The sequence below is a fragment of the Enterobacter sp. SECR19-1250 genome (assembly GCF_013391025.1).
Classification (GTDB): Bacteria; Pseudomonadota; Gammaproteobacteria; order Enterobacterales; family Enterobacteriaceae; genus Enterobacter; species Enterobacter cloacae.
Genome location: NZ_JACASJ010000008.1, coordinates 1 through 81295, shown reverse-complemented (window position 1 = coordinate 81295; position 81295 = coordinate 1). Strand labels below are relative to the sequence as shown.

Genomic DNA, 81295 nt, shown 5'->3' with positions numbered 1-81295 from the left:
TCCATGTCACTTTGAGTGCCCACACAGATTGTCTGATAAATTGTTAAAGAGCAGTGCCGCTTCGTTTTCGCTGCGGCGCGGGGTGTGCATATTACGCTTTCCCGCTTCAGAGTCAAGCGTTTAATTTGCTTTTCTCTGCTGACCCGGCGGCGTGTGTGCCGTTGTTCCGTGTCAGTGGAGGCGCATTATAGGGAGTTATTCTGAAGTGACAAGCACAAAATACAAAAAACTTTTCGTTCGCTCACTTTTCAAACTCCACGCTTAAATACGCCGCGATTCGGGTGATAAATGCGCGATTTCCCGGGCAAAACTGCTCACCTGCGTCCAGTCGGTATAAACCACTTCTTTACGCGTATCGGTTTCACCGCCGGTCATTTTCATAATCAGCCGAATCATAAAGCGGTCATACCAGCGATAGCGGGGATAACGCAGCGCCCCTGCAAAGACGGCACACACGTCTGGCTGCCATGGCGAATTCAGCAAAAACTTGCGCGTGTAGCTGTTGGTCTGCGGTGTACGCTTTTCAGGTTTGCGGGCCACCAGATTGACCGAGTAGAACGCCCCGGGCAGCTTATTGAGCGCTGCCGTATGCTTTTTCACAAAGCGATCCAGCGCAGGATGGAAATGCCCGTAACGGATAGACGCCCCAATCACCACGCGGTCGTAATCCTGCCAGGCGATTTGCTCCGTACGGTTCAGGTTCACCACATCAGAGTAAATGCCCAGCTCTTGTAGTTCAGAAGCCAGATAAGAGGCAATCTCACGCGTTTGCCCGTCTCGCGTAGAGAATAGAATAAGTGTTTTCACCGACGACTCCTTACTCGCGCCAGAATGTTGGGGTGAACAGCACCAGCAGCGTAAAGACCTCAAGACGCCCAAACAGCATATTGGCGATTAGGATCCATTTCGCGACCGGGTTCATACTGGCAAAGTTATCCGCCACGACCCCCAGGCCAGGCCCGAGGTTATTAAGTGTTGCCACAACGGACGCAAAGGCAGAGAAATCATCCACCCCCGTCGCGATGATTGCCAGCATACTGACGATAAAGACCAGGGCATACGCCGAGAAGAATCCCCACACCGCTTCGAGAATACGTTCCGGCAGGGCACGGTTGCCCAGCTTGATGCTATAGACTGCATTTGGGTGAACCAGGCGTTTTAATTCACGGTTCCCCTGCTTGAAGAGCAGCAGAATACGAATCACCTTCAGGCCACCGCCCGTCGACCCTGCGCAACCACCAATAAATGCCGAGCACAGCAGCAGCACAGGCAGGAACAGCGGCCAGCGTGCAATGCTGTCCGTGGTAAAACCTGCGGTTGTCGCCATCGACACCACCTGGAAGAACGCCTGGTTTAGCGTGGTCAGCGCCGAGTTATAGACATCGTGGAACCAGAGCACCAGCGTACAGATGACCACCAGCGTGAGCTGGACGCCAATAAACATACGGAACTCCGGGTCGCGCCAGTACACCTTCAGGCTACGTCCGCTGAGTAATGAGAAGTGTAGACCGTAGTTACAGCCGGAGATCAGCAGGAAAATAGCAATAATGGTGTTGATCGTTGGACTATCAAAGTAGCCCACACTGGCATCGTGGGTAGAGAACCCGCCGATGGCGATTGTCGCAAAGCTGTGCCCGATGGCATCGAACGCGGGCATACCGGCAAACCACAGCGCCAGCGCACAGGCAAGGGTCAGTAAAACATAAATCAGCCACAGGGTCTTCGCCGTCTCGGCAATACGCGGGCGCATCTTGTTATCTTTCAGTGGCCCCGGCATTTCTGCCCTGTACAACTGCATGCCCCCGACGCCCAGGATAGGAAGGATGGCCACCGCCAGAACAATGATCCCCATACCACCGAACCATTGCAGCATCTGGCGATAAAAGAGAATGGCGTGGGGTAATGAATCCAGCCCAACCAGCGTAGTCGCGCCGGTAGTCGTTAAGCCGGAGAAGGATTCAAAAAAGGCATCCGTGATGCTCAGATTGGGCTGTTCAGAGAAGATAAAGGGCAGCGAACCGACGCTTCCCAGCACCGTCCAGAACAGCACCACAATCAGAAACCCTTCACGTGATTTCAGCTCACCTTTCTGACGACGGTTTGGCCACCACAGCAGCGAGCCAATCGCCAGCGCAACAAAGAAGGTCTGGGTAAATGCCCGCCCCGCGCCGTCCCGGTAGATAAGCGCCACCAGTCCTGGGAGAATCATCGTCCCGGAAAAAAGTATGACCAGCAGTCCAACGATTCGGGTTATGGCACGAAAATGCATCTCTGCCGCTTCCTTTGGTATTCAAAAAGTGAGGTGGGGATTATTCTTCAATCGGCAGCAATTGCAACGAACCGCGACTAAAATCCGCCAGTTTTGCCGAAAAAGCAGCCTGTTCAGCCTGAGGAAGCGCCACGCGCAATTGCACCATTGCCTGGTAATCACTGTGTGCAATCACACCGTTAAACTGTTTAAGCAGCGCTTCGACACCCGATAGCTGGGCGTAGTCGCACAACAAAGTATATTCGGTGAGTGGCGTTTTGCGGGTGGTGACCAACATATTAAGCGCCTGCTGTACGCCCCCGCCATACGCTTTCACCAGCCCACCGGTACCTAATAAAATGCCGCCGTAGTAGCGAACAACCACGGCGGTGATTTCACCCACGCCACTGCCCATGAGCTGGGAAAGCATAGGTTTACCGGCAGTACCCGCCGGTTCACCGTCATCAGAAAAACCCAGCTGCTGCGAATCGTCTGGCGGCCCGGCGACCCACGCCACGCAGTGGTGACGGGCGTCGGGATGCGCAGCGCGGACAGACTCAACAAACGCCTTTGCCGCCTCTACGCCATCGGTGTGTGCCAGCAGCGTAATAAAGCGGCTTTTCTTGATTTCTTCAACAAAGGTGACCGGCTCAGCCGGTATCAGCCAGCTTTCCATCAGGCCAGCTTCAGGTCTCGCGTCATATTCTCGATACCGTTCTCATGAATCACGACGTTATCTTCGATACGAATACCGCCAAACGGTTTCAGCGCGTCAATTTTTTCCCAGTTGAAGTGCTTGCTGAACTGACCTTCGCGCCATGGCGCTAACAGCGATTCGATAAAGTAGATCCCCGGCTCGATGGTCAGCACCATGCGCGGCTCAAGGATACGCGTGCAGCGCAGGTAAGGATATTTAGACGGCGCGGCGAGGTGCGTGCCGGTATCATCCTGCATAAAGCCCGCAACATCATGAACCTGCAGACCCAGCGGGTGGCCTATACCGTGCGGCATAAAGGGTCCGGTCAGATCGTTTTCGACCATCGCCTCTTCGCTCATGTCTTTCACGATCTGGTGTTTACGCAGCAGTTTAGCGATGCGCTGATGGAACTGGATATGGTAATCCACATAGCTGGTTCCGGCTTTCATGGTGCTGATAAGCGCCAGTTGCTCATCGTTAACGTCTTTAATCAGATGCGCAAAATCGGTATCCGCATTGGCCGCCCAGGTACGGGTCAAGTCAGCCGCGTAGCCGTTGTACTCTGCGCCTGCGTCCAGCAGGAAGCTGCGCATCTCAGACGGCACATGGTGATCCAGTTTGGTGTAATGCAGCACAGAGGCATGCTCATTCAGAGCGACGATGTTGCTGTAAGGCACATCGGTGTCACGGTGACCGGTCGCGGTGAGGTACGCCTGATTGATATCGAACTCGCTCATACCGGACTGGAAGGCTTCATGCGCTGCACGGTGACCATTCACCGCCGTTTTTTGCGCTTCACGCATGCAGTAAAGTTCGTAGTCGGTTTTATACGCGCGGTAATAGTGCAGGAAATCCAGCACTCCTTTCGGGTTGAGTTTGTCCGCCGGGATATCCAGACCCAGCGCACGCTCCGGGACCGGGCCAATGTAGGCAATATTGCCACGCGCGGCAGGCAACTGGCTGCCAATACCGTCAGCTTTTGGTAAAGCCATGACGTCCACTTCTTCTGTCCAGAAGCTGGTCGGCAGCGGCTCAACGTTGTGCCAGTAATCCACAGGCAGATAGAACCACAGTTTCGGCTTGTTCACGCCATCCACCAGCAACCAGCAATTTGGCACCTGTGTTACCGGCACCCAGGCTTTAAACTGCGGGTTAACCTTAAACGGATACGCATGGTCATCCAGGAAGGTATTCATCAGCTCGCCGGAGTGGATTAACAGCGCATCCAGCTTAAAGCGGGCAAGTACATCACGGGTACGTTCCTGTAGGGTAACGATATGATTTTTATAAAGCGAAGCCAGTGAGTCCATCATTCTTCCTTTCGTTTTCTTGACCTCAAGTCCTCGCATCTTAGCACACCTGTCTCCGGCTGCGTGATTTCCACCGACCGTGATCAATGCAGCAATTTCTTAATGAGTAATTTGCATTTTATTAACATAAATCCCACACTCCGACTCATCTGGTATGACCAGATCCACTTGCTGGATTCAGGAGACTGACATGCTCTACAAAGGCGACACCCTGTACCTCAACTGGCTGGAAGATGGCATTGCCGAACTGGTGTTCGATGCCCCCGGCTCAGTCAACAAGCTCGATACCGCGACGGTGGCCAGTCTTGGCCAGGCGCTGGATGTACTTGAAAAGCAAACTGATTTAAAGGGGCTGCTGCTGCGCTCGAACAAAGCGGCCTTTATTGTTGGTGCCGATATCACCGAATTTCTTTCACTGTTCCTGGTGCCTGAAGAACAGCTGAGCCAGTGGCTGCACTTTGCCAACAGCGTCTTTAATCGTCTGGAAGATCTGCCTGTCCCGACCCTTTCCGCCGTTAACGGCTACGCGCTGGGCGGCGGCTGTGAATGCGTGCTGGCCACCGACTACCGCCTCGCCACGCCGGATCTGCGCATCGGCCTGCCGGAAACCAAACTGGGCATTATGCCGGGCTTTGGCGGCTCCGTACGTATGCCGCGCATGCTGGGTGCCGACAGCGCGCTGGAAATTATTGCCGCAGGTAAAGATGTTGGCGCAGAGCAGGCGCAAAAAATCGGCCTGGTTGATGGCGTCGTGAAGCCAGAAAAACTGATTGAAGGCTCCCTCGCCATTCTGCGTCAGGCCATTAACGGCGATCTCGACTGGAAGGCCAAACGCCAGCCGAAACTGGAGCCGTTAAAGCTCAGCAAGATTGAAGCAGCCATGAGTTTCACCATCGCCAAGGGCATGGTGATGCAGACGGCGGGTAAACACTATCCGGCGCCGATCACGGCGGTGAAAACCATCGAAGCCGCAGCCCGCTTTGGCCGTGACGAAGCCCTGAAACTCGAAAACCAGAGCTTTGTCCCGCTGGCACATACCAATGAAGCCCGCGCGCTGGTGGGTATCTTCCTCAACGATCAGTTCGTGAAAGGCAAAGCAAAACAGCTGACGAAAAACGTTGAGACGCCAAAACATGCGGCGGTACTTGGCGCTGGCATTATGGGCGGTGGCATCGCTTACCAGTCCGCCTGGAAGGGCGTGCCGGTGGTGATGAAAGACATCAGCGACAAATCCCTGACGCTGGGGATGACCGAAGCGGCCAAGCTGCTCAATAAACAGCTGGAACGCGGCAAAATTGACGGTCTGAAACTCTCAGGCGTGATCTCTACTATCCAGCCCGTACTGGAATACACCGGTTTTGACCGCGTCGATGTGGTGGTTGAGGCCGTGGTAGAGAACCCGAAAGTGAAGAAAGCGGTGCTGGCCGAAACGGAAGAGAAAGTGCGTCCGGAGACCGTACTGGCCTCTAACACCTCGACGATTCCGATTAGCGAGCTGGCAAGCGTCCTGAAGCGCCCGGAAAACTTCTGCGGAATGCATTTCTTCAACCCGGTGCATCGCATGCCACTGGTCGAAGTGATCCGCGGCGAAAAAACCTCTGACGACACCATCGCAAAAGTGGTGGCGTGGGCCAGTAAGATGGGCAAAACCCCGATTGTGGTCAACGACTGCCCGGGCTTCTTCGTCAACCGCGTACTGTTCCCTTACTTCGCTGGTTTCAGCCAGCTGCTGCGCGACGGCGCGGACTTCCGTAAAGTCGACAAAGTGATGGAAAAACAGTTCGGCTGGCCGATGGGGCCGGCGTATCTGCTGGATGTGGTTGGCATTGATACCGCGCATCACGCGCAAGCGGTTATGGCGGCGGGCTTCCCAAAGCGCATGCAGAAAGATTATCGCGATGCGATTGACGCCCTGTTTGACGCCAACCGCTTTGGTCAGAAAAACGGTCTGGGCTTCTGGCGCTATAAAGAAGACAGCAAAGGCAAACCGAAGAAAGAAGAAGATCCGGCGGTGGATAGCCTGCTGGCCGGAGTTAGCCAGCCAAAACGTGACTTCACTGACGATGAAATCATCGCCCGGATGATGATTCCGATGATCAACGAAGTGGTGCGTTGCCTGGAAGAAGGCATTATCGCCAGTCCGGCAGAAGCCGATATGGCGCTGGTCTATGGCCTGGGCTTCCCTCCGTTCCACGGCGGCGCGTTCCGCTGGCTGGATACGCTCGGCAGCGCCCGCTATCTCGATATGGTGCAGCAGTATCAGCACCTCGGCCCGCTGTATGACGTGCCGGAAGGGCTGCGTAATAAAGCGCGCCATAACGAATCCTATTACCCAGCAGTTGAGCCAGCCCGTCCGGTTGGCGAGCTGAAAACGGCTTAAGGAGTCACAATGGAAAAGGTTGTCATTGTTGATGCGATTCGCACCCCGATGGGCCGTTCAAAAGGCGGCGCATTCCGTAACGTGCGTGCAGAGGATCTCTCAGCGCACCTGATGCGTAGCCTGCTGGCGCGTAATTCGGCGCTGGACCCGGCTGCGCTCGACGATATCTACTGGGGCTGTGTGCAACAGACGCTTGAGCAGGGCTTCAACATCGCCCGCAATGCTTCGCTGCTGGCGGAGATCCCACATTCGGTGCCGGCAGTTACCGTCAACCGTCTGTGTGGCTCCTCAATGCAGGCACTGCATGATGCGGCGCGTATGATCATGACCGGTGACGCGCAGGCCTGCCTGGTCGGCGGCGTGGAGCACATGGGCCATGTGCCAATGAGCCACGGGGTCGATTTCCACCCGGGCATGAGCCGTAACGTGGCGAAAGCCGCAGGAATGATGGGCCTGACCGCTGAAATGCTGTCCCGCCTGCACGGAATTAGCCGTGAAATGCAGGATACCTTCGCCGCGCGTTCTCATGCTCGTGCATGGGCCGCCACGCAATCCGGCGCGTTTAAGAATGAGATCATCCCGACCGGCGGCCATGATGCTGATGGCGTTCTGAAGCAGTTCAGCTACGACGAAGTGATCCGCCCGGAAACCACCGTTGAAGCGCTATCCACCCTGCGCCCGGCGTTTGACCCGGTCACCGGTACGGTCACGGCAGGTACCTCGTCGGCGCTGTCTGACGGAGCGGCCGCGATGCTGGTAATGAGCGAAAGCCGCGCCCGCGAGCTGGGGTTAACGCCTCGCGCCCGGGTGCGCTCAATGGCGGTGGTAGGCTGCGATCCTTCTATCATGGGTTACGGCCCGGTTCCGGCCTCGAAGCTGGCGCTGAAGAAAGCGGGATTGACCACCAGTGATATCGACGTGTTCGAGATGAACGAAGCCTTCGCCGCGCAGATCCTGCCGTGCATTAAAGATCTGGGGCTGATGGAGCAGATCGACGAGAAAATTAACCTCAACGGCGGCGCGATCGCCCTCGGTCACCCGCTGGGCTGCTCCGGGGCGCGTATCAGCACAACGCTGATTAACCTGATGGAACGCAAAGACGCGCAGTTTGGTCTGGCAACGATGTGTATTGGGTTGGGTCAGGGTATCGCAACGGTGTTTGAGAGAGTGTAAGTAAGGAAAAGTATCTCAAAGCCAATGCCGTCAGAACAAGGCGGCAAGCGAGCGAATCCCGATGAGCTTACATTAGTAAGTGATTCGGGTGAACGAGCGCAGCCAACGCAGTTATGGCGTCATTGGCGAAGAGAGACAGTTTAGTTGCCGTTCTTCCCGCCTGTCAGGGGCGGGTTTTTTATTTAGATAAACGCAAAAGCATCGCCAAACAGACGATCTTCACGCGCATCTCGTTCGTTACAGAACAGGTCACGGGCAATTTTCGCCATCTCAAAGCGGCCAGCGATATAGATATCGTGCCCTGCCAGCGTGCCATGATCCTGCAGTACCGCCGTTAGCACTGTGCCGCTACGCCCACGCCAGCCCTCTTCCGGCTGCTCAACCACCGGTTCAACACGCAGGTTGGGATGGTTAACGCTCAGCGCTTCAAGCTCAGAGAGATCGTAGAGATGTTTCTCTTCGCGGCCCCCCCAGTAGATAGTGATATCACGGTTCGGGTTACGCGCCAGGGCCGTCAACAGAATAGAGCGCACGTAGGAGAAGCCTGTACCACCGGCAATCAGGATCAGCGGACGGTCTTCATCGTCACGCAGCCATGCATCACCGTGGGGAATATCCACCACGATCTCGCGCTCTTTAAGAATGCGGTCCATGACGGCCATTGCATACAGGTTAAGCTCTGACGCACCAATATGAAGCTCAATAAATTCCTGCTCCGCTGGCGTTGAGGCCATAGAGAAAGGACGCTTATCACGTTCATCCATCACGACCATCAAGTACTGACCAGCACGGAAAGAGAATGCCGCTTCAGGCACTAAACGGACGCGATATACGGTGTCGGTGATAGCATCTACCGAGGTCACTTTACAGCTTAAGGTTGTCATTCGCTCTCTCTGTCAGGAAGTCTATAGGGCTTAACGGTCAGCCTGCGGTTTACCGTTATTCATTATGGCCAGTTCGTCCCAGATCGCGTCAATTCGCGCGGTCACAGCAGGATCTTTCTTGATCGGGCGACCCCATTCACGGTCGGTTTCGCCAGGCCATTTATTTGTGGCATCCAGTCCCATTTTTGAGCCAAGACCGGAGACCGGCGAGGCAAAATCCAGATAATCTATCGGCGTGTTTTCCACTAACACCGTATCGCGCGCCGGATCCATTCGCGTGGTAATGGCCCAGATAACATCATTCCAGTCGCGGGCGTTAACGTCATCATCGCAGACAATCACAAATTTGGTATACATAAACTGGCGCAGGAAAGACCATACGCCCATCATCACGCGTTTAGCGTGACCAGGATACTGCTTCTTCATTGTGACCACCGCCAGGCGATACGAGCATCCTTCCGGCGGCAGATAGAAATCAACAATTTCCGGGAACTGCTTTTGCAGGATCGGCACAAACACTTCATTCAGCGCCACACCCAGTACTGCAGGTTCATCCGGTGGACGTCCGGTATAGGTGGAGTGATAAATCGCATCTTCACGCTGGGTAATGTGCGTGACGGTAAACACCGGGAAGTTATCCACTTCGTTATAATAGCCCGTGTGGTCACCGTACGGGCCTTCGGGTGCCAGCTCGCCCTGTTCAATGTAACCTTCCAGGACAATCTCTGCACTCGCGGGCACTTCGAGGTCGTTAGAGATACACTTCACGACTTCCGTTTTGGTGCCACGCAGCAGTCCTGCAAAGGCATATTCAGAGAGTGTATCCGGCACTGGCGTTACCGCGCCCAGAATGGTGGCGGGGTCGGCCCCTAACGCAACTGAGACCGGAAAACGCTCGCCCGGGTGTGCAGCGCACCACTCCTGGAAATCCAGCGCGCCGCCGCGATGCGACAGCCAGCGCATGATGAGCTTATTCTTGCCAATCAGCTGCTGGCGGTAAATACCCAGATTTTGACGCTCTTTATGCGGCCCGCGTGTGACGGTGAGCCCCCAGGTAATGAGTGGCGCGGCATCTTCAGGCCAGCACTGCATGATCGGGATTTTGGTCAGATCTACCGCATCCCCTTCCAGCACTTTCTGCTGGCACGGCGCACCGCGCAGACGTTTGGTTGGCATGTTCAATACCTGCTTAAACTGCGGCAGCTTGTCGAACAGATCGCGGAAGCCTTTCGGTGGCTCCGGCTCTTTCAGAAACGCCAGCAGTTTACCCACTTCACGTAACGCCGTGACGTCCTCCTGGCCCATGCCCAACGCCACACGGCGAGGGGTTCCAAACAGGTTGCACAGCACCGGCATTGAATAACCCTTCGGGTTTTCAAACAGAAGTGCCGGGCCACCGGCACGCAGGGTGCGGTCAGCAATTTCTGTCATTTCCAGATAAGGATCGACAGGAAGCGTAATGCGTTTGAGTTCGCCCTGCTTTTCCAGCAGCGTCAGGAAGTCGCGGAGATCGTGGTATTTCATGCAGTTAATCATGGCCTCTCTGTAAGCGCTTCATTATACGGCGTAAGCCTGCGTGATGCTGTAATTTTGTTAAATTAGCGTGAACTTCTGCATCCTGTTCCCTTTTCGGCCATTATAATCAACTTAGCGATCCCGCCAGGGTTTTGATATGCTTGCGCCCGAAACTAAGGGAAAGAGTGATTATGCAGGCCTGGTATTTACTGTATTGCAAACGCGGGCAACTTCAGCGCGCGCAGGAACATTTAGAACGTCAGTCTGTAAATTGCCTGACACCCGTGATCACGCTTGAAAAAATGCAGCGCGGGAAGCGCACAACCGTCAGTGAGCCGCTATTTCCGAACTATTTGTTCGTGGAATTCGACCCGGAAGTGATCCACACCACCACCATCAGCGCCACGCGCGGCGTCAGCCATTTTGTTCGTTTTGGTGCGCACCCGGCAACGGTGCCGTCGACGGTGATCCATCAGCTTTCGGTTTATCAACAACCTGAAGATATTACCGACCCGGAAACCCCGTACGCGGGAGACAGTGTCGTCATCACCGAAGGTGCCTTCGAAGGCCTGCAGGCGATTTTCGCCGAGCCGGACGGTGAAGCACGCTCCATGTTATTGCTCAATCTGCTTAATAAGCAGGTGCTACAGAGCGTGAAAAACACCGACTTCCGTAAAGTTTAAAAATCAATGCCAAACAGGCGACGCACGTTGTCATCCGTCTGCGCAGATAACCCGTGCGGATCCTCTCCGCGCCACTGCGCCACGCTCATGACAATATTCCCCAGCCATGCCGGTTCGTTACGTCGCGATGCCGGTTTTGGTTTGATATCGCGCGGCAATAAATAAGGCGCATCGGTTTCGAAGAGCAACCGGTCGGCCGGGATCACCGGCAACAGTTCGCGAAGCTCCAGCCCGCGGCGTTCATCGCACACCCAGCCGGTAATCCCCAAATAAAGCCCACGATCCAGACAGTCCAGCGCCTCCTGACGTGAACCGGTAAAACAGTGCAGCACCGCGCCTGGCAGTTTATCCAGCCAGGGATCCAGCAGCGCGAGGAAGCGCTCATGCGCGTCGCGACAGTGCATAAACACCGGCATTTCAAGCTCGGCCGCCAAGGCAAGTTGCGCCGTAAACGCTTTTTCCTGCTCGGCAGGGGTGGAAAAATTGCGGTTGAAATCGAGCCCACATTCCCCGATAGCCACCACTTCGGGGGTTTTCGCCAGCCTGTGAATGATTTGAGCGCTCTCCGACGTCCACTGGCTGCTGTCATGAGGATGCACGCCCGCGGTAGACCAGCAACGGTCGTAGCGTTGGGCCAGCTGTTGCGCCTGCTCGCTTTCATGCAGGTTGGTGCCTGTCAGCAACAATCCTTTTACGCCAGCGGCAAACGCGCGCGCCACGACGTCGTCGCGATCTTTGGCAAACTGTGAACTGGTCAGGTTAAGTCCAATATCAAACATGCAATTCCCCATATGACAACCGCCCTGACGGGCGGCTGGTTTTACTCTTCAGTGCTCTTTTCAGAGACGTCGTCTTCGTCCTCTGACCGACGCCCTTTCCCCACATAGAAACGTGAGAAGAAGACGCCTACCTCAAACAGACAGTACATCGGTATGGCCAGCAGCGTTTGCGAGAAGACATCGGGCGGCGTCAGCAGCATGCCGACCACAAATGCGCCGACCAGAATATACGGACGCTTTTTACGCAGGTCTTCTGGTGTGGTTACACCCACCCAGCAAAGCAGCACAATCGCAACCGGCACTTCGAACGCCACGCCGAATGCCATAAACAGCGCCATCACAAAGCTGAGGTAGCTGGCAATATCGGTCGACACCTGTACCCCTTCCGGCGCGGTATGCGTCAGGAAGCCAAAGGCCAGCGGGAAGACAACAAAATAGGCAAACGCCATGCCGATATAGAACAGCAGCGAGCTGGAAACCAGCAGCGGGATCACCAGTTTGCGTTCATGCTTATACAGAGCGGGCGCCACAAACGCCCAGATCTGATACAGCAGGATGGGTGCAGAAGCGATCAACGATACCCAGAACGTGAGCTTAATGGGCGTAAAGAACGGCGAAGCAACGTCCGTCGCGATCATCGTTGCGCCCAGCGGCATCTGCTTTATCAGCGGCGCGGAGACAACCTGGTAGATGTCATTGGCGAAATAAACCAGGCATAAGAAAATAACGAAAACCGCAATAATGCAGTTTAACAGGCGCTTACGCAGCTCAATGAGGTGCGTAATGAGCGGTTGAGTATCATCTACTGCCATGTTTACGCTTTATCACTCGACGAGGGGGATGATTCGGTAACAGGCGCGGCGGGCTTTGCTTCTGCCGCGTTGACCACAGGGTCTTCCGGCTGCGCCTGTTTTTTCAGTTCAGGTTCCTGCGGCGTATGTTCAGGCGCGGTGGCCTGATGCTCCGCGCTGGCAGGCGTTACGCCCTCGCGCTGCGCTTCACTATTTTTCACCACCGGGTTATGGATGGTGTTCGCTTCATCGCTCGCTTTTTCAGGATCGTTAACGCTGTAGGAGCGCTTCATGGATTCTGCCGCTTCGCGCAGTTCATCCATGGAGGCTTTCAGTTCCGGCGTCAGGTTATCCATGCTCGCCTTCTCAACCTTTTTCAGGCTTTCCTGAAACTCCTGCAGCTTAAGTTCCTGCGCCAGCTCGTTCTGTACGGTGGATGCCAGCGAACGAAGCGCACGCACCCACCCCACAACCGTTTTTACTGCAACGGGTAAACGCTGTGGCCCCAGCACGATGAGGCCAATCACAAAGACCAGCAGCAGCTCACTAAAACCAATGTCGAACACGACTTACACCTGCTCTTTATCGTGGCGTTTAGCGTCTTCCTTTTTGGCATCTTCTTGCTTGTCGGAGATGGATTTAGCAGTAAAGTCAGCGTCCTGGCTGGTTTTATCCTGCTTGCTCTCATCATCGCTCATTGCTTTCTTGAAGCCTTTGATAGACGCGCCCAGATCGGAACCGATAGAACCGAGCTTTTTGGTGCCAAACAGCAGCACGACGATGACGGCAATAATGACTAATTGCCAGATACTGATACCACCCATACATATTCCTCAGAGATAGATGATTAATTAGTCAGACCGCATTATACGTATGCGACCTGGTGATAGCGATGCCTGTTCAGCGCGTCTTTCTCCAGCCAACGAACCAGACCACTATTCCGGCAGCCATTAGCCAGGCGGGCATCATCTGCCAGTCCGGACGGTTGATTAACAACAACGTACCACTGAGCAGCAGGGTTGCGCCAATGCCAAACAGATAGCGAGACTGGCCCTGGCGTATGCGGTTCGACTGAAGCTCGTGGGCGATTTTATCCATGCTGAGCTGAAGGTTCTTGCTCTGACGCAAACTGTCATACACCAGTTCAGGAAGTTCCGGCATTTTTTCAACCCAGAACGGGGCTTTCTCTTTGAAAGCCCGCACCAGAGCCGGAATGCCAACCTGATCCTTAATCCAGGATTCCAGGAACGGTTTCGCGGTCTTCCACAAGTCTAACTGAGGATAGAGCTGTCGACCTACACCTTCAACGTAAAGTAATGTTTTCTGAAGTAAAACAAGCTGTGGCTGCACTTCCATATTGAAGCGGCGAGCGGTGTTAAACAGATTCAGCAACACGTGACCAAACGAGATTTCTGCCAGCGGTTTTTCAAAAATCGGTTCACAGACGGTACGGATGGCAAACTCAAACTCTTCGACATTGGTGTCCGGCGGAACCCAACCTGAGTCAACGTGCAGTTCAGCCACTTTACGGTAGTCACGATTAAAGAAGGCGATAAAATTCTCCGCCAGATAACGCTTATCTTCTTTATTGAGCGAGCCGACAATGCCGCAATCAATGCCGATATATTGCGGGTCGTCCGGATGCTCATAGCTCACAAAGATATTGCCCGGATGCATGTCTGCGTGGAAAAAGCTGTCGCGGAAGACCTGAGTAAAGAAGACCTGTACGCCACGTTCAGCCAGCAGCTTCATGTTCGTTCCCTGTTTCTCCAGGGCCACGACATCCGAGACGGGAATACCGTAAATACGTTCCATGACCATCATGTTCTGGCTGCAGTAGTCAGAATAGACTTCAGGAACATACAGCATCGGGCTGTTTTCAAAATTGCGCCGTAGCTGAATGGCGTTTGCCGATTCGCGCAGCAGGTTTAGTTCATCGATCAGCGTTTTTTCATATTCCCGTACCACTTCCAGCGGGCGCAGGCGGCGTCCGTCAGGGAGCAGACGCGGAACCCAGCGCGCCAGACGATAGATAAGCTTCATGTCCGCTTTGATGATCGGCAGAATATCCGGGCGGATAACTTTGATAACGACTTCTTTGCCATTCTCTTTCAGACGCGCGGTATGCACCTGGGCAATGGAGGCAGAAGCCAGCGGCTGAATGTCGAAATCGTCGAACCAGGTCTCAACAGGAATATTGCCCATCGCCTCTTCGATCTGTTTTTTCGCGCGCACGCCGTCAAACGGGGCCACGCGATCCTGCAGCAGTGCCAGCTGATCGGCAATCTGGGGCGGGAAAAGATCGCGACGGGTAGAGAGCATTTGGCCGAACTTAATCCATACCGGGCCCAGCTCCTGTAGCGCCAGACGCAGGCGTTCACCCAGTGGCTGTCCTTTGTGGCGATTAGGCATCCAGAACAACATCCGCCGCCAGATACGAAGCGGCAGCGTGATACGCATTTTGGGGATAAGCTCATCGAGCCCGTAACTCAAAAAGGTGTGGACGATAAAATAGAGGCGCCGAATTTCACCAGGCGTCATTTGCCCTCCAGTTTTTCCAGCCGTTTGGTTAACGCATCAACCGCACGTTCAACAGCCGCAGTCTCTTCCGCGAACCAGGCCACTTCCAGCGGTCCAGGGGCCATACGCCACTCTTCAGTCAGCACTTCTGCCGCATAGCGCTGCTGACGTTGCAGGCTTTTACGCAGGAAGGCGGTACCACCATGCAGGGCTTTGCCGATCCCTTCCGCTGCAATGTCGCCAATAAACGGGGCAAGCAGTTCCGCCGGGTCAAACTCGGCTAAATCGCTGAGCGCAACGAAATTTTGTACGACCTGAATGTCGCCTTCCACTTCCAGCTCACCGCTGCGGATCAGCGCCGTCAGCTGCTGACGGTCACGCAGTTTTGGCAGCACGCTCATGCGCGTGATGACAGAGCAATCGGCGTCTCCTTCCCACTCCCCCAGAACATCAAGCTGGCGTTCGCTGAAGACCAGCACAAGCGGCGTCGAGAACTCTTTTAAAACGATCCGCAATACCTTCCCGTTAAGTCGCTGCCGCGCGGCTTTTAGCGCTGGCGCACGATAGAGAAAGGCATTCAGTACATTTTCGATGCCTGCGGTGACTAAGGGTTTAAAGGGCACAGGACACCTCCACTCAGAACTTATAAACGCGATGCAGTGCGACGACACCCGCCGTCATGTTGAAATACTCAACGTTTTCAAACGCCGCATCCTGCATCATGGCCTTCAGGGTGTCCTGATCCGGGTGCATGCGAATGGATTCCGCCAGATAGCGGTAGCTTTCTGCGTCGTTTGCCACCAGCTCGCCAATACGCGGCAGAACATGGAATGAATAGGCATCGTAGGCTTTGCTCAGTGGCTCGATAATCGGTTTGGAGAACTCAAGCACCAGCAGACGTCCGCCCGGCTTCAGCACGCGATACATTGAGCGCAGCGCTTTTTCTTTATCGGTGACGTTACGCAGGCCAAAAGAGATAGTGATGCAGTCAAAGGTATTGTCCGGGAACGGCAGCGCCTCGGCGTTTGCCTGCACATATTCCACATTCCCCACCACGCCGATGTTGCGCAGCTTCTCACGCCCCATTTTCAGCATGGAGTCGTTAATATCAGCCAGAACAACACGCCCGGTTTCACCCACCAGACGGGAGAATTTCGCGGTCAAATCGCCCGTGCCGCCGGCAAGGTCCAGTACCGTTTGTCCACGACGCACACCGCTACAGTCGATGGTGAAGCGCTTCCACAAGCGATGAATGCCGAATGACATCAAGTCATTCATCACATCGTACTTCGCCGCCACGGAATGAAATACGTGGGCCACCATGTCAGCTTTCTGCGCTTTGGCGACAGTCTGAAAGCCAAAGTGCGTTGTGTCTTGTGAATCGTCAACCATCTCAGAGCCTGCTTATCAGTAAAATGTTCGTGAAGTGTAACAGATTGGGCGCGTTTGCCCTACGTTTCAACCACCACGTGAGAAACGCGCCAGATGCGGGTCTGGCGATAACTCTGCCGCTAACTCGTTGTCTTCACTGTCTCTCTTTTGTCCATCAGCGCCTTCGCGCAGGCGAAACTCTTCGTCCTGTGCCGTGGCTTGCTCAACCAGTTCCGGATTAATCTCGCGTTTAACCTCCACCCCCAGGCCGCGGAAGGCTTCGGCTTGCGCCAGCAGATTGCCCCGCCCGGAGGCGAGTTTTTTCATCGCCTGGCGGTAGTTGTCCTGCGCGCGGTCCAGGCTTTGCCCGACCGAGGACATATCATCCACAAAGAGGCGCATTTTGTCGTACAGCTTGCTGGCGCGATCGGCAATCTGCTGCGCGTTGCGGCTCTGATGTTCATAGCGCCACAGGTTGGCAATGGTGCGTAACGCCACCAGCAGCGTGGTGGGGCTGACCAGCATAATGTTGTTTTTCAGCGCTTCAGTTATCAGTTCCGGCTGTCTGTCGAGTGCCAGCAGAAAAGCAGGCTCTACCGGGATAAACATCAGAACATAGTCAAGCGAGCGCAAACCCGGCAACTGCTGATAGTCTTTTCTGCCCAGCAGACGAATATGGTTCCGCACGGAGGCAATGTGCTCCTGCAACGCCGATTCGCGGGTGTAGTCATCCTCCGCATTGAAGTAACGCTCATAGGCCACCAGCGTCATTTTGGCATCAATCACCACATCTTTACCCTGCGGCAGACGCACAATGACATCTGGCTGCATTCGCGAGCGGGCATCGTTTTCTATGCTGACCTGGGTTTCGTATTCATACCCTTCGCGCAGTCCAGAGGCTTCCAGCACCCGCGTCAGGACGACTTCACCCCAGTTACCCTGCGTTTTGTTATCCCCTTTCAGGGCGCGGGTCAGGTTGACCGCTTCCTGCGCCATTTGTGCATTCAACTGCTGCAGATTACGAATTTCGTGTGCCAGGGTGTGCCGCTCGCGGGCCTCCTGACCAAAGCTGTCCTGCACCTGACGACGGAAACCGTCCAGTTGCTCACGCAGAGGCGTCAGGAGACTGTTCAGACTCTGGCGGTTTTGTTCGTCAACGCGGCGGTTGCTGCGCTCAAAAATGCGGTTCGCAAGATTCTCAAACTGTTCGCTGAGGCGCTGCTCGCTGTTCATCATCTGGCGGATTTTGTCTTCCGCATGCAGTTGAGTGGATTCCAGGCGGGTCGTGACTTCACGGAGATCGGCTTCCAGTGAGGTGTTGATATCACGCAGATTGCGCAGTTCGTTGTTGAGTAACTCGCACTCGTCTCGCCAGTGTTCACTCAGCGCAAGTTGCTGTTTTGTCGCGCTTAACTCGGCGACTATCTCTTCACGCTCTGCCAGTTGATCGGCCTTTTGCTGCGCGTGCTGATAGCTGGAAATCAGCCAGCCTATCGCCACGCCCGCGAGCGCAATCACCGCGTAAATCAGGATTGAGAGATCCACAATGCCCCCTGCATCAACGTATTACCGCACAAAATAAGATTGTGCTGTATAAACGTCCAGTTTGAAAGGGTTTTCCTGCGAGGCGCTACGCAAAAAATAAAGGCCGAACGTGTCGGCCTTTGATGTCAGAAGAGAGGATTAGATCAGACGACGGGCCGCTTCAACCACGATTTTTACCGCATGACTTTCGGTTTGTTTCATGGTTTCGGCGTTCGGGATTTCCTGCTGGGTACGGTTGACGATAACCCCCGCCACCATACCGGCACGCAGGCCTTGGCTTGCGCACATAGTCAGCAGCGTTGCAGATTCCATTTCATAGTTCATCACGCCCATAGACTGCCACTCTTCCATAGAGCCTTTAAAACGGCTCACCACACGGCCAGAGAAGGTGTCGTAACGCTCCTGACCCGGGTAGAAAGTATCCGACGAGGCGGTTACGCCCACGTGCGTGGTTGCGCCAACGGATTTCGCTGCTTCAACCAGCGCCGTCGTACATTCAAAATCGGCAACCGCCGGGAATTCCATTGGTGCAAAGTGCAGACTCGCCCCATCCAGACGCACGGACGCGGTAGTCACCAATACATCACCCACGTTGATATGCGGCTGGATCGCACCGGTTGTCCCGATACGCAGGAACGTCCGGATGCCCAGTTGCGCCAGTTCTTCAACGGCAATGGAGGTAGACGGGCCACCGATACCGGTAGAGCACACAATCACGGCCTTACCATCCAGCTCTGCACGCCAGGTGGTGAATTCACGATGGGCTGCCAGCTTAACCGGCTTATCCATCAGCGCGGCGATCTTTTCCACACGCTCAGGATCGCCCGGGACGATCGCGAGCGTAGCCCCTTGTAAATCGTTTTTGGTGAGGCCGAGATGAAAAACATCAGACTTAGACATAGGTGACTCCTCTGTGGGTCGGTTAGTCAGAAGAAGTAAAACGGTACTTTACAGAAGCAATACGCATAATTTCGTGACACATCTCACCATGAATGAAAATGATTGCAGTAGATTTCCATAAAAAAGTGATTTACATCACATTAACAAGTTATATCGTGGTGTGCTGCACAAAAGATAGACCGTTTAAGGCACTGTGGGTTGTTAACCTGGTGTCTATATTTACCTTTGCGCTAACTCATTGGTACGGAGAATGCCATGACTGAAAAAACCGGTTTTGCACCTGCTGCGGCTCCGCATGCCTCAACCATCGTCTCAACGCCTGAAGACGCCATTACGGCGGGAGAGACCTCCATTCCCTCGCAGGGGGAAAATATGCCTGCTTACCACGCGCGACCAGCATCGGCAGACGGTCCGCTGCCGATCGTGATTGTGGTTCAGGAAATTTTCGGCGTTCACGAACATATTCGCGACCTCTGCCGCCGACTGGCGCTGGAAGGTTACCTGGCCGTTGCGCCAGAGCTCTATTTCCGTCAGGGCGATCCGAACGACTACAGCGATATCCCAACGCTTTTGAGCAACCTGGTCAGTAAAGTGCCGGATGCACAGGTGCTGGCCGATCTGGATCATGTTGCCAACTGGGCGGCACGTAACGGCGGTGATGCGCATCGACTGATGATAACGGGGTTCTGCTGGGGCGGACGCATTAGCTGGCTGTATGCCGCGCACAATCCGCAGCTGAAAGCTGCTGTGGCCTGGTACGGTAAACTGGTGGGCGAAAAAACGCTGAACTCGCCAAAACATCCGGTTGATATCGCCACAGACTTAAACGCCCCGGTGCTGGGACTGTACGGTGGTCAGGACACGGGTATTCCGCTCGATACGGTAGAGACCATGCGCCATGCGCTACGCGCGGCGAATGCAAAGGCCGACATTGTCGTGTACCCGGATGCCGGACACGCGTTTAACGCCGATTATCGTCCGAGCTATCACGCGGAATCAGCCAAAGATGGCTGGCAGCGGATGCTGGCGTGGTTTAGCCAGTACGGCGGTAAGAAAGCGTAAACATAAAAGCCCGGTGGCGGCGATGCCTTACCGGGCTACATAATGGGATCGACTCTGTCTTAACCCTGACGCAAATTCTGCGCCGCTTTCACCATATTCGCCAGCGCCGCGCGGGTTTCAGGCCAGCCGCGGGTTTTCAGACCGCAGTCCGGGTTCACCCACAGGCGTTCTGCCGGAATGCGCTGGGCGGCTTTCTTCAGCAGGGCTTCGATCCACTCCACGCTCGGCACGTTCGGGGAGTGAATGTCATATACGCCCGGCCCGATTTCGTTCGGGTAATCGAACTCTTCGAATGACTCCAGCAGTTCCATATCTGAACGCGAGGTCTCGATGGTGATCACGTCGGCATCCAGTGCGGCAATGGAATCCATGATGTCGTTAAATTCGCAGTAACACATGTGGGTGTGGATCTGCGTGTCATCCTTCGCCACTGCGGCGTTGATGCGGAACGCTTCCACACCCCACTGCAGGTAGGCGTCCCAGTCGCTGCGACGCAGCGGTAATCCCTCGCGCAGGGCCGGTTCGTCAATCTGGATGATGCCAATGCCCGCCGCTTCCAGATCCGCCACTTCATCGCGCAGCGCCAGCGCAATTTGCTTCGCGATGGTTTCACGGGTCACGTCCTCACGCGGGAAGGACCAGCAAAGAATGGTCACCGGACCGGTCAACATGCCTTTTACCGGCTTGTCGGTCAGGGACTGGGCATATTTAGCCCATTCGACGGTGATCGGGTGCGGACGGCTGACGTCACCGATCACCACCGGTGGTTTTACACAGCGGGAACCATAGCTCTGTACCCAGCCGTTTTGGGTAAAGACGAAACCATCCAGATGCTCACCGAAGTACTCCACCATGTCGTTACGCTCTGCCTCCCCGTGAACCAGCACGTCCAGGCCTAAGCGCTCCTGCTCCACAATCGCCTGTTTGATATGTTCCGCGATGCCGGTGCGGTAGTTGGCCGCATCAAGGTTGCCCTTTTTGAAGTCCAGGCGCAGGCCGCGGATCTCGGTAGTTTGCGGGAAGGAACCGATGGTGGTGGTTGGCCACGCAGGCAAGTTGAAACGGGCGCGCTGGGCTTCTGCACGCACTTCATACGGACTTTGACGCTGGCTGTCCTGCGCGGTGATAGCCGCCAGACGTTTTTCCACCGCCGGGTTGTGAACGCGAGACGAATGACGACGGGCCTGAATCGGAGCGCTCCATTCGGTAATCGCCGCCGTGTCACCGCTGTTCAGGGCGTCACGCAGCAGAGTCAGCTCTTCACATTTCTGCAAGGCAAAGGCAAACCAGCTTTTTACTTCCGCATCCAGGCGGGTTTCAACGCTGAGATCGATAGGGCTGTGCAGCAGTGAACACGAAGAGGCCACCCATAGCTCACGTTTGCCGACGATGTCTTTAATTTGAGCATATTTTTCTGTCAGATCGGCGCGCCAGACGTTACGACCGTTCACCAGCCCGGCAGAGAGCAGCCACTCCGCTGGCAGGCGCTTGTGCAGTTCTGCAACATCATCTTTTCCATGCACCAGGTCAACGTGCAGACCCTGCACTGGCAATTTGGTGATGGTGCCGAGGTTCGGGGTCACACCTTCAAAGTAGGTGGTAAGCAGCAGCTTCACCTGCCCGGTCAGTGCATCGTAAGCCGGTTTGAAGGCATCGAGCCACGCTTGCGGCAGTTCGAGCCCCAGTGCCGGTTCGTCGATTTGCACCCACTGAATACCGCGTTTGCCCAGCTCAATCAGCACCTGTTTGTAGACCGGCAGGATATCCTTCAGCAGGCTCAGACGATCGAACGGCTCGCCTTTGACTTTCCCTAACCACAGGTAGGTCACTGGCCCCAGCAGCACCGGTTTCACCTGGTGCCCCAGCGCCAGCGCTTCGTCCACTTCATCCAGCAACTGGGTCCAGGTCAGTTTGAACTGCTGACCTTTAACAAACTCCGGCACCATATAGTGATAGTTGGTGTTAAACCACTTGGTCATTTCCGCCGCTGCCGCTGGCTCACCGGTTGGCGCACGGCCACGGCCGATGCGGAACAGCGTGTCGATATCTACCGATCCATCGTTGTTCTGATGACGAGCCGGGACATTGCCAAGCAGCAGGCTGGTCGTCAGAACATGGTCGTACCAGGCGAAATCGCCCACCGGCAGCAGGTCTACGCCCGCCTGTTTTTGCTGCTCCCAGTGGCGGGCACGCAGTTCGCGGCCCACTGCCAGCAGCTCTTCACGCGTGGTGTTTCCTGCCCAGTAGCTTTCTTGTGCTTTTTTTAGCTCGCGACGCAGGCCAACGCGAGGGAAACCGAGAGTGTGATTGCGGATTGTCATGTCATGCCCCTTGTGAAATTCGTTATTTAGACGTCCAGATGTTTACACATCTATAATTGGCAGGTACTGTATATTCCTCAAGCGCAAAATGTTCATGGCGAAGTGAAGGACTTTCATGATCGAGATAAAACACCTGAAAACGCTACAAGCGTTGCGAAACTGCGGTTCTCTCGCGGCGGCGGCGGCCTCACTGCACCAGACTCAGTCCGCCCTTTCTCACCAGTTCAGCGATCTGGAACAACGTCTCGGCTTTCGTCTTTTTGTGCGTAAGAGCCAGCCGCTGCGCTTTACCCCCCAGGGCGAGATCCTCCTGCAGCTGGCAAATCAGGTGCTGCCGCAAATTGCCAGCGCGCTTCAGTCCTGCAATGAGCCACAGCAAACTAAATTGCGTATCGCCATTGAGTGCCACAGCTGTATTCAGTGGCTGACCCCCGCGCTTGAGAACTTCCGCCAGAAGTGGCCGCAGGTAGAAATGGACTTTACCTCCGGCGTGACGTTTGACCCGCAGCCGTCACTCCAGCAGAGCGAGCTGGATCTGGTGATGACGTCAGACATCCTGCCGCGTAGCGGCCTGCATTATTCGCCAATGTTCGATTATGAGGTGCGTCTGGTGCTGGCACCGGATCATCCGCTGGCCAGCAAGACGCGTATCACCCCGGAAGACCTGGCGACTGAAACGCTGCTGATATACCCGGTGCAGCGCAGTCGCCTGGATATCTGGCGCCATTTCCTGCAGCCGGCGGGCATCAGCCCACAGCTGAAAAGCGTGGATAATACGTTGCTGTTGATTCAGATGGTTGCCGCCAGAATGGGCATCGCGGCGCTGCCTCACTGGGTGGTAGAGAGTTTTGAACGCCAGGGCCTGGTGGTCACCAAAACCCTGGGAGAAGGACTGTGGAGCCGGCTATACGCCGCCGTGCGCGATGGCGAGCAGCGTCAGCCGATCACGGAAGCGTTTATTCGCTCAACGCGGAACCACGCGTGCGACCATCTTCCGTTTGTGCGGAGCGCGGAGCGACCCAACGGCGATGTACCCACAGCGAAGCCAGGATCACCGCTCCCCCAATAAGGAAACTCGGCCAGTGGGGCTGTTGCTGCCAGATAGCAAGGTTTACCAGTAGCCCCGCGGGCACGTGCACGTTGTTCATGATGCCCAGCGTACCGGCGTCTACCTGAGTTGCGCCATAGTTCCACATGAAGTACCCCAGCCCCGAGGCCACCACGCCCAGCCAGACCAGAATGCCCCACTGCACGGTAGTGGTAGGTAATTTTTGCGGGTTACCCAGCATAAACCAGGCTGCGACCGCGACCACCGCCGCCCCCATATAGAACCAGGCAAACGCGTTGTGCTGCGGCATCGGGCGGGTTTCCATCAGGCGCTTGTAGCCCACCATACCAATAGCGAAGCTGATGTTTGCTAACTGCACGAACATCAGGCCGGTCCAGAAGTGATCGCTCACTTTATCGTAGCGAATAATCGCCGCGCCAATCACCGCCAGCGCTGCGCTCAACAGATAGCCCCAACGCAGACGACGCCTGCTGAGCAGGTCGTAAATCAGCGTGATATAGAGCGGCGTCAGCACCGTAAAGAGCAGGAACTCCGAGACGGACAAGTAGATATACGCCCGAAAGCTAAACAGATACATGATGCCGAGCTGCATCGCCCCCACCAGCATATACAGCAAAACGGTTTGCAGGGATTGTCCGCGCGTACGCAAAAAGGGCAGGAACACCAGCGCCGCCAGCCCCACGCGCATCAGCACCGAGAAATAGCTGTCGACCGATCCGGCAAGGTATTCGCCAATCAGGCTAAAGGAGAAGGCCCACAGGATAGTGGTGATAATGAGTAGCGCCACAATGCTTGTCTCTCAGAAAGAAGGAGAGGCATTGTAGCGAACTCTTTAGTTGACAACTGAGCAATAAACAACCAAATGAAGATTATTCAAGGAACAGCTTGCGCAGATATTTTGGTACCGCATTGTCTGCGTTGGTGCCGATCACTTCCAGCTCCGGGTGCAGGTCTTTCAGGCGCTGGTGCGCGTTCTGCATGATGCAGCCTTTACCCGCCATCGAGAGCATCTCAGCATCGTTCATGCCATCACCAAAGGCGATACAGTCTTTCAGCTCAAAGCCCATGCGTTTGGCCACCGCTTCCAGAGCGTGCCCCTTGGAAACGCCACCCGCCATCACTTCCAGGCAGGTCAGCGTTGAGAAGCTTACGTTGACGCGATCGCCCCAGCGGGCGTTGATCGCCTGCTCCAGCGGCAGCAGTTCTTCGTGACTTTCGCAGGTAAAGAAAACTTTGCTGATCCCTTCCGGCTCGAGCAGACCTGGCTCATACAGGGAGTAGTTAAACACCGCTTCTTTGAAGAAGCGCATCTCTTCCGGACGGTGGCGGTTCATGAACCAGTCATCGTCGCGGTAAACGTTCGTGACGATAGCCGGATTATTGTGCACCACACCGAACAGATCGGCGGCAATATCGCGATCCAGGTTGTGGGTAAAGATCAGATTGCCATCGGTGTCGTGAACACGCGCACCGTTGGAGGTGATCATGTACGATTTAATCTCAAGATTATCGCGGATCTGCCCCACATCCACGTGGTGGCGCCCGGTGGCAAACACAAAGTGCACGCCACGGGCAGTCAGCAGCTTTAAGGTCTCTTTCGCGTACGGCGACAGGGTGTGGTCGGGGGAAAGCAGCGTGCCATCTAAATCAGATGCAACAACCTGGTACATAGGAAAATTTAACCTCAATAGAAAATCAGTTATGCCGGTCGAAAAACTCGACGATGGCGTTAAGCGCGACTGAGCGCATAGCGTCCTTTTCAAAAAGGATCTCATGGTACGCGCCGTTGATGACCAGCGGTTTACCCCCTTCACAAGGGTGACCGGCGGCAGCGCGCAGTTCACAAAAACGGTCATGCATGCGGTTATCCACCACACGCTCTTCTTCAGCCTGAATCAGGAGTGTCGGCGTGTCATCATCACCAACACCCGCCAGAACCTGCTCCCCGGCATGTATCCCCTCCCGCACCCAGTGCCAGGTGGGGCCGCCAACGCGCAAGCGAGGCTCATCGGCATAGAAGCGCAGGTTGCGGCGATAACGCTGACGGCTATGGGTTAAGACGTTGAGGGCAAACGGCAAAGCCCGCCAGCGCCCTGTTCCGATGGCGTAGCCTTCACGAATGCGCTGATGGCCCTCAGCCCAGTCGAGAAGATGGCGCACCATCCAGTCCGGAAAACGTATCACAATGCCATACATCGGCGCGGTCAGCGCAATGGCATCGCACTGGTGATCGTAGCGCTGCAAAAAGAGCGTAGAGATCGCGCCGCCCATGGAGTGCGCAAGAATATAGCGCTTACGCCACGGGCCAGGCTGCACTTCCTGCTGCCAGAAGGCGGCAAGATCGTCGACATAATCGCTGAAGTTATCTACGTGGCCACGATGGGTATCCGGCAACATTCGACCAGAAAGCCCCTGCCCGCGATGATCGATAATTAACACGTCAAAACCCAGATGGAACAGGTCGTACGCCAGCTCGGCATATTTGATGTAGCTTTCGATACGCCCGGGGCAGACCACAATCACCCGGTCATTTTTTTCATCACGGAAACGAACAAAGCGTACCGGGATATTCCCGACGCCCGTAAACTCATCTTCCTCACGCTGACGCCAGAAATCGGTCAGCGGCCCCATGGAGAAAGCAGCAAATGCGTTTTCTCGTGTTTCCCAGTCCTTTTTCTGCTGCAACATCGGGTTTCCACCCCCCGTCATTCAGGGAATATCGTTTTTTTCGTAACTGGTCACAAAATGACTCAACAATAGCGTATTGTGGCATAAAAACAGACGATTCGGGAGTTTCAAATGACCTTCGAGTGGTGGTTCGCTTACCTGCTGACATCCATCATCCTCAGCCTGTCACCGGGTTCGGGGGCAATTAATACCATGACAACCTCCATTAACCACGGTTATCGCGGGGCGGCAGCATCCATTGCCGGTTTGCAAACCGGACTGGGGATTCACATTGTGCTGGTGGGCGTGGGGTTAGGGACGCTCTTCTCCCGCTCGGTGCTGGCATTTGAAGTGCTGAAATGGGCCGGTGCGGCGTATCTGATTTGGCTCGGCATTCAGCAATGGCGCGCAGCAGGCTCAATTGACCTCAACACTCTTGCCCGGACGCAAACGCGCGGTCGCCTGTTTAAGCGGGCGGTGTTTGTGAATCTGACCAACCCAAAAAGCATCGTTTTTCTGGCTGCCCTGTTCCCGCAGTTTATCGTCCCGCATCAGCCGCAGGTAATGCAGTACGTAGTCCTGGGCGTGACCACCATTGTTGTCGATATTATTGTGATGATTGGCTACGCGACGCTGGCGCAGCGGATTGCAGCATGGATTAAAGGGCCTAAGCAAATGAAGGCCCTGAACAAAGTGTTTGGTTCGCTGTTTATGCTGGTTGGCGCGCTGCTTGCGTCAGCGCGTCATGCTTAGCGAGAGATAATAAGGTGAATACCAAAGCCGGCGAACAGCGCGCCGGCGAAGCCGTCAATCCACTTCGCGATGCGCTGATAGCCACGGCGCATCGCCGGTAAGGCAAACAGGCTGGCAACAACGGTGAACCACGCAAACGTCTCAACCACAATCAGCAGGAAGATACCCCAGCGTGCACCCGCGCCCACGCTGTCGCCCACGAACAGGGAGAAGACGGAGCCGAAATAGATAATCGCTTTCGGGTTCGCCAGGTTGGTCAGCAGCCCTTTCACAAAGCTACGGCCGCCCGTTGCCAGCTCAACTTTTGGCTCTTGCGGTTTTTTCTCTTCTTTCTTCAACGCTCCGCGCAGCATCTGGTAGCCCATCCAGCACAGGTACAGACCGCCACCAACCATGATGATGTTATGCAGCCACGCCATCTTCGCCAGGATCAGGTTCAGGCCAAGCAGCGCCACGGCCGCCCAGACCATAACCCCCATAGTAATACCCAACACGCCCATCATTGCTTCTTTACGGGAGCGGCTGACGGCGGTTTGTGACACGAAGAAAAAGTCAGGGCCCGGGCTCATCAGCGCAACAATGTGCACCAACGCCACGGTAAGAAATAGCATTAACATAATTCGCTCGCGGGGAAATAATTCAGTGAGTCATCATCCTGGCACTTTTTTGCGCGGCTGACTACTCCTCATCATCACCATCGACATGTGAACGGATGAGCGCCATGAATTCTTTACCAAAGCGCTCCAGCTTGCGCGTGCCCACGCCGTTGACGCTGAGCATTTCGCTGGCGCTGAGCGGCATCTGCTCGGCCATCTCGATCAGCGTCGCGTCGTTGAAGACCACATATGGCGGAATGTTCTCTTCATCGGCAATCGCTTTACGCAGCTTGCGCAGTTTGGCAAACAGCTTGCGGTCGTAGTTGCCGCCGTAGGATTTCTGCATCACCCGCGGTTTCAGGGCCACTACGCGCGGCACGGCAAGCTTGAGTTCAACATCCCCACGCAGCACCGGGCGCGCGGCTTCGGTGAGCTGAAGCGCGGAGTGCTGGGCGATGTTCTGTGTGGCAAAACCGAGGTGAATCAACTGACGAATAATGCTGACCCAATGCTCGTGGCTCTGGTCTTTGCCAATACCGTAGACAGGCAGCTTATCGTGGCCCATGTCGCGGATACGCTGGTTATTGGCGCCGCGCAGCACTTCCACCACGTAGCCCATCCCGAAGCGCTGATTAACACGGTATATGGTCGAAAGCGCCTTACGCGCGTCCATCAGGCCATCGTACTGCTTTGGCGGGTCGAGACAGATATCGCAGTTGCCGCACGGCTCCTGACGCCCTTCACCAAAGTAGTTGAGCAGCACCAGACGGCGGCAGGTCTGCGCTTCCGCAAACGCGCCCATGGCGTTGAGTTTGTGACGCTCGATATCCTGCAGCTGTCCCTGCGGTTTCTCTTCCAGGCAGCGGCGCAGCCACGCCATATCGGCCGGATCGTAAAACAGCATCGCTTCCGCAGGCAGGCCATCACGGCCGGCGCGGCCGGTTTCCTGGTAGTAGGATTCGATATTTCGCGGAATGTCGAAGTGCACCACAAAGCGGACGTTGGGCTTGTTAATGCCCATGCCGAACGCCACCGTCGCCACCACAATCTGCAGGTCATCACGCTGGAATTTTTCCTGCACGTCGGCGCGGATGTGGTTTTCTAACCCGGCATGATAGGCCGCCGCGCTAAAGCCGCGGTTTTGCAGACGCGCAGCGGTGTCTTCCACCTTCGCGCGGCTGTTGCAGTAGATGATGCCTGACTTGCCGCGTTGCTCCTGCACATAGCGCAGAAGCTGATCCAGCGGCTTGAATTTTTCCATCAGCATATAGCGGATGTTCGGGCGGTCGAAGCTGCTGACCTGGATCAGCGGGTCGTTCAGCCCCAGCAGGCGGACGATATCCAGCCGCGTGGTGTCATCTGCCGTAGCGGTCAGCGCCATAAACGGCAGTTCAGGGAAGCGCTGACGCAACTGACCAAGTGCCGCATATTCCGGGCGGAAATCGTGACCCCACTGCGAGATACAGTGTGCTTCATCAACGGCCAGCAGAACGGGATTCCAGTGCGCCAGATGGTCGAGGAAGTTATCCAGCATCAACCGTTCTGGTGCGATATACAGCAAGCGAACCTGTCCGGTACGGCAACCGGCCATTACCTCTTGCTGCTGCTCGCGGGTTTGCGTGGAGTTAAGACAGGCCGCCGCCACGCCGTTGGCGAGCAGCTGGTCAACCTGGTCTTTCATCAGAGAAATCAGCGGCGATACCACGACCGTCAGGCCATTAAGTACCAGCGCGGGCACCTGATAGCAGAGCGATTTACCGCCACCGGTCGGCATTACCACCAGGCAATCACGGCCTTCCAGCACGGTTTCAATGATGGTTTCCTGGCCAGGACGGAACTGCTGGTAGCCAAAGGTTTCATGCAAAACCTGTTTAGCCAGCGACTCCTGATTCAATACTTCCGCCTGCGCCACGTTAACCCCATATGCCAGAAATGAAACAGGCGCTATTTTCAGCGCCTGAGAGAGAAACTTCAACGTTTAACGCAAAAACATTCGAGCGTCTTAGAAAATATCGTTCAGCATCACGCCGACACCCACGCGGGTCTGATTGAAGTTGTAATCGATGAGCGACTCGCCGTAACCGCTGTAGACCTGCGTATAAATACGCACGTGTTTGGTCATCGGGTAGCTTAAGCCCACTTCTGCGCCGCCGTAACCGGTGTTCCAGTTGTACTGGCCCCTGGCGCTCAGCACCGCATCACCCAGCTGATAGCCAATCCTGAGCTGATAGTAGCCCATATATTTGGTGATATCCGGGTTGTCATCGGTGCTGCCCACCACGTACCACGGCTTCACTTCCACCATCATATTACCGTTTTGCGCCATCAGGCGCGTATAGGCGCGGTTCCAGCTACGTGAGGTTGGATCGGAACGGCCGTTGGAGTCATGGTTGAAGCCCACTTCAACGTCACGCAATGTCCAGCCTGCAAACTCATAATCCGTGGCGAACCCCAGGAACAGCTGTGGCTCATAGTTGGTTTCACGGAACGGTGAAGATTCACCGCTGTTGGAAAGCTGCCACCAGGATTTCTGGGTATAAGACGCACCGAGAACCGAATTCGGCCCCAGAATGCCGCGCCAGAACGGAAATGCGAGGCTGAGCTGATATTTCACCTCATCTTTGCGCGCATTCTCAGCCCAGTCATAGGAGCGAATCGCCTCTTTGTTGAGATCGCTGGTCCAGGTATAGAGCACATAGTTGGTGTCGTACGGGTAGAGCGTGAAGGGATTATCATGCTCCTGCAGCAGGTTAGCGATAATGCTACCGCGAACTGCTGGCGTATCATGCACCTCTTTGACTGTCGCTTCCTGCGCATAGGCTGTGAGGGGCAGCGCAACCGCTGCCAGTAACCCTGCCAGATACGTCCGCATCGGTGGTGTTCTCCTGCAAAATGTTAAATGATCTGAATCGTTATATGGCGCACATTCTACAGACTTCTGCAGCAACTGCTGCATCCTCGTTTCTGAAAGTGGCATTCTTGCCTGTCCGGGCATAAAATCAACATTTTATTAACATTAAGGATGTGATGTCTCATGTCAGCCATGCTAACCGCCGAAGAAGCGTTAAAACTCGTGGGCGAGATTTTTGTTTACCATATGCCGTTTAACCGCGCGCTGGGACTGGAGCTGGAGCGTTACGAAAAAGACTTTGCCCAGCTCAGTTTTAACAACCAGCCGATGATGGTAGGCAACTGGGCACAGAGCATTTTACATGGCGGAGTGATTGCCTCCGCGCTGGACGTGGCTGCAGGGCTGGTATGTGTTGGCAGCACCCTGACGCGCCATGACACCATCAACGAAGACGAGCTGCGTCAGCGCTTATCCCGCATGGGTACCATCGATTTACGCGTCGATTATCTGCGTCCCGGGCGCGGAAACCGCTTCACCTGCAGCAGCAGCCTGCTCCGTGCGGGTAATAAGGTCGCCGTGGCGCGTGTTGAACTGCATAACGAAGAACAACTTTATATCGCCAGCGCAACCGCCACTTATATGGTGGGTTGAAGCTGAAAAATCGGGTAAAGTTAATTCACTTTTTTGTCACGGATTTTCCCGATGGATGCTAAACAGACGCGGCAGGGCGTGTTACTCGCCCTTGCCGCTTATTTTATTTGGGGTGTCGCACCCGCCTACTTTAAATTTATCGCTTACGTACCGGCTGATGAGATCCTCACTCACCGCGTCATCTGGTCCTTCTTCTTCATGATCGCGCTGATGAGCGTCAGTCGTCAGTGGTCTGGCGTCAAAACGCTGCTACAAACCCCGAAGAAGATCTTCCTGCTGGCACTCTCGGCAGTACTGATTGGCGGAAACTGGCTGCTGTTTATCTGGGCGGTGAATAACCATCACATGCTCGAAGCGAGTCTGGGCTACTTTATTAACCCGCTGGTGAATATTGTGCTGGGGATGATTTTCCTCGGCGAGCGCTTCCGCCGGATGCAGTGGCTGGCGGTGATCCTCGCCTTCTGCGGCGTGCTGGTTCAGCTGTGGACCTTCGGTTCACTGCCTGTTATTGCGCTGGGGCTGGCGTTCAGCTTTGCGTTCTACGGGCTGGTGCGCAAGAAGATTGCCGTGGAAGCGCAAACCGGCATGCTGTTTGAAACCCTGTGGCTGTTGCCGGTGGCCGCTATCTATCTGTTCGGCATTGCCGACAGCCCGACCAGCCACATGGGCAGCAACCCGTGGTCCCTGAATGTAATGCTGATGGCCGCAGGCGTGGTGACGACCATCCCACTGCTCTGCTTTACCGGTGCGGCAACACGCCTGCGTCTGTCCACGCTGGGCTTTTTCCAGTACATCGGCCCGACGCTGATGTTCCTGCTGGCGGTGGTGTTTTACGGCGAAGTGCCGGGTGCGGATAAGATGGTGACGTTCGCGTTTATCTGGGTGGCACTGGCGATTTTTGTCGCTGACGCGATTTATACCCAGCGCCGGGTGCGTAAAGGGCTGTGATTTTCCCCCTCCCGGTAGGAGAGGGAGTTCGATCGTAGGGCGGGTAAGCGCAGCGCCACCCGCCAGATTTTTACAGCCAGTTGCGACGCTTGAAATAGAGATACGGCGCCAGCCCGGCGAGGATCATAAAGATAATCGCCCCCGGATAGCCGAAACTCCACTTCAGCTCTGGCATAAACTCAAAGTTCATCCCATAGCTGGATGCCACCAGCGTCGGCGGCAGGAACACCACGGATACCACCGAGAAGATCTTGATAATGCGGTTCTGCTCGATGTTGATAAAGCCCATCGCCGCCTGCATCAGGAAGTTGACCTTCTGGAACAGTGATTCGTTGTGCGGCAGCAGGGATTCGATATCGCGCAGGATCTCACGCGCCTGTTCCAGCTGGCCCCCCGGCAGACGCGCCTTGCGCACCAGGAAGTTCAGCGCGCGCTGGGTATCCATCAGACACAGACGCACCTTCCAGCCGATATCTTCCAGCTCCGCCAGCGTGGAGAGCGCTTCGTCGTATTCATCGCCCTGATGGCCTTCCATGATGACGCGGCTCAGTTTTTCCAGATCGCTGTAGATGTTTTCAATCTCATCCGCCAGCTGCTCAATTTTGGTTTCGAACAGATCGAGCAGCAATTCGTAAGCATTGCCGTCCACCATCGCCTGGCTGCGGGCGCGCATACGGTAGAGACGAAACGCCGGCAGTTCGCGCTCGCGCAGGGTAAACAGGCGACCGTCGCGAATGGTAAATGCCACGGTGGAATTCCCCGCGTGGTCTTCGGCATCTTCAAAGAAGAAGAAGGAGTGAATGTGCAGGCCGTCTTCGTCTTCAAAAAAACGTGCGGATGCTTCGATGTCTTCCAGTTCCGGGCGAGTGGCCAGACTCTGCCCCAGCTCAGATTGTACGCGCAGGCGTTCATCGTCGTCCGGCTCGACCAGATCCACCCATACGGCATCAATGAGGGGCTGTGACTCTTCGGCTTCAAGCCGAGTCAGTCGGTTATTTTCGAGTTGAAATGCGCTCAACATGACCGGGACTCCCAATGCAAAAAATATCGGACAGTTCGGTGGGCACACAGAAACAAATTGGGTTTCAGACCATTAAACAGCCTGACTCAGCGCGACGGGAATAATGCAGGTCGCTGACAACCACTAAGGCCATCAGCAAGAGGAGATAGCCTTAGGAGTTGTTCCTGGATGGCAGGGAATTGAGCCAGTATCTACTGGGTGTGTCCAAGGCGAATGTCCTCTTAGCGTAATCGTGCGCGCATGTTACGCCAGCAGCAACTGTGGCGTCAACACGCAACGAAACGCTGAAGGGCATTAATTGACCTTCAACGTATAAGGCTAGCAGATTATTACAAAATAATGATATTTTTCTGAAAGTTACACTGCTTCCAGCTTGGCATACGCGGCCACCAGCCATTTGATCCCCTGCCCCTGGAACGCCACCTGCAGGCGACTGTGCTCGCCGCTGCCTTCCAGATTGACGATGGTGCCTTCACCAAACTTCGAATGACGCACGCGCTGGCCCAGCTTATAGCCGGTGTCGGTTTCCGCAATCGGCGAGCCCATCCGCTGATGGCTGACCGGGCGGCTGATACTGGCACGCAGACGAACCTCTTCGACACACTCTTCCGGCAATTCGCCGATAAAGCGCGACGGACGGTGATAGACCTCTTTACCGTACAAACGGCGGGTTTCAGCGTAGGTCAGCGTCAGCTTCTGCATCGCTCGCGTCACGCCTACATAAGCCAGACGGCGCTCCTCTTCCAGACGCCCGCCTTCATCCAGCGACATCTGGCTCGGGAACATGCCCTCTTCCATGCCGACGATAAACACCTGCGGGAATTCGAGGCCTTTGGCAGAGTGCAGGGTCATCAGTTGAACCGCATCCTGCCAGGTATCCGCCTGCCCTTCGCCCGCTTCCAGCGCGGCGTGAGAAAGGAACGCCTGCAGCGGCATCAGGTCTTCGTCTTCTTCGTTGTAGCTGAACTGGCGCGTTGCCGTCACCAGTTCCTCTAAGTTCTCAATACGGGTCTGGCCCTTCTCGCCTTTCTCCTGCTCGTACATGGTGCGCAGGCCGGAGTCTTTGATCACCCGGTCAGTCTGCACGTGTAGCGGCATGTCGGCGGTTTCCTGCGCCAGCGCGTCAATTAATTCCAGGAAGCGCTGCAGCGCGCTGGCAGCGCGTCCGGCGAGGGCTTTTTCCTGCAACAGCTCGCGGCACGCCTGCCAGAGCGTAAGCTGGCGATCGCGCGAGGCCTGACGCACCACGTCCAGCGTTCGGTCACCAATGCCGCGGGTTGGCGTATTCACCACACGTTCAAACGCCGCATCGTCGTTTCGGTTAGCGATCAGGCGCAGATACGAGAGCGCGTCTTTGATCTCCTGACGTTCGAAGAAGCGCATGCCGCCGTAGATACGGTACGGCATGCTCACCTGCAGCAGCGCCTCTTCCAGGACGCGCGACTGGGCGTTGCTGCGGTAGAGAATGGCACACTGTTCCAGCGCGCCACCGTTGTCCTGCCAGGTTTTGATGCGGTTCACCACGAAACGTGCTTCGTCGAGCTCGTTGAAGGCGCAGTAAATCGAAATCGGCTCACCGTCGACCCCATCGGTCCACAGCTTTTTACCCAGGCGCCCGTTGTTGTTTTCAATCAGGGCGTTGGCCGCGCTGAGGATATTGCTGGTCGAGCGGTAGTTCTGCTCCAGACGGATGGTTTCGGCGCCGGGGAAGTCGTTGAGGAAGCGCTGAATGTTTTCCACCTGCGCGCCACGCCAGCCGTAGATGGACTGATCGTCATCGCCTACGATCATCACCTTGCCTGTATCCCCGGCCAGCAGGCGGATCCAGGCGTACTGGATGTTGTTGGTATCCTGGAATTCGTCCACCAGGATGTTGGTGAAGCGTTCACGGTAGTGCTGCAGGATATGCGGTTTGTTCAGCCACAGTTCGTGGGCGCGCAGCAACAGTTCGGCAAAGTCCACCAGCCCGGCGCGGTCACACGCTTCCTGGTAGGCCTTGTAAACGTTCTGCCAGGTCTGCTCCACCGGGTTACCAAAGCTCTGAATATGGTGCGGGCGCAACCCTTCGTCTTTCTGGCCGTTGATGTACCACATCGCCTGACGCGGCGGCCACTGTTTCTCGTCGAGATTCATCGCTTTAATCAGGCGTTTCAGCAGACGGAGCTGGTCTTCACTGTCGAGGATCTGGAAATCCTGCGGCAGATTGGCGTCCATATGGTGCGCACGCAGCAGACGGTGCGCCAGACCGTGGAAGGTGCCGACCCACATGCCGCCCTGGCTGGTGCCCATCAGTTGGGCAATACGGTGGCGCATCTCCGCCGCCGCCTTGTTGGTAAACGTGACCGCCATGATGGAGTACGGAGAGCAGTTTTCCACGCTCTGCAGCCAGGCGATACGGTGAACCAGCACGCGCGTCTTACCACTGCCCGCCCCAGCCAGCACCAGCAGGTTGGTACGCGAGGCGGCAACCGCGTCACGCTGTTTGTCATTAAGGCTGTCGAGCAGGTAAGAAACGTCCATTGGCACCGTCACATAGTATTCAGGAACACAGCAAAGCGCCCGGTGGCGCTTTGCTTACCGGGCCTACAACTGCAAAAACCCTGGTAATTTATACAATATTACTGGTGATTATATCAGCGTCGTGAGGGATGCCAACCGTGAAATTTCCAGGTGCGGCAGAAGACGGCTGTCCGGGGCGATCATCAGGTCCGTCTTTTCTGGCTTGATCCAGCAGGCCTGCATACCGCAGCGGATGGCACCCGCTACGTCTGTGGTCAGGTCATCACCCACATGCAACATTTCGCCGAGCGGCAGGTTCAGCTTCTCCGCCGCCAGATGATACATATCGTTAAACGGCTTCGAGCGCCCGTGCGGACCCGCCCGCAGCACAAATTCGAAGTAATCCCCCAGACCAAACAGCTCCGGCTGCGCATTGCCATTGGTGATTGCGACCAGCGGCCATTTTTCTGCCAGTTTTGCCAGGGTGTCGTGCGTTTCCTGCGGCACGTCGATACGGCTGCGCCATTTGGCGAAGTTTTCCATTGCGGCTTCAGCCCCGACGGCCGCATCCTGTGCGCTCAGCCCAGCGTTGAGCATCGCCTGCTCCACCGCACGGCGACGCCATTCGGTTACATCGTGATAAATATCCGGCTCGGTCTCACGCAGGGACTGGCGCAGCAGCTGAAAGTCCTTGTTCTGCATCGTCTTCAGCGCCGGATGGTAGTTCTGAACAAACGCCAGTGACTCCTGCTCAGTTCGCAGGATCACTTCACGGTTGTCATAAAGGGTGTCATCAAGATCAAAAGTCAGGGCTGAGATGTGACCCAGTGGGCGGTAAAAACGCATTATTTCCCCCGTTTGGCGCGTGGATGCGCCGCGTCATACACCGACGCAAGGTGTTGAAAGTCTAAGTGGGTATAGATTTGGGTGGTGGAGAGATTCGCGTGGCCGAGCAGTTCCTGCACGCCACGCAGATCGCCACTCGATTCCAGCATATGGGTGGCAAAAGAGTGGCGCAGCTTGTGCGGATGGACGTGGCTGTTCAACCCCTGCTTAATGCCCCACTCTGCAAAGCGTTTCTGTACGTTACGCGCCGAGATCCGCTTGCCGAGTTTCGACAGGAACAGCGCATCCTCCTCGGTGCCAAACAGCCCGCGCAGATCCAGCCAGTGCTCAATCCACGAGACGGCATTACGGCCAATCGGCAGGCGGCGCTCTTTGCTGCCCTTACCCATCACCCACACTTCGCCGGACTCCAGATCGAGATGTTTTAAATCGAGATTAACCAGTTCGGAAAGACGCAGACCCGCACCGTACATGACCTCCAGCATCGCGCGATCGCGCACGGCCAGCGGGTCGTTGAGGTCAATATCCAGCAGGCGGTTTACATCGTCGACGTCGATATTTTTCGGCAGGTGACGCTGGGCTTTCGGCGTGGCGATGCCTTTCGCCGGGTTGGCTTTTAAGCCGCCCTGGCTCACCAGCCAGTCGAAGAAACTGCGCAGCGCAGAAAGCCTGAGCGCCAGACTCGCCGGGCTTAGGTTTTTTTTACGGCTACGCACAACAAATCCGCGGACGGTCGCAGCGTCACATTGTTGCCAGCTTTTCAGGCCGATCTCATCGGCAATCTGCATGATGGCATCAAGCTGACGCTGATAGTTCAGCAGCGTAATGGGGCTTAGCTGACGTTCAACACCCAGGTAGCGCAGAAAGCGCGAGACGTCAGTCGCGAGCAGGGCGTCCGTCATACACGTTCAATCCAGCGCTCCAGCAGCTCAGGCAGCATCAGGGCGATCTCCTGCAGCAGCTGCGTGCCTTGTCCCTGCTCGTAATGATGCGCGTCGCGGCTGGTAAATAACATCACCCCCAGATCGCCATCACGCCCCATCATCGACATCGCCACCGAGCCTATCGCTTTCGCCTCCGGCAGTACCACCAGCAGTTCCGGCCCGTTAAGCGGCCCAAGATAGTGATGTTCGTGGCCCAGACGCTGAATACGCAGGGGTTCAAACGCCTGGCGACTCAACGCCAGATGGGTAAAACCGGACGGTGCGCCAATGCGCCAGCGGTCAGGGAAAAGACGAATCGTTGCGCCAGCCAGCCCCAGTTCACGCGCCCAGCGGTGGAAGCGGCTGAGAAATTCTTCGAGGCTGTGCGCCGAGGCCAGACGCGCCTGCAGATGCAGAAGACGATAGAACAGGCTTTCGTTCGTGTTGGCCTGCTCCATCAGCAACGTCATGTTCTCTTCAAGCTGACTGATGTGGTTGCGCGAACGAGCCATGTGCCATTCGACCAGCGACACGGTCCCGCGAACCGGATGCGGCACACGCATCGCTTCGACGACGCGTGCATTGCGAATAAAAAACTCAGGATTGCGCAGCAGATAATCAACAACAGCCCTGTCGTCCAGTTCCGTCACCGTTTCCTGCAGTTCTTCCCCTGGTTGTTTCATAGATGGATAAACCCGTCATAGACATGTGCCGCCGGGCCAGTCATATACAGTGGATGACCCGGTCCTTTCCAGGCGATATCAAGACGACCGCCTGGCAACTCCACGCGAACCTCTTCGGCCAGTAACCCCTGAGAGATGCCGACGGCCACCGCAGCACAGGCACCGCTTCCGCAAGCCTGCGTTTCGCCCGCGCCGCGCTCGTACACGCGCAGACGGATATGCTCACGCTTCACCACCTGCATAAAACCGATATTCGCCCGTTCCGGGAAACGTTCATGGCTTTCCAGCACCGGGCCCAGGGTTTCAACCGCGGCCGTTTCCACGTTATCGACCTGAATCACACAGTGTGGGTTTCCCATCGAGACGACGCCACACAATACTGTCTGCTCGGCCGCACGCATAATATAGGTCTTTTCCGCTTTGTTTGCGCGAAACGGCACCGCAGAAGGCTCGAAGTTTGGTTCGCCCATGTTCACGCGCACCAGCTCGTCATCGGTAACGCTGAGCACCATGCGGCCATTCGCCGTGCTGACACGGATATCGCGTTTGTTGGTCAACCCTTTCAGGCGGACAAAGCGGGCAAAACAGCGCGCGCCGTTGCCGCACTGATTCACCTCGCTGCCATCCGCATTGAAAATACGGTAGTGGAAATCGAGGTCGGGATCGTACGGCGGTTCAACCACCAGCAGTTGATCGAACCCCACGCCCAGGTGTCGATCCGCCAGGCGGCGGATCAGTTCCGGGGAGAAAAAGACATTCTGCGTTACCGCGTCGACGACCATAAAATCGTTACCAAGGCCATGCATTTTAGAGAACTGCATCATTTGCTCCATTGCGCGGGTACAGAACGTGATCGTCAGAGATTAACCTGAGTCGGGCCACCGTTGTTGCCACGATCGTTAGTGTCTGGCGTAGATGACTCAATGCCGCTGTTCACAGGTTTCGTCGGCGGCGGCGCGGTTTTATCCGCTGGCGGGAAGTACAGCGGCCCCTTCAGCCCACAGCCAGTCAGACTAAACAGCGTGATGAGAACGGCAAGCGTTCGGAAAGCGTTTTTCATTATAAAGTTGCCCGTAAGTTCAAATCTGTTTCTATCATCGCAGGAGAAGACACAAAAGCAAGAGTTTGCCGCTTTCCTGCAACGGGAATTATTTAGGGTTATACTGCCGGCATCACGAAAAACAGGAACAAAACCATGAACGACAGTGAATTCCATCGCCTTGCCGACACCCTGTGGATGACCATTGAAGAGCGCCTGGACGACTGGGAAGGCGACAGCGATATCGATTGTGAAATCAACGGCGGTATCCTGACCCTCAGTTTCGAAAACGGCAGCAAAATTATTATTAACCGCCAGGAGCCGCTTCACCAGGTATGGCTGGCGGCCAGACAGGGTGGCTACCATTTCGATCTGAAAGGGGATGAATGGGTTTGTGACCGTAGCGGCGAAACCTTCTGGGATCTGCTGGAGCAGGCTGCAACCGCGCAGGCGGGTGAAGACGTGAGTTTCAGGTAGTGTTGTTGCCCGGTGGCGGCTACGCCTTACCGGGCCTACAACGGCTCGGAACGTAGCCACCCGGCGAAAAGCATCACGAGAAATACTGCTGCAACAGCGGTGCGGTATCCTGATTCGCAGGCACGGCAGGCGTGACGGCCTGAGTACGGAACGGAATCACCTGCGCACGGCCATCGACATTAACAATCTGGTAGAACTGCGGCAGATTGAAGTTGATGAAGCTGGAGCCGTAGGTGAAGCGGTCGTGTGATGAGGAGTAGAAGCGGCTAACGTCACGCACCAGCTCCTCTTTACTGCCTTCGCAGTGGTGATACACCTCTGCGCGGTTGGTCTCATCAAGAATATAGATGTTGAAACCAGCATCGTCTCCCGACTCTTCAAAGAAGAACTGGATAATCCCTTCACTGGCAAATCCATCCACCACCTGCGGCAACTTGACGTGGTTGGTCTCCACCTGAACCGACATACCATGCAGTTTGTTGTGCGAAATCGCGCCGTAAAACTCAATGGCGTTCTCCAGCTTCTGCACCGACACGTTCAGGCGTTCGAAGAACAGACCCCAGGTTTGCCCTGAAACACGCAGCGCTTTAAAGCGACCGGTTTCCTGACGGGTACTGGAAAGACGCAGCTCAATACACTCTGAAACTAACTGCTGCACGCGGGTACGAATCAAACCACGCAGGTGCTGGCTGTAGCAGAACACTTCCACGCTGTCCGGCGGCGCGGCATCCTGGTGCATCTTACCGAGAATGGTTTTCAACGCTTCGATCATCGCCTGCTCGCCGTTGAAGTGCAGCGTACGCACTTCGTTCCACGAGTTGCGGTACAGCAGATCCACGCTGCCGACCAGGCAATTTTGCTGCTCGCCAAAGCTGAAGACGTCCAGCTTGCGGAAGTCAAAATGCACGACCTGATTGCGGAAGGCCGCCGTCGGGTCATATTCCAGGTTGACGATAATCGCCAGATGACGAATTTCACACGGGCTGTAGAGCGCTTTTGGCGTGGGTGCCGGCAGACGCAGCGGGAAGTGATGGGAGACATCCGCCACCATCTCCTGCAGTTTGGCTAAATCGACCACTTCGTTGCCTTTGATAAACAGGCGGGTGCGCGAGGTCAGCAGGCCATTAAACCAGGCCCAGGCCACCAGCTTGTTCAGGTAGCGGTTATACTCCAGCGGCTGATGGCTAATGATTGAATCCATGCTTGGGGCACGGTTATACAGATACCACCCGGTGCGGTTCGCGCGGCCCGGCGGCACATAGATAAAGGTCAGGTTTGGCTCTGACAGATCGGGCGAAATTTGCGGGTTAACCAGGGTGACTTTGCCCGGCAGCGCTTCAAACGCGGCATACAGCTTGCGGGTCAATACCCCGATGTCCTGTGGGCTGGCGGACACGCTGAGGTTGTTACGGCGCGCAAAGCGGATCAGGTTACGGTAGCTTTGCATCATCGCATCAAGCAGTTCGTTGTGCGCTTCACGCACCTGATCGATTTTCCAGTTGGCGCGATTGTCGAGCATGGAGAGACGCTCTTCGCCCCATCCCCACTCTTTGACGAGCTGAGAAACTACTTCACGACGCCAGCCCACGCAGGCGCGTTCGCGGCTCAATTTCTCACAAACTTTGAGATAGAAACATCGACGCACCAGGTCGAGACGCGTGGTGTCATCAATGGCTTTCAGGTATTCGGTAACGCGTTCCAGCATCATGCAGTAGGCGTCAAGCCCAAAGGAGACAACCTCCCCGTCGTGCAGACGCTGCTTGATATCTTTCGCCAGCAGGCGTGGGGTTGGGTATTCCCAGGAATAGGCTTCGAGCAACAGCGTTTTCAGCACCGCTTTGTACGGTGAGTCGATGCTCTTATAAAGCTGCCAGAGGCTCGCGCCAAAGTACTCTTCGGCTGACAGGGAGCTCAGGCCGCCCAAATCCAGCCATTCGTTTGGCGTCAGTACGCCCTGCGCGTAGAGCGACATCACGTAATCATCGTAATGCTCTTCTTCTTCGCACGGGACCATATTCCACAGAATACGCTTCCCGGCCAGACGCACTGCCGTACGGTAAAATTCGTCCAGCAATAAGATGTGCTGCGTGGAGCCGCAGTCCTCACCACCCAGACTGCCGCTTTCGTTATGGCGGAAACGGTTTTCATCAATCAGGAAGAAGCTCACTTCCACGCCAAGCGATGCCGCCCAGCTTTCCAGCAGGCTACATTTACGCTGCAGCAACTGACGCTCTTCGTTATCGAGCCAGGATTGATGGCAGACCCAGATGTCCAGGTCAGACGAACAGCTTTGCCCTACCGAAGAGGTGCTCCCCATGGAGTAAACGCCGGTGATAGGCAGTTCACCTTTCGGGGATTCCTGCGGCGGCATGCCACGGTAGAGTTCAAGTTCGTTGAGATAATGCTGTTGGGTTTCATCAGGCGTGAAAAGGCAAATGCCCTTGGGAACGTTACCGTCAAGGTAACCCGGCATCAGCGGATGGTGATAGTGCAATAATGTCGGCAGCAGACTGTATACCTGCTGGAAAGCAGGGCCCATGGCAGCAAGCGCGCGATCCACACGCAGTTGATTGATGGCATCCAGTCTCTGTTTCAGAGTCTCAATATAGAGGTACAAGACGTATCGCCTGATGTTTCCGGGTGTCGCAAGCTATTCAAAAACCAAAATAACAGCGAGCCCGCAGTATTTCAAAAAGATAACCGTTACCCTTTTTCGCCCTTATCATTATGCTGGTACCGACGAAAAAATGGTCTAAAACGTGATCAATTTAACACCTTGCCGATTGACCGTAAAGAAAGTTGCGCTACATACAAAGTGTAGCACCGTTCTGTACGTGTAAATTCCTTAATACGGCTGTGGCTGACGAGAACTCCCGCCCTGTCCCTCTCTTCTTCATCACCGTAAAACTGCCATCCCAGAGTCAACAATGTTAGGATGGTTAGCGATTGATAATGACGGTAACAAGCATGTTAGACAATGTTTTGAGAATTGCCACACGCCAAAGCCCTCTTGCGCTCTGGCAGGCACATTATGTTAAGCAGCGCCTGGAAGCCTGCCACAGCGGCTTGCGCGTCGAGCTGGTGCCCATGGTCACGCGCGGCGATGTGATCCTTGATACGCCGCTGGCGAAAGTGGGCGGCAAAGGCTTGTTTGTCAAAGAACTGGAACTGGCATTGCTTGAGAACCGCGCCGATATCGCCGTGCATTCGATGAAAGACGTGCCCGTCGAGTTCCCGGAAGGGCTGGGACTGGTGACCATTTGCGAGCGCGAGGATCCGCGCGATGCGTTTGTCTCTAACCAGTTTGACTCGCTAGATGCGTTGCCCAAAGGCAGCGTGGTTGGCACGTCCAGTTTACGCCGCCAGTGTCAGTTGGCTGAACGCCGTCCGGATCTGATCATACGCTCGCTGCGCGGTAACGTCGGCACGCGTCTGGGCAAGCTGGATAACGGCGATTACGATGCCATTATCCTCGCGGTAGCAGGACTTAAGCGTCTGGGGCTGGAGTCACGCATTCGCGTCGCGTTGCCACCGGAGCTCTCTTTGCCGGCCGTGGGACAGGGCGCTGTAGGTATTGAGTGCCGTCTGGATGACAGGCGTACCCGTGAACTGCTTGCGCCGCTGAATCATGACGAGACGGCCATTCGCGTCAAAGCCGAGCGTGCGATGAATACCCGCCTTGAAGGGGGGTGCCAGGTGCCGATTGGCAGCTATGCTGAATTAATTAACGGTGAACTGTGGCTGCGTGCGCTGGTTGGCGCGCCGGACGGTTCGCAGATGGTACGCGGTGAGCGCCGCGGTAAACCGCAAGATGCTGAGCAGCTTGGCGTTTCGCTGGCGGAAGAGTTACTGGATAACGGTGCCCGCGAGATTCTGGCTGACGTTTACGATGGAGAGCCCCCTGCATGAGTATTCTCGTCACCCGCCCTTCTCCCGCAGGAGAGCAGTTAGTGAGCCGTCTGCGCGCACTGGGGCAGGTGGCCTGGAGTTTTCCGCTTATTGAATTCTCCCCAGGTCGGGAGTTGTCCGCGCTCGCCGACCATATGAATACCCTTCAGGAAGGCGACCTGCTGTTTGCCTTGTCGCAACATGCCGTGGAATTTGCCCATGCGCAGCTACAACAGCAGGGACTGAACTGGCCTACCGCGCCACGCTATTTCGCGATTGGCCGTTCCACCGCCCTGGCGCTGCATACCGTAAGTGGAGCAGACGTACGTTACCCGTTAGATCGGGAAACCAGCGAAGTCTTGCTACAATTACCTGAATTACAAACCCTAATCGGAAAACGTGCGCTGATTTTACGCGGTAACGGCGGACGCGAACTGTTAGGCGAAACGCTGCGTGAACGCGGAGCTGACGTCACGTTTTGCGAATGTTATCAACGCTGTGCAAAACATTACGATGGTGCACAAGAGGCGATGCGCTGGCATACGCGCGGCATTACAACGCTGGTGGTGACCAGCGGCGAAATGCTGCAGCAACTCTGGTCGCTGGTGCCGCTTTGGTATCGTGAAAACTGGTTACTCCACTGTCGGCTTTTGGTCGTCAGTGAGCGTCTGGCGAACCTCGCCCGGGAACTGGGCTGGCAAGATATTCGGATCGCTGATAACGCCGACAACGATGCGCTGCTGCGCGCATTACAATAACTCTCATAATGGGATGCCATAATGACGGAACACGACAAATCCTCCGCCGTGGTTGAAGAGACCAGGGAGACTGTGGACATGACGCCACAGTCAGAAACGACTGAGAAAATCGTTGAGAAGAAAAACGGCAGCAACAAGACCAGCCTCGCGCTGAGCGCGATTGCCATCGCCATTGCGCTGGCAGCAGGCGTCAGCCTCTACGGCCTGGTGAAACAGCAAAGCACCAATCAGACGGCAACCAGCGACGCGCTGGTTAATCAGCTCGCTGCGCTGCAAAAAGCGCAGGAGACACAAAAAACCGAGCTGGAAGGCGTCATCAAACAGCAGGCTGCCGCGCTTGCCGATGCGAACAGCAAACAGGAAGAGCTAACCAAACAGCTGGACGAAGTACAGCAAAAAGTGGCCACCATTTCCGGTACCGATGCCAAAACCTGGCTGCTTTCTCAGGCTGATTTTCTGGTGAAACTGGCCGGGCGTAAGCTCTGGAGCGATCAGGATGTCACCACCGCCGCCGCTCTGCTGAAAAGCGCAGATGCGAGCCTGGCGGACATGAACGATCCAAGCCTCATCACCGCACGTCGCGCCATTACCGAAGACATCGCCAGCCTCTCCGCCGTTTCTCAGGTGGATTATGACGGCATCATCCTCAAGGTAAATCAGCTCTCGAACCAGATTGATAACCTGCAACTGGCAGATAATAACGACGACGATTCTCCCATGGATTCCGACGGCACCGAGCTGTCCAGCTCCCTGAGCGAGTGGCGTGTAAACCTGCAAAAAAGCTGGCAGAACTTTATGGACAGCTTCATCACCATTCGTCGCCGTGATGAAACCGCCGTGCCGCTGTTAGCGCCGAACCAGGATATCTACCTGCGTGAGAACATTCGTTCCCGTCTGCTGGTCGCGGCCCAGGCCGTGCCACGTCATCAGGAAGAGACCTACAAACAGGCGCTGGATAACGTCTCCACATGGGTACGTGCTTACTACGATACCGATGATGCCACCACCACGGCGTTCCTCGATGACATCGACAAACTGAGTCAGCAGAACATCACTATGAACGTGCCGGATAAACTGGCCAGCCAGCCGATTCTGGAAAAGCTGATGCAAACGCGCGTACGTAACCTGCTGGCACAGCCGGGCGTTCCGGCTGAGCAGACGGGTGAACCTGCACCAGCCGCCGCGCCCGCGCCTGAAAGCGCCCCACAAGGAGAGTAACGATGCTTAAAGTACTCTTACTCTTTATCCTGCTGATCGCCGGGATCGTCCTTGGGCCGATGCTTGCCGGTCACCAGGGATACGTGTTGATCCAGACCGACAATTACAACATCGAAACCAGCGTAACGGGTCTGGTGATCATTCTGATCCTGGGCGTTGTGGTGCTGCTGGCGCTGGAGTGGATCCTGCGCCGTATTTTCCGCACCGGTGCCCATACCCGTGGCTGGTTCGTTGGCCGCAAGCGCCGTCGCGCCCGTAAGCAGACCGAGCAGGCGCTGATTAAGCTCGCCGAGGGCGACTATCAGCAGGTGGAAAAGCTGATGTCCAAAAACGCCGATCACGCCGAACAACCCGTCGTGAACTATCTGTTGGCTGCTGAAGCAGCTCAACAGCGTGGTGACGAGGCCCGTGCCAATCAGCATCTGGAGCGCGCGTCGGAGATGGCGTCCGACAACCAGATCCCGGTTGAGATCACTCGCGTTCGCCTGCAGCTGGCACGTAATGAAAACCATGCGGCGCGCCACGGCGTTGACCGTCTGCTGGAAATCACTCCTCGCCACCCTGAAGTGCTACGCCTTGCCGAGCAGGCCTATATCCGTACCGGTGCCTGGGGTTCACTGCTGGACATTATTCCTTCGATGGCGAAAGCCGACGTGGGTGATGATGAACATCGTGACGAACTCCAGCGCATGGCGTGGATTGGTTTGATGGATCAGGCGCGTGCCGATCTGGGCAGCGATGGTCTGAAAACCTGGTGGAAGAATCAGAGCCGCAAAACGCGTCAGCAGGTTCCTCTGCAGGTGGCAATGGCGGAACACCTGATTGAATGTGACGATCATGACACGGCTCAGGAGATCCTCCTCGACGGTCTGAAGCGCCAATACGACGATCGTCTGGTCATGGTGATCCCGCGTCTGAAAACCAACAACCCTGAGCAAATCGAAAAAGTGCTGCGCCAACAGATCAAAACCGTTGGCGATCGTCCGCTGCTCTGGAGCACGCTGGGCCAGTCGCTGATGAAACACGGTGAATGGCAGGAGGCGAGCCTCGCCTTCCGTGCGGCGTTAAAACAACGCCCGGACGCGTTTGACTACGCGTGGCTTGCCGATACGCTCGACAAGCAGCATAAACCGGAAGAAGCTGCCGCCATGCGGCGCGACGGTCTGCTTTTGACATTGCAGAATAACGGAAATCAGCAATAATCGTTAAGGAGGCCGGACGGCCTCCTTTTTTACGCACCCTTTTTGCATATCCATCAGGAAACGTTCCGGCCAATGTAACGATCTCTTTTCATTAACCTTTTTACACACACGCGCATCAGCCGCGTGGACTAAATCGTTTTTGAAAGGAAATCGTCATGAACTCGCTTTTGTATGCGCTTGTTGAAGCGCTGCGCTGTCATCGCTGGCTGCGTTTGCTGGCCTGCGCCTTTATTTTTACGTCGCTGGGAAATGGGTTAACTCAGGTTGTTGTCTTCGGTTTACTTTTAGACTGGTCGGCACCAGCCACTCTGCTTACGCTCGCCTTTCTTTTTGCAACGGTGCCTGGTTTTATCGGCAGCATCATCAGCGAAAAACTGTGCGCACACTATTCTCCCGTCTCTTTGTTGATCCTGTCAGAGGGGTTGGGCTTACTCGCCCTGTTATTCCCACTGCTGGGTATTCATTATCACAGTATTTCAGCGCTGCTTGCTGTGCAATCCACCGAAGCCCTGTTGAATGGGATGAGCTGGCCGGCCCTAACGTTGCTCTTTAAACGCGGACTCAGTAAAGCAGAGCTTCCTGCAGCAACCTGTCTTGAAAACGTGATTTTTGCGGCTCAGGTACTGCTCGGTACCGGACTGGGCGTAGTACTTTTCCAGCGAATATCAGTGATGACATTGCTGGCAATCGATGCTGCCAGCTTTCTGGGGTCAATGTTTATGCTGTGGCTGGCTGGAAGGACATTTACTGCGCAAGCACGCTCTTTATCCCCAGACGAAGGCTCCCCGGTTATGCTGCGGTGGCATGCGCTGACCCTCCGGCAAAAACGCAGTTTACTCATTTTGCCCGTTCTGGCAGCCGTCGGTTCACCCGCCATGGCGCTTTTACCGGCGCTAGCGCAGCAGATCCAACCGGAGGATGCTGCGGATCTCGCCTTACCGCTTCTCTTTGCCAGGAGTATGGGGCAGCTTTGCGGCCCTATACTGCTGAAGAGAGACAGCCTGCCGCGGCTCACTGCGCACACACCATTGTTAATGCTCTGCCTTAGCCTCTTTTTAGCGGCTTACGGTGTGATCCCGTTTTTATCTGGTTGGATGGTGTGTGCACTGGGGATGATTTTTATTGCGCATCTGGCATCAAACGTTGTTTTCGCGGTGGGAACATATGGTGTGCTAAGCAACTTTCACTCTACGCAGACTGCTTCAGCGAGTGGAAAAGTCTGGCGCTGGCAAACGCTCACTGCCTCTTTGTTCACCGGTATTGCAGCGGCATTAACCGCCGCGTTAGAGGCACTACAGGCAATGTATATTGTCTCTGCGGGTGCGCTGCTTCTGGCAGCCCTGGTCATGTTTCGTTACCGTGAATAAGGCATAAAAAAACGCCTGCTATAAGAGCAGGCGTTAAAACAGGTCTGTAAGACAACATATTTGGTGCTTCACTCAACGTTATGCCCATGGTGTCTGATGAGGCCGAAGCGACATCTGTCAGTGGACGATAAGCACCGTAAATGGCTCTGCATCATTCCTGAGTTTATGAGGCACGAAGGCGAACATAAGAGATGGAATGAGCATCTACACGTATATTATTGCACGTTACATGCCAACGTTACACGAAGAAATTTTACATCGCGCAACATTTTAAGATAAAAGGAATTTCTGCTGCAAAGACCCGTCTGACGCACCATAAGATATCGGTAAAAGCGCAGAAGTGTCGTCAGAAAGAGACGGTTAAGACACTTATGAAATATTAGTTTAGTTTTCAACTAATTAAGTGTCGCTGGTTCGCGACAACAGGAAACGCGAATGTCGGGGAATGGATACAGAGGTGAAAAGCCGCAGAAAACAAAAAACCCCGCCGAAGCGGGGTTCAAAATTGGTCGGCGAGAGAGGATTCGAACCTCCGACCCACTGGTCCCAAACCAGTTGCGCTACCAAGCTGCGCTACTCGCCGATGTACTGCTTTTTGAATTTTTAGTTCAATTCATTAAAGTCGTGGTGCGAGGGGGGGGACTTGAACCCCCACGTCCGTAAGAACACTAACACCTGAAGCTAGCGCGTCTACCAATTCCGCCACCTTCGCAATTCACAACTCTTCAATAATGGGGTGGCTAATGGGACTCGAACCCACGACAACTGGAATCACAATCCAGGGCTCTACCAACTGAGCTATAGCCACCACTGTATTCTTTCACGCGGTACTGACTACTTCTCAGACCACCGCAGCTCTAGCGCCGGGACTAAAATGGCGCGCCCGACAGGATTCGAACCTGAGACCTCTGCCTCCGGAGGGCAGCGCTCTATCCAGCTGAGCTACGGGCGCTTAGCGCCGTTGCGGGGCTGGATATTACGTACCTCCGACCCCGCTGTCTAGTGCTTTTTTGAAAAAAATGCGCGTTTGGTTATGGTTTGCACATTTTGCCGCTTATTCCTCCACTTTCCGCGTGGTGGCGCGGCGCCCCAGCCCAAATAGCTTATAGGCTGCAGTGACTGCCGCCAGGAAGATCATCCCGACAAACAGCGACATGCGGGTATCATCATTAAAGTACATCCCGATTAATACGCAAATCAGGAACGCCATCGTCAAATAGTTCGCATACGGGAACAGAATCGAGCGGAACGGATGGCTGGCAATCGCCTGTTTATGCGCATGGCGGAAACGCAGCTGGCTAATCAGAATAACGAACCACGGCACCATCCCCGGCAGCACGCTGGCGCTGTAGACATAAACAAATACGCGCTGCGGGTTTGGAATAATGTAGTTCAGGCATGAGCCAATCAGCAGGATGGCAATCGACACCGCCACACCCGCAACAGGCACACCCGCGCGGGACACTTTACTCATTGCCGCAGGCAATTGATTGTTCTTCGAAAGCGCATAGAGCATACGACCACAGCTGTACATTCCGCTGTTACAGCCAGACAACGCCGCCGTCAGGACGACAAAGTTGATGATACCTGCTGCCGCCGTAATACCTATCTTCGCGAATGTTAAGACAAACGGGCTGCCTGTCGTGCCGATCTCATTCCACGGGAAGATGGTCACGATAACGAAGATCGCCCCCACATAGAAAATCAGGATACGCCACAGCACCTTACCCACCGCACTACGCAGCGTGACCTGCGGGTTCTTCGCTTCACCGGCTGTAATACCGATAAGCTCAACGCCCTGATAGGACGCGACAACGATACACAGCGCCGTCAGGAAGCCTTTCCAGCCACCAGCGAAGAAGCCGCCGTGTTCGGTCAGGTTACCGAAGCCAATCGCGTGACCACCGTTGCCAAAGCCGAAGAAGATGACGCCGAGTCCAACCACAATCATCACGATGATGGTGGTGACTTTAATCATCGCAAACCAGAACTCGATTTCACCATAAAGGCGAACGGCTGCCAGGTTTGCCATTGCCACCAGCCCCACAGCAATCAGCGCCGGTATCCACTGGACCATATCCGGGAACCAGAACTGCACATACACCCCGATTGCGGTAATCTCCGAGATACCCACCGCCATCCACATAAACCAGTATGACCAGGCCGTCAGATAGCCGAAGAACGGGCTCATGTAGCGGTGCGCATAGACGGCGAAAGAGCCGGTCACTGGCTCCAGGAAGAGCATTTCGCCCATCGAACGCATGATGAAGAAAACGAACAGGCCAGCAATAATATATGCCAGCAGAACGGATGGCCCGGCCCATTTGAGCGTGCTTGCAGAGCCCATAAACAGGCCCACACCAATAGTGCCGCCCAGCGCTATCAGTTCAATATGACGAGCTTCCAGCCCACGCTGTAGCTCCGGTTTTTTCTCTGCCATAGATCCTCGGTTGTGTTTGCTGTTTCCCGGCTTAATACCAGGTATTGTTTTTTAGGGGTACTAAAATACGGAGCGAATGGTTTCTTAAATTCTGCAAAATGGCAAACAATGCATTAAAAAAATAAATGCATTGCACAGTTTCGCAGCAGTTTTGCAGGGGAGTTGCAGCGCGAACAGCATATCGCGCTACATTTTGATTACATTTTCCCGGTGTAGTGCCAGGCGAGATAACGCAACAGACGGAGCTGGCGTTTAATACGTGTTGGTTGCGACAGCAGTCGGTACAGCCACTCCAGTCCCAGGTTTTGCCATACCTTCGGCGCACGTTTTACATGGCCAGTGAAGACGTCATAGGTCCCGCCGACGCCCATATAGAGGGCATCCGGGCAAACCAGACGGCAATCACGCATCAAAATTTCCTGGCGCGGTGAGCCCATCGCCACGGTGACAATTTTCGCCCCGCTGTCGCGCACGCGGTCAAAAAGCGCCTGCCGGTCCTCGGATTTAAAATAGCCGTCCTGACTACCCACAATATTAACATTCCACTGACGCCGCAGCTTCTGCTCGGTCTGCGCCAGGACCTCAGGCTTACCGCCAATAAGAAATACGGGCGTGCCTTCTGCCCCTGCACGTGCCATCAGCTGTTCCCAGAGATCGGCCCCCGCGACGCGTGAAACATTAGCACCAGGAAACTTTTTGCGGATCGAGCGTACCACGCTGATACCGTCCGCGTATTTAAACTCGGCGGCCTCGATCAGACTTCTGACTTCAGCGTTATCTTCTACCGCCAGCATTTTCTCCGCATTGATGGCGACCAGCGTACCGGATTTCATCTGGCCACCCGCAAAGAGAAAATCCAGCGCGTGTTGCATATCGCGCCAGCCAATAAGCTGCAGGCCACGCAGCGCGTAGCGCGGTGCAGAGGTTGTGTCGGTCATGACTATCCTTACTCAGACTTGCGACAGCGTTCTGCTGCCCTGTGGCTCGCGCTTATGCACAAGCCCTGCACTGTCAAACAGCCAGTACAGCAGTTTGGCCAGCAGCAGGCAGACGCCGAAAACGACCATGAAGAAAACCACGCGCGAGACGAAGGAATCCAGCCCCTCGCGCGCCAGAACGATCATATTGAAAATGGCACCAAAGCAGAAACTGTGCAAAATGGCGGCCTTGTAGCGGTTAGTCTCTTCGTTGCCGAGCACATAGAGCCAGTCAAACCATTTGATAATCAGCCCTACCACAACCGCGCCCGGCAGAATAAACCAGCTTCCGCCCATTACCACCAGCGAACCAATCAGCGTAGGGGAAATGGCCAGACCTGAATGGTTGTTCAGCACTTCCCAGGTGAAGTAGTTCGCTGTGTTGAGCACGGCACCCGGGCGGTCAGGCCACAGCCACGACGGGATAAACACATAGAAGTCACGCACAATGGGCGCCAACCCCTGGAAATCGATTTTGTCGTAGTTTTGCAGCAGTAAAGCGAGGTTTTCCCACGGCGAGAAGGTGTCGCGCGTGAGATACAGGAAGGTGTAAAACGCTTCGTCACCGGCCACGTTCAGTCCATAGCGCTTAAGGGCCAGCCAGAACATCCCCACAATGCCAAACACGCCCGCTGCCGCCAGCATCCACAGAGAGATCCATCCGCGAATGATGCCGATAAACAGGAAAATCGCAAAGGCGATAATAATGTTGGCGCGCGTCCCACCCACAATCATGTAGGTCAGGAAACCAAAGGCGACCGTGCTCACCAGGAAGAAGAGCCAGGCCTTACTGTCCTGGCGCAGGAAAAAGATCACCAGCATTGCCGGGATGAAGAAATAGAAGAAGCGCTTAAGCGCCACGCCCGAAACTTCGGCAGAAAAAATCTGACTGTAGGAGTGCAGCTTAAACAGCAAAAAGCCGTTATGCATGAAGAAGATCCCCACGCTGACCAGCGCGATGGTCATCAGCATCACCCACGTCAGATGGGTCTCTACCCTGTTCATGGTGAACAGCGGACGACGCGGCGCACTCGCTTTCACCGCACGCAGACGCGTTTTATAGGTGACGTAGTACACCGCATAGAAGCAGGTCGCCGACAAGAGTGCCTGGAGCAGGATTTCCGGCGGCGCGACGCTCACGTCAAAACGGAAAACCAGAATACTGGTCAGCGGAAAACCGAAGAAGAAGGTCAGAAGAAACAGTAACGAGAAGAAGACGTTAAAGTTAAAACGCACGCGACGGAACTCAAACCAGGTCAGAGTGGCGATAAATAGCGTGCTCAGAAGCCATACCACTAACAAGCCGCTGAATTGCAACTGGCTCATGCGTTGTCTCCTGAAGCGATACGCAGCGCACGGTGCCACGGCGTAAGGTAGTTCGGGCTAAAGAAATCGATGGTACTTTTATCCACCAGCGCCAGTTGACGCTGAGCTTCACGTACCACCTCCACATTCAGGGTATCCGTGGTGAACAGCACCGGAATGTGTTGTTCAGCCATATCCTGCCAGAACGGATTATCGCGATTAAGCACACAGGGAACGCCTGCCTGAAACAGCAGGCACAGGGTGCCAATTCCCTGCTGGCGGGCAAAGATGAAATAGCCGAGATCGCACTGGCGAAGCAGCGCAAGATATTCATCAAATTCCAGCTTATCGCGCAGGATGTTCACATTCTCCGGGCTAAACAATCCCAGAGCCTGCTGGCGAACGTCGTTGATGTAAGCATCATTATTGGCCGGATAGCCCATCGGCACAACGACATTTACCGTGTCGCCAAACTGCTGATGTACCGCCTTCAGCGCAGCAATATGCTCATTGCTGCGATCGCCAGAGTTACCCACCAGGATCGTCAGCTTACCCTCACGCGGCGTATCGTTTGCCATGTTATTCAGCGCCGGGTTCATGCGTGTCGGGAAATAGAGCAGCTCACCGCGAACGTTGGGGTGCTGTTTCGCGAAGTAATTGAGATCGCCACGGGTGGCGAAAACACAGCCAACCCGCCCCTGCGCCATACGCCGTAGCGGGTAGAAGAGTCGGAACTTCCAGCCGCGGGAGACTTCATAGAGATCGGCTCCCCAGATATGCCAGCTGCACTGGGAAGGTTTAATCCCGCCGCTCAGAAGAGCCAGCCACAGACCGGTATTAAATTGTCCATGGAAGAAGAAGCGCTGCTCACGATCCGCTTTCGCTTTCGCGACAACTGCCTTCGCCAGTGCGGCTTTATCCGGCCAGAAGGTAAGCGTCAGCGCCGGACACATCTCGCTCAGCCCCCTGTCCTGGCCTGCAACCATAAACTCGCGTGCATCGGGATTGCCCGGGGCCAGCTCATCGTTGAAGAACCGCAAAACGGTCTGGTTATGGTGTGGGATATCCGATCCCAGTATGTGAATCAGTGCAGTCATGCGCGTTTACGCCAAAGTAAAAATACGCCGCAACAGGCAGCGAAATAAACGATATAGGTTGCCATATAGGCCTGAGCCGCCCCCAGTGCACCGTGTGCCGGGATCAGCCAGTGTGAGAACGCCGTCAGGAGCGTAAACTGGCTTATCTCTGCCAGGATATACAAACGCAGCGAGGCTTTCGCAATCACCAGATACCCGAATACGTAAGCGCCTACTTTCAGTACATCCCCCACCAGCTGCCAGGCAAACAGATCGCGCATGGCGATGAATTTCGCTGAAAAGAGCAGCCAGATGGCGACATCGCGCAATAACCACACGGTAAAACTGGCCGCCGCCACGGCGGGAAGCACAAAACGCAGCGAGCGGGTAATCTCGCGGGTAATATCCTGTCGGGAGCTCAGACGCGATAAGGTTGGCAGCAACCAGACGCTAAAGGAAGCCGTTATAAATTGGAGGTAGGCGTCAGAAATGCTGCTTACGCCCTGCCAAATTCCCACCTCATCCCAGCTGTAATGCGCCGCCAGCAGGTTTCGCATCATTACGTAAGCCACCGGCAGCGTTACGGAGGTAATAAGCGCCATCAGGGTAAATTTACCCAGTTGACCCGCCAGCCCCTTGTCCCACTGCGGTTTCAGGTAGCTTAAGGGGATAACGCCACGACGCATGAGCATAAACGCCGCCGGAACGACCACTAACGCAGGTACCAGCGCCAGACCCAGCAGCGCGCCTTCATACCCGCCCAGGCGGTAGCAGAAGTAATAGGCGATAACACCTATAACGCTGCCCAGGATCAGCGCAAGCGCGTTCCCGGCAGCATCACGAAACCCTTTCATCAGCGCCAGTAGCAGGTTAGCCCACGCGATCCCCATCTGAACCAGAGCGACCAGACGCACCAGCCCTTCATAATGCGTGTGTCCAAACAGCCCCTGGCTAATGGGGGCCGCCGCCAGCAGAAACACCGCGGCCAGCAGAGTAGAGAAACCTAACACCATCGCCGACGATGTGCCGACGACTTTGCGCAGCTGCGCTGCGTCATCCTGATGCTGTGCAACGTATTTCGTAACGCCGTTGAAGATCCCGGCGCCGGCCAATACCCCAAGGACGGTGACAAGCTGGCGGAAATTACCCGCCAGTCCCACCCCAGAAGGGCCGAATGAGACGGCCAGCAGCTTGACGACCAGCAGCCCGGCGCCAATTTTGACAAGCGTGGACGCGGCGGTCCACACCGATGCTTTTGCCAGAGACATATCAGCCGAAATAGCTCAGAAGGGTATTAATCACCGTACGCTGGTTAACCGGCGCGAGGTTGTAGAACAGTGGCAAGCGAAGCAAACGCTCACTTTCTTTCGTGGTATAGCGGTCTTCACCCGCGAATGTCCCGAACGCTTCACCGGCCGGGCTGGAGTGCAGCGGAATGTAGTGGAACACCGCCATAATCTCAGCCTCTTTCAGCCAGGCAATCAGCTTGCTGCGATCGTCGTTATCGCGCAGTTTGATGTAGAACATATGGGCATTGTGGACGCAGTCTGCTGGAATGGTCGGCAGCGCAATACGCCCGGCTTTTGCCAGCGGTGCCAGCGCGTCGTAATAGGTCTGCCACAGGGACAAACGCTGCAGGTTAATGCGCTCTGCCGCCTCCAGCTGTGCCCACAGATACGCCGCCTGCAGATCCGCCATCAGATAGCTTGAGCCAATATCGCGCCAGGTATACTTATCAACCTGGCCACGGAAGAACTGGCTGCGGTTGGTGCCTTTTTCGCGGATCACTTCCGCACGCTCAACCAGCGCGCGGTCGTTAATCAGCGTCGCGCCGCCTTCACCACCTGCGGTATAGTTTTTGGTTTCGTGGAAGCTAAAGCAGCCGATGTGGCCGATGGTGCCGAGCGCGCGTCCTTTGTAGGTGGACATCACGCCCTGAGCGGCATCTTCCACCACAAACAGGTTATGCTTTTTCGCGATCGCCATAATGGTGTCCATTTCACAGGCCACGCCCGCGTAATGGACCGGAACAATCGCCCGCGTTTTATCAGTGATCGCCGCTTCAATCAGCGTTTCATCGATATTCATGGTGTCCGGACGAATATCCACAAAGACGATTTTCGCCCCGCGTAACACAAACGCGTTCGCCGTGGAGACGAAGGTGTAGCTCGGCATAATCACTTCATCACCGGGCTGAATATCGAGCAACAGCGCAGCCATTTCCAGCGACGCCGTACAGGAAGGGGTCAGCAGCACTTTAGCGCTGTGAAAACGCTGTTCCATCCACTGCTGGCAGCGACGGGTAAACCCACCATCACCGCAGAGTTTGCCGCTGCCCATAGCAGACTGCATATAGTCGAGTTCGGTTCCCACGACGGGTGGTGCGTTAAATGGAATCATCTTGTCACCTGTATAACCAGTAGGCGGTGGCGTCGATGTTGGCACCACTCGCAATATAACGTTTAAGCGCAGCGGTGTTGCCCATCTGGGTTGCCACCCGCAGCGTCGAGACCTGTTGCTGCTGCGCCCAGTGTAGCGCCGCCTGCATGAGTTTCTCGCCCATACCCCGGCCGGCTAATAAGCCGATACGCGCCTCGCGCTCGTTGAGCTTGCGAAGCGAAACAAAACCCTGGATCTGGCCGTCCGCCGCGCGGAACACCAGACAAACATGATCGAACGTCCCTTTTACCGCATTCTCAATCCACTGGGCATAGAAACGTCCGCTGTCCTCAGGTGCATACCAGGGGGCACGAAAGCGGCTGCGGGCAAACGCCTTCGCTGCCATTTCGCGCAGCACCGGGATATCCTGCTCAGCGGCAACTTCCGCGCCTGGCGCCTCATGCCGGGTTAGCGTAATGGCAAGATCCACTTCGCCTTCCACCAGCTGAAAACCGTGTTGCTGAAGCGCATCAAGCAGGTCGGCGCGGTCCGCCGGGATCTTCGCCTGTACCCGCTGCCAGACGCGAAAGTCGGCGTCAGTCAGTGCCGGTGCAGTTTCGCGCAAACGCAGAATGGCTGAAGGCAGGCCAAAAAAATGGCTCTCCCACTCAAGGGACTCAAGCATCCCGTTCAGGTTGCTCAACGCCAGACACCTTTGGTATCAACAATGTAACGCTGCTGTACGGCATCAGCGGGGGTCGCTTTAAACTCTTTATGATCCACCAGCAGCACCAGTACGTCCGCCGTGGCCAGCGCGTCATCCAGCGCGGTAAGCGTGCAGTTCCCCGCCAGTTTTGCCGGCAGTTCATGAATATTCGGCTCGACTACCAGCGTTTCGCCCGTGTGCCATTGGGCAATCATCTCAGCAATTTCCATCGCCGGGCTTTCGCGCAGATCGTCGATGTTAGGTTTGAACGCCAGGCCAAAGCAGGCAATTTTCAGTTCGCTGGCCCGTTTGCCACTGTCAGCCAGACAATCTGCCACCGTGGTTTTAACCTGGTTGAGAACCCAGTGTGGCTTGCTGTCGTTAACTTCACGCGCGGTGCGGATCAGGCGTGCCTGATCGGGGTTTTGCGCCACGATAAACCATGGATCGACGGCGATACAGTGACCGCCTACGCCCGGGCCTGGCTGCAGAATGTTAACGCGCGGATGACGATTCGCCAGGCTGATTAATTCCCAGACGTTAATCCCCTGATCGGCACAAATGAGCGACAGTTCGTTGGCAAAAGCGATGTTCACGTCGCGGAAGCTGTTTTCCGTCAGTTTGCACATTTCTGCGGTACGGGAGTTCGTCACCACGCATTCGCCTTCGAGGAAAATCTTGTACAGCGCGCTGGCACGAGCGGAACAAACAGGCGTCATCCCGCCAATCACGCGGTCATTTTTAATCAGTTCGACCATCACCTGCCCCGGCAGCACGCGCTCCGGACAGTAGGCGATATTGATATCGGCCTGCTCTCCCGCCTGCTGCGGGAAGCTTAAATCCGGCCGGGCTTCTGCCAGCCACTGTGCCATCTGCTCGGTTGCGCCAACCGGAGAAGTGGACTCCAGGATCACCAGCGCCCCTTTCTTGAGCACAGGTGCAATAGATTTCGCAGCGGCCTCTACGTAGACCATGTCGGGTTCATGGTCGCCTTTGAATGGCGTCGGCACAGCAATGAGATAAGCATCGGCTTCAACCGGCGTGGTACTGGCGCGCAGGAATCCCCCATCAACGGCCTCTTTGACCACGCGGTCGAGATCGGGCTCCACAATATGGATTTCGCCACGGTTAATGGTTTCCACCGCGCGCGCATTGATATCCACGCCTACAACCTGTTTTTGACGAGAGGCAAATGCTGCCGCAGTAGGCAAGCCAATATAGCCAAGACCAATGACAGAGATGGTAGTAAAACTCATAGCGATACCCGATTGTGTTTAAGTGCATGCAAAATACGGCCACAAGCCAGCCCATCACCGTACGGGTTATGGGCCCGGCTCATCGCCTGATACGCTTCTTCGTCGTGCAGCAGGTGTGTCACTTCATCGACGATACGCTGCTTATCCGTGCCGACCAGACGCACCGTGCCCGCTTTTACCGCCTCCGGGCGCTCGGTGGTTTCACGCATTACCAGCACCGGCTTGCCGAGTGAAGGTGCTTCTTCCTGAATACCGCCTGAATCGGTGAGGATCAGCCAGGCATGATTCATAAGCCAGACAAACGGCATGTAGTCCTGCGGCTCAATCAGAAGGACATTTTCAACATGTCCCAGAATGCGGTTGACCGGCTCGCTGACGTTAGGGTTGAGATGCACCGGATAGACAATCTGCACATCTTCGTTTTGCGCGGCGATTTCAGCCAGCGCATGACAGATTTGCTCGAAACCCCGGCCAAAGCTTTCACGACGGTGGCCGGTGACCAGAATGGTTTTTTTGCCGTTGTTCAGGAACGGGTAGCGCGCAGCGAGTTCTGCCTGAAGTTCGTTGTTAGCCAGCACACGGTCACGCACCCAAATCAGGGCATCAATAACCGTATTGCCGGTCACAAAGATTTTTTTGTCGGCAATATTTTCACGCAGCAGGTTCTGGCGCGAATTTTCGGTGGGTGCAAAGTGGTACATCGCCAGGTGCCCGGTAAGCGTGCGGTTGGCTTCTTCCGGCCACGGCGAATAAAGGTTGCCGGTGCGCAGGCCCGCTTCAACGTGGCCGACAGGAATACGTTGATAAAACGCTGCCAGACTGGTTGCCACAGTAGTGGTGGTGTCGCCATGCACCAGCACGACATCAGGCTTAAAGGATTCCAGAATGGGCTTTAACTCTTGCAAGATACGGCAGGTAATCTCCGTTAATCCCTGCCCCGGCTTCATTATATTGAGGTCGTAGTCCGGGACGATGGAAAAGAGCGTTAAAACTTGATCGAGCATCTCCCGGTGTTGCGCCGTGACGCACACTTTCGCTTCAATATCAGGATCGCTGGCCAGCGCATGCACCAGAGGCGCCATCTTGATGGCCTCCGGCCTGGTGCCAAATACGGTAAGTACTTTCACATCGATTCTCTTCGATTAGGCGATGAAGGCCGTAGCCTTCATCGTAGACGGCGTTCTTAATTTGTGCGACGACGTATTAACGCCACGCCAGCGCCCGTCAGTGCGCCTACAATCCCCCACATGATCATCAGGAATGCACGACGCGGACTATCGCGTTTTACAGGTTCTTCAGGCGTTCGCAAATAACGATAGGTCTGAAAACGCGGGTCCAGCGTTGGACCAACATTCAGGGTGGTGAGCATGGCGCGGTTTTGATCGTAGTCGAGGTCAAAATCAGGGCCAACGGCCTGCAGGTTTTCCAGACGAGCCTGCAGCATTGGACGACCAAGCAGGAACATTTCAGAATCAGGCAGTTCATCCGCCGGAACGTCCGTTTCGCTGCGAGAAATATTGTGCTGTTCCGCAATTTTGAGTGCCTGTTCAATGTTATGAACACGGCGGGAGAATATGGCTTTAGCCACCTCTTCCTGACGTTTTACCTGCGCTTTCATCTGGATGGTACGGGCCGCCCAGGCGCCTTTGAGTTCTTCATTAAGATGACTTGCGGCGCGCTGGCTGGCAAAAGCGACATACTGGCGCAACAGGTTATTGGCATCCGGCGCCGTCTCTGCAATCAGTTTGACGCTGTCATTAACATTACGCAGCGCATCGCCCGGCATAAATTGAATGTTGTTAATCAGGTCATCCAGCAGCGCGGCATCGGCTTTGCTGTTGCCCACCATGCGTTGCTTGTAATAATCCGTCTGGCTCCAGAAATCACGACGCGTGTCCCAGGAGGCCAGCTGCATGACAAACTCTTTATACGCCTCATCCATAACGGTAGCCTGATCGGGCGTCGCCAGATTCGCCTTGATATCCAGGTTGCGCAGGAACTGCTGCTGGGAATAAAACCCACCGAGCATGTTAACCGTTGGTCTGTCTGTAATTGCCGTGGCGCTCCACTCCTGCTTTGCAAAGAAAGTGTAGGCCAGCGCTAACAGTGCGAACCCCAGCGCGATCCCCGCAATCCAAAGTTTGCCTGCCCATAACACGCGAAACAAACCCCGAATATCCAGTTCATTCTCAGTTACCACTGATTTCGCTCCCGCCAACGGTTGAGTCATCATAGTCCCGGTTTTACTTAGTTAATGTTGTGTTTTTGTCATTGTTACGACGCATCCTGCGTTTCAGACGTTTAATGAATCGCGCCACTTTCCATGCGCGCTTAATGCAGTAGCCGTACAGGAAAAATGCTAGCAAGAATAATACCAACATTACCCATTCAGGAATGAAATGAGCATATTCTGCGGCAACGCCAATCGCGGCCAGAATAGCGGCGGCAAGGGTAATCAGGACAAACGCCTGACGGGAAGTAAAGCCCGCACGCATGATGAGATGATGAATATGCTGGCGATCGGGAGAGAAAGGACTCATCCCTTTACGCAGACGGCGATACATAATCGCCACCATATCCATTAACGGAATGGCGATAATCCACAGCGCGGTTACCGGGCTAATCGGGTGAGTTTTACCCTGCGTAGTTTCGAGCAAAATCCAGATAACGGTAAAACCGATTAGCGTACTGCCGGCGTCACCCATAAAGACTTTATAGCGACGCCCCAGCGCACCGAGATTAAGGAGAATATAAGGCAGGATGGCGGCAATCATGGCAAAACACCACATTGACAGACTGTACTGACCATCAAACCAGAGAATGATGCCGATTGCGGCAAACGAAACCGATGACAATCCGCCAAGCAGACCGTCAATACCATCCACCATGTTGAAAGCGTTAATCGCCGCCCAGACGGCAAAAAGCGTCAGGAAGAAGCCAAATGGACCCAGGACTAACTCCCATGGGCCAAAGACATAGCCGAGGCTTCTCAGGTAAAGTCCGCCGACGACCATCATAATCACGCCAATCGCCGCCTGAACGGTGGCGCGGATTTTCACCGCGATATCGAATCGGTCATCCAGTGCCCCGACAAGGACCAGGACACCCGCACAGGCAAGATAAAGTGCTGCGTGTGGAATATAATAATCCGCAATGCCAAATGTGAAACAAATGCCAGCGTAAACAGAAATCCCTCCAACCAGAGGAATAAGTCCCTGATGACGTTTACGGAAATTGGGCTTATCCACCAACCCTATTCTTTTTGCCACCTTACGCGCGATGAACAAAAAACAGGTTGTGAATAAAAAAATACTGATCAGCTCAGTAACGGCGGTGAGTAGATTCACAATGGATTGCTCTCAACAAATGTTAGTCCCGGAAGTATAACCATGAAGCCTCCGCCTCAGAAGTATTAAAGGTGGCTTCTTACAACTCCCTTTGTATATTTTTCAATCAATTATTTCTTTGACTGTACAAACGGTCCTATTGTCGCACCGACCGGTCAAAATTGGGAGTGTGTGGTAATAGCGTATAGTCCATAAAAGAAAAACGCCACGTAAAAACGTGGCGTTCACTGGCTTTATTTGCGTTACGAGCGCTTCATCATGTCGAAGAAATCGTCGTTGGTTTTGGTCATCGCCAGTTTGTTAATGAGGAATTCCATTGCATCGATTTCACCCATTGGGTGGATAATTTTGCGCAGGATCCACATTTTCTGCAGCTCTTCCTGAGTGGTGAGCAGCTCTTCCTTACGGGTACCGGAACGGTTGTAGTCGATAGCCGGGAAGACACGTTTTTCTGCAATCTTACGAGAGAGGTGCAGTTCCATGTTACCTGTCCCTTTAAACTCTTCGTAGATCACTTCGTCCATTTTAGAGCCGGTATCGATCAGCGCCGTCGCGATGATGGTCAGGCTACCGCCCTCTTCCACATTACGTGCAGCACCGAAGAAGCGCTTCGGACGATGCAGGGCGTTGGCATCCACACCACCGGTCAGTACTTTACCGGAAGCCGGAACCACGGTGTTGTAGGCACGCGCCAGACGGGTGATAGAGTCGAGCAGAATGATAACGTCTTTCTTGTGCTCAACCAGGCGTTTCGCCTTCTCAATAACCATTTCCGCAACCTGAACGTGACGGGATGCCGGTTCGTCAAAGGTCGACGCCACAACTTCACCTTTCACCAGACGCTGCATCTCGGTCACTTCTTCCGGACGTTCGTCAATCAGCAGTACCATCAGCACACAGTCAGGGTGGTTATAGGCAATGCTCTGCGCGATGTTCTGCAGCAGCATGGTTTTACCCGCTTTTGGCGGTGCCACAATCAGACCACGTTGACCACGACCAATTGGCGAAGCCAGATCCAGCACGCGCGCGGTTAAGTCTTCGGTAGAACCGTTACCACGCTCCATACGCAGACGAGAGTTCGCATGCAGCGGCGTTAAGTTCTCGAAGAGGATCTTATTACGCGAGTTTTCCGGTTTGTCATAGTTAACTTCGTTAACTTTCAACAGCGCAAAGTAGCGTTCACCCTCTTTTGGAGGACGAATCTTACCTGAAATGGTGTCACCAGTGCGGAGGTTGAAACGGCGGATTTGGCTGGGGGATACGTAGATGTCGTCAGGGCCGGCGAGGTAGGAGCTGTCTGCAGAGCGGAGGAAACCAAATCCGTCTTGCAATATCTCCAGCACACCGTCGCCAAAGATATCTTCGCCACTCTTAGCGTGCTGCTTCAGGATGGCGAAAATGATGTCCTGCTTGCGCATACGAGCCTGGTTTTCCAGTCCCATATTTTCGCCGAGAGTGATCAGCTCAGAAACCGGCGTATTCTTTAATTCGGTAAGATTCATAATGGTGTGGGTTCTTAAACTCGGGGTGATTCTCGAACTTAATGTTGTGAATGGTATGGCAGGGTCATCCATGCCTGTTTAGCGGCCATCAACTCATGTCTGTTCGCTGTCTGGTCACAGGGAAAGAACGCAGATCTGAAACGACAAGACGGATTGAGTGACAAGCCCGGAATTTAGCCACTTCACGCACTGTTTATGTTAACAACGGGAAGTTTCGGGTAAAACAAGATTCAAACAACAAGATATGTTTAAAACGAAGTCATAGCTAACTTAGCACGACTTAAGCCGGGCGTCCAGAGTTGCACATCATTTTGGCCTCTGGACGCGCAGCGGAGAAACCTTACGCCAGGTTAGCGTCGAGGAACTCTTTCAGTTGACCTTTGGACAGTGCGCCCACTTTGGTCGCCGCCACTTCGCCGTTTTTAAACAGCAACAGGGTCGGGATGCCACGGATGCCGTATTTTGGCGCGGTACCCGGGTTCTGGTCGATGTTCAGCTTGGCAACAGTCAGTTTGCCCTGATATTCGTCAGCGATCTCATCCAGAATCGGGGCGATCATTTTGCAAGGACCACACCATTCAGCCCAGAAATCGACGAGGGTCAGCCCGTCAGCCTTAAGTACGTCCGTGTCAAAACTGTCGTCAGTCAGGTGAATAATTTTATCGCTCATATATAACTCCACAGGAATAAGCCTGGTGCGTTGGTTTCGCCTTCATCAACGACGTGTTGATGTCGCATTAACCAACTAAAGGTTGACTTTATTTCACCGGATACGCTTTCGTAAAGCAATAGTAAGCTGATATTCTACCACACTATGAGCAAAACACATTTAACAGAACAGAAGTTTTCCGACTTCGCCCTGCACCCAAAAGTGATTGAATCCCTTGAAAATAAAGGGTTTCATAACTGCACGCCCATTCAGGCTCTCGCCCTGCCGCTGACGCTGGCCGGTCGTGACGTAGCAGGGCAGGCGCAAACCGGTACTGGCAAAACGATGGCGTTTTTAACGTCAACGTTTCATTATTTACTTTCTCATCCAGCGATTGCAGACCGCAAAGTTAACCAGCCGCGCGCGCTTATCATGGCTCCGACGCGAGAACTGGCGGTACAGATCCACGCAGACGCTGAACCTCTGACGCAGGCGACCGGCCTGAAGATTGGCCTGGCTTACGGCGGCGATGGCTACGATAAGCAGCTGAAAGTGCTGGAAAGCGGCGTGGATATCCTGATCGGTACCACTGGCCGTCTTATCGATTATGCAAAACAGAATCACATTAACCTCGGCGCAATCCAGGTTGTGGTGCTGGATGAAGCCGACCGCATGTACGATCTGGGCTTCATCAAAGACATCCGCTGGCTGTTCCGTCGCATGCCGCCGGCGAACCAGCGTCTGAACATGCTGTTCTCCGCTACCCTTTCTTATCGCGTACGCGAGCTGGCGTTCGAGCAGATGAACAACGCCGAATACGTGGAAGTGGAGCCGGAGCAGAAAACAGGTCACCGCATTAAAGAAGAGCTCTTCTATCCTTCCAATGAAGAGAAAATGCGCCTGCTGCAAACGCTGATCGAAGAAGAGTGGCCAGATCGCGCCATTATCTTCGCGAACACCAAACACCGCTGTGAAGATATCTGGGGCCATCTGGCTGCAGATGGTCACCGTGTGGGTCTGCTGACCGGCGATGTGGCACAGAAAAAACGCCTGCGTATTCTCGACGAATTTACCCGTGGCGATCTCGATATTCTGGTCGCAACCGACGTGGCCGCGCGTGGTCTGCACATTCCCGCCGTCACGCACGTCTTCAATTATGACCTGCCGGATGACTGCGAAGACTACGTACACCGCATTGGTCGTACCGGTCGCGCAGGTGCAAGCGGTCACTCCATTAGCCTTGCGTGTGAAGAATATGCGCTGAATCTCCCGGCGATTGAGGCCTACATTGGTCACTCTATTCCACAGAGTAAATACAATCCGGATGCGCTGTTAAGCGAACTGCCGCCGCCTAAGCGCCTTACCCGCGCCCGCTCCGGCAATGGCCCGCGTCGTTCTGGCGCACCGCGTAATCGTCGTCGTTCAGGTTAAGAAAATATGCTCAGCTCCACCTCGCTTTATGCGGCAATTGATCTCGGTTCGAATAGTTTTCATATGCTGGTTGTGCGCGAGGTGGCGGGAAGCATACAAACGCTGACGCGCATTAAGCGCAAGGTCCGCCTCGCGGCGGGCCTGAGCAGCGATAATTATCTCTCTCCCGAAGCCATGGAACGTGGCTGGCAGTGTCTGCGTCTCTTTGCCGAACGCCTGCAGGATATTCCCCATTCGCAAATTACCGTTGTCGCCACCGCGACGCTGCGCCTGGCAGTCAATGCCGTGGATTTTATTGCCAAAGCGCAGGAAATTCTCGGGTGCCCGGTTCAGGTTATCAGCGGTGAAGAAGAAGCACGTCTGATCTATCAGGGTGTTGCGCACACGACGGGCGGCGACGATCGCCGTCTGGTCGTCGATATCGGGGGTGCCAGCACCGAGCTCGTCACCGGCACGGGCGCGCAGGCGACTTCGCTCTTCAGCCTGTCGATGGGCTGTGTGACCTGGCTTGAGCGCTACTTTGCCGATCGAAATCTGGGTAAAGAGAACTTCGACGAAGCGGAAAATGCTGCCCGCGAGGTGTTACGTCCGGTAATGGACGAACTGCGCTATCACGGCTGGAAAGTTTGCGTGGGTGCGTCAGGTACCGTGCAGGCGTTGCAGGAAATCATGATGGCCCAGGGGATGGACGAGCGGATCACGCTTACCAAGCTCCAGCAGTTAAAACAGCGCGCGATTCAATGTGGTCGCCTGGAAGAGCTGGAAATAGAAGGCCTGACGCTGGAACGCGCGCTGGTCTTCCCGAGCGGCCTGGCCATTTTGATCGCCATTTTTACCGAGCTGAACATCCAGTGTATGACGCTGGCCGGTGGTGCGCTGCGTGAAGGGCTGGTCTACGGAATGCTGCATCTTTCGGTTGATCAGGACATCCGCACCCGAACCCTGCGTAACGTACAGCGTCGCTTTATTGTCGATACCGATCAAGCGCAACGGGTAGGTCAGTTGGCATCACTGTTTGCCGATCAGGTAAAAAACAGCTGGGATATTGACCCGTTAAGCCGCGATTTGCTGCTAAGTGCCTGCGCGCTGCATGAAATTGGGCTGAGCGTCGAGTATAAGCAGGCGCCGCTGCACGCAGCCTGGCTGGTGCGTAATCTCGATCTGCCGGGCTACACGCCGGCACAAAAGAAACTGCTGGCAACGTTACTGCTGAACCAGACCAACGCCGTTGACCTCTCCTCGTTACATCAGCAAAACGCCGTGCCGCCGCGCGTGGCCGAGCATCTGTGCCGCCTGCTGCGTCTGGCAATTCTGTTTGCCAGCCGACGTCGCGATGATTTGCTGCCCAATATTCATCTGGTGGCGGATGACGAAAGACTGTCTCTGACGCTGCCGGAAAACTGGATTGTTAATCACCCGCTTGGGGCAGAGATGATTGAGCAGGAGTGCCAGTGGCAGAGCTATGTCCACTGGGCGCTTGAAGTGAAGTAACACGCTGTGCATTGCCGGGCGGCGGCTTCGCCTGACCCGGCCTGCAAATTCTTATCCCTTCTCTTTGGCTTTAGCCAGCATGGCGCGAATGTTGGCGACGTTAGCCTGACCTTTGTGCATTCGTTCTTCAGCGGTAATCACCTTGCGCTCCTGCTCCCAGATCAGGTCATCCTGCGGCAACTCCAGCAGGAAACGGCTCGGCTCAGGGCGAACCAGTTCCCCATACTGACGGCGCTCTTTACACAGCGTGAACGTTAATTCTTTCTGTGCGCGGGTAATGCCCACGTAGGCCAAACGACGCTCTTCATCGACGTTATCTTCATCGATGCTGCTCTGGTGCGGCAGTAAGCCCTCTTCCATGCCGACCAGGTAGACATACGGAAACTCCAGCCCTTTAGACGCATGCAACGTCATCAGCTGAACCTGATCGGCTTCCTCTTCGCTCTCACCGCGCTCCATCATATCGCGTAGCGTAAAGCGGGTAACGACCTGGGTCAGGGTCATCGGCTCGTCGATTTCTGAGCCTTCCAGCATTTCCGTCATCCAGCTGGATAGCTGGTTAACGTTTTTCATCCGCATCTCTGCCGCCTTCGGGCTGGCAGAGGTTTCATACAGCCAGGACTCATAGTCGATGCCGTGGATCAGATCGCGAACGGCAGCAACCGGTTCGCGCTCCGCCAGACGCTGGACTTCGCCAAGCCAGTGGGTAAAGCGGGTTAAGGAATCATAACCGCGCCCGGTTAACGTCTGGCTCAGCCCCATATCGAAGCTGGCGGTGAACAGGCTTTTGTTGCGCGTCATCGCCCATTCACCGAGCTTTTGCAGCGTCGCCGGGCCGATTTCACGTTTCGGCGTGTTCACGATACGCAGAAAGGCGCTGTCGTCATCCGGGTTGGTGAGTACACGAAGATAGGCCAGCAGATCTTTGATTTCAGGGCGCGAGAAGAAGGAGGTTCCGCCGGAAATTTTGTAGGGGATGCGGTTCTGCATCAGCATCTTTTCAAAGACGCGCGACTGGTGGTTGCCGCGATAGAGGATCGCGTAATCTTTATATTCCGTTTTATTGACGAAGTGGTGCGCAATCAGCTCGCCCGTCACGCGCTCCGCTTCATGCTCTTCATTATTGGCACTGAGCACTTTGAGCTCCGTGCCATAGCCAAGTTCCGAGAAAAGGCGTTTTTCGAAGACGTGCGGGTTATTGGCAATCAGGATATTTGCCGCTTTCAGGATACGCCCGGATGAGCGGTAGTTCTGTTCCAGCTTGATCACCTGCAGCGCCGGAAAATCTTTGCTCAGCAGCACCAGGTTTTGTGGGCGCGCACCACGCCAGGAGTAGATTGACTGGTCGTCATCGCCTACCACGGTGAAACGCGCGCGCTGTCCCACCAGCAGCTTCACCAGCTCATACTGGCTGGTGTTGGTGTCCTGGTATTCATCCACCAGCAGATAGCGGATTTTGTTCTGCCAGCGTTCACGCACCTCTTCATTACGCTGCAACAGCAGCGTGGGCAGCAGGATCAGATCGTCAAAATCCAACACGTTACACGCTTTCATATGTGCATCGTACAGACCGTAGCAGTGAGCGAAGATCCGATCCCGCTCACCTTTGGCGCTCGCCGCCGCCTGAGCGGGGGTCATCAGATCGTTTTTCCAGTTGGAGATCGTCGAGATCAGCTGCTGCAACAGCACTTTGTCATCTTCGATCAGCCCCTCGGTAAGCTCTTTAAGCAATGCCACCTGATCGGTGTCGTCGAAGAGCGAGAAGTTAGACTTCATCCCCAGCGCCGCGTATTCACGTTTGATGATATCCAGCCCCAGCGTGTGGAACGTGGAGATCATCAGGCCTCGCGCCTCTTTACGCCCCAGCGTCTGGCCGACACGCTCTTTCATTTCGCGCGCCGCTTTGTTGGTAAAGGTCACCGCAGCGATATGCCGGGCCTGATAGCCGCAGCCGCGGATCAGGTGGGCGATTTTGTTCGTGATCACACGCGTTTTGCCGGAGCCAGCCCCCGCCAGCACCAGACACGGTCCGGTGACAAATTCGACAGCTTGTTGTTGTCCGGGGTTTAAACGCATAAATGATCACTCAATGAAAGTCAGGAGGGGAGAATAACAGCGTGGTAGTATAGCGAGCCTAATCCATACCACTCAAGGCACGATCATGGCAAAAACGGCAGCAGCACTGCATATCCTTGTTAAAGAAGAGAAACTGGCTCTGGATCTTCTGGAACAGCTCAAAAACGGCGCCGACTTCGGCAAGCTGGCGAAGAAGCACTCCATTTGCCCATCAGGCAAACGCGGCGGTGACTTAGGGGAATTCCGTCAGGGTCAGATGGTTCCGGCGTTCGACAAAGTTGTCTTCTCCTGCCCGGTACTGGAGCCGACTGGCCCACTGCATACGCAGTTCGGCTATCACGTGATCAAGGTCTTGTATCGCAAATAAAAAGCCGGGTAGCGGCTGCGCCTTACCCGGCCTACGTCTTAGCGTTTTGTAGGTCGGGTAAGCGAAGCGTCACCCGACAAGGTTGTTAACCCGCTACCGCGATACGTTTCATATCAGTCATGTAGCCACGCAGTTTGTGACCTACTTTCTCGATCTGGTGGCTGCGAATCGCTTCGTTCACATCGCGCAGTTGCGCGTTATCTACCGCACCTTCCGCAATGGCTTTGCCCAGATCGCCCGGTTGCAGGGCGGTCATGAACTCTTTCAGCAGCGGTACGCATGCATAAGAGAACAGGTAGTTGCCGTACTCAGCGGTATCGGAGATAACCACGTTCATTTCGTACAGACGCTTACGGGCGATGGTGTTCGCGATCAGCGGCAGCTCGTGCAGTGATTCGTAGTACGCAGACTCTTCGATGATGCCGGAATCCACCATGGTTTCGAACGCCAGCTCAACACCCGCTTTTACCATCGCGATCATCAGTACGCCTTTGTCGAAGTACTCTTGCTCGCCGATTTTACCTTCATACTGTGGCGCAGTTTCGAACGCGGTCTTACCGGTCTCTTCACGCCAGGTCAGCAGTTTCTTATCATCATTCGCCCAGTCAGCCATCATGCCGGAAGAGAACTCGCCGGAGATGATGTCGTCCATATGTTTCTGGAACAGCGGCGCCATGATGGTTTTCAGCTGTTCGGACAGCGCGAAAGCACGCAGTTTCGCCGGGTTGGACAGACGATCCATCATCAGCGTGATACCGCCCTGCTTCAGCGCTTCGGTGATGGTTTCCCAGCCGAACTGAATCAGTTTTTCTGCGTATGCCGGGTCGGTACCCTCTTCCACCAGCTTATCGAAGCACAGCAGTGAACCGGCCTGCAGCATGCCGCACAGAATGGTCTGCTCGCCCATCAGGTCAGATTTCACTTCAGCCACGAAGGAAGATTCCAGAACGCCCGCACGGTGGCCACCGGTAGCCGCTGCCCATGCTTTGGCGATCGCCATCCCTTCGCCTTTCGGATCGTTTTCCGGGTGAACCGCAATCAGCGTCGGCACGCCGAAACCACGCTTGTACTCTTCACGGACTTCTGTACCCGGACACTTCGGAGCCACCATCACTACGGTGATGTCTTTACGGATCTGCTCGCCCACTTCAACGATGTTGAAGCCGTGAGAGTAACCCAGCGCCGCGCCGTCTTTCATCAGCGGCTGAACGGAGCGCACAACATCAGAGTGCTGTTTGTCTGGCGTCAGGTTAACAACCAGATCCGCCTGCGGGATCAGCTCTTCGTAGGTACCCACTTTGAAGCCGTTTTCGGTCGCTTTACGCCAGGAAGCGCGTTTTTCAGCAATTGCTTCTTTGCGCAGGGCGTAAGAGATATCCAGCCCGGAGTCACGCATGTTCAGGCCCTGGTTCAGACCCTGCGCGCCACAGCCGACGATGACCACTTTTTTACCCTGAAGGTAGCTCGCGCCATCAGCAAATTCATCGCGCGCCATGAAGCGGCATTTGCCCAGCTGCGCCAGCTGCTGGCGCAAGTTCAGTGTATTAAAGTAGTTAGCCATGGGTGATACCTCGTGATGTTGTGTGTCTTATTGTTCGGTTCGCGTTTCAGCGAGAATGTACCCACATTACAACAGGAAATTCATTGCGGAAATTGATATATTCACAACGTCACGTTGCAATATCTGCAATGTAAAAAGGGGGAGTGGAATCCGTGGATTTACGCGATCTGAAAATGTTCCTGCATCTGGCGGAAAGCCGCCATTTTGGCCGTAGCGCCCGGGCTATGCACGTCAGCCCGTCCACGCTTTCGCGCCAGATCCAGCGCCTTGAAGAGGACCTCGGCCAGCCGCTGTTTGTGCGGGATAATCGCACCGTTACACTCACGGAAGCGGGCGAAGAGCTGCGGGTCTTTGCTCAGCAGACGTTGCTGCAGTATCAGCAGCTACGACACGCCATCGATCAGAAAGGGCCGTCTTTATCCGGCGAGCTACATATTTTCTGTTCCGTAACGGCCGCCTATAGCCATCTTCCCCCTATCCTTGACCGCTTCCGCGCGGAGCATCCCTCGGTTGAAATTAAGCTCACCACCGGCGATGCCGCGGATGCTATGGAAAAAGTCGTCACAGGCGAAGCCGATCTGGCCATTGCCGGGAAGCCCGAAACCCTGCCGGGCGCGGTGGCGTTCTCCATGCTGGAGAATCTGGCGGTGGTGCTGATCGCCCCGGCGCTACCCTGCCCGGTGCGTAATCAGGTGTCGGTGGAAAAGCCGGACTGGTCATCGGTGCCGTTTATCATGGCCGATCAGGGTCCGGTGCGACGCCGTATCGAACTCTGGTTCCGTCGTCAGAAAATCAGTAATCCGTCGATTTACGCGACGGTGGGTGGACACGAGGCGATGGTCTCAATGGTGGCGCTTGGCTGCGGCGTGGCGCTGCTGCCGGAAGTGGTGCTGGAAAACAGCCCGGAACCGGTGCGCAATCGCGTGATGATTCTGGAGCGCAGCGACGAAAAGACGCCGTTCGAGCTTGGCGTGTGTGCACAAAAAAAGCGGCTGCATGAGCCGCTTATTGATGCGTTCTGGAAGATATTGCCGAACCATTAAAGTCGGGTGGCGCTACGCTTACCCGACCTATACGCAGACCTCCCCTTAGCCCGCGAGGAAGAAGCGGAACGCCGGGTTGTGGGTTTCATCATGGCACTCATAGCCCAGCTCGTTCAGACGCGTTTCGAAATCCGGCTCGTGCTCGGCCAGTTCAAACGCGGCCAGCACGCGGCCATAGTCGGTGCCGTGGCTGCGGTAGTGGAACAGCGAGATGTTCCAGTGCGTGCCCAGCGTATGCAGGAACTTCAGCAACGCGCCCGGGGATTCCGGGAATTCAAAGCTGTAAAGACGTTCTTTAAGCGGCTTCGACGGACGACCACCGACCATATAACGCACGTGCAGCTTCGCCATCTCATCGTCAGAGAGATCGACCACGCTGTAGCCGCCTTCGTGCAGCAGGTTGAGGATCTCTTTGCGCTCTTCCAGACCGCGGCTTAAACGCACGCCGACAAAAATACAGGCGTCTTTCGCATCGGCAAAACGGTAGTTGAACTCCGTTACCGAACGGCCGCCAAGCAGCTGACAGAACTTCAGGAAGCTGCCCTTCTCTTCCGGAATGGTCACCGCCAGCAGGGCCTCACGCTGCTCACCCAGCTCGCAGCGTTCAGAAACGTAACGCAGACCATGGAAGTTGACGTTAGCGCCCGAGAGCACGTGCGCCAGGCGCTCGCCGCGAATGTTGTGCTGGGCGATGTATTTTTTCATTCCAGCCAATGCCAGCGCGCCGGACGGTTCCGCCACCGCACGCACATCCTCGAAGAGATCTTTCATCGCCGCACAGATCGCATCGCTGTCGACGGTGACGATGTCGTCAAGATACTCCTGGCACAGACGGAAGGTTTCGTCGCCAATACGTTTCACCGCCACGCCTTCGGCAAACAGCCCAACGCGCGGAAGATCGACCGGATGACCCGCATCCAGCGCGGCCTTCAGGCAGGCTGAATCTTCCGCTTCCACGGCAATCACTTTGATCTGCGGCATCAGCTGTTTGATCAGCACCGCCACGCCTGCGGCTAAGCCACCGCCGCCCACCGGAACAAAAACGCGGTCAAGATGGGCATCCTGCTGCAGCAGTTCCAGCGCCAGGGTACCTTGTCCTGCAATCACCATCGGATGATCGAACGGCGGTACCCAGGTAAAGCCCTGCTGCTGCGCCAGCTCGATCGCTTTGGCTTTTGCTTCGTCAAAGTTAGCGCCGTGGAGCAGCACTTCGCCGCCGAAACCACGCACCGCATCCACTTTGATATCCGCCGTGGCAACCGGCATCACGATCAGCGCTTTCAACCCCAAACGGGCAGACGAGAACGCCACACCCTGCGCGTGGTTGCCCGCCGACGCGGTAATCACGCCGCGTGCTTTTTGCTCGTCGGTCAACCCGGCCATCATCGCGTAGGCCCCGCGCAGCTTGAAGCTGTGCACCGGCTGACGGTCTTCGCGCTTCACCAGAATCACGTTGTCGAGGCGCGAAGAGAGTTTTTCCATTTTCTGCAGCGGGGTGACCTGCACCGCTTCATAGACCGGCGCGCGTAGCACTGCCCGGAGATATTCCGCCCCCTCAGGGGCGGCGGATAAGGGTTGTGACTCGGCCATCATTAGCCCCCAAGTTTCGATTTATCGCGTACCGCGCCTTTGTCTGCACTGGTCGCAAGGCTCGCGTAAGCGCGCAGGGCGAAGGAGACTTCACGCTGGCGGTCCTTCGGCGTCCAGGCTTTATCGCCGCGCGCTTCCTGTGCTTCACGCCGAGCCGCGATCTCCTGATCGCTCAGCTTGAGCTGGATCCCGCGATTCGGAATGTCGATTTCGATCAGGTCACCGTCTTCGATGATCGCAATGTTGCCGCCGCTCGCTGCTTCCGGTGATACGTGGCCGATGGAGAGGCCGGACGTACCGCCCGAGAAACGTCCGTCGGTGATCAACGCACAGGCTTTACCAAGGCCCATCGATTTCAGGAAGGTGGTTGGGTAGAGCATCTCCTGCATGCCTGGACCGCCTTTCGGCCCTTCGTAACGGATGACTACCACGTCGCCTTCCACAACTTTGCCGCCCAGGATGGCGTCTACCGCCTCGTCCTGGCTTTCGTACACTTTGGCCGGGCCGGTGAATTTCAGGATGCTGTCATCCACGCCCGCGGTTTTTACGATACAGCCGTTTTCCGCAAAGTTGCCGTACAGCACGGCCAGACCGCCGTCTTTGCTGTAGGCGTGCTCCAGCGAACGGATGCAGCCTTCGGCGCGGTCATCATCCAGGGTGTCCCAGCGACAATCCTGGGAGAAGGCCTGCGTGGTACGAATACCGGCCGGACCCGCGCGGAACATGTTTTTCACCGCCTCATCCTGAGTCAGCATCACGTCATACTTATCCAGCGTCTGCGGCAATGTCAGACCGAGAACGTTCTTCACATCGCGGTTCAGCAGCCCGGCGCGATCCAGCTCGCCAAGAATACCGATGACGCCACCCGCACGGTGTACGTCTTCCATGTGGTATTTCTGGGTGCTTGGCGCGACTTTACACAGTTGCGGCACTTTGCGGGACAGCTTATCGATATCGCTCATGGTGAAGTCGATTTCCGCTTCCTGCGCCGCAGCCAGCAGGTGCAAAACGGTGTTAGTAGAACCGCCCATGGCGATATCCAGCGTCATGGCATTTTCGAACGCCGCCTTGCTGGCGATGTTGCGCGGCAGCGCGCTGGCATCGTCCTGCTCGTAGTAACGTTTGGTCAGTTCAACAATGCGCTTACCGGCGTTGAGGAACAACGCTTTACGGTCAGCGTGCGTCGCCAGCAGCGAACCGTTGCCCGGCTGAGAGAGGCCCAGTGCTTCGGTCAGACAGTTCATGGAGTTGGCGGTGAACATCCCGGAACAGGAGCCGCAGGTTGGGCACGCGGAGCGTTCCACCTGGTTGCTCTGCTCGTCAGACACTTTTGGATCCGCGCCCTGGATCATCGCATCGACCAGGTCGAGCTTGATGATTTTGTCAGAAAGCTTGGTCTTGCCCGCTTCCATAGGACCACCGGAGACGAAAATTACCGGAATGTTCAGACGCAGGGAAGCCATCAGCATCCCCGGGGTGATTTTGTCGCAGTTGGAGATACAGACCATGGCATCCGCACAGTGAGCGTTAACCATATATTCCACCGAGTCGGCAATCAGCTCGCGCGACGGCAGTGAATAGAGCATGCCCCCGTGCCCCATCGCGATACCGTCATCCACCGCAATGGTGTTGAATTCTTTCGCCACACCGCCCGCAGCTTCAATTTGCTCAGCAACCAGTTTGCCGAGATCGCGCAGGTGCACATGGCCCGGCACAAACTGGGTGAAGGAGTTCACCACGGCGATAATAGGTTTACCGAAATCAGCGTCGGTCATCCCGGTGGCGCGCCACAGTGCGCGGGCACCCGCCATGTTACGGCCGTGGGTGGTGGTGGCGGAACGATACTTAGGCATGCTTTATTTACTCCCGTCTGACTATTAAATGGGACGGTGCGTGCCGTCCCATATTTATGCTTATTGATTAACCTGATCCAACCAGCCGTATTTATCTTCTGTTTCGCCGGTGAAGAGGCCAAAGAAGGCTTGCTGAATGCGTTTGGTAACCGGGCCACAGCGGCCTGCGCCCACCTGAATACCGTCTACACTGCGAACCGGCGTGATCTCAGCCGCCGTACCGGACATAAAGACTTCATCGGCCAGATACAGAGATTCGCGGGACAGAACCTGTTCACGCACTTCGATACCCAGATCTTTCGCCAGCTTAATGATGGCGTCACGGGTAATACCCGGCAGGGCTGAAGAGGTAAACGGCGGGGTGAACAGGATACCGTCTTTCACTTCAAACAGGTTCTCACCTGCACCTTCAGAGATATAACCGTTCACATCCAGCGCGATGCCTTCCTGGTAGCCGTGGCGGCGCGCTTCGCTGCCGACCAACAGTGAGGAGAGGTAGTTACCGCCCGCCTTGGCCGCAGTTGGGATGGTATTAGGCGCCACGCGGTTCCAGGACGAGACCATTGCGTCGATCCCCTGCTCCAGCGCTTCTGCACCCAGGTACGCCCCCCACGGGAACGCAGCAATGATCACGTCTGTGGTGTAACCGGCTGGCGGGTTTACGCCCATGCCCACGTCACCCACGAAGACCAGCGGACGAATATAGGCGCTGGTCAGGTTGTTCTTACGAATCACCTCGCGGCAGGCTTCCATCAGCTCATCAACGCTCTGAGAAACCGGGAAACGATAAATTTTGGCTGAGTCATGCAGACGCTGCATATGTTCACGATGACGGAACACCACTGGCCCTTTGTGAGAGTCGTAGCAACGGATGCCTTCAAACACAGACGTACCGTAGTGCAGCGCATGGGACATTACGTGGACCTTCGCGTCCTCCCAACGAACCATCTCACCATTGAACCAAATGTAATCAGCTTTTTTTGTCGTCATTTTCTCTTCCTGTCACGCTCAGGCGCGGATTTGTTGTGATGTGGTTGTGCTCTGGCAAATGGCAACATGGGCAACATCCACCAGCTTTGATAACTGACTAAACAGTAAGTCGACCGGGCGCGGGCTGGCAACGGTTAATTCGATACTGATATTTTGGGCGTCAGTGGCCGTCTCCATATTCATAGAGCAAATCTGAAAGCCACGATGACGGACCACGCGCAAAACGCGTTCTAATGTCTCTGGATTGAAGCGAGCCTGAACGGCGACCTGATGTTGCATCATGATAATTTCTCCAGCATTTGTGAGTTACTGGCACCTGGCGGTACCAACGGCCAGACGTTCTCAAGCTCGTCGATTGAGACATGAAGCAGGTAAGGCCCTTCGCTTGACAGCATGGTGTCGAGTGCCGCTTCAACCTGGTCTTTACGGGTGATGTGCTGTCCAGGAATGCCAAAGGCGCTGGCCAGAGTGAGGAAATCGGGGTTATCAGTCAGGGTGGTTTCGCTGTAGCGCTCCTCGAAGAACAGCTGCTGCCACTGGCGCACCATCCCTAAACGCTGGTTATCAAGCAACACGATCTTCAGCGGCAATTGTTTACGCTTAACGGTGCCCAACTCCTGAACGTTCATCATGAAGGAGCCGTCACCGGAGATACAGATGACCGTATCGTTTGGACGGGCAACCTGAGCACCCACCGCGGCAGGCAGGCCGAAGCCCATCGTGCCTAATCCGCTGGAGGTGATGAAGTTTTCCGGGCGGGTGTAGGTCATGTGCTGCGCAGACCACATCTGGTGCTGGCCGACATCGGTCGTCACTACGCTGTCTGCCGGTTTACGGTCAGACAACTGCTTCAACAGCAGCGGCGCATAGATGGCCTCACCCGGATGGTCGTAACGCCAGGCGTGCTCGGCACGCATTTCAGCCGTGTGCTGGCGCCACTCGCCGATATTCAAAGGCTGCTGTAACGCCGGCAGCAGCGTGTTGAGATCGCCCTGCAGCGCAACATGCGCCTGACGCAGCTTGTTCATTTCCGCCGGGTCGATATCCATATGGATAACTTTGGCGTTTGGCGCGAAGGTATTCAGCTTGCCGGTCACGCGATCGTCAAAACGGGCACCGACGGCAATCAGCAAATCACACTCCTGCACCGCCAGGTTTGCCGCTTTGGTGCCGTGCATCCCCAGCATGCCCAGGTAGTATGGGTAGTCAGCATCCACTGCGCCCAACCCTTTCAGCGTGCAGGTGGCAGGCATTTGCGTTACCGCGATAAATTCGCGCAGGGCCGGAACTGCCTGTGCCATGCCAACGCCGCCGCCGACGTACAGCATCGGCTGGGCTGCCTGCGCCAGCATCCGACGCGCCTCTTCGACTTCCGCATGCGGGAACGCGTCGTCACTTTCAACGGTGGAGAAGTGCGGTTCCAGCTCGCCGAGTGCGACCTGAATATCTTTCGGGATATCCACCAGAACCGGGCCAGGACGGCCAGAGCTGGCAATACGGAACGCTTCCGCCATCACGCCTGGCAGTTCTTCGAGGGACTGCACGAGGAAGCTGTGTTTGGTGCAGGCCAGCGACAAGCCGAGCACATCGACTTCCTGGAAGGCATCGGTACCGATGAAGGGTGAGGCCACCTGGCCGGTGATCGCCACCACGGGAACGGAATCGAGCAGCGCGTCAGCCAGACCGGTGATCAGGTTTGTGGCGCCCGGTCCAGACGTTGCCATGCAGACGCCCGTTTTACCGGTGGCACGTGCATAGCCAATGGCCGCCATGGCTGCGCCCTGCTCGTGTCGGCACAAGAGGTGTTCCACGCCGCCGTCATACAGTGCATCGTAAATCGGCATAATTGCGCCTCCCGGATAACCAAAGACGGTTTCGACTCCCTGTGCGCGCAACGCATGTACTACCCACTGTGCCCCATTCATAGTTAGTTCCCCGTCATAAATCGGGAGAAACAGAATTTTGTGCTATTTGTCATTCTCTGCTCCTCGTTTAAGTTTTTTAGTCATAAAAAAACCCCCGGACCTTTCGGTGCGGGGGTCTTAGTTCGTTAAGGCTTGATTTCTAAGCCTTTCCTCGTCCAAGTGCAGCCCCGCACGGTGGGATAATAATCACCACCACGCTAATCACGACCAGGCTAATCACTAGTAGAAGGGCTGTCATTTTCGGTTCTTTGTGCATCTTGTTCGAAGGAATGCCTAAAGAGTTATCACAGTTATCAAACCAAACACAAGATTTATTTATGACGGATTTGATTAGCAGGCAAATCATATTCCTGAAAAGCTTTGTTTTATATAAGGAAATTAGATAGTGAATATTTTTCATTTTTTTTGGCGTGTTTTAGCGCTATGCCGCGTTCCGTTCTTCTCTTTGCGAGATGACTTCCGAATGAGTGAAATAGTTACACTATGTCGCTAAAAAGCAGGAATGAGCGTCGTAAATCAGCCAACTGACGCTCAACAGGCAAAATCAATACTGACATAGTGAATCACTGAGGAGGTGCTTATGTCACTGTCAGTTGTTTACACGCGCGCGGCTATCGGAGTAAAGGCACCGCTTATTTCTGTGGAGGTTCATCTGAGTAATGGGCTCCCTGGGCTAACGCTTGTCGGCTTGCCAGAAACCACGGTCAAAGAAGCCAGAGATCGGGTTCGCAGCGCAATTATCAATAGCGGTTATACCTTCCCCGCCAAGAAGATCACGATCAACCTTGCTCCCGCAGATCTGCCCAAGGAGGGCGGACGATACGATTTACCTATCGCTATTGCGCTTCTCGCAGCCTCTGAGCAGCTCAACACTGCGAGGCTAGGCTCGTACGAGTTCATTGGCGAACTGGCGCTTACAGGCGCGTTAAGAGGCGTTCCTGGCGCCATCTCAGGTGCGCTGGAAGCCATTCATGCCGGTCGACAAATTATTGTAGCCAATGAAAATGCCTCAGAAGTGAGCCTGATTGCCGAGAAAGGATGCCTGGTCGCGGGGCATTTACAGGAAGTCTGCGCGCACCTTGAAGGCCAACATACGCTCTCCGAGCCAGAGGAAACCGGAGATATCCTGCCTGAAAGCCCGGACGACCTCAGCGATATTATCGGGCAGGAGCAGGGGAAGCGGGCACTGGAGATCACCGCAGCCGGAGGACATAACCTGTTGCTGATTGGCCCGCCGGGAACAGGGAAAACCATGCTGGCGAGCAGGCTGAACGGGTTATTGCCACCACTCAATAATCATGAGGCACTTGAAAGCGCAGCGATATTTAGCCTGGTGAGCTCTGCATCATTGCAAAAACAGTGGCGACGACGCCCTTTTCGCTCTCCCCATCACAGTGCCTCCCTGACGGCCATGGTCGGAGGGGGCTCCATTCCGGGGCCGGGAGAGATCTCGCTGGCACACAATGGCATCCTGTTCCTTGATGAACTGCCTGAGTTTGAACGCCGCGTACTGGATGCCCTGCGGGAACCTATCGAATCTGGCGAGATCCATATCTCCCGCACGCGCGCCAAAATAAGCTACCCGGCACAGTTCCAGCTGGTTGCCGCCATGAACCCCAGCCCATCAGGCCATTATCAGGGAAATCATAATCGCTGCACGCCTGAGCAGACGCTGCGCTATCTGGGGAAGCTGTCAGGCCCTTTCCTCGATCGTTTTGATTTATCCCTGGAGATCCCATTACCGCCCCCTGGTTTGCTCAGCCAGACAACGATACGCGGTGAGAGCACAGCGAAGGTTCGCGAACGGGTTATCGCCTCACAGGCCCGACAGTACGCTCGTCAACATAAGCTGAATGCGCGTCTGGATAATGCTGAGATTCGGCAGTTTTGCCATCTTAAGGCTGAGGATGCCTGCTGGCTTGAAGAGACATTGACGCGATTTGGGCTCTCGATCCGTGCATGGCAGCGCCTGCTGAAAGTGGCTCGCACTATTGCCGATGTGGAAGGAGACCCAGAGATTGAAAGACACCATCTGCAGGAAGCGCTGAGCTATCGCGCCATAGATCGGTTGTTGCTGCACTTGCAAAAATTACTGGCATAAAAAAAGGAGCCGAAGCTCCTTTTCTCATCAACTTAGTCGTCAGACTCGGTGTAGTCTTCAGCACCTTCCATCTGCGGCTTACCGCCAGACAGCGTATGGAAACGCTTTGGACGCTTGATGCGTGCCATATACTTGATCCATACACGTTCTGCTTCAGACTGCGGCTCACGCTCACCGCGACAAACAGCAACAAACTGTTTTTCGTCTTCAGTCGCAGGCTCACGTTTACCCAGATCCAGCTCGTTAAAGGCATAACCATGACGCTCAAGCAATTGCGCCTCTTTGATGGTGAAATCGCCGTGACGAGAGAACCCGCGTGGATAATTTTTATTGTCGAAAAAACGATTAGTCGTCGTAAAGCTTTCCGCCATCCTACACGCTCCTAATTCTTTGGCCGAGCTATTTATGGCGCGGAGTATTAGTTACGCTTGACAGAGTGTAAAACAAAACATTTAAATCATAACGACAAATAATTTTGTGGAGAAAGATGTGGATACGGAATTGCTAAAAACTTTCCTTGAAGTAAGCAGGACACGCCACTTCGGGCGAGCAGCTGAAGCCCTCTATCTGACGCAGTCAGCGGTCAGTTTTCGTATTCGACAGCTGGAAAATCAATTGGGTGTGAATCTATTTACCCGTCACCGCAACAATATCCGCTTAACGCCGGCCGGTGAGAAACTGCTCCCGTATGCAGAAACGTTGATGAATACCTGGCAGGCGGCCCGTAAAGAGGTGGCTCATACGTCCAGGCACAATGAGTTCTCGATCGGGGCCAGCGCCTCCCTGTGGGAATGTATGCTCAGCCAGTGGCTTTCGCGGTTATACCATTCGCATGGGCATTTGCAATTTGAGGCCAGAATTGCGCAACGGCAGTCGCTGGTTAAGCAACTTCACGAGCGCCAGCTTGATCTGCTGATCACCACTGAAGCCCCCAAGATGGACGAATTTAGCAGCCAGATTGTTGGGCAGTTTGGTCTGGCTCTGTATGCGTCTGAGCCTGCGATGATGAAGTCCGATCTAACCTATCTGCGGCTTGAATGGGGCCCCGATTTTCAACAGCATGAAACCGGTTTGATCGCCCCTGACGATGTTCCACAGCTAACAACCAGCTCAGCGGAGATCGCCTGCCAACAGCTTTCCTTGCTAAAGGGCTGCACGTGGTTACCCGTTTGCTGGGCAGACAGTAAACCGGGACTCCATACCGTACTGGATTCCACTACGCTTTCCAGGCCGCTGTATGCAATCTGGTTGCAGAACAGCGATAAGCAATCGCAGATAAAAGATCTATTAAAAATCAATATTATGGAATGATTTACCAGCCAGCATAATGGCTGGCTGCAGTTTTTGATTAGGAAGGGATTTTGGCCGTGTTGAAGGCAAAAAAAATCCTTTGCCGAAACAAAGGATTCTATATGGCAGGGGCGGAGAGACTCGAACTCGCGACACCCGGTTTTGGAGACCGGTGCTCTACCAACTGAGCTACGCCCCTAAAGTTTTTTGCCATTAAGCCTGCTGATAAGGCAGGCTTAATGTCTTAATAAGTGGCGGAACGGACGGGACTCGAACCCGCGACCCCCTGCGTGACAGGCAGGTAT

The 81295-nt window shown here is 55.3% G+C and carries 74 protein-coding genes and 5 tRNA genes; 20 read left to right on the top strand and 59 right to left on the bottom strand.

The window, feature by feature from the left end:
• Positions 1-261: 261 nt before the first annotated feature.
• From hemG to pepQ, 4 genes are read right to left on the bottom strand one after another with little or no spacing between them, the layout of a single operon-like run.
• The gene (gene hemG / locus HX884_RS03900) at positions 262-807 is read right to left on the bottom strand and encodes a menaquinone-dependent protoporphyrinogen IX dehydrogenase (RefSeq protein WP_048972348.1); all 546 of its coding nucleotides are present in this window, start codon (positions 805-807) and stop codon (positions 262-264) included.
• A gap of 10 nt (positions 808-817) precedes the next feature.
• On the bottom strand, positions 818-2269 hold the full coding sequence (trkH, locus tag HX884_RS03895) for a Trk system potassium transporter TrkH (RefSeq protein ID WP_057072764.1): 1452 nt from the start codon (positions 2267-2269) through the stop codon (positions 818-820).
• A 40-nt stretch (positions 2270-2309) separates the two neighbouring features.
• On the bottom strand, positions 2310-2924 hold the full coding sequence (locus tag HX884_RS03890) for an IMPACT family protein (protein WP_013099228.1): 615 nt from the start codon (positions 2922-2924) through the stop codon (positions 2310-2312).
• Positions 2924-4255, bottom strand: a complete 1332-nt coding sequence (gene pepQ, locus HX884_RS03885; RefSeq protein WP_013099229.1) for a Xaa-Pro dipeptidase — start codon at positions 4253-4255, stop codon at positions 2924-2926. The genes HX884_RS03890 and pepQ overlap by 1 nt, the downstream gene beginning before the upstream one ends.
• Positions 4256-4445: 190 nt before the next feature.
• On the opposite strand from pepQ, the gene fadB reads away from it, so the two are divergent.
• Both fadB and fadA read left to right on the top strand, forming a co-directional pair.
• Positions 4446-6635 carry a fatty acid oxidation complex subunit alpha FadB gene (fadB, locus tag HX884_RS03880; protein ID WP_178327670.1) on the top strand — a complete coding sequence of 730 codons (2190 nt, stop codon included), beginning with the start codon at positions 4446-4448 and terminating at the stop codon, positions 6633-6635.
• A gap of 9 nt (positions 6636-6644) precedes the next feature.
• Positions 6645-7808: an acetyl-CoA C-acyltransferase FadA gene (gene fadA, locus HX884_RS03875; RefSeq protein WP_178327669.1), complete on the top strand. Its 1164-nt coding sequence runs from the start codon at positions 6645-6647 to the stop codon at positions 7806-7808.
• Between the two features lie 182 nt (positions 7809-7990).
• Here the strand turns inward: fadA and fre are convergent, their stop codons facing one another.
• Entirely contained in the window at positions 7991-8692 is a 702-nt protein-coding gene (gene fre, locus HX884_RS03870) for an NAD(P)H-flavin reductase (protein WP_013099232.1), read from the bottom strand.
• A 30-nt stretch (positions 8693-8722) separates the two neighbouring features.
• Positions 8723-10225, bottom strand: coding sequence for a 4-hydroxy-3-polyprenylbenzoate decarboxylase (gene ubiD, locus HX884_RS03865; RefSeq protein ID WP_161496900.1), 1503 nt, complete (start codon positions 10223-10225; stop codon positions 8723-8725).
• 173 nt (positions 10226-10398) lie between these two features.
• Between ubiD and rfaH the strand changes: the two genes are divergently transcribed.
• Positions 10399-10890, top strand: a complete 492-nt coding sequence (gene rfaH / locus HX884_RS03860; RefSeq protein ID WP_013099234.1) for a transcription/translation regulatory transformer protein RfaH — start codon at positions 10399-10401, stop codon at positions 10888-10890.
• On the opposite strand, the gene tatD is transcribed toward rfaH, so the two are convergent.
• From tatD to udp, 9 genes are all read right to left on the bottom strand, one after another.
• Positions 10887-11669 (bottom strand): 3'-5' ssDNA/RNA exonuclease TatD, encoded by a 783-nt coding sequence (gene tatD / locus HX884_RS03855; RefSeq protein WP_178327668.1) that lies wholly within the window; start codon positions 11667-11669, stop codon positions 10887-10889. The genes rfaH and tatD overlap by 4 nt on opposite strands.
• A gap of 41 nt (positions 11670-11710) precedes the next feature.
• The gene (gene tatC / locus HX884_RS03850; protein ID WP_013099236.1) at positions 11711-12481 is read right to left on the bottom strand and encodes a Sec-independent protein translocase subunit TatC; all 771 of its coding nucleotides are present in this window, start codon (positions 12479-12481) and stop codon (positions 11711-11713) included.
• Between the two features lie 2 nt (positions 12482-12483).
• The gene (gene tatB, locus HX884_RS03845; protein WP_023621768.1) at positions 12484-13026 is read right to left on the bottom strand and encodes a Sec-independent protein translocase protein TatB; all 543 of its coding nucleotides are present in this window, start codon (positions 13024-13026) and stop codon (positions 12484-12486) included.
• Between the two features lie 3 nt (positions 13027-13029).
• Positions 13030-13284 carry a Sec-independent protein translocase subunit TatA gene (tatA, locus tag HX884_RS03840; protein WP_013099238.1) on the bottom strand — a complete coding sequence of 85 codons (255 nt, stop codon included), beginning with the start codon at positions 13282-13284 and terminating at the stop codon, positions 13030-13032.
• A gap of 76 nt (positions 13285-13360) precedes the next feature.
• Positions 13361-15001 (bottom strand): ubiquinone biosynthesis regulatory protein kinase UbiB, encoded by a 1641-nt coding sequence (gene ubiB / locus HX884_RS03835; protein ID WP_057071190.1) that lies wholly within the window; start codon positions 14999-15001, stop codon positions 13361-13363.
• On the bottom strand, positions 14998-15603 hold the full coding sequence (gene ubiJ, locus HX884_RS03830; protein WP_029883134.1) for a ubiquinone biosynthesis protein UbiJ: 606 nt from the start codon (positions 15601-15603) through the stop codon (positions 14998-15000). Before ubiJ ends, ubiB begins: the two co-directional genes overlap by 4 nt.
• A gap of 13 nt (positions 15604-15616) precedes the next feature.
• Positions 15617-16372 carry a bifunctional demethylmenaquinone methyltransferase/2-methoxy-6-polyprenyl-1,4-benzoquinol methylase UbiE gene (gene ubiE, locus HX884_RS03825; RefSeq protein WP_178327667.1) on the bottom strand — a complete coding sequence of 252 codons (756 nt, stop codon included), beginning with the start codon at positions 16370-16372 and terminating at the stop codon, positions 15617-15619.
• 66 nt (positions 16373-16438) lie between these two features.
• Positions 16439-17896: a DNA recombination protein RmuC gene (rmuC, locus tag HX884_RS03820; RefSeq protein WP_178327666.1), complete on the bottom strand. Its 1458-nt coding sequence runs from the start codon at positions 17894-17896 to the stop codon at positions 16439-16441.
• Positions 17897-18034: 138 nt separating this feature from the next.
• Positions 18035-18796: a uridine phosphorylase gene (gene udp / locus HX884_RS03815; RefSeq protein ID WP_003860792.1), complete on the bottom strand. Its 762-nt coding sequence runs from the start codon at positions 18794-18796 to the stop codon at positions 18035-18037.
• Between the two features lie 255 nt (positions 18797-19051).
• Here udp and HX884_RS03810 point away from each other — a divergent pair, with 255 nt between their 5' ends.
• Complete coding sequence (locus HX884_RS03810) at positions 19052-19858, top strand: dienelactone hydrolase family protein (RefSeq protein WP_013099243.1); 807 nt, start codon at positions 19052-19054, stop codon at positions 19856-19858.
• 59 nt (positions 19859-19917) lie between these two features.
• Here HX884_RS03810 and metE read toward each other — a convergent pair whose 3' ends face one another.
• Positions 19918-22179, bottom strand: a complete 2262-nt coding sequence (gene metE, locus HX884_RS03805; protein WP_178327665.1) for a 5-methyltetrahydropteroyltriglutamate--homocysteine S-methyltransferase — start codon at positions 22177-22179, stop codon at positions 19918-19920.
• A gap of 115 nt (positions 22180-22294) precedes the next feature.
• Between metE and metR the strand changes: the two genes are divergently transcribed.
• Positions 22295-23248: an HTH-type transcriptional regulator MetR gene (metR, locus tag HX884_RS03800; RefSeq protein WP_178327664.1), complete on the top strand. Its 954-nt coding sequence runs from the start codon at positions 22295-22297 to the stop codon at positions 23246-23248.
• Here metR and HX884_RS03795 read toward each other — a convergent pair.
• The 3 genes from HX884_RS03795 to pldB all read right to left on the bottom strand — a co-directional run bounded on the left by HX884_RS03795 (position 23136) and on the right by pldB (position 25936).
• Entirely contained in the window at positions 23136-24035 is a 900-nt protein-coding gene (locus tag HX884_RS03795) for a carboxylate/amino acid/amine transporter (RefSeq protein ID WP_023621553.1), read from the bottom strand. The two genes, metR and HX884_RS03795, sit on opposite strands and share 113 nt — an antisense overlap.
• Before the next feature lie 82 nt (positions 24036-24117).
• Positions 24118-24918 carry a sugar/pyridoxal phosphate phosphatase YigL gene (gene yigL / locus HX884_RS03790; protein WP_013099247.1) on the bottom strand — a complete coding sequence of 267 codons (801 nt, stop codon included), beginning with the start codon at positions 24916-24918 and terminating at the stop codon, positions 24118-24120.
• Positions 24919-24943: 25 nt separating this feature from the next.
• Positions 24944-25936 (bottom strand): lysophospholipase L2, encoded by a 993-nt coding sequence (pldB, locus tag HX884_RS03785; RefSeq protein ID WP_013099248.1) that lies wholly within the window; start codon positions 25934-25936, stop codon positions 24944-24946.
• Between the two features lie 111 nt (positions 25937-26047).
• On the opposite strand from pldB, the gene rhtB reads away from it, so the two are divergent.
• Positions 26048-26668, top strand: a complete 621-nt coding sequence (gene rhtB, locus HX884_RS03780) for a homoserine/homoserine lactone efflux protein (RefSeq protein WP_013099249.1) — start codon at positions 26048-26050, stop codon at positions 26666-26668.
• Here rhtB and rhtC read toward each other — a convergent pair.
• From rhtC to pldA, 3 genes are all read right to left on the bottom strand, one after another.
• Positions 26665-27285: a threonine export protein RhtC gene (rhtC, locus tag HX884_RS03775; protein ID WP_014833703.1), complete on the bottom strand. Its 621-nt coding sequence runs from the start codon at positions 27283-27285 to the stop codon at positions 26665-26667. The two genes, rhtB and rhtC, sit on opposite strands and share 4 nt — an antisense overlap.
• 61 nt (positions 27286-27346) lie before the next feature.
• Positions 27347-29176 (bottom strand): ATP-dependent DNA helicase RecQ, encoded by a 1830-nt coding sequence (gene recQ, locus HX884_RS03770; protein WP_029883130.1) that lies wholly within the window; start codon positions 29174-29176, stop codon positions 27347-27349.
• 90 nt (positions 29177-29266) lie between these two features.
• Positions 29267-30136: a phospholipase A gene (gene pldA, locus HX884_RS03765; protein ID WP_013099252.1), complete on the bottom strand. Its 870-nt coding sequence runs from the start codon at positions 30134-30136 to the stop codon at positions 29267-29269.
• A 162-nt stretch (positions 30137-30298) separates the two neighbouring features.
• Between pldA and yigI the strand changes: the two genes are divergently transcribed.
• Both yigI and rarD read left to right on the top strand, forming a co-directional pair.
• Positions 30299-30766, top strand: coding sequence for an acyl-CoA thioesterase YigI (yigI, locus tag HX884_RS03760; protein ID WP_013099253.1), 468 nt, complete (start codon positions 30299-30301; stop codon positions 30764-30766).
• Between the two features lie 51 nt (positions 30767-30817).
• Positions 30818-31714, top strand: coding sequence for an EamA family transporter RarD (gene rarD, locus HX884_RS03755; RefSeq protein ID WP_029883129.1), 897 nt, complete (start codon positions 30818-30820; stop codon positions 31712-31714).
• Positions 31715-31784: 70 nt separating this feature from the next.
• Here the strand turns inward: rarD and corA are convergent, their stop codons facing one another.
• From corA to HX884_RS03720, 8 genes are all read right to left on the bottom strand, one after another.
• On the bottom strand, positions 31785-32735 hold the full coding sequence (gene corA, locus HX884_RS03750; protein WP_008501540.1) for a magnesium/cobalt transporter CorA: 951 nt from the start codon (positions 32733-32735) through the stop codon (positions 31785-31787).
• 151 nt (positions 32736-32886) lie between these two features.
• The gene (gene ysgD / locus HX884_RS27600; RefSeq protein ID WP_375138596.1) at positions 32887-33030 is read right to left on the bottom strand and encodes a YsgD/CorL family protein; all 144 of its coding nucleotides are present in this window, start codon (positions 33028-33030) and stop codon (positions 32887-32889) included.
• 62 nt (positions 33031-33092) lie between these two features.
• Complete coding sequence (gene uvrD / locus HX884_RS03745) at positions 33093-35255, bottom strand: DNA helicase II (RefSeq protein ID WP_013099255.1); 2163 nt, start codon at positions 35253-35255, stop codon at positions 33093-33095.
• A 108-nt stretch (positions 35256-35363) separates the two neighbouring features.
• Positions 35364-36080: a 5-amino-6-(5-phospho-D-ribitylamino)uracil phosphatase YigB gene (gene yigB, locus HX884_RS03740; protein ID WP_013099256.1), complete on the bottom strand. Its 717-nt coding sequence runs from the start codon at positions 36078-36080 to the stop codon at positions 35364-35366.
• Complete coding sequence (xerC, locus tag HX884_RS03735) at positions 36080-36982, bottom strand: tyrosine recombinase XerC (protein WP_178327663.1); 903 nt, start codon at positions 36980-36982, stop codon at positions 36080-36082. The genes yigB and xerC overlap by 1 nt, the downstream gene beginning before the upstream one ends.
• Positions 36979-37686, bottom strand: coding sequence for a DUF484 domain-containing protein (locus tag HX884_RS03730; protein ID WP_023621549.1), 708 nt, complete (start codon positions 37684-37686; stop codon positions 36979-36981). Before HX884_RS03730 ends, xerC begins: the two co-directional genes overlap by 4 nt.
• Complete coding sequence (gene dapF, locus HX884_RS03725) at positions 37683-38507, bottom strand: diaminopimelate epimerase (RefSeq protein ID WP_013099259.1); 825 nt, start codon at positions 38505-38507, stop codon at positions 37683-37685. Before dapF ends, HX884_RS03730 begins: the two co-directional genes overlap by 4 nt.
• A gap of 35 nt (positions 38508-38542) precedes the next feature.
• Positions 38543-38746 (bottom strand): lipoprotein, encoded by a 204-nt coding sequence (locus HX884_RS03720; protein WP_013099260.1) that lies wholly within the window; start codon positions 38744-38746, stop codon positions 38543-38545.
• 135 nt (positions 38747-38881) lie between these two features.
• Here HX884_RS03720 and cyaY point away from each other — a divergent pair, with 135 nt between their 5' ends.
• Positions 38882-39202: an iron donor protein CyaY gene (gene cyaY, locus HX884_RS03715; protein WP_013099261.1), complete on the top strand. Its 321-nt coding sequence runs from the start codon at positions 38882-38884 to the stop codon at positions 39200-39202.
• 73 nt (positions 39203-39275) lie between these two features.
• Here cyaY and cyaA read toward each other — a convergent pair whose 3' ends face one another.
• A complete protein-coding gene (gene cyaA, locus HX884_RS03710; protein WP_178327662.1) occupies positions 39276-41819 on the bottom strand; it encodes a class I adenylate cyclase in 2544 nt (847 codons plus the stop codon).
• A gap of 350 nt (positions 41820-42169) precedes the next feature.
• On the opposite strand from cyaA, the gene hemC reads away from it, so the two are divergent.
• The 5 genes from hemC to HX884_RS03685 all read left to right on the top strand — a co-directional run bounded on the left by hemC (position 42170) and on the right by HX884_RS03685 (position 47635).
• Positions 42170-43111: a hydroxymethylbilane synthase gene (gene hemC / locus HX884_RS03705; RefSeq protein ID WP_032618596.1), complete on the top strand. Its 942-nt coding sequence runs from the start codon at positions 42170-42172 to the stop codon at positions 43109-43111.
• Positions 43108-43848: a uroporphyrinogen-III synthase gene (hemD, locus tag HX884_RS03700; protein WP_029883127.1), complete on the top strand. Its 741-nt coding sequence runs from the start codon at positions 43108-43110 to the stop codon at positions 43846-43848. The genes hemC and hemD overlap by 4 nt, the downstream gene beginning before the upstream one ends.
• Before the next feature lie 21 nt (positions 43849-43869).
• Positions 43870-45066, top strand: coding sequence for a uroporphyrinogen-III C-methyltransferase (hemX, locus tag HX884_RS03695; protein ID WP_178327661.1), 1197 nt, complete (start codon positions 43870-43872; stop codon positions 45064-45066).
• Positions 45067-45068: 2 nt separating this feature from the next.
• Positions 45069-46268: a protoheme IX biogenesis protein HemY gene (gene hemY / locus HX884_RS03690; RefSeq protein WP_014833715.1), complete on the top strand. Its 1200-nt coding sequence runs from the start codon at positions 45069-45071 to the stop codon at positions 46266-46268.
• A 155-nt stretch (positions 46269-46423) separates the two neighbouring features.
• Entirely contained in the window at positions 46424-47635 is a 1212-nt protein-coding gene (locus HX884_RS03685) for a hypothetical protein (RefSeq protein WP_045295002.1), read from the top strand.
• 506 nt (positions 47636-48141) lie between these two features.
• Here HX884_RS03685 and HX884_RS03680 read toward each other — a convergent pair.
• The 17 genes from HX884_RS03680 to trxA all read right to left on the bottom strand — a co-directional run bounded on the left by HX884_RS03680 (position 48142) and on the right by trxA (position 63293).
• A tRNA-Pro gene (locus HX884_RS03680) sits at positions 48142-48218 on the bottom strand.
• A gap of 42 nt (positions 48219-48260) precedes the next feature.
• Positions 48261-48347 (bottom strand) — tRNA-Leu (locus HX884_RS03675).
• A 20-nt stretch (positions 48348-48367) separates the two neighbouring features.
• Positions 48368-48443, bottom strand: a tRNA-His gene (locus tag HX884_RS03670).
• 67 nt (positions 48444-48510) lie between these two features.
• Positions 48511-48587, bottom strand: a tRNA-Arg gene (locus tag HX884_RS03665).
• Between the two features lie 102 nt (positions 48588-48689).
• Positions 48690-50075 (bottom strand): amino acid permease, encoded by a 1386-nt coding sequence (locus HX884_RS03660; protein WP_178327660.1) that lies wholly within the window; start codon positions 50073-50075, stop codon positions 48690-48692.
• 197 nt (positions 50076-50272) lie between these two features.
• Positions 50273-51013, bottom strand: coding sequence for a lipopolysaccharide N-acetylmannosaminouronosyltransferase (gene wecG, locus HX884_RS03655; RefSeq protein ID WP_045902203.1), 741 nt, complete (start codon positions 51011-51013; stop codon positions 50273-50275).
• Positions 51014-51025: 12 nt separating this feature from the next.
• On the bottom strand, positions 51026-52378 hold the full coding sequence (gene wzyE, locus HX884_RS03650; RefSeq protein WP_014833719.1) for an ECA oligosaccharide polymerase: 1353 nt from the start codon (positions 52376-52378) through the stop codon (positions 51026-51028).
• Positions 52375-53454 (bottom strand): TDP-N-acetylfucosamine:lipid II N-acetylfucosaminyltransferase, encoded by a 1080-nt coding sequence (locus HX884_RS03645; RefSeq protein WP_178327659.1) that lies wholly within the window; start codon positions 53452-53454, stop codon positions 52375-52377. The genes wzyE and HX884_RS03645 overlap by 4 nt, the downstream gene beginning before the upstream one ends.
• On the bottom strand, positions 53451-54701 hold the full coding sequence (gene wzxE, locus HX884_RS03640) for a lipid III flippase WzxE (RefSeq protein WP_038985272.1): 1251 nt from the start codon (positions 54699-54701) through the stop codon (positions 53451-53453). The genes HX884_RS03645 and wzxE overlap by 4 nt, the downstream gene beginning before the upstream one ends.
• Before the next feature lies 1 nt (position 54702).
• A complete protein-coding gene (rffA, locus tag HX884_RS03635) occupies positions 54703-55833 on the bottom strand; it encodes a dTDP-4-amino-4,6-dideoxygalactose transaminase (RefSeq protein ID WP_014833721.1) in 1131 nt (376 codons plus the stop codon).
• Between the two features lie 4 nt (positions 55834-55837).
• Positions 55838-56515, bottom strand: coding sequence for a dTDP-4-amino-4,6-dideoxy-D-galactose acyltransferase (rffC, locus tag HX884_RS03630; RefSeq protein ID WP_139936939.1), 678 nt, complete (start codon positions 56513-56515; stop codon positions 55838-55840).
• Positions 56512-57774, bottom strand: a complete 1263-nt coding sequence (gene wecC, locus HX884_RS03625; protein WP_178327658.1) for a UDP-N-acetyl-D-mannosamine dehydrogenase — start codon at positions 57772-57774, stop codon at positions 56512-56514. The genes rffC and wecC overlap by 4 nt, the downstream gene beginning before the upstream one ends.
• On the bottom strand, positions 57771-58901 hold the full coding sequence (gene wecB, locus HX884_RS03620) for a non-hydrolyzing UDP-N-acetylglucosamine 2-epimerase (RefSeq protein ID WP_028028026.1): 1131 nt from the start codon (positions 58899-58901) through the stop codon (positions 57771-57773). Before wecB ends, wecC begins: the two co-directional genes overlap by 4 nt.
• A 56-nt stretch (positions 58902-58957) precedes the next feature.
• A complete protein-coding gene (gene wzzE / locus HX884_RS03615; protein WP_178327657.1) occupies positions 58958-60004 on the bottom strand; it encodes an ECA polysaccharide chain length modulation protein in 1047 nt (348 codons plus the stop codon).
• 13 nt (positions 60005-60017) lie between these two features.
• On the bottom strand, positions 60018-61121 hold the full coding sequence (gene wecA, locus HX884_RS03610) for a UDP-N-acetylglucosamine--undecaprenyl-phosphate N-acetylglucosaminephosphotransferase (protein WP_014833726.1): 1104 nt from the start codon (positions 61119-61121) through the stop codon (positions 60018-60020).
• Between the two features lie 242 nt (positions 61122-61363).
• Positions 61364-62623, bottom strand: coding sequence for a transcription termination factor Rho (gene rho / locus HX884_RS03605; protein WP_001054528.1), 1260 nt, complete (start codon positions 62621-62623; stop codon positions 61364-61366).
• Positions 62624-62963: 340 nt separating this feature from the next.
• Positions 62964-63293, bottom strand: coding sequence for a thioredoxin TrxA (gene trxA, locus HX884_RS03600; RefSeq protein WP_004386384.1), 330 nt, complete (start codon positions 63291-63293; stop codon positions 62964-62966).
• Positions 63294-63437: 144 nt separating this feature from the next.
• Here trxA and rhlB point away from each other — a divergent pair, with 144 nt between their 5' ends.
• Positions 63438-64703: an ATP-dependent RNA helicase RhlB gene (gene rhlB, locus HX884_RS03595; protein WP_058678774.1), complete on the top strand. Its 1266-nt coding sequence runs from the start codon at positions 63438-63440 to the stop codon at positions 64701-64703.
• Between the two features lie 6 nt (positions 64704-64709).
• Positions 64710-66194, top strand: a complete 1485-nt coding sequence (gppA, locus tag HX884_RS03590; RefSeq protein WP_178327656.1) for a guanosine-5'-triphosphate,3'-diphosphate diphosphatase — start codon at positions 64710-64712, stop codon at positions 66192-66194.
• 51 nt (positions 66195-66245) lie between these two features.
• On the opposite strand, the gene rep is transcribed toward gppA, so the two are convergent.
• Positions 66246-68270, bottom strand: coding sequence for a DNA helicase Rep (rep, locus tag HX884_RS03585; RefSeq protein ID WP_178327655.1), 2025 nt, complete (start codon positions 68268-68270; stop codon positions 66246-66248).
• 85 nt (positions 68271-68355) lie between these two features.
• Here rep and ppiC point away from each other — a divergent pair, with 85 nt between their 5' ends.
• A complete protein-coding gene (ppiC, locus tag HX884_RS03580; RefSeq protein WP_013099282.1) occupies positions 68356-68637 on the top strand; it encodes a peptidylprolyl isomerase PpiC in 282 nt (93 codons plus the stop codon).
• Between the two features lie 85 nt (positions 68638-68722).
• On the opposite strand, the gene ilvC is transcribed toward ppiC, so the two are convergent.
• Positions 68723-70198 (bottom strand): ketol-acid reductoisomerase, encoded by a 1476-nt coding sequence (gene ilvC, locus HX884_RS03575; protein ID WP_178327654.1) that lies wholly within the window; start codon positions 70196-70198, stop codon positions 68723-68725.
• Between the two features lie 152 nt (positions 70199-70350).
• On the opposite strand from ilvC, the gene ilvY reads away from it, so the two are divergent.
• The gene (gene ilvY, locus HX884_RS03570) at positions 70351-71241 is read left to right on the top strand and encodes an HTH-type transcriptional activator IlvY (protein ID WP_013099284.1); all 891 of its coding nucleotides are present in this window, start codon (positions 70351-70353) and stop codon (positions 71239-71241) included.
• 45 nt (positions 71242-71286) lie between these two features.
• Here the strand turns inward: ilvY and ilvA are convergent, their stop codons facing one another.
• The 7 genes from ilvA to ilvL form a co-directional block, all read right to left on the bottom strand.
• On the bottom strand, positions 71287-72831 hold the full coding sequence (gene ilvA / locus HX884_RS03565; RefSeq protein WP_014833732.1) for a threonine ammonia-lyase, biosynthetic: 1545 nt from the start codon (positions 72829-72831) through the stop codon (positions 71287-71289).
• Between the two features lie 2 nt (positions 72832-72833).
• A complete protein-coding gene (gene ilvD / locus HX884_RS03560) occupies positions 72834-74684 on the bottom strand; it encodes a dihydroxy-acid dehydratase (protein ID WP_013099286.1) in 1851 nt (616 codons plus the stop codon).
• A 60-nt stretch (positions 74685-74744) separates the two neighbouring features.
• Positions 74745-75674 (bottom strand): branched-chain-amino-acid transaminase, encoded by a 930-nt coding sequence (gene ilvE / locus HX884_RS03555; protein ID WP_013099287.1) that lies wholly within the window; start codon positions 75672-75674, stop codon positions 74745-74747.
• 18 nt (positions 75675-75692) lie between these two features.
• Positions 75693-75956, bottom strand: coding sequence for an acetolactate synthase 2 small subunit (gene ilvM / locus HX884_RS03550; RefSeq protein ID WP_003860184.1), 264 nt, complete (start codon positions 75954-75956; stop codon positions 75693-75695).
• Complete coding sequence (ilvG, locus tag HX884_RS03545; RefSeq protein ID WP_023620832.1) at positions 75953-77599, bottom strand: acetolactate synthase 2 catalytic subunit; 1647 nt, start codon at positions 77597-77599, stop codon at positions 75953-75955. Before ilvG ends, ilvM begins: the two co-directional genes overlap by 4 nt.
• 2 nt (positions 77600-77601) lie before the next feature.
• Entirely contained in the window at positions 77602-77652 is a 51-nt protein-coding gene (gene ilvX / locus HX884_RS03540; protein WP_102046757.1) for a peptide IlvX, read from the bottom strand.
• Between the two features lie 86 nt (positions 77653-77738).
• A complete protein-coding gene (ilvL, locus tag HX884_RS03535) occupies positions 77739-77837 on the bottom strand; it encodes an ilv operon leader peptide (protein ID WP_023620831.1) in 99 nt (32 codons plus the stop codon).
• 342 nt (positions 77838-78179) lie between these two features.
• On the opposite strand from ilvL, the gene HX884_RS03530 reads away from it, so the two are divergent.
• Positions 78180-79700, top strand: a complete 1521-nt coding sequence (locus HX884_RS03530; protein WP_058650627.1) for a YifB family Mg chelatase-like AAA ATPase — start codon at positions 78180-78182, stop codon at positions 79698-79700.
• A gap of 32 nt (positions 79701-79732) precedes the next feature.
• On the opposite strand, the gene HX884_RS03525 is transcribed toward HX884_RS03530, so the two are convergent.
• Positions 79733-80071: a DUF413 domain-containing protein gene (locus HX884_RS03525; RefSeq protein WP_013099290.1), complete on the bottom strand. Its 339-nt coding sequence runs from the start codon at positions 80069-80071 to the stop codon at positions 79733-79735.
• Positions 80072-80189: 118 nt separating this feature from the next.
• Here HX884_RS03525 and hdfR point away from each other — a divergent pair, with 118 nt between their 5' ends.
• Positions 80190-81011 (top strand): HTH-type transcriptional regulator HdfR, encoded by an 822-nt coding sequence (gene hdfR, locus HX884_RS03520; protein ID WP_020685959.1) that lies wholly within the window; start codon positions 80190-80192, stop codon positions 81009-81011.
• A 102-nt stretch (positions 81012-81113) separates the two neighbouring features.
• Here the strand turns inward: hdfR and HX884_RS03515 are convergent.
• Positions 81114-81189, bottom strand: a tRNA-Trp gene (locus HX884_RS03515).
• Between the last annotated feature and the right edge of the window lie 106 nt (positions 81190-81295).

Excerpts from the sequence above, each read along its gene's own strand:
- trkH (WP_057072764.1), bottom strand. The coding sequence starts at position 2,269 with ATGCATTTTCGTGCCATAACCCGAATCGTTGGACTGCTGGTCATACTT.
- HX884_RS03890 (WP_013099228.1), bottom strand. The coding sequence starts at position 2,924 with ATGGAAAGCTGGCTGATACCGGCTGAGCCGGTCACCTTTGTTGAAGAA.
- pepQ (WP_013099229.1), bottom strand. The coding sequence starts at position 4,255 with ATGGACTCACTGGCTTCGCTTTATAAAAATCATATCGTTACCCTACAG.
- fadB (WP_178327670.1), top strand. The coding sequence starts at position 4,446 with ATGCTCTACAAAGGCGACACCCTGTACCTCAACTGGCTGGAAGATGGC.
- fadA (WP_178327669.1), top strand. The coding sequence starts at position 6,645 with ATGGAAAAGGTTGTCATTGTTGATGCGATTCGCACCCCGATGGGCCGT.
- fre (WP_013099232.1), bottom strand. The coding sequence starts at position 8,692 with ATGACAACCTTAAGCTGTAAAGTGACCTCGGTAGATGCTATCACCGAC.
- rfaH (WP_013099234.1), top strand. The coding sequence starts at position 10,399 with ATGCAGGCCTGGTATTTACTGTATTGCAAACGCGGGCAACTTCAGCGC.
- tatD (WP_178327668.1), bottom strand. The coding sequence starts at position 11,669 with ATGTTTGATATTGGACTTAACCTGACCAGTTCACAGTTTGCCAAAGAT.
- tatC (WP_013099236.1), bottom strand. The coding sequence starts at position 12,481 with ATGGCAGTAGATGATACTCAACCGCTCATTACGCACCTCATTGAGCTG.
- tatA (WP_013099238.1), bottom strand. The coding sequence starts at position 13,284 with ATGGGTGGTATCAGTATCTGGCAATTAGTCATTATTGCCGTCATCGTC.
- ubiB (WP_057071190.1), bottom strand. The coding sequence starts at position 15,001 with ATGACGCCTGGTGAAATTCGGCGCCTCTATTTTATCGTCCACACCTTT.
- ubiE (WP_178327667.1), bottom strand. The coding sequence starts at position 16,372 with ATGGTTGACGATTCACAAGACACAACGCACTTTGGCTTTCAGACTGTC.
- udp (WP_003860792.1), bottom strand. The coding sequence starts at position 18,796 with ATGTCTAAGTCTGATGTTTTTCATCTCGGCCTCACCAAAAACGATTTA.
- HX884_RS03810 (WP_013099243.1), top strand. The coding sequence starts at position 19,052 with ATGACTGAAAAAACCGGTTTTGCACCTGCTGCGGCTCCGCATGCCTCA.
- metE (WP_178327665.1), bottom strand. The coding sequence starts at position 22,179 with ATGACAATCCGCAATCACACTCTCGGTTTCCCTCGCGTTGGCCTGCGT.
- metR (WP_178327664.1), top strand. The coding sequence starts at position 22,295 with ATGATCGAGATAAAACACCTGAAAACGCTACAAGCGTTGCGAAACTGC.
- yigL (WP_013099247.1), bottom strand. The coding sequence starts at position 24,918 with ATGTACCAGGTTGTTGCATCTGATTTAGATGGCACGCTGCTTTCCCCC.
- pldB (WP_013099248.1), bottom strand. The coding sequence starts at position 25,936 with ATGTTGCAGCAGAAAAAGGACTGGGAAACACGAGAAAACGCATTTGCT.
- rhtB (WP_013099249.1), top strand. The coding sequence starts at position 26,048 with ATGACCTTCGAGTGGTGGTTCGCTTACCTGCTGACATCCATCATCCTC.
- rhtC (WP_014833703.1), bottom strand. The coding sequence starts at position 27,285 with ATGTTAATGCTATTTCTTACCGTGGCGTTGGTGCACATTGTTGCGCTG.
- pldA (WP_013099252.1), bottom strand. The coding sequence starts at position 30,136 with ATGCGGACGTATCTGGCAGGGTTACTGGCAGCGGTTGCGCTGCCCCTC.
- yigI (WP_013099253.1), top strand. The coding sequence starts at position 30,299 with ATGTCAGCCATGCTAACCGCCGAAGAAGCGTTAAAACTCGTGGGCGAG.
- rarD (WP_029883129.1), top strand. The coding sequence starts at position 30,818 with ATGGATGCTAAACAGACGCGGCAGGGCGTGTTACTCGCCCTTGCCGCT.
- corA (WP_008501540.1), bottom strand. The coding sequence starts at position 32,735 with ATGTTGAGCGCATTTCAACTCGAAAATAACCGACTGACTCGGCTTGAA.
- ysgD (WP_375138596.1), bottom strand. The coding sequence starts at position 33,030 with ATGCCCTTCAGCGTTTCGTTGCGTGTTGACGCCACAGTTGCTGCTGGC.
- uvrD (WP_013099255.1), bottom strand. The coding sequence starts at position 35,255 with ATGGACGTTTCTTACCTGCTCGACAGCCTTAATGACAAACAGCGTGAC.
- yigB (WP_013099256.1), bottom strand. The coding sequence starts at position 36,080 with ATGCGTTTTTACCGCCCACTGGGTCACATCTCAGCCCTGACTTTTGAT.
- xerC (WP_178327663.1), bottom strand. The coding sequence starts at position 36,982 with ATGACGGACGCCCTGCTCGCGACTGACGTCTCGCGCTTTCTGCGCTAC.
- HX884_RS03730 (WP_023621549.1), bottom strand. The coding sequence starts at position 37,686 with ATGAAACAACCAGGGGAAGAACTGCAGGAAACGGTGACGGAACTGGAC.
- dapF (WP_013099259.1), bottom strand. The coding sequence starts at position 38,507 with ATGCAGTTCTCTAAAATGCATGGCCTTGGTAACGATTTTATGGTCGTC.
- HX884_RS03720 (WP_013099260.1), bottom strand. The coding sequence starts at position 38,746 with ATGAAAAACGCTTTCCGAACGCTTGCCGTTCTCATCACGCTGTTTAGT.
- cyaY (WP_013099261.1), top strand. The coding sequence starts at position 38,882 with ATGAACGACAGTGAATTCCATCGCCTTGCCGACACCCTGTGGATGACC.
- hemC (WP_032618596.1), top strand. The coding sequence starts at position 42,170 with ATGTTAGACAATGTTTTGAGAATTGCCACACGCCAAAGCCCTCTTGCG.
- hemD (WP_029883127.1), top strand. The coding sequence starts at position 43,108 with ATGAGTATTCTCGTCACCCGCCCTTCTCCCGCAGGAGAGCAGTTAGTG.
- hemX (WP_178327661.1), top strand. The coding sequence starts at position 43,870 with ATGACGGAACACGACAAATCCTCCGCCGTGGTTGAAGAGACCAGGGAG.
- hemY (WP_014833715.1), top strand. The coding sequence starts at position 45,069 with ATGCTTAAAGTACTCTTACTCTTTATCCTGCTGATCGCCGGGATCGTC.
- HX884_RS03685 (WP_045295002.1), top strand. The coding sequence starts at position 46,424 with ATGAACTCGCTTTTGTATGCGCTTGTTGAAGCGCTGCGCTGTCATCGC.
- HX884_RS03660 (WP_178327660.1), bottom strand. The coding sequence starts at position 50,075 with ATGGCAGAGAAAAAACCGGAGCTACAGCGTGGGCTGGAAGCTCGTCAT.
- wecG (WP_045902203.1), bottom strand. The coding sequence starts at position 51,013 with ATGACCGACACAACCTCTGCACCGCGCTACGCGCTGCGTGGCCTGCAG.
- wzyE (WP_014833719.1), bottom strand. The coding sequence starts at position 52,378 with ATGAGCCAGTTGCAATTCAGCGGCTTGTTAGTGGTATGGCTTCTGAGC.
- HX884_RS03645 (WP_178327659.1), bottom strand. The coding sequence starts at position 53,454 with ATGACTGCACTGATTCACATACTGGGATCGGATATCCCACACCATAAC.
- wzxE (WP_038985272.1), bottom strand. The coding sequence starts at position 54,701 with ATGTCTCTGGCAAAAGCATCGGTGTGGACCGCCGCGTCCACGCTTGTC.
- rffA (WP_014833721.1), bottom strand. The coding sequence starts at position 55,833 with ATGATTCCATTTAACGCACCACCCGTCGTGGGAACCGAACTCGACTAT.
- wecC (WP_178327658.1), bottom strand. The coding sequence starts at position 57,774 with ATGAGTTTTACTACCATCTCTGTCATTGGTCTTGGCTATATTGGCTTG.
- wzzE (WP_178327657.1), bottom strand. The coding sequence starts at position 60,004 with ATGACTCAACCGTTGGCGGGAGCGAAATCAGTGGTAACTGAGAATGAA.
- rho (WP_001054528.1), bottom strand. The coding sequence starts at position 62,623 with ATGAATCTTACCGAATTAAAGAATACGCCGGTTTCTGAGCTGATCACT.
- trxA (WP_004386384.1), bottom strand. The coding sequence starts at position 63,293 with ATGAGCGATAAAATTATTCACCTGACTGACGACAGTTTTGACACGGAC.
- rhlB (WP_058678774.1), top strand. The coding sequence starts at position 63,438 with ATGAGCAAAACACATTTAACAGAACAGAAGTTTTCCGACTTCGCCCTG.
- gppA (WP_178327656.1), top strand. The coding sequence starts at position 64,710 with ATGCTCAGCTCCACCTCGCTTTATGCGGCAATTGATCTCGGTTCGAAT.
- rep (WP_178327655.1), bottom strand. The coding sequence starts at position 68,270 with ATGCGTTTAAACCCCGGACAACAACAAGCTGTCGAATTTGTCACCGGA.
- ppiC (WP_013099282.1), top strand. The coding sequence starts at position 68,356 with ATGGCAAAAACGGCAGCAGCACTGCATATCCTTGTTAAAGAAGAGAAA.
- ilvC (WP_178327654.1), bottom strand. The coding sequence starts at position 70,198 with ATGGCTAACTACTTTAATACACTGAACTTGCGCCAGCAGCTGGCGCAG.
- ilvA (WP_014833732.1), bottom strand. The coding sequence starts at position 72,831 with ATGGCCGAGTCACAACCCTTATCCGCCGCCCCTGAGGGGGCGGAATAT.
- ilvD (WP_013099286.1), bottom strand. The coding sequence starts at position 74,684 with ATGCCTAAGTATCGTTCCGCCACCACCACCCACGGCCGTAACATGGCG.
- ilvE (WP_013099287.1), bottom strand. The coding sequence starts at position 75,674 with ATGACGACAAAAAAAGCTGATTACATTTGGTTCAATGGTGAGATGGTT.
- ilvM (WP_003860184.1), bottom strand. The coding sequence starts at position 75,956 with ATGATGCAACATCAGGTCGCCGTTCAGGCTCGCTTCAATCCAGAGACA.
- ilvG (WP_023620832.1), bottom strand. The coding sequence starts at position 77,599 with ATGAATGGGGCACAGTGGGTAGTACATGCGTTGCGCGCACAGGGAGTC.
- ilvL (WP_023620831.1), bottom strand. The coding sequence starts at position 77,837 with ATGACAGCCCTTCTACTAGTGATTAGCCTGGTCGTGATTAGCGTGGTG.
- HX884_RS03530 (WP_058650627.1), top strand. The coding sequence starts at position 78,180 with ATGTCACTGTCAGTTGTTTACACGCGCGCGGCTATCGGAGTAAAGGCA.
- HX884_RS03525 (WP_013099290.1), bottom strand. The coding sequence starts at position 80,071 with ATGGCGGAAAGCTTTACGACGACTAATCGTTTTTTCGACAATAAAAAT.